Below are 112692 nucleotides of genomic sequence, written 5' to 3'. Positions count from 1 at the left end.
GGTTTTCGGGGTGGGCCCGGCCGGAACCGGTAAAACCTATCTGGCCGTTGCCATGGCGGTGAGCTACTTCAGGAAGGGGCTCGTGAACAGGATAATCCTCACACGACCGGCAGTTGAAGCCGGAGAGAAGCTGGGCTTTCTGCCCGGAACCCTCCAGGAGAAGATAGACCCCTACCTGAAGCCCCTGTACGACGCCCTCTTCGAGATGATAGAGCCCGAGAAGGTCAACTCCTACCTTGAGAGGAACGTGTTCGAGATTGCACCGCTGGCCTACATGAGGGGAAGAACCCTCAACGACGCCTTCATCATTTTAGACGAGGCCCAGAACACAACAAGGGAGCAGATGAAGATGTTCCTCACGAGGCTGGGCTTCGGCTCAAAGGTTGTCATAACGGGCGACGTGACCCAAATTGACCTTCCGTCTAAGGAGCGCTCCGGGCTCGTAGAGGCCCTCAAGATACTCAAAGGGATTGAAGGCATAGAGATTGTGCAGTTCAGCCGAGAGGACGTTGTAAGACACCGACTGGTTCAGGAGATTATCAGAGCCTATGAAGAGTTTGAAGCAGGAAAAGAGGGATAGCCTCTTTAAATACGGCCTCGTTCTCCTTGCAAGTGTAATAGTCACCTTTTTGCTGCTCCCCTTCAGCTTCGTTAACGTTCCCGCCCTCAAGCCGGGTCAGGTGAGCCCGGTAGACGTTCGCTCACCCGTCTCTGCAGTTCTGGTGGATAAAGAGGCCACAGAGAGGGCAAGGGAAGAGGCTGTTAAACGGGTTCTGCCGAGAGTAAAGTACACCCCCGAGAGCTTCACAAAGGCCCTGAAAGAGGTTGAAGGGCTCCAGTTGCTCAACAAGCACCAGAAGGAGCTCCTAAAGGGGATAATCACCTCCTACTACCAGCGGGGAATCATCTCCGAGGTTCCCAAAGGGTACTCCCAGGTAGAGGTTGAGAAAGGGGGAAAGCTGAAGCAGATGCCCCTGAACGCCTTTTTAAGCCAGAAGCAGGCGGAGGAGCTCTTCAAGGAAGACGTGGAGAAGCTCCTGGGCAAGAAAGTGGCCCGAGAGGTTGTAGGAAAGGTTCACCTTTCCCCCAACTTCGTTTTCAACAAGACGGAAACGGAAAAGCTGTGGGAAAAGGCCCGCTCAAGCGTTAAGCCGGTTCTCGTTGAGGTTCAAAAGGGGGAGGTGATAGTAAAAAAGGGGGAGAAGGTAACCCCCGAGGCAGCAGAGAAGCTGAAGCTCCTCCAGGAGGCAAAGAGTAAAGGCAAGAGCCTCAACAAGTACATCTCCATATTCCTGCTGACGCTGCTGCTCTACTACTCGGTTCTCAGGCTCTACAGGATAATCAGCCCCTCTGCAGCAGAGTTCAAAAACATCCTCTTTTCTCTCTCGGCAATTACACTCGACATATTCCTAATAAAACTCTTCACCTACCTGGCGAAGCTAATCGTAGAGAGCCTGAACCTTCCGGTAAACGAAAGCCTCATATACGTTCCGGTTGTTACATCGGTGGTTTTCGCCTCCATGTTCATAAACAAAAAAGTTGCAGTTCTCCACTCGATACCGGTTGCACTCCTTTCGGGCTTCAACCTCTCAAGGCCGGAGCTCCTGATAATCCCGGTAATCGTAGGCTCGGTTTTTGCAGCTTTCGACTCAAGGAAGTTCAAGAGTCGGGAGGTTATCTACAAAAGTGCCCTTAAGGGCATGGTAGTAACCGCGCTAGCCCAGTCCCTCCTCTACATTTACTACTTCGGCTTTGCCGTAAAAGTTCAGCTGCCGGTCCAGCTGGCACTCACAGCCATCGGCGCCGTAATAACCGCCGTTGTAGTTAACGGCCTGAGCCCGCTGATTATCAACCTGTTTAACTTCACAACCGATATAGTCTACATGGAGCTGATAAACCTCAACCACCCCTTACTGAGGAAGCTGATTCTGAAGGCTCCGGGAACCTACAGCCACTCGGTTATGGTTGCAACCCTCGCAGAGGCAGCCGCAGAGGCGATAGGAGCAAACGCCCTGCTTGCAAAGGCCGGAGGCCTGTTCCACGACATAGGGAAGCTGAAAAACCCACAGGCCTTCATAGAGAACCAGACGGGAGTAAACATCCACGACAAGCTCCCACCGGAAAAGAGCGCGGCAATACTGCGCTCCCACGTGGAGTACGGGGAGGAGCTCGGCAGGAAGTACAAACTGCCCGAAAAGGTCATAGAGATAATCCGCCAGCACCACGGAACGAAGCTGATGAAGTACTTCTACCACAAGGCCAAGGAGCTGTACGGCAACAAGGTGAACGAAAAAATTTACCGCTACCCCGGCCCAAAGCCCCAGTTTAAAGAGTCGGGGATAGTAATGATGGCAGATACCGTTGAGGCGGCAGTAAGGTCTATGAAGGACAAGGAGCTCGACCTGGGGAAGGTTATCCATAAGCTGATAATGGAGCTTGTAGAGGAGGGCCAGCTAAACCAGAGCGGTCTATCTTTAAAGGACATAAGCCTTATAGAGAAGGTGTTTAAGAAGGTTCTGTCGGGTATATACCACAACCGTATAGAGTACCCCGATGACGAAAACGGTAAAGGGAGTGATAAAGGGGATAGGGTTCGCAGTTGAGGGCTTTCTGGGCGCCTTCCGCGAGGATGTCCACTTCAGGATTAACCTCGCTCTAAGCCTAACGGGAACCGCCGTTTCTCTGGCGGTCTTAAACGGCTGCACGGCCATTTTGGTGGGGTTCATAAACTTCTCGGTTCTCGTTGTAGAGCTCCTGAACACCGCAGTTGAGCGGGCCGTAGATACGGCCACGAGCGAGTTTAAACCGAGTGCCAAACTGGCAAAGGACGCTGCTGCTGCGGCGGTTCTGTCGGTGGGGCTCTTTGCGCTTACTGTGGATTTGACCGTTGTACTACCGGAGCTGATAAGGAGGTTAAGCTGATGGTGGAAGAGATAGGAAAGCTGCTGATATTTGTGGGCGTTACGCTTGTTGCGTTCGGTATCGTTCTGATTGTAGTTGCAAAGCTGGGAAGCTCGGGAATTCCCTTAGGGAGGCTGCCGGGAGATATCTACATAAAGAAGGATAACTTCGTCTTCTACTTCCCGATTACAACGAGCCTCCTTGTAAGCCTGCTACTGTCGCTACTTTCGTTCCTCCTCTTCTTCTTTACGAGGAAACAATGAGACGGGCCGTGCCCCTCTTAGCGGTTCTGGCCGCAACAGGCGCCTACGCTGCCCACGCCCCGGTGGTAAAGGCGATTAAGGTGGTGGGCCTGCGCTGGACTAAAAAGGAGTTCGTCCTCAGGGAGCTCCTCCTAAGGCCCGGTGAGCCCTTCTCCGAGAAGAAACTGAAGGAGTCTATAAGGAACCTGCTTAACACCCACCTTTTCTACAGTGTAAAAGCCGAGGTTTTAAGGGAAAAGGGCGGCGTGGTTGTGGTTATCAGGGTTAAGGAGAAGTTCCCCGTGGTTCCCCTGCCCAGGTTCAGGTTAAAGAGCGACGGCTCCTACAGGGCGGGGCTGGAGATTAGGGACTACAACCTGCTGGGAATGGGCAACAGGCTCTTTGTAGGGTTTACAAAGTGGTTCAACACCCAAGATGAAAGCGACAGCCAGTTTGTAAAGGTAAGACTCTACAGGGTGGCAGAGAACGTTACCTTCGATGCCGGGGTTTACAGGAGTTCAAGCGTTGTAACCGTTGTAGACACAGGTAGAGAGCTCGGGAAAACCAGGGTGGAAACCATTTCAACGCCGGTCTCCGCCCTTTTCTACTTAGACCCTACAAAGGTCCACAAGTTCTCCTTCGGAGTTTCACCAACGTTTACCTTCTACAACTCGCTCCTATCCGATAAGCGAATCTACTACTTAAACGGCAGTTACGAGTTAGACAGAACAACGGATATGGTTTACTACACCGTGGGAAGCAGGAGTTGGGTATCTGTAAGCTACGCAGCGCCCGTAATCTCCGATTTAACAACAGGCGCCGTTTCGGCAGGGCACTTCAAAAGTTTCCACTTAAAAGGGACAAGAACCTTCAACTACAGCCTGGTAGGTGCTACGAAAGTGGGCTTTTCGGGAACCGGCTACAAGCTCTCCGTTCCTATAGAAGGCTACAGAGGAGAGGCTAAGAGCTTCAAGCGCTACCTCCTTGGAACGGTAAGCTACAGGTTCCCGGTCATAGACAGGTCCGTTTACGCCGAGCCCACCTTGCAGGCGGGGGTGGGTGCAAACAACTCCCCCGAGAAGCTCCTGACCTCGGTGGGTGTATCGCTTACGGCGTTTTGGGCCAAGCTGGCTGATGGTATCATTAGGTTTAAACTCTTCAGGGGCCTGGGAAGCGGAGGCACTTTAAAAACGTCGTTCAGGCTCACTGTAAGGTGGTAGAGATGAGAGTTGCCGTTGCCCAGTTTCGCTCTAAGCTCGGAGAGCTGGAAGAGAACATCAGGAAAACGGTGGAGATGGCCCGAGAGGCCAAGGGAAGGGGGGCGAAGCTCTGCCTCTTCCCCGAGCTCAACCTTACCGGCTACAACCTCCAAGACCTCACCTTCGAAGTTGCGGTAAGGCTTAGCGACCCGAGGCTCACCCCCTTAATCGAGCTGAGCAGGGAGATAGCCCTGATAGTAGGGTTGATAGAAGAGAGCTCCGAACACCTCTTCTACAACTCGGCCCTTTACATAGAGGGAGGGGCGATAAAACACGTCCACAGAAAGGTCTACCTTCCCACCTACGGAATGTTCGACGAAGGCCGCTTTACAGCGGCAGGCAATCGGGTAGAGGTTTTCAGCTCTTTAGCCGGAAAGAGCGTAACCCTCATCTGTGAAGACCTGTGGCACATGTCTACCGTTTACCTCGCCTTCATTCAAGGGGCCTCAACAATCTTCGCCCTCTCCGCAAGCCCCGGAAGGGGCTACAGGGAGAAGGAAATGTTCGGAAACGCCGAAGTCTGGCTCAACATGGGCGAGTTCTACTCAAGGATGACCGGTAGCTACTTCATCTACGCAAACAGGGTCGGGTGTGAAGACGGCTTCACCTTCTCCGGCTGTTCTTTCATCTGCAACCCCTTCGGAGAAGTAGAGGCTCAGGCCTCCCCCTTCCAAGAGGAACTCATCTACGGAGAGGTTAAAGACGAGGCCGTTAGGGCTGCACGGATAAGCCTTCCGCTCCTGAGGGACGAAAAGCCCCTTTTAACCTTAGAGAACCTGAGGAGAGCTCTCAATGAGAGAGAAAATTTCTGAACTCCTGAAGCTTAAAGACCCGGCGTTTATAGAGTCGGTTCTGGCCGGATTCATAAGGGAAGAGCTTCAAAAGGCCGGCTTCTCCAAGGCAGTTGTGGGCCTCTCGGGAGGAGTAGACTCCTCCCTGGCAGCGTTTCTCGCAGTAAAGGCCCTCGGGAACAACAACGTAATAGGCATCTCCATGCCATACAGAACCTCTTCCCCCTCATCGAGGGAAGACGCAAAACTCGTAGCCCAGGTTCTCGGCATAGAGTTCCACGAGATAGACATAACTCCCCAGATAGACGCCTACTACAGCAGGTTTCAAGAGGCCGACCCCGTAAGGAAAGGCAACAAAATGGCCCGCGAGAGGATGAGCATCCTCTACGACTTCGCCCACTGGAAAGGGGCCTTGGTAATAGGAACGAGCAACAAAAGCGAGCTGCTCATAGGGTACTCAACCAGGTGGGGAGACAGTGCCCACGACGTTAACCCATTAGGGGACCTATACAAAACCCAAGTGTGGCAGCTTGCCGAGTTTACGGGCGTTCCCGAGCGAATAGTTAAAAAGAAACCGTCGGCCGACCTCTGGCCGGGCCAAACAGACGAAGGGGAAATCGGACTCACCTACAGGGAGCTGGACCAGATACTCATAGGGTACGTAGACCTACGGCTGAGCTCCGCAGAGCTTAAAAAACTCTTCGAGCCGAAGAAAGTTGAAAGAGTCCTCTCAATGGTAAAGAGGAGCCAGTACAAACGGAAGCTCCCGATTATTTGTAAAATTGCCCAGCGCACAGTGGATAAAGACTTCCTCTACCTAAGAGACTGGGGGCTTTAAAATGGTGGACTTCAAAGAACTGGGAGAGTTCGGAGCAAGGGAGCTGAAAAAAAGGGGAGCAGACTTCGGAGACCTCTTCTTCGAGAGGCGCTTCACCTTCTCGGGTAAGTGCGAGGAGAACAGAATAGAGAACCTCAGCAACGGCATCGAGGTAGGCGTAGGCATAAGGTTTATAAAGAACTTTAAAACCTATTACGGATTTACAAACAAACTCTCGCAGAAGGCGATACTGGAGGTAATAGAGAACCTTGCCGCAGCCGCAGCGGCAGAAAAAGAGGTAACCCTCGACTTTACCGAGAAAGAGCCCCGTTACGAGAAAATATGTGAGGGGCACGACCTCGACATACCGGTAGAGAGAAAAGTTGAGCTCCTCAAAAGGGCCAACGAAAAGGCCCGCTCCTACGGAGACAGAGTAAAGCAGGTTACCGTTGTTCTACGGGACCAGATTCAAGAAGTTGTTGTAGTGAACACAACCGGCCAGATAGTAGAAGACCTCAGACCGAGGGTGGTTTTCTACACCCTCGTTGTTGCTTCAAACGGCATAGAGCTCCAAACCGGCTACGAGCCCGTAGGCCACCTGGGAGACTACTCCCTCTTTGAGAGGGTTTCTCCCGAAGAGATAGCCTCCAAGGCGGCCGAAAGGGCGCTTACCATGCTCAAGGCCAGGCCGGCGCCCTCGGGAAAGTTCACGGTTGTCCTCTCCTCCCAAGCCGGAGGCACGATGATTCACGAAGCGGTCGGCCACGGCCTTGAAGCCGACCTCGCCAACCAAGGGTTGTCGGTTTACGCCAACAAGCTGGGAGAAGAGGTGGCCTCTCCCCTCATAACGGTGGTAGACGACGGCTTCATGAAAGGCAAGTACGGCTCCTCCGGTTACGACGACGAGGGAACCCCTACCGGCAAAAACGTCCTCATAGAGAACGGTGTCCTTAAAGGGTACATGTACGACACCCTTGAAGCTATGAAATCTGGAGGTATGCCCACGGGCAACGGTAGAAGACAGTCCTACATGCACGTTCCCATACCGAGAATGACGAACACCTACGTTGCGCCCGGAGAGAGCGACCCTCAAGAGATAATAAAGAGCACCGAGAAGGGAATACTCGTTGTAAAAATGGGCGGCGGGCAGGTTAACACGGTTAACGGAGATTTCGTCTTCGAAGTCTCCGAAGCATACCTGATAGAGAACGGAGAGGTAACGGTTCCCATTAAGGGGGCGTCCCTAATCGGCAACGGCCCCCAGGTATTAAAGGAGATAGACGCCGTAGGAAACGACCTCAACTTCTCGATAGGCACCTGCGGTAAAGACGGTCAGGGCGTACCCGTTTCAGATGGCATTCCCACACTTAGAATACCCAGCATAACTGTCGGAGGAACCAGTTGAAACTGGCGGCCGTAAAGAACATAGAGTTCGAAGACCTCGGTTCATTTAAAGAGCTGTTTGAGAGGCGGGGAGTAGAGTGTAAAGAGTTCGAGGCCTATAACGGAGAGTTCCCCTCCCCAGAGGAGTTCGACATCCTCGTTGTACTCGGCGGACCTATGGGAGTATACGAAGAGGAGAAATACCCGTTCCTGAAAGAGGAGAAGGAGCTGATAGCGCAGGCCTATAGGGCCGGGAAGAAGCTCCTCGGCGTATGTCTGGGGTGCCAGCTCATTGCCGATACCTTCGGCGGAAAAGTCTACAAGGGAGAGTGGGGCAAAGAGATAGGGTGGAAGCCCATATACCCCCAGATGGAGCTTGAGCTCCTCTACAGAGACCCCATAACCGTTTTCCACTGGCACGGCGACACCTTCGACCTCCCGAAAGGAGCGGTTAAGCTCGCCTCATCTGCAATGTACAAGAACCAGGCCTTCAGAATAGGCAGACAGGTTGTTGGCCTACAGTTCCACCTGGAAGTTACCCCCGAAGGGATAGAGAAGTGGATAGAGGCCTATAAAAACGAGCTTCAAGAGGAAGGAATCTCGAAAGAAGAGATTCTTGCGACCCCTCAGGAGTGGAAGAAGCTCAAACTCTACGCCGACGTTTTCGTAGAGTTCTTCCTCCGCCTGTAACAACCTTGACATGATACTAAATTCTAATAAGATAATGATTCAGCCAAAATCAGGTTAGAGAGGTTTCAAATGGCAAAGAGAGCTATTTTAGCCCTCTCAATACTCTTAGCCCTCAGCTCCTGCGCTTCAGAAGAGAAGGCAGAGCCAATAAAAGTAAAAACCGTTACCGGCGTTAAAACGGAAAGGGTGGGCGTTATGACCTTTTACCGCAACGCCACCTTCTCTGGAACCGTCATCCCGTCAAAAGAGATACTCCTCTCGCCAAAAGTTCCGGGCTACCTCATAGAGGTAAAGGCAAAAGCCGGGGAGAGAGTCAAAAAAGGGCAGGTTCTTGCAGTAATCGACAGCTCCACAATTAAACCCGACGTAGAAAAGGCAAAAGCGGGACTCAAAGAGATAGACGCCGCATTCAAAGAGCTCCACAAAGCCCTCTTAGAAGTAAAAGCCCGGAAAAAAGCGGCCCAAGCCCAGTACGAGCTGGCACTCAAAACGTACAACAGGTTCAAAAAACTCCTCGAGGCCGACGCCGTATCAAAACAGAAGTTCGACGAGGTAAAAGCCCAGTACGAAGCCGCAAAAGCCAACCTTCAGGCAGTAAACGCAAAAGAGGCCCAGATAAAGGCTAAACTCGAAGAGCTCAAAGCCAAAAAGAAACAAGTTGAAGCCTCCCTTCAAAAGGCAGAGGCCTACCTCTCCTACACATACCTCAAGTCACCTGTAAACGGAGTGGTCCTCCAGAAACTGGTAGACAAGGGTAACCTTGTATCCCCCCAAACCCCGGTGTTTAAACTGGGAACCTACCCGTTGGAAGTGAGAGCATACGTAGACAACGCCTACTTCGGCAAGATAAAAGTAGGAACGCCCGTAACGGTTAAAGTTGCCGGGGAAACGTATAGAGGAAAGGTAGTAGAAGTTGACCACAGCGCAGACCCGGTCTCCCACAAGTTCGGCATAAAAGTAACGGCCGAAGGCCTGAAGGCCGTTCCCGGAACCTACGCAGTTGTAGAGTTTCCAACAGTTAAAGTTGAAACCATTGTGGTTCCCAAATCGGCAATATACAGGGTGGGAGCCCTCGAGTTTGTATTCGTAGTTAAAGACGGAGTAGCCCACCTGAGACCGGTAAAAACCGGAGAAACCATAGGCGATAAAGTGGTAATCCTCTCGGGCCTCAGACCCGGAGAGGTTATCGCCGTTACAAAAGTAAACAGCCTCGTAGACGGAGCAAGAGTAGAGGGGTAAACGATGAAGAACTTCAACCTTGGAATAGCGGGAAACATTGCAAAAAGGTTCATAACATCCAAACTGACGCCTCTCTTCCTGCTCGCTTCGCTCCTCATCGGGGTTGCAGCGGTCATCTTCACCCCCAAAGAGGAAGACCCACAAATCGTAGTCCCCATGGTCGACATCTTCATTCCCTACCCGGGAGCCTCTGCCAAAGAAGTGGAGAGGAAAGTTGCCACCCCGTTTGAGAGGCTCATCTGGGAAATAAAGGGTATGGACTACGTCTACTCCATATCTAAGCCGGGAATGGCCCTAATCATAGCCAGGTTCAAAGTAGGCGAGGATATGGAGGACTCCCTCGTTAAACTCTACAACAAAGTGATGTCCAACATGGACAAGCTCCCTCCGGGGGCGTTAAAACCGCTCATAAAACCCAAAGACATCGACGACGTTCCCATAGTCACACTAACGCTCTGGAGCGACAAAAGGACACCTTACGAGCTCCACAAGTATGCAGAGGAGCTCCTCGAGCAACTTAAACAGGTCCCGAACACCTCCAAATCCTGGATTATAGGCGGAGATACCCGCCACTTTAAGGTGATAATAGACAGGGACAAACTGAAGAACTACCACCTCTCTCTCCTACAGGTAGTTCAGGCGATACGCTCTGCAAACGCAAAGCTTCCGGCCGGCAAAATTACCGAGAACAACACAGAATTCCCCGTAGAAGCCGGTCAGTTCATAAAAACGATAAACGACCTCAGGAACATCGTTGTTGCGGTATACAAGGGTAAACCCGTATACCTTAAGGACGTAGCAACGGTCGTAGACGGTCCCAGAGACCCCGACCACTACGTTTTCATCGGCTTTGGCCCCCATTCCGAGGACAAGGGGGTAAGTAAGGAGTTCATCAAAGAGCACGGCAACCAGTTCCCGGCCGTGACCATAGCAATAGCCAAAAAGAAGGGGACCAACGCCGTAACCGTTGCTCAGGCCATACTGGACAAAGTAAACGACGTTAAAGCCCATATGCTTCCGCCCGATGTCCACGTGACCGTAACGAGGAACTACGGTAAAACCGCCGAAGACAAGTTCAAAGAGTTGATGTTCCACCTGGGCGTTGCCATAGCTGCCGTTGTCGTCTTCATCGGCCTTACCCTCGGAATGAGGGAGGCTCTGATAGTCTCCATAGCAATTCCCACAACGCTTGCCCTCACTCTTTTTGTAGACCTGCTCACCGGATATACCCTCAACAGGGTTACACTCTTTGCTCTCATCTTTACACTGGGTCTGCTCGTTGACGACGCCATCGTTGTTGTAGAGAACATCCACAGACACCTTAAGCTTAAACAGATGCCCCCGCTACAGGCGGCAATCTACGCAGTTGCAGAGGTTGGAAACCCGACAATCCTGGCAACCTTCACAGTAATAGCCGCACTGCTCCCGATGGCTTTCGTTAGGGGTCTCATGGGTCCCTACATGAGGCCTATCCCGGTAAACGCCTCCATTGCAATGTTCTTCTCGCTCATCGTGGCCTTCGTAATCTCACCCTGGGCGGCCTACTACCTCTTGGGCAAGAGAGAGGAAAAGAAGAGCGGAGAAGAGGAGAAGTTTGTCCTCGAAGAGACGAGAACCTACAGAATCTACAACAAAATCATACGTCCGCTCCTCGACTCCGCACTGAAAAGGTGGCTCTTCCTCGCCTTCGTCGGCCTGCTGATGGTAGGCTCGGTGATGATGTTCTACACAAAATCGGTCGTTGTAAAGCTGCTTCCCTTCGACAACAAGAGTGAGTTCCAAGTGGTTATAGACATGCCCGAGGGCACCTCTCTGGAGGAGACAGCCCGGGTCACAAAGGCTATAGCCAACTACATACAGACAATCCCCGAGGTTACAGACTTTGAAAGCTACATAGGAACGGCCTCTCCGTTCGACTTTAACGGCCTTGTAAGGCACTACTACCTCCGTAAAGGCGGAAACGTAGCCGATATAAGAATCAACCTCGTGGATAAGCACAAGAGGAAGAGGCAGTCCCACGAAATAGCGAAGGAAGAGAGGCCCAAAATTCAGGCCGTTGCCAAAGCCGTAGACCCGCGGGCAAACGTGAAGATAGTTGAAGTTCCCCCCGGACCGCCCGTTCTCGCAACTCTCGTTGCGGAAATCTACGGTAAGGACGACAAAGTCAGAAGGCGCATTGCAAAAGAGGTTGAAGAGATATTCAAGAAAACACCCGGCGTTGTAGACGTTGACACCCTTGTAGATGCCGACCACTACAAGTACGAAGTGGTTATCAATCGGAGAAAGGCAAGGGAGTCGGGCGTTACAGAGGCCCAAATCTCAAAAACCATAAGCATAGCCCTAAAGGGAGCAGCCGTATCAGTAGCACACACAACCTACGACATGGAACCGGTTGCAATATGGGTAAGGCTTCCTCGGGCCCAAAGGGACGACATAAGGAAAGTTCTCGACCTTACCGTAATGAACAAACAGGGTAAGCTCATTCCGCTGAGGGAGCTTGTAACTATCAAGAAGGTTCTGGCAGACAAAACTATTTACCACAAGAACCTCCATCCCGTTTCCTACGTAATTGCCAACGTAGCCGGCAAGTACGAAGCTCCCATCTACCCGATACTCGAGATAAACAAGTACCTCTCCGAGCACCCGCTGCCCGACGGCTACAAGCTCCAGTACTCGTTCCTGCCGCCTTCAATGCCCAAAGACGACTTCAAGCCGATGATGAAGTGGGACGGAGAGTGGCAGATAACCTACGAAACATTCAGGGATATGGGTGCGGCGTTTATCGTTGCTCTCATACTCATCTACCTACTCATAGTGGGGCAGTTCCAGTCGTTTATCATCCCGATGATTATCATGGCTCCGATACCGCTCACAATGATAGGAATCATTCCGGGCCACTGGATTATGAGCAAAATCCTGGGCAAGACTGCCTACTTTACGGCAACCTCTATGATAGGTTTCATCGCACTTGCCGGTATTGTTGTAAGGAACTCCATAATTCTCGTAGACTTTATCCTGATGAGGAAGAAAGAGGGTGCCCCTCTGAAGGACTCCATAATAGAAGCGGGAGCCGTCAGGTTCCGTCCGATAGTTCTGACGGCCGCCGCTGCGATAGTTGGTGCAGCGGTTATTCTGCTGGACCCGATATTCCAGGGGCTGGCAATATCGCTCCTGTTTGGCGTTTTTGCATCGACAACGCTGACTCTTGTAGTTATTCCGGTGCTATATTACATGCTTGAGAAGAGAAACTGGAAGAACGGTTAATTTGCTAACATTTAGAGAGGGGCACCGGTAAGTTTTTATTTAGAAAAATTAAAGTATAAGGGAGGAGCAATGAAACGGCTCATTTTAGGCACACTTGCTCTCTGCTTTGCAGCTGCTCCCGTTGCAGCCAAGGCCGACATATGCGCCTGCAAACCGGAGGCAGCGTCGAAAAAAGAGCCTCTTCCTGTTAAAGTGAAGAGGTTAAAGGAGGAAAACGTTCGCCTTCAGCAGAAACTTGCAGAGTGCAAAGTGGAAAAGGATGCGGTGAGAGCGCAGATAGCCCAGCTTCAGAGGCAGATAAGCCAGCTGGAAGATGAGAAGGTTCAGCTGGAAAACAGGCTGAGGGTTCTTCCCTCCAAGGAGGAGCTCGAGGCACAGATAGAAGAACTCCAATCTAAGCTGGGGAGGTAAACAATGAAGAAGCTGTTAGCGGCTCTTTCCATAGCACTCATAGCAGGCTTGGGAACTGCAAACGCAGGTTGCCCTGCTCCTCATGAGAATTTTGTCCTCTACTCTCCGGATTTCGCCTTCTACCCGGAAGCCCTTATAAAGGCCTACCAGCAGGCGAAGAAGGAGAACGAGGAGCTGGCTGCAAAGCTCAAGAAGTGCCAGGAGGAGCTTGCCCTCCTTAAAGCTAAAGAGGCCGAACTCAAACAGCGCTACGGCGAGCTTTCTGCCCAGGTTGAGGAGCTAAAGAGGAGAATTGCGGAAATAGAGGCCCTCCAGCAGCGCCTTGCCGAGCTGAAGAGGGAGGCTGAGCATAAGCTCTCAAGCTGTGAGGAGCTTCTGAAGAAGTGGGAGTCTCTGCCCAAGAGCTACGTTGTGAAGAGGGGCGATACTCTCTGGGGAATCTCCGCCAAGGACTACATCTACGGCGACCCGTGGCAGTGGCCGCTCATATACAAGGCCAACAGGGATAAGATTAAGAATCCCCACCTTATCTATCCGCACCAGAAGCTCAGAATACCCAGGGATATAACCTGTAAGGACATAATAGAGGCAAGAAGGGAGGCCCTCAGGACACCTCCGCCTCCGGGAGTTAAGCCCAAGAAGGTAGGCCCCGTTAAGGCGGAAGTAGTTCCTCCGACAGCAACCGACTACTTCCTGTGCAAATCCTGTAGGGCCAAGTAGTTAAGTGAGGAAGAGAGGGAGAGATGAGAGTAAAGGAGAGTAAAGAGCTCCGTATCCAAAAAGTGGTTACGAAAAGCGGGGTTGAGCTTCTGAGGATAGTGGTTTCGCCGAGCCACTTTTTCCTCGAGCAAAACCCTACAAAGCCCAGTAAGTACGGGGTGGCCTACAAACAGATTAAAGAGGTTTACCCCCACTTCTACATGTTTTGGGAGATAAAGAACGACAACTACACCGGTAGGCTCCTTACCGGCCTCTTCCTGGAGAAGGAAGATATAGACAAGTTCATCGACTCCATCCTTAAAAAGGAAGAGTACAAAGAGTACGAAGACTACAGAGACGAGATTCTGAAGCCGTAATAAGAGGGAGGCTTAAGGCCTCCCTCTTAATCTATAACAATCCTATCTTTCCCCATCTTTTTCGCCCTGTAGAGCCTTTCGTCTGCTATCTTGATAAGCCTTTCGAGGGGGATAACGCTTTCAACGTCGTCGGGGAAGGAGGCTATACCGGCACTAAAGGTAACAGGTTGGGATATCTCGAAGTCGAGCTCTTTAAAGAGCTTCCTCACCCTCTCAAGGGCTTTCTTGGCAGACTCCTTATCGGTGTAGGGCATAACAACCAGTATCTCTTCCCCTCCGAACCTTACGGCTATATCAGAGCCCCTTAGAGTGCCCTGAAGGAGCTTTGCAAGTCCTTTAAGAACCTCGTCTCCCTTGCCGTGGCCGTAGGTATCGTTTATCCGTTTAAAGTTATCCAGGTCTATCATGGCTACCGAAAACGGAAAGCGGTGCCTGTGCCAGAGGGCCAGCAGTTTCCCCTCTACGAAAACCCTTAAGTAATTCCGGTTGAACAGACCGGTTAAAGGGTCCTTCATCGCCAAGTTCGAGGCCTTCTTAGCAAACTCGTGGAGCTTCTCAACCAGGTAGGCAATAAGGCTCACTATCTGTTTAAACTCCTTTATTGTTATGCCCCGGGCGTACTTTAAGAGCTTCTCTTTCTGAATCTTTACCTTTTCGGGGTTGGAGTTACGACTTATCCTCTCTACAATCTGCTCCATCTTCTTCACAAACCTAAACATGGCCTTAAAGTTCTGCATAACCTCACTCCAGGAGGTAAAGACCACAAGCCCCCCCAGAATAATCAGGAAAACGCTTACAACAACAGTTCCCGCCTCCCAAGGGACCAAATAGGAGTCCTGGACTTTCTCATCGAAAGCAACGCCGAAAACCCCAGAAGGGGAGCTTTCGAAAACCACAAACTCCGAAGCGTACTCCGACTTAATCGGAACACAGACAACAACGGTTCCGTTATCCTCAAAAACGCCGCTTTTGTAGGCATTGCAGATATCACCAACCCTCTCGCCGCCCTTTTGGGGGTAGAAGTAAACGTGTTTGCCGTACCTGATGTAAACCGCCGTTAAGCCGGGAACCTCCTCCCTTAACTTCTGGATGTTGTACCTGATAAGGGCGGGAGATGAGTAGAGGTCCATGAGGATACTGAAGTTCCTCTCCAGCAGTAGAGTAAGGTGCTGAAGGTTTTTGAGGTGAAGCTCCTTCGCCCTCTCTATCATGAAGTACTGAAAAATAAAGATTATCGAGAGGGACATAACTATAACGAAAACAACCCTCTTAATTACGTAAAGTTTTAGACTCTGCATAGCCTCTCTTTAAAGGACAGGGTAGTATTTTCGCCCTCGGGGTCTTCTCAATCAGGTCTACAAGCTCGGAAGCAAGCCTCTTGTAATCTATGGGTTCGGTAAAGTCCACGCCGTAGTGGGCAAGGTCGGGTAGGCCGGTAAGGAAAACGAGGCGGTTTTTCTTCCCGAAATCAAGGAGGGTAAGCAGGTTAACGAGCTTCAGGAGCTTCGGGTCGGGGAAAATGTAAACGTACCTATACCTGAGCAGCGTCCTGAAAACTTCGGTAGGAGTGTCGCTAAAAGTCACTACGCGGAAGTACTTCCTGGGAAGGTAAAGGGTCGCTATCTTTTCCATCTCCTTACTGACCGGAACCACAACCAGCCGACGCCTCAGCCTCCGGGAGCGGAAAAAGTCCCTAACGGTCCTTGAAGGCAAAGGGAAAATCCTCACCCCGTAGAAGTTGCTCTTCCTGTTTAACCCCAAAACCTCAGGGAAGAGGACGAAAGTGTAGATATTCCTCTTCACCCCGGGGGCATCGTCCTTCAACGCCTTCTCTACGGCCGGTGTCCCTATGAGAATCCTAACAGTACAGTCCCCTTCGGTAACCAAGTAGTTCCTGGTCGCCAACTCCTTTCTTAATAGCTTTTCGAGCTTTTTGGCAGGAGGAATAGAATAAGTGTTGACAATACAGACCCTCTCCCCGGAAAGGGCTTCCGAAAAGAAAGCCAGAACCCCTATTAATACAAGTAGTGTAACCCTAACCATAGAGTTCTCTCTTCCCCTGGAACACCGTTCAGGAACCAGTATTTCTTATTAAACAGGTTTTTCAGCGTTAAAGAGAACGAAAACTTGGTATTGAAGTAGTGACGGAAGTTAAAGTCCCAAACGGCAAACCCGGGAACGTCTGAGGTGAGCCGGGAGTAAGCCGTTGTAGAAAGGTCAAACAGGTTCTTCTTAGACTCGTACCTTAAACCGCAAACGAGCTTCCTCTTCGGGTAGAAAAGGTACTCGCTGTCGAGTCCGTGAACAGAGAAACGGTGACCGTAGTTCACGTAGAGCTCGTAGTAGTCGCTGAGCCTGTACTTAAGCCTGGCCGAAAGGCCCTGAAGTCTAACGGTTGAGTCGCTGTTTTCCCACCTGTAGGTAAGGGGCGTTATCTTCCTTTTGTAGATAAAGTCCTCGAACCAACTCCTGTAGTACAGGAGGCTCGCTGAAACCCGCTCACCGTTAAACTCAACAGAGGGCATAACGGAGTTCTCTTTCTCTATCTTTAGGTGGGGGTTTCCGTAGAGTATCGGGTTGTTCCTGATGTACATCTCCTCAAAGGAGGGGACCCTTGCAGCTCTGCCGACGTTAAGCTTAACGGAAACGCCGTTTTCGAGCTCCTTCATCAGGGAGAGAGAGGAGCTGACCGTATCGCCGGCGTCGTTGGTTCTGTCCCACCTAACGTTAAACAGGGCCGAGTACTCTCCAAACTCCCTATAAAACTGAAGATAGGGGGAAAATGTGCTCCTTAAACGCTCCGGTAACAACGTTTCAGACGAGGGCAGGTCGTGGTAGTAGGTAGTTTGAAGCTGTGAAAGCTGGCAGGTAAGGGTAGATGGGAGGAAGTTGGCGGCTATCTCCGTTTTGTAAAGGTGAGCTTCCTTGAAGGAGACCCCGAGCAGAAGCTTTCCCCCGAAGAGGTCCCGCGAGGCGGAGAAGTCAAGTTTCGGCTCCTTAGTGTAGCGCTTCTCGGTGGCAAGTAGCTCCTGGGTAAAGAGGGTAGAGCAGTAGGGGTGGTTGAAGGGGCACAGGTTGTAGGCCCTTTTCAGGTAGAACCAGTCGAGTCCCAAGGAAGCGGTGTAATTCCAGCTTCCGGCGCTCCACTTGTAGCCCAGCTGGGAGATAAGGGCCTTCCTCTTGGCAAAACTGTTGCCGTTTGAAACCAGCTGGGATATGGTAACGGGAAAGGTGTCGTCTCGGTCTACAACGTAGAGTTTCAGGAAAAAGCCGCTCTTACCGTTCAGCTTAAGGTAGAAGGTGCCGTGCTTCCTGTAACTGGAGTAGCTCCTTGAAGCTCCGAGAAAGTCTGTATAACTGCGGTGGGGAGAGCGGTCTTCCCTGTAGTTGAAGGAGATTATACCGGAGAGCCCTCCCTTAACGAAGGAGCGGGTGAAGTTGAAGTCGTTATCCCCTCCGGTACTGATTGAAGAATCAATATTCACCTTCAGGTCAGACGGTGAATAGGTAACGAGGTTTATCACCGCCAGAACGGAGTTGAAGCCGTAAAGGGAGGTTAACGGGCCGTAAACAATCTCCACCTGCTTAACGTTATCGAGGGAGATGTTGTCGTTGGTGCTGAAGGAGGAGCCGTTGGAGGGGTCTAAAATTGGCATACCGTCTATGAGAACCTGGACCTTTTCGGAGTAGTAGCTCTGTTTAACTCCCATAGCCCCAACGGCCCTGAGGCCGAAGAAGCTCCTCCAAACGTAGAACTCGGGAAGCTTCTCAAGCAGGTCAAACAGGTTCCGGGCTCCAAGGGCATCTATCTGCTGGCGGGTAATTACAACCGTGTAGCGGGGAACCTGGTAGAGGTACATTCGCTCCTTGGTGGCGGCTATGACTTGAAGCTCCTTGTTGAGCATGTAGTAGGAGTAAACCCCTTGGGCGTAGGCAAGGAAAGGAAAGAGAAAAGCCAAGAGAAAAAGTAACGCTCTCAAGCCTCCTCCCCGAGCTTCAGGAGATTCTCTGCAACCTGTGGAATCTCCTCCTCAAAAACGGTCATCATATCAAGAAGGTAGGCGTCCTTCTTTATTCTGCCAACCACCGGAACGGCAAAAGACCTCATCCTCCTATCTATCTCCTCGGCGGGAAGCCCCTTCACAGAGATCTTTACACAGTAGGTAGGCAACCTCTGAAGGGGTAGCGCCCCTCCGCCCACCTCGGCCTCATCCTCTATTATCGTTAACTTACCCTTAAAGTTTTCGTGTTCCATAATTTTAACAAGCTCCTTAGCCTTGGCCTTTATGGCCTCCTTCGGCTGAGACAGGAGCTTCCAAACGGGAATCTCCTTAAAGGCGAGGCTCTCCTCCAAGTAGTAAACAAGGGTGGCCTCAAGAACGGCAAGGGTCATCTTGTCTATACGCAAAGCCCTGTTCAAGGGGTGTCTCTTTATCCTTTGGAGCAGCTCCCTCCTGCCGAGGATGATACCGGCTTGGGCCCCTCCCAGGAGCTTATCGCCGCTAAAGGAAACAACATCTACGCCGCTCTTTAAAACGTCTTGAACGGTAGGCTCGTAAGAGAGGCCGAGCTTCCTAACATCTATAAAGCTACCGCTACCCAGGTCTTCGTAAACGGGAACGCCGTACTTCCTGCCGAGCTCCACAAGCTCCCTTGTGGGAACCGAGGCGGTAAACCCGAGGATTTTGTAGTTGCTGGTGTGGACCTTCATCAAAAGGGCCGTCTCCTCCGTTATGGCCTCTTCGTAGTCCCGAAGGTGGGTTTTGTTGGTAGTTCCCACCTCCCTTAAAACGGCACCGCTTTGGGCCATAACGTCGGGAATCCTGAAAGAGCCTCCTATTTCAATAAGCTCTCCCCGGGAGACTATCACCTCCTTCCCCTTGGCCAGGGCCGAGAGAACCAGTAAAACGGCACCGGCGTTGTTGTTAACAACGCAGACATCCTCTGCACCGGTGAGCTCCTTCAGAATCCACTCGAGGTTCCTGTACCTGAGCCCCCTTCTCCCCTTTTCCAAGTCGTACTCAAGGTTTGAGTAACCCGTTATAACCTCTACAAGGTGCTCGGCTACGGAGCGGGAGATAGGGGCCCTACCCAGGTTCGTATGGAGAACAACCCCGGTTGCGTTTATAACCTTGTGGAGCTTGGGACGGAGCAGCTCAAGGAGACGCCTCTTTACCTTCTCCTTTAAAGAATCGTAATCGATTTCGGTAACTCTGCCCTGAGATATCTGAAGGCGCAGCTCGGCAAGGGTGTCGTTTACGGCCTTCTTCAGGAAAAAGAGGGGCTTACCCTCAACAAGGGCAAGGAGCTCCTTGTCACTCAAAAAACGGTCTACCTTAGGGATTTGCCTGAGAAGCTCTCTCACATAAGCCCCCTGAGGAAGGAGGAGAGTCCGAACAGCGAAAGCTCAGAAACCAGAGAGGGGAAAAGCCCCAAAACAACAAGCACCGCCGATGCAACAACAACGGCCGCAAGCTCTGAAGGTCCGGGGAAAGCGCCCCCCTCACCCTCTTTCATGAATATGTAAACTATAGGCTTCAGGTAGAAGTAGAGGGAAATCAGGCTGGAGACCAAAACGGAAAGGGCAACAAGTAGGTAGTCCGATTTAACCAAGGCCATAAGCACCCAGAACTTGGCCCAAAAGCCGAGAAGGGGCGGAATACCGGCAAGGGACATAAAAATAACCACCGCCAACAGCCCCATAAAGGGGTTCCTGGAGTAAAGCCCCTTTAAATCCGAAAGGTTTTCTCCCACAAACCTTTTCCCGGTAAGGGCAGAGATAAAGCCAAAGGCAGCAACGGTCATAAACGCGTAGGCAAAAAGGTAGAAGAAAACCGTAAACAGGGCTAAGCTCGGAAGTGCAGCGGCGGCGGCAAGAATAACGCCGGTATGGGAAATCGCCGAGTAGGCAAGCATTCTCTTCAAGTTCTCCTGGTTAAGGGCCATAAGGGCACCGGCGAACATGGTAACAACGGCAAAGAAGATAAAAGCCCCGTTCCAGGGCTGGGGAAGGGGAAAAACCGGTATAAAGAGCCTGAGAAGGGCTATAAACGCAGCCACCTTTACGGCCGCCCCCATAAAAAGCGTTACAGGAGTAGGAGCTCCGTGGTAAACGTCTGGAACCCAACCGTGAAAGGGAACGGCCCCCACCTTAAATAGAAAGCCGGAAACAATAAAAACGAGTGCAAGGAGAAGGGGAAGAACCACGTCGGAAAGGTGGGTCTTTAAGTAAGAGGCAACCTCCGGGTACAGGGTAGAACCGGTTATTCCGTAGAGGAGGGCAAAACCGTAGGCTATGGTTGCAGCTCCTACAGAGCCGAGTATAAAGTACTTAAGGGCCGCCTCTTTGCCCCTGTAATCGCCGCTAAACAGCGATGCAAGGATGTAAAGGGATATAGAAGAGACCTCCAGAGAGACAAAAAGAGTAGAGAGCTCGTTGGCCTCAACCATCAACATCAGGCCGAAAACCGCAAAGAGAAGCGTGTAGTAGTACTCACCTACGTAAGGGGTCGGGAACTTTTTAAGGTAGTCGAAGCTCACAAGGGTTGTAAAGAAGGCAACGACGAGAATCAGAACTTGAGAGAAGGATACCAAGAGGTCCTTCTTAACAAAACCGTTAAAGGCCTCTTTCGGAACAAAAGGGGTAAAGAGGACAACGAGAACCACGGTGAGAACGATGGCAACAAGCGTAAGAGAAGAGAGAACTTGGTTTTTCAACCTGTGGGGGATAACAAGGTCGAACAGTATGAAGAAGATAGCCGCCGAAAGGAGAAAGGCCTCCGGCACCATCAGGTAGAAGTTTATGTTCATCTTACACTCCCCTCAGAAGAGCTGCCGTATAGGTGTGTATGTACTTCATAACAAATTCGGGGTTAAAGCCCCACCAAACAACAAGAACGGCCAAGAGCGCAAGCGCAAGGAACTCTCTCCTGTTAAGGTCTTTAAAGGAGAGAATTTTGGGCTCAAGGAAGAAGACGTTCCTGTACATGTAGAGCATGTACGCGGCACCGAAGATAACACCAAGGGCCATGAGAACGCCGACCCAGGTTGCAGCCTTAAAGCCCCCCAAAATCGTAAGGAACTCACCTATGAAGGAGCTCGTTCCCGGCAAACCTACGTTTGCCATCGTGAAGAGCATGGCGAGCGTGGCAAGCTTAGGGGCAAACTCTGCGAGTCCGCCCATCTTACGGATACTGCGGGTGTGCAGACGCTCGTAAATGGCACCCACCAGGAAAAAGAGGGCAGCGCTTACAAGGCCGTGGTTGAGCATCTGAAAGACCGCTCCTTCTATACCCTGAACGTTAAGGGAGAAGAGACCAATCATCACAAATCCCATGTGGGAAACGGAGCTATAGGCAACAACCTTTTTAACGTCGTCCTGAACCAGGGCAACAAGTGCCGTGTAGATTATCGCCACAACGCCGAGGGCGAATATAACGGGAGCAAACTCCCTATAGGCATCGGGGAAGAGGGGTAGGGAGAACCTGAGGAAACCGTAGGTTCCCATCTTGAGGAGAACACCGGCGAGGATGACGCTACCGGGGGTGGGAGCCTCAACGTGGGCATCGGGCAACCACGTGTGAAAGGGGAAAACGGGAACTTTAACCGCAAACGCCAGGAAGAAGGCCCAGAAGAGCCACTTCTGAAGCTCAACGGGAAGCTTAACGGCGGTAAGCTGCTGTATGTCGAAGGTATACTGACCGGTTAACCCGCCGTAAACGATAACGAGAACAACCATACCGATGAGCAGAAAGATACTGCCCGCAAAGGTGTAGATGAAGAACTTTAAAGCGGAGTATATCCGCCTCTCGCCTCCCCAGATTCCGATGATAAGGGCCATCGGAATCAGCATCGCCTCCCAGAAAATGTAAAAGAGCAGCAGGTCCAGGGAGACAAAAACGCCCACCATGGCCGTTTCAAGCATTAAAAGGAGGGCATAAAAGAGCTTCCTCCTTCTCTCTATGTAAGACCAGGCCGAAGCCACGGCCACAAAGGTTAAAAGCGTAGTCATAACCACCATTATCAGGCTGAGGCCGTCCACTCCCACTTTGTACTTAACCGACAGGTTAGGTAGCCAGTTTGCAACCTCTACGAACTGAAACCCGGGCTTTGAAAGGTCAAACTTCCACCACATAACCAGAGAGATGAGAAGCTCAACCGCCGTGAACCCGAGGGCAATCCACCTTGCCCTCAAATCGCTCCTGCACAAAGCAACGGCAAGAGCTCCAATCAGAGGAACGATTAACAGCACACCAACCATTAAGCCACCCCTACACCAACAAGAGAATTAGAGCCGCCAAAATGATACCGAGTGCAAAATAGGCCGCGTAGTTATTAACAACCCCGGTTTGGGTAATTCTGAGAGCCTCCCCACACCACTTCGTAACAACGGCAACGCCGTTAACAATTCCGTCTATAACGTACCTATCGACAAAGTTGGCAAGCTTTCCGCCCCCGAAACCTACTCCCCTCACAAACAGGAAACCGTAAATCTCGTCGAAGTAGTACTTGTTATAGAGAAGGAGATAAAGGGGACGGATAAGGGGGTTCTCCGTGATGGCTTCCGGCGAAAGCTTTCTCCAGTAGTAGAAAAGGGCCGCAACAAAAAGTCCGAAAACCGCAAGCGACAAAGTGGTAGCCGAAACAAAGAGCTTCACCCCCGCCTCAACCTCATGGACGTGATTGGGAACAACCTCTCCTACAAAGTGCTCAAACCACTCCTTCAGAAAACCGGCGAAAACAGAGGGTACAGAGAGCACAATCAGAGGTACGGTCATAACTGCAGGAGACTCGTGAAGGTGCTTCTTCTCCCGGGGCTCAAAACGCTCCTCCCCGAAGAAGACCAGAAAAACAAGCCTTCCCATGTAGAGCGCCGTTAACATGGCTCCCACAACGAGGAAGAACCAGAAAACTAAATGTCCGTTAGCGTAAGTAGAGAGGATAATCTCCTCCTTACTGAAAAAGCCGGCAAGGGGAGGAATTCCCACAAGGGCAAGGGTTCCTATTATGAAAGTAACGGTAGTTACCGGCATGTACTTATAAAGGCCACCCATCCTCCTTATATCCTGCTCACCGTCCATGGCGTGGATAACGCTACCGGAACCCAAAAAGAGCAGGGCCTTAAAGAAGGCGTGGGTAAACAGGTGAAACATCGCAAACACGTAAGCACCAACCCCCAAAGCCGCAAACATGTAACCGAGCTGAGAGAGGGTAGAGTAGGCAAGCACCCTCTTTATATCGAACTGGGTAAGACCGATAGTGGCCGCACCGAAGGCCGTAATAACACCTATAATGCCTACAACCTCAAGAACCGAACTCGCATCGTATATTGGAGCGCAGCGGGCAACCATAAAAACACCCGCAGCAACCATAGTAGCCGCGTGAATGAGGGCGGATATGGGAGTCGGGCCCTCCATGGCGTCGGCAAGCCAGGTGTGTAGCGGAAACTGCGCCGACTTACCCACAGCACCGCCGAGGAGAAGCAGGGCTATGGCAGAAACAATCCCCTTGGAAACGCCGTTAACCGAGGAGAAAACGGCATCGAAGTCGAGGCTGTTGAAGGTCCAGAATATAAGCACAATCCCGAGGATGAAGAGGAAGTCGCCCACCCTGTTCATAAGGAAGGCCTTAATGGCCGCATCTGCAGCCCTCTTCCTCTTAAACCAAAAGCCTATAAGCAGGTAAGAAGAAAGGCCAACCGCCTCCCAACCGAAGAAAAGCTGCAAAAAGTTGGGAGACATAACCAGAACCAGCATGGAGAAGGTGAAAAGCCCCAAGTAGGCAAAGAACCTGTCGTAGCCGGGGTCTCCCTTCATGTAGCCTATTGAGTACATGTGAACGAAGAAGGAGACAAAGGTCACAACAACCAGCATAACTGCCGTAAGGGAGTCTACGTAAGCCCCGAAGGAGGCAGAGAGTCCGCCGGAAACCACCCAGGTAAACCAGTGCTCGGTGATAACTTCCCCGCCCATTACCTTGAAGAGCTCCACAAATGAAAAGAGCAGGGAGATTCCAACAGCAACAAGGCCGAAGTAGTGGGAGCGGTTCTTAAAGGAGGGTATCCTGAACAGAACCCCGAAACCTGCAAGCAGAAACGATACAAGGGGTAAAACGGCTATGGCAAAGTTCACTCCCATACTACCACCTCAGCAGAGAGAAATCTTCCGTGTTGGTGCTCTTCCTGAGCCTGTAAAGGGCCACAACAATCGCAAGGCCCACCGCCGCCTCGGCGGCAGCAACCGCAAGGACGAAAAAGACGAAAATCTCACCGAACAGGTTACCGTGGAGCTTCGAAAAACCTACAAGGAGAACGTTTACGCTGTTGAGAAGGAGCTCAAGGGAGAAAAAGAGGGAGATAACGTTTCTCCTAACGATAACCCCAAACATACCTATACCGAAAAGCAACGCACTCACAAGGAAAAGTCCGAAAGGGCTCATTCCTTCCCCCTTCCAACCGAAACTGCCCCGATTGTAGCAACCAATAGGAGAACGGAGACAACTTCAAAAGGCAGCAGAAACCTATAAAAGAGCGGACCTGCAAGACCCTTAGCCGTAGAAACCGCCGGGTGAACGCTCCCAAAAAAGCTGAACCCTCCGTAAACTATAATGGCAACAAGGGCCAAAGACAGGAACCCACCGGCAGCAACCGAAAAGAGCCTTACAGGTTCTCCCTCCATCCTCTTCAGGTCTAAGGTCATAAGGGCAAACAGGTAGAGAACTATTATCGCCCCTCCGTAGACTATAACCTGAACTATGCCTATAAACTCGGCTCCAACCGAAAAGTAGAGGCCTCCGAGCGCTACAAAGGTCCCCAGGAGGGCAACCCCTCCCCTGATAACGTTTTTAGCGGTAACGGCAACAGCCGCAAAAACAACGGCAATAACGCCGAACAGGTAGTAGAAAAACTCAGCCATCACCCTCTCCTACTCCTCTCCCTCTCCTGGTAGTAGCGTCCGAGCTTCATAAGGTCTTCCTTGTGAAGGATAAGTTTACCCACTTCGTACTGGGAGAACTCGTAGATATCGGTCATCACTATGGCATCCCTGGGGCACGCCTCAACGCAGAGCCCGCAGAAAAGGCAGCGAGTAAGGTCAACGGTAAAGTCAACAAGCTCCTTTTTGCCGTCTTTCCCCTCTGTCATCTCCATATCGATAACGTTACTCGGGCACATCTCGGCACACAGGTAGCAGGCCTCACACCTGTAAGAGCCGTCAGGATTGAGCTTTAAGGCGTGTATCCCCCGGAACCTCTCCCTGGGAGGAACCTTCTCAAAGGGGTAGTGAACGGTAACGGTAGGCTTGAAGGCGGTTTTGAGCGTAACCTTCATTCCCTTCAAGAGGTCTATCATCAAGGCCTTTTTCAGTATGCTCATCGCTACCTCACCACCAGAGCTTCAAAAGCCGCAACGAACAGGTTCAAAATAGAGAGGGGAAGCATCACCTTCCACATAATCGAGAGCATCTGGTCGAACCTGTAACGGGGGAACGTTGCCCTGAGCCAGAAGGTCAGGAACACGAAAAAGGCCGCCTTTCCCAGGTGGTAAACCACACCGAGAACGGGAAACTTATCTGCAAAGGGTCCGCTCCAACCTCCGAAGAAGAGGAGGGTCACAACCAGGGAGAGGACGATAATGTTGATGTACTCCCCGAAGAAAAAGGCCGCAAAACGCATACCCGAGTACTCGGTGTGAAAACCTCCGACAAGCTCACTCTCACCTTCGGGAAGGTCGAAGGGCGGACGCCCGACTTCGGCAACCATCATAATGAGGAATATGAGGAAAGCTATAGGCTGGTAGAGTATTCCCCAGCCGTGGGCCTGCTGCCACTTAACTATCTCGTTAAAGTCGAAGGAGCCAAAAAGTATAACGGCGGCCATAAGGGCAAACCCCATCGGCAGCTCAAAGCCGAGGACCTGAGCCGCAGCCCTCATTCCGGCAAGGAACGAGTACTTATCGTTGGAGGAGTAGCCCGCAAGGAACAGGGCGTATATGGAGATGGCACTCATAGCCATTACAAAGAGGAGGGCAGACTTCATAGGCACGGCGTTTATAAAGCCAATCGGAACCACCGAGGCGGCAAGTAGGGCTGCAAAAACGCTAAAGGAGGGAGCGAGCATAAAGAGGAGCCTGTCTGCTCCCTTCGGAACAACGTCCTCTTTGAAAATGAGCTTTATGGCGTCGGCCAGAGGTTGAAGTATCCCGTGAGGACCTACAACCATAGGCCCGGGACGCTGCTGCATGTGGCCGAGGACTTTACGTTCAAGGTAAGTGATGGGAGGAACCGCCACGAGCATCAGCAGAACTATGAAAAGCAAGCTCAACAGGTGCTCTGTCACTTCTTAGGACCTCCCCAGATGAAGCAGGTTGTATCCACGAACTTCTTGTTCATCTCTTTGAGCCTTTCGGCTATTACCCTGGCTATCTCCTCAAGGAGCTTCACCGCCAGGTGGGGGTCCTGCTCCTTCAGCTTCTCGTACCCTTCCTTGGTCAGGATAAGGGCGTGGGTCTCCTTAAGGGCAACCCCCTTTGAGGAGTGGAGCCTGTTGCTGAAGAAGGAGAGCTCTCCGAGGGGAGTGCCCTCGTCGCTAACGGCCACCTTCACGGGGTTGCCGAACGGGTCGGGCCTGTAGAGTCCGACTCTTCCCTTAACGATGAAGAATATCTTGTCGCCCGGGTCTCCCTCTTCAAACAGAACTTCCCCCTTGGGGAAGACCTTGTAGTCGAGGTACTCGGCAATCTCCTTCAGCTCCTTCTCGGTAAAGTTCTCAAACAGCGGAAACTCTTTGGCCAGCTCAACCTTTACCATCACGCCTCCAGCTCACAGGGGATTCCCGAGGTGGCGGGGAAAGCCCCCCTTATAAGGTTAGATATATCCCGCGTAACGTTCTCTACAAGGAGAAGAACGTGGCCCTCGGGAACGGCCTCTGATGTTTCAAAGGGCAGGGTAAGGCGGCCCCCCTCGGTTTTAACGGTTACAAGGCTCGAGCCTTCAGGAGCATCTTTGGGGTTCAGAAGGAGCCGGTCCCCCTCTGCAACGGAGGCCACGTTAGAGGAGTAGTAGCTTACGGAGTTCCAACCGGTCCTTGTTGAAACTACGGTAAGGTAGAGCCCCTTGGGTTTTGAAAGGCGTGATATGCCCGGTTCCTTAGAGAGCTCCACCCTTTGCGGCTCAACAGACTCAACGGTTGTAGCCGGCAGGGAGTTCACTATCTCAATGAGGGAGTAGTCGGAGGTAACGGCGGGTTCGAGCTTCAAGCTCCCCTGAACCCCCTCAACGGTTCCCGACTTCTCAAGGCCCACCTCTATGGGAATGACCAGGTCGGCCTGGGGAAGCTCGTGGGTGTAGTAGGGGGTGAGTATTACGGTGTAGTCGGCCTTTGGAAGCTCCTCGCCGGGGAAGTCCCTGAGGAAGTCAACGTCTACGAGGAGGTTGACCGAGCCGTTAAGCTCGGAGGGCTTTTTGAGTTTAAAGAGCTTCACAACGCTCTTTGCGTTAACCTTAGGAGGCACGGCCACAACCGGTGCTCCGAGCCTGTCTGCCAAAAAGGCAACGGTTTTTGCCACCTCGTAACCTTCCGGCGAGAAGGCGAGGAACGGGGATATGAGAAAGCCCAGCTTCTTCCCCCGGAGGCTCTTTGCGAGCGTATCCACCTCCCTGTTACCAGAGGTAAAGGAGGTATCGAAGGTGCCTACTATAAGGTGCTTCAGGGTGTCTATAAGCTCCCACTGGTCAACCTTAAGGCTCTTAAAGGCCACAGAGTCAAGCTTCGGCTCGTCGAAGGTTCCCACCCTCACGAGCCTCTTCCCCCTTTGGATAACTGCAAGCCTTAAAAGGGTGGCAACTACGGGGGTAAGCCGGTTTATGAAGTCGCCCACAACGAATATAACGTCGGCGTCGTAAAGGGAGGTGAAGGGGTCGGTTTTCAGTGAGCCCCTTACGGAGGCCACTCCCCTAAGAAGGGCACCGTATCCGTAGGCGTCGGATGCGGCAACGTCTCCGAAGCGCCCTTTAAGGGCCTGAAGCTCCTCGTTTGTAAGGGAGCTCCCGACAAAGAGGTTTACCTTACGTCCCCTTACAATCTCGCCGAGCCTCTTTAAGGCCTCTTCAAGGGATACCTTCTTGAGCTCTTCTCCTTCTTTTACAAGGGGCTCAGAAAGCCTCCTGTCGGAGTAAACAGAGTCCCAGCCCCACTTACCTCTGATGCACAGGTATCCCCTGTTGTGGCCGCTGTTGACCCCTATACGGCCGACAACCCTCTTTATACGGCCGTGGTAGGTATCGACCTCCAGCCTGCAGCCGGTTCCGCAGAGGGTACAGGTTGTCCAGGTCTTCTCCATTCTCCAGGGCCTATCCTTGTATTTAAAGGCCCTGTCGAGGAGGGAGCCGACCGGACATACATCGACGCAGCTGCCGCAGTGCTCGCAGCCGCTCTCTATAAAGTCCCCGTTGAAGGGGGAGATGTAGGCCTTGTAACCCCTTTTGAGAATACCCAAAACCCTGTTGCCCATATTCTCGCCGCACATCCTTATACAGCGGCGGCAGAGAATACACCTGTCGTTGTCAATCTCAATGAGGGGCCCCTGAATAACAACGTCCTTTTCCCGGCGGGGCTCCCTGTAGCGGGACTTCTTGGGGCCGAACCTGAAGCCGGTCATCTGGAGCTCACACTCCCCGGACTTATCGCATATGGGACACTCAAGGGTGTGGTTGTTGAGTATGAGCTCTATGACTCCGGCCCTTGCACGCTTTACCCTTTCGGTGTTGGTTTTCACCACCATATCGGGCATGGCCTTCAGCGTGCAGGCGGTTGCAAGCCTCGGGGCCCCTTCCACTTCAACGAGGCAAACACGGCAGGCCCCTTCGGGGCGGAGCTCCTTGTGGTAGCAGAAGACCGGTATGAGAATGCCGTTACGCTCTGCTACCTCCAGAACGGTCTCTCCGGGAAAGGCCTCACACTCCTTTCCGTCTATGACTATTTTGAAGCTCTCCATACTAACCGCTCCTGAAAGGACATCTTCCCAGTTTTATGTGCTCCAGGAACTCATCCCTGAACTTCCTCACCGAAGACGCCACCGGGTTGTGGGCGGCCATTCCGAGGCCGCAGAAGGAGTTCTCCATGGTCTCGGAAACGGAGAGTATCGTATCTAAGTCCTCCTCCGTTCCGAGTCCCTCCTCTATCCGCCTCATAATCCTAACGAGCCAGTCGGTTCCTTCCCTACACGGGGTACACTTACCGCAGGACTCGTGCCTGAAGAACTCTATTAGCCTCAAAGCGGCCTTAACTACACAGTCGGTTTCGTCGAGAACCATAATCGCTCCGGAACCGAGCATCGTTCCGGCCTTGGCAAGGGAGGGGAAGTCCATGGGAACGTCTATCTCGTCGGCGGTAAGGAGGGAGCTTGAGGCTCCTCCGGGGAACACGGCCTTCAGCTTACGGTCTTTCACTATACCGCCGGCGTGTTCAAAGATTATCTCCCTCAAGGGAGTGCCCATCGGGAGCTCGTAAACCCCGGGCCTCTTCACCTTACCGCTAACGGGGAAGAGCTTCGGCCCCGGGCAGTCCGGTGAGCCTATCTGGGAGTACCACTTTCCGCCTCTTTCTATTATGAGGGGGACGTTCGCAAGGGTCTCCACATTGTTAACAACCGTAGGCTTCCACAGGTAGCCGGCGTTAACGGGAAAGGGCGGCTTTATCCTGGGCTCTCCCCGCTTCCCCTCAAGAGACTCTATAAGGGCGGTCTCCTCGCCGCAGATGTAGGCACCGGCCCCGCTGTGGACGTAAAGGTCGAAGGAGAAGTCGGTTCCGAGTATGTTCTCGCCGAGGAAACCCTTCTCGTAGGCTTCGGCTATGGCCCTCTCGAGGATTTTCTTGCCTATGGGGTACTCCCCCCTAAGGTAGATATAGCCGTAGCGGCACCCGGTTGCGTAGGCACCTATCAACATCCCCTCGATAAGGGCGTGGGGGTCTTTCTCGATGATTACCCTGTCTTTAAAAGTGCAGGGCTCGCCCTCGTCGGCGTTACATACGAAGAACTTGGGCTCTTTAAGGTCGGCAGCTGCAAACTCCCACTTCATTCCTGTAGGGAAGCCCGCTCCTCCCCTTCCCCGCAGACCGCTGAGCTTCACCTCCTCAACAACGTCGTCGGGGGACATCTCCTTCAAGGCCTTCCTGAGGGCGCTGTAGCCGCCCCCCTTAAGGTAGACCTCTATCGTGTGGGAGTTCTCCTTATCTACGTTTCTCAGGAGGAGCTTCTCCATCTACTTCCCCTTCCATCCGAACTTTTCCAAAATAGCAGGGAGCTGTTCCTTAGTAACGTTAAGGAAGCGCTCCTCGTTAACCGTTAGGGCCGGAGCTCCGTCACACAGCCCCATGCACTCGTACTCTTCCAAAGTGAAGAGGCCGTCGGGGGTGGTCTCTCCGGGAGAGATGCCGAGGAGCCTCGAGAGCTCCTCCACAATCTCCTCTGCCCCGTTCAACATGCAGGAGAGGTTGGTGCAGACCCTTATCACGTACTTGCCCTTAGGCTTTGTGTGGAACATGGCGTAGAACTCGGCGGCCTCCTCAACCTCAACCAGCGGGATTTCAAGCTCCGAAGCGATTATCCTCATAATCTCGTGGTCTATACGGGGGAAGTTCTTCTCCGCAATCCACAGGGCGGGCAGAGTGCAGGACTTTTTACTGGGATAGCGGCCGCTTGAAACGAGCTCTTTCACGGCCTCCCTGAACTCTTCGTAGGTCATCTGTCAACCTCTCCCATAAGGGGGTCAAGGCTACCTATTATGGAGATAACGTCTGCAACGTAGTGGCCTTTTAAAAGCTCGGGGAGTATCGCTATGTTTATGAGTGAAGGGGGCCTTATCCTGAGCCTGTAGGGCTTGTTCGTTCCGTCGCTCACTATGTAGTAGCCGAGCTCTCCACGGGGTCCCTCAACTGCGGCGTAAACCTCCCCTTTAGGCGGGGCAATGCCGTGGATAACGAGCTCAAAGTGCTGAATGAGCCCCACCATCGTGTTGTAAACCTCCTCCTTCGGAGGGAGGATTACAGTTGGGTCCTCTATCTGAACCGGCCCCTCGGGCATCTTCTCGAGGCACTGCTTGATAATCTTTACAGACTCCCTCATTTCGTCCATTCTCACCCGGTAACGGTCGTAAACGTCGCCGGCGTGATAAACGGGAACTTTAAAGTCGAGCCGGTCGTAAACGCAGTAGGGGTAGTACTTCCTGACGTCGTAGTCGGAACCGGCGGCCCTTAGAGTGGGCCCGGTTATACCCCAGTTAACGGCAGTCTCCTTGTCTATAACGCCAACGCCTTTGGTACGGGAAAGCCAGATTCTATTTTCGGTAAGCAGGGTTTCGTACTCGTCCACCTTAGAGGGGAAGAGCTCGAGGAACTCCTGGAGCTCCTCCAGAAACCTGGGGGTGGTGTCGTAGGCAACTCCCCCTATCCGCATGTAGCCGGTGTGGAGCCTACCACCGGCAATCTCCTCAAAGAGGTCCAGTATCTTCTCACGTTCCCTGAAGGCGTAGAGGAAAACGCTCATCGCCCCGAGCTCAAGGGCGTGGGTTCCGAGCCAGATGAGGTGGGAGGATATACGGGTCAGCTCGGCCATGATGACCCTGAGGAACTGGGCCCTTTCGGGGACTTTATCTTCTATCCCCAAGAGCTTCTCAACGGCAAGGACAAAGCCCAGCTCGTTTGTGTTGGCCGAAACGTAGTCGACCCTATCGAAAACGGGGAGTATCTGCATGTACTTGCGGTGCTCGGCGAGCTTCTCAACCCCCCGGTGGACGTAGCCGATAACGGTATCGGCGCCCACTATTTTCTCGCCCTGAAGCTCAAGGATAAGCCTCAGAACGCCGTGGGTTGAAGGGTGTTGAGGTCCCATATTCAGAATAAGGTCTGCCCTTTCTCTCTCAGCCATTCTCTACTCCCAGTCCCATACCTGACAAGGCTCTTCGTAACCTTCAAGGGGGAAGTCCTTGCGCAAGGGGAAGTAGGGGTACTTCTGAGGGAGGAGGAGCTTCTTGAGCTCCCTTCCCTTAAAGCGCACGCCGAACATCTCGTAAACTTCCCTCTCGAGCCAGTCGGCGGCCCGCCAGAGGTCTAAAACAGTGGGAAGCTCGTCGTTTTCCGCCCAGCACTTTACCCTGAGGTTGTGCCCCTTCTCCAGAGAGCGGAGCTGGTAAACAACAACCACCCTCGGCGTGTGCTCCGGGTAGTCTACGGCGGTAAGGTCAACGAGCATATCCATCTTGAAGTTGTCGTCGAGCTTGAGGAACCTCAGGAAATCTTTAATGGCCGACTTGTCAACGGTTACGCACACCTCACCGCGGAAGCGGGTAACATCGGTTATGGCCGACTTAAACTCCCTCTGAAGGAGGTTCAGAAGCTCCTCACCTACGTACCTCATTCCTCACCGCCTACAACGATGGGCTTATCCCTCTTTATCTTCTCCTGGAGCATAATGAGGGCCTCGTAGAAGGCCTCGGGCTTTGGAGCGCAACCGGGAACGTAAACATCTACGGGAACTATGCAGTCGAGGCCCCTGAGGGTTGAGTAGGTTTGGAAGATATTTCCGCTTATGGCACAGCTCCCTATGGCTATGGCCCACTTAGGGTCGGGCATCTGGTCCCACAACCTCTTTATGATGGGAGCCATCTTACGGCTGATTGTCCCGCACATTATGAGCAGGTCACACTGGCGGGGCGTGTTCCGGAAGATAACCCCGAACCTGTCGAAGTCGTAGCGGGACGCAGCGGCGGCCATCATCTCTATGCCGCAACACGCAGTGGCAAAGGCAAGGGGCCAGAGCGCCCCCTTCCTGCCCCAGTTTATAAGGTCTTGAAGCTTTGTAAGGAAAACTCCCTCTCTCAATCCCACTTTAAAGCCCCCTTAACAACTGCGTAGAGGAAGCCCACAAGGAGTATCGCAACAAAGACGAAAGCCTCGACTATACCGAGAACGCCCAGCTCCCTGAAGGCAACCGCCCAGGGGAAGAGGAAAACCGTTTCGAGGTCGAAGAGGAGGAAAACGAGGGCGAGGATGTAGAAAAAGGCAAAGTAGCTTCCCTTAAGGGGCTGTATCCTCGGAATACCGCACTCGTAGGGCTCAAACTTTTCGCGGTTGGTTCTGTCTATTTTCAGAAACTTGTTTGTTATCAGGTTTACGTTGGGTACAAGCAGTGCAACCGTCAGAGCTATGAGGAGGAACAGGAAGAGAACGAGATACGCTCCCAAAAGCCCACTCCTTTGTTAAGGATATGTGTATATTCGCAAAACGGCATAGAGATTTTAACAGAAAATTTACACTTTGTTAACACTTCTTCAGCTCCGGGTCCTCTATAAGCTCGTACTCACAGCGCCCCATAGTGTAAAGGTCGTTACCGTAGATGTCGTTTACGACGAAAGCGGGGAAATCTTCAACAACCAAGCGCCTTACGGCTTCTGGGCCCAAATCTTCGTAGGCGATAACCTCGGCAGACTTAACGCACCGTGCAAGGTAAGCGGCAGCACCTCCTACGGCTCCGAAGTAAACGCCTTTATACTTCTTAATCGCTTCTATGACCTCCTTGCTCCTGCTCCCCTTACCAATCATTCCCTTAAGGCCGGCTTCAAGGAGCTTGGGCGCATACGGGTCCATCCTGTAGCTCGTTGTAGGGCCTACAGAGCCTATCGGCCTTCCCGGCTTTGCCGGGGCAGGGCCGGCGTAGTAGATAACCTGGCCTTCAAGGTCAAAGGGCAGGGGTTCTCCCCTCTCAAGGGCTTCAACCATCCGCTTGTGGGCCGCATCACGGGCGGTGTATATCACTCCGGAGATTAAAACGAAATCACCTGCCTTCAGCTTCTCGATGGTAGAATCGCTGATGGGGGTCTCTATTTTTATTGCAGACATGCAAAACCTCCCGGGCTGTTTTAGACCAAGTATAACAAATGGGAATAAATTCTCGAGCGGCAAACCCTTTAACGGAGGGGTTTTGAGGAAGTTCTTCGTAAGCGCGTGCCTTGCCATAGGAAGTTTGAGCTTCATAAACGGTATCTCGGAAGTTAAAAGCGACAGCACTCCTGCCAGAAACTTGCAGACCCTCAACTGCGGAACCCTCGACATACCGATAAACTTCGGCTTTAAGGTTCGGAGGGAGGAGTTCCCCTCCCACGTTAGCCTCAAAGGGCTGCCGGTTCAGGAGAGGAAGGAGAAGTTCATAGAGCTCCTCTTACCGCTCATAGAGCGGGCAAACGCCGAAGTTTTAAAGGAGAGGGCCTTCCTCCTTTCGGTAATCCACAAGGGGAAGCTCTCTAAGGAGGAAGAGCAGAAGCTCGAGGCCCTGAAGAAGAAGTACAGAACAGACTCCATAAAGGAGCTCCTAAAGCGGGTTAACACCGTTCCGCCTAGCCTGGTGCTTGCCCAGGCCGCCGTTGAGAGCGGCTGGGGAACGAGCCGGTTCTTCACAGAGGCCAACAACATATTCGGCATGTACTCCTTCCACGGCTCAAAGTGTATGAAGGCAAGGGGCTCAAACGCGTGCCTTAAGGTTTACGACAACCTCTACCAGTCGGTTAAAGACTACATATACAACCTCAACGTGGGCTGGGCCTACGAGAAGTTCAGGGATTTAAGGAGCAAAGGGGCCGGCGTTAACGCCCTCCTTGAGGCCCTCGGGAAATACTCCGAACTGGAAGGTAAGTATGTGGAGCTCGTTCGGTCGGTTATTAAAAAGAACAACCTTGAGCGCTTTGACGAGTCTGAGTTTGCTTCTGCCGGCAGGGGCGGCAGATAACTACGCCACCGTTTTCATCTACCACCGCTTCGGCGACCCCCGCTACCCCACAACTTCGGTCTCGATGGAGGACTTCGAGAGGGAGCTCCGCTACCTAAAAAAGTACAACTACAACACGATTACGGTGGCGGAGCTATACAAAATAGTCAGCTCGGGAAGGCCCATACCCCCGAAAACGGTTGTAATAACGATAGATGACGGCTACAGAACCACCTACAAGGCCTTTAAGCTCCTGAAAAAGTACCGCATACCCGCAACTGTTTTCCTCTACATGGAGGCGGTAGGCAGGTACCCAGACTTCCTCACGGAGAAGCAGATAGAGGAGATGAAGCGCTCGGGGCTCATAGAGTTTGAGAACCACCTCTACAGCCACCCGAATTTGGGGCTGTTGAGGCTGAAGCTCCCGAAAGAGGAGTATCTTAGGGTCCTCCGGAGGGAGGAGAGGCTCTCAAGGCAGAGGTTCAAAAAACTAATAGGCAGGGAGCCCCGGTTCCTTGCATTCCCCTACGGGGACTACGACAGGCTGAGCGTTGAGTTCTTCCTCGAGAAGGGTTACAAGCTCCTCTTTACCCAAGACCGGGGCAGCTACGGCGGAAGGGGGAAGCTCGTTCCCCGGATGGCAATTGTCGGCAGCCAGTCGGGGTTCAGGAAGTTCGTTCGGGACCTGGAAATAGAGCCTCTACCCGTAGAAAAGGCAGAGCCCGGTTACGGGGTTCTCAAGGAGAACCCGGTAAGGCTGTCGTTCTGGGTGAAAAACCCTGAAAAGTTTAAAAGGTGCTCCATTTACGCCTCTGGTTTAGGGTGGATGGGAGCTGAAAGAAAAGGGAACAGGGTTGAAACCGCTAAAGCGGTAACCCTTGTGAAGAGGAAAACGCGGGTAGGATTAAGGTGTTGGAACGCGGAAACCGGTAGAAAAGCCGAATACTTTTACTTGGTTCTTGTGAAAAGGCCGGGCAGACACCCGGCCCAGTAGTTAGGAGAGTATTTCGTCGATTGTGATAACGGTTCCGACCTTTCCTGCAATGTCCGGACCGGGCTTGAGCGTCTTCTTGCCGGGCCTCCAGTTTGCAGGGCATACCTCGTCGGGGTGCTCGTAAACGTACTTCCAAGCCTCAAGCTGCCTGAGGAGCTCGTTTACGTTCCTTCCTACAGGCGGGTTGAGAACCTCTTCGGCTACAATGATGCCGTCGGGGTTTATTATGAACCTACCGCGCCTTGCAAGGCCGGCCTCTTCGATGTAAACGCCGTAAGCCCTTGCAGTTTTACCGGTGGGGTCTGCACCGAGGGGGAACTTAAGGTCCTTGAGGAGAGGCTCAACCTCGCAGAAGAGCTGGTGGCTGAAGTGGGTGTCTGTGGAAACTGCGAGTACGTCTGCTCCGAGAGCCCTAATTTCGTCGATTTTAGCGTTAACGGCGGCAATCTCGGTGGGGCAGACGAAGGTAAAGTCTGCAGGGTAGAAGCAGAGAACGAGGAACTTTCCTGCGTAGTCGGAGAGCTTCACAGTTGTGTATTCCTTCTTGACCGGGTCGTAAGCCTGAAGCTCAAACTCAGGCGCCTTCTGTCCTACTAACGCCATTTCTTCCCTCCTGAAATTTATTTTCATTCTTAAATTTGACAGAAAAAGCTCTCTGTGTCAACTATATCGGAGCAAAATTTCCCGACTTGAGGAGGTGGAAAACGGAGAGGGTAGAGCTCAGAGCCAAGGGAGGAGAGAGGCTCGTTGAGTGCGTGGCAAGAAGGGCAGGCTCTAAGAAAAGGGCCAAGAGGCTCATAGACGAAGGGTTGGTTTCTGTAAACGGCCAAAAGGAACTCCTTGCGCGAAGGAGGCTTAAAGGAGGCGAAGTTGTAAGGTTCCCCCTCACGGAGGCCCCTTTTAAGCCGCCGAACGTGAAGCTCCTGTTCAGAGAAAGGGGAGTGTGGGTCTTTGAGAAGCCCCCGTTTATAACCACAAACGAAGGGGAGAAAAGCCTGGAGGAAACCGTAAGGAAGCTCTTTAACCCGAACCTTAAGGTGGTTCACAGGCTCGACAAACAGACAACGGGGCCGGTTATAGCCGTAGAAAGCGAGAAACTCTTTGAAGCCTTTAAAAAGCAGTTCAAGAGAAGAGAAGTTAAAAAAGAGTACCTGTGCCTTGTAAAGGGAAAGCTCAGAAGCAGACAAACGGTTAGAAGGCCGATAGACGGCAAGAGCGCCGTTTCGTTAGTTACCCCTTTAGAGCATTTCAAAAGGGCAACCCTCTGCAGGGTCGAGATAGAGACGGGAAGGAAACACCAGATAAGACGCCACCTGGCCTCTGTGGGCTACCCGGTTGTAGGGGAGTTCCTCTACTACAGGGGCAGCTGGCCGGAGGAGCTCCTCTTCTGTCCGAGAATCGCCCTCCACTTCCGGAAGCTCTCTTTCACCCACCCGGCAACGGGCAAAAGGATAACGGTGGAGTCGGAGCTACCCAAAGACCTTAAAGAGTTTATAGGGGAACTGGAGAGGTAACTTTGGAAGCTACCTCTCCAGGAATATGCTGAGGTCTATGTTCAGACCGGAGTTCCTCAGCTTCCTGAGGGCCTTAGACTCTATCTGCCTGATTCTCTCCCTTGTGACTTTCAGCTCTTTACCAACCTGCTCCAAGGTGTGCTCGGGGTAACCGTCGAGGCCGAACCTCAACTTGAGAACCAGGGCCTCACGCTCGGAGAGCTGAGATAGGAGCTGAGAAACCTTCTCCTGAAGGTCTTTCTTTATAACCTCCTGCTCGGGAATGGGGCTCTTGGTGTCTTCAATGAAGTTGCCGAGGGTGCTGTCTTCGTCGTCGCCTATGGGGGTTTCGAGGGAAACGGGCTCCTGGGCAAGCTGAAGTATGGAGCGCACCTTAGAGGCGGGCATCTTCAGGCGCTCGGCAATCTCCTCGGGCTTTGGCTCCCTGCCCATCTCCTGGAACATCTGGCGGGAGATTTTTATCACCTTGTTTATGGTCTCTATCATGTGAACGGGTATCCTTATGGTCCTTGCCTGGTCGGCTATGGCCCTTGTTATGGCCTGCCTTATCCACCAGGTTGCGTAAGTAGAGAACTTGTAGCCCCGCCTGTACTCGAACTTGTCAACGGCCTTCATAAGGCCGATGTTCCCCTCCTGGATAAGGTCGAGGAAGTGGAGCCCCCTGTTTATGTACTTTTTGGCGATACTCACAACGAGCCTCAGGTTGGAGCGAACGAGTATCTGCTTCGCCTCTTGGGAGTCCTTCTTGTAGAAGTAAATCTTCTCTGCAAGCTCGTAGAAGGCGTTACGGGGCATATCAAGGGACTCAAGGACGGAGCGGTAGGTCTCCTTCGTATCGAGGTACTTCTTAACCATCTTCCTGATTTCGCGGGTGGTGTAACGGGAGGCGTCTATCTTCTCCCTGATTTCATCGTCGTCGAGCCTGTGGCAAATCTCCTCTATGGGAAGGCCGAGGAAGGAGAGCTTCCCGCTGAGCTTCTGAAGGCTCCTCTCGCTCTTTTTAAGGAGCTTGTACTTGTTGTAGATGTCGTCTGCGAGCCTTTCGTATATGGAGTAAGAGAGGGGAAGCTGTCTGAGGAGGCCGTTTATCTTCGCCCAGGTTTTTAGGTAGGCCCTTTTAACTTCGGCGTTTCTCTTATTCCTGTAGTACTGCTTCTGAAGCCTGTTAAACTCGGGAAGGAGCTCCTTTATCTGCTCCACTATGGAGAAGAACTTCTTCCTCCTCTGGCTCTCTCCCCCTTCTGCAAAGTCGTCGGGGGAGCGCATAATGTCTCTGACCTTTATCTCACCGTTCCTTATGCGCTCTTCCGCCTCGAGGACGTAGTTCAAAACGGCGCTGGTTTTTAGTAGGTAGCGAACGAGCGCCTTCCTGCCAAGCTCAACCCTCTTGGCCAAAGATATTTCCTCGTGGCGCTTCAGGAGGGAAATGCCGCTCATCTCCCTTAGGTAGAGCCTTATGGGGTCGTCGGAGCGGGGTATCGTGTCGGGGGCTATGGTTATCTGAAGTTTTGAAAGGTCTACGTGGTCTTCGCCCTCCTTTGGTATAATCTGGATATCGTACTCGTCGAGCTGGGTTATTAGCTCTTCTATAAGTTCGGGAGTGAGAACCTCTTCATCTAAGTGTTCCATAAGCTCGTCAAAGGTGATGTAGCCCTTCTCCTTCCCCAGGGCAATAATCTCTTCAAAGTTGAGCCTGTCCAAGGCCAGCCTCCTCGGTTATGTGGTTTGTAGTGTATGTAAAGCCTCGAGCTCTCCCCTCTCAAGGCGGAAAATGAGCCTTTTAAGCTCCACTTTCCGGGAGAAGTCCTTCACCTTCTTCAGCCTGCGTTTAAGCTCTTTAATCGCCACCCTGCAGAGGCTCCTGTTTATGTCTGCGTCGGTTACCTCAAGGAGCATAAGCTCGCTGATGTAGTCGGCAAGGTCGGGGAACTGGAGCTGAAGCTCCACCGGGTCGGTACCCCCCGAAGAGAGCAGGGTGTAGAGCCTTGCAGAAACCGGAGAGATGAAGATGTTCGGGGATACCTCTATCGGAAGGCTCCCCTTACCCTCAACGAGGGCCTTTATGAAGAGTTTCTCGTAAAGAGGCGGCGAAATACCGTTGTCGTGGCTCTCCTGCCGCCTTACGGCAACCCTTACCTTAAGCCAGCTCTCGTCTATGCCGAACTCTGCTGCAAGCAGGGCAAGGTACTCCCTGTATAGGAAGGGGTTGCTCCTCTCCAGAGGGGCAATAGCCTGACCCACCTCCTTTAGGAAGAGGGCCTGCTGCTCGCGGCTCAGGGCGGAAGCCACCGCAACGGCCCACTTTATAAAGGGCTGAGGCGACTCGAGCAGAGCTAAAAGCTCGGGAAGCCTACTGCGGGCCATAGAGTCGGGGTCTTCGCCGTCGGGGAGCTGAACCACCCGGGGCTCACATCCGAGGGAGAAGAAAATCTGGGCCGCCCTGAGGGTGGCCTTCCTGCCCGCAGAGTCGGCATCAAACAGCAGAACCGGCGAAGGGCTGTAGCGCTTGATGAACCTGGCGTGGTTTTCGGTAAGGGAGGTTCCCATTGGAGCAACGGCCCGCCTAACGCCGGCCTGATAGAGGGAGATAACGTCGAAGTAGCCTTCAACCACTATTATCTCCCGCTTCCTGAGAACCTCTTCCTTAGCCTGGTAGAAGCCGTAAAGGAGGTTACTCTTCTTAAAGAGCTCCGTTTCCGGCCCGTTTATATACTTGGGAGCGCCGTCGCCGCCGTTTAGAACTCTTCCGGCAAACGACACAACTTTACCGGAGTGGTTGAATATGGGGATTATGAGCCTGCCCTTGAAGAACTCCTTCCCGTTTTTACCGACGAGCCCTAAAAGTTCCGCCTCCTCCCTTTTAAGGTTGAGCTCCCTGAGGTATCCGGGAGGGGCGTAACCGAGGAGGAACCTGTCGGCGGTCTCCTTTGAGATTCCCCGCTCTTTCAGGTAGTTTAAGACGGTTTCGAGTTTGGAGTTGAAGTACTTGGCAACTCTGTAGGCGGTCTCTTCAAGGTGAAGCTCTTTTGAGTCTTCCCTGAAGGCGTCTTTGGGAAGCTCTATGCCGGCTATTTCGGCTACCCTCTTCACCGCCTCCCAGAACGGAAGGTTCTCGTACTTTTCAACAAAGGTTATGGCGTTGCCGCCTACTCCGCAGCCGAAACACTTGAATATCTGCTTTTCCGGGCTGACAACAAACGACGGGGTTTTCTCCGGGTGGAAGGGGCAGAGGGCTTTAAAGTTGCGGCCAGACTGCTTAAGGTCGATGTAGTGGGATACGATGTCTACGATGTCTACTCTGGAGAGAAGCTCCTGGACAAAGGAGTGGGAGACCTTCAAGCTCCCCAATTATACCACCTCGTTTTCACTTGTATGTGCACTCTAAAATTATTCACCTCTTAACCAAAGTCAACTTCGCCTGAGAAGCAGCAGGAGAAGCCCCAAGAGCACGGCTACATCGGCAACGTTAAAGGTGGGGTAGTGGTAGCTCCCGAGGTAGAGGTCGAAGAAGTCGACAACTTTACCGCTGAAGACTCTATCGTAGAGGTTGCCGAGGGCACCGCCTAAAACCAGCCCCAAACCTACGTAGGTAACTGTTTGGTGCTCCCTTTTAAGGCCGTAGTAGAGGATAAACAAAACAACACCGAGGGGAAGCAGTATAAGGAAGAAGAGCCGGGCCAAGCCGGTGGTTCCGGCAAAAAGGCTGAAGGCCGCTCCCGGGTTCTCTGCAAGGCGGAGCTGGAAAAAACCGGGTATAACGGAGACAACCTTCCCCGATAAAAACTTGAGGGCAAGGAGCTTCGTAACCCTATCTGCCAAAAAGGTTAAAAGGGCAACGGTCAGAAAGAGCAATCGCTTCAAGTTAGCACCCCGCAAAACTATAGATAACGTCTGCAAGCCAGTGAAAGAGAATCGGAGCCACTATCGAACCGCTCCTCTCGTAGAGCCACCCCATAACGAGCGAGGGGAAGAAAACCTTAAACATGGCCGGATTATAGTAAACGAAGGCGTGGGCAACTCCAAAGAGCACCGACGAGAGCAGGTTGTTCTTAGAGAGCAGGCCCGGAATCAGCTCCTCGTTTTCAAAGGTAGCGTAGAAAAAGCCCCGGAAGAAGGTCTCCTCGGCAACGGCAACCAAAAGGTAAAAGAGTAGCGCCTCTGCAGAAAGGGAGAGCTTAAGGTGGAAGTGGTGGCAGAGGGCGTAAAAGGGAACCAGGACGGCTGCCGAAACGCCCAAGCCCCAAAGGGCCCCTTTGAGGTAGTTCCGGTATCCGAGCTCCTTAAAGGAGAGCCTGTGGAGAACGGTGGGAATTCCCACCATGAAGAGGAAGTTTATACCTGCAGAAACAGAGGGGAGAAACCGTAAAGTAAACGCGGCCACGAGTATGACAAGGAAGTAGCTCCTCATAAAGGAACAGGAGGGACAGTCCCTTAAAGCCAAAGCTCCTCCAATGTATAATTTGACCCTGAAAATATACCCCGGGAGAGGAAGATGGCGACGTACCTTGTTAAAGTGTTTATCAGTTACAGAAAGGGAGTTCTTGACCCTCAAGGTGTAGCCGTTGAGAAGGCAGCCCACCAGCTCGGGTTTACAAAAGTGAGGAACGTAAGGGTGGGCAAGTACATAACCATGGAGATAGAGGCCGACTCCGTAGAGGAGGTTAAGAGGGAAGTAGAGGAGATGGCAAAGCGTTTCCTCGTGAACCCGGTGATAGAGGAGTACACCTACGAAGTGGAAGAGGTGAAGTGATGAAGTTCGGCATACCGGTATACCCGGGAAGCAACTGCGACAGAGATGTAGGCTGGGTTATAGAGAAGGTTCTGGGCCACGAGGTTAAGTACCTGTGGCACAAGGAGAGAGACGTTAAAGGGGTTGACTGCGTAATCGTACCCGGAGGGTTCTCCTACGGAGACTACCTGCGGGCAGGGGCGATGGCGAAGCTCTCCCCCGTAACGGAGGCCATTTACGAGTTTGCCCAGAAAGGGGGACTCGTAATGGGCATCTGCAACGGTTTCCAGATACTCCTGGAGGCCGGACTGCTGCCGGGCGCAATGCTCCCGAACAAAGGGCTCACCTTTGTCTGTAAGTTCGTCCACCTTAAAGTGGAGAACAACCAGACGCCCTTCACAAGGCTTTACGAAAAGGGGGAGGTTGTAAGGATACCGATAGCCCACGCCGAGGGCAACTACACCTGCCCGCCGGAGACCTTAAAAGAGATAGAGGAAAACGGTCAGGTGGTTGTAAGGTACTGTTCGCCCGAGGGGGAGGTTTCCGAAGAGTACAACCCCAACGGCTCGCTGAACAACATTGCCGGCATATGCAACAAACGGGGAAACGTTTTCGGCCTCATGCCGCACCCCGAAAGGGCTTCGGAGGCGATTCTCGGCTCAACCGACGGCCTGAGGATGTTTAAGTCAATCGTTGAGGGGGTTTTAACCGCCTGATATGAACAGGCTCGTAGTTGTAATTCCTGCAAGAATAGGCTCTACAAGGCTCCCGAGGAAACCCCTGATTCGGCTGGCAGGGAAGCCCCTTATATGGTGGGTGGTGAAAAGGGCGAAGCTCTTTACAGACAACGTTTTAGTGGCAACAGACTCGGTAGAGGTTGCAAGGGTCGCCAAAGAGGCGGGTGCACGGGCGGCCATGACCCCTTCGGAGCTTCCCAGCGGAACCGACAGGGTCTACCGGGCGGTAAAGGGGATTGAGTGCCGATTCGTCATAAACCTTCAGGGAGACGAGCCCCTGGTAACCCCGGAACACCTTAAAGCGGTTCTGAAAGGGCTCGAAGCCGGGGCAAACTTCTCAACCGTTGCAACCCCCTTCAGGAGCGCAGAAGAGGTAAAGGACCCGTCGAAGGTAAAAGTTGTAACCGATAGCTCCGGTTTTGCCCTTTACTTCTCGAGGAGCCCCATCCCCTACACGAGAGACGGAGAGATTGAGCCAGGTAACTACCTAAAACACCTTGGAATTTACGGCTACACAAAGGAGGCCCTCGAGAAGTTCGTCAACTGGCCGGTCGGCAGGCTCGAGGGGCTGGAGAAGTTAGAACAGCTCAGGATACTGGAAAACGGCGAGAGGATAAAAGTGGAGCTCGTAGAGAAAGAGCTCCACGGCGTAGATACGCCTCGGGACGTTGAAAAGGTAAACAAAATCTTAGAGAAGGAGCTGGCAGATGGCCTCTAAGCTGATATTCGTAACAGGAGGAGTGCTCTCATCTATCGGCAAGGGAATTACTGCGTCGTCTATCGGAACGCTCCTTGAGAGCAGGGGGTTGAAGGTAACGATTCAGAAGCTCGACCCCTACCTCAACGTAGACGCAGGAACTATGAACCCCTACCAGCACGGAGAGGTTTACGTTACCGAAGACGGAGCCGAAACCGACCTGGACCTGGGCCACTACGAGCGGTTCACCTCCGCAACGATGAAGCGGATAAACAACGTCACCTCCGGACAGATTTACCAGGAAATCATCCAGAAGGAGCGGAAAGGGGAGTTCCTCGGAGGAACGGTTCAAGTAATACCCCACGTTACCAACCTGATAAAGGAGAAGATTCGTCAGCTCATGTCCACCGACGTTGACGCTGTTATAGTTGAGGTGGGCGGAACGGTGGGCGACATAGAGGGACTGCCGTTTCTCGAGGCCATCAGACAGCTCGGAGCGGAAGTCGGCAGGAGCAACGCCATATACATCCACGTAACATACGTGCCCTACGTAAAGGCGGCGGGAGAGCTCAAAACCAAGCCGACCCAGCACTCGGTAAAGGAGCTGAGGGCAATCGGTATCCAGCCCGACATAATCGTGTGTAGGGCCGAGCGCTCCATTCCCTCGGCCGTAAAGAAGAAGATTGCCCTCTTCGCCAACCTTAAGGAGCACGAGGTTGTAACGGCGAAAGACCTGCCTACCATATACGAGGTTCCGCTGGTTCTCCAGAAGGAGAGGCTCGACGAGCTCATCATAGAGAAGCTCCAGATTCCCACAAACAAGGAAGCAGACCTTACCCAGTGGAAAGAGGTTGTAAACAGGATAAAGAAGCCCACAGAAGGCAGCGTAAGAATAGCCATAGTGGGTAAGTACGTAGAGCTTCCCGACGCCTACAAGAGCATAATAGAGTCCTTCGTTCACGCAGGTGCCGCAAACAACGTAAAGGTTGAAATTAAGTGGGTAAACGCCGAAGACCTCACCACAACGCCGGCTGAAGAGCTACTCTCCGACGTTCACGGGGTACTGGTTCCCGGAGGATTCGGAGAGAGGGGTATAGAGGGGAAAATCGAGGCGGTTCGGTTCGCCAGGGAGAGGAAAATTCCCTTCTTCGGCATATGCCTCGGGATGCAGTGTGCCGTTATAGAGTTTGCCCGCAACGTTGCCGGACTAAAAGGGGCAAACAGCGCCGAGTTCGATAGAGACACCCCCTACCCGGTTATCGACCTTATGGAGGAGCAAAAGGGAATAGAGGAGAAGGGTGGCACCATGAGGCTCGGTGCCTACCCGTGCGTTTTGAAAGAGGGGACATTCAGCTTTAAGGCCTACGGCCGAAAGGAGATATCCGAAAGGCACCGCCACAGGTACGAGTTCAACAACGCCTTCAGAGAGACCCTCGAAAAGGCCGGGCTGGTGATAGCGGGAACCTCCCCCGACGGGAAGCTCGTAGAGGTTGTAGAGATAAAAGAGCACCCGTGGTTCGTTGCCGTTCAGTACCACCCGGAGTTTAAATCCAAGCCTATGAACCCTCACCCCCTCTTTGTAGATTTCGTGAAAGCGGCAAAGGCTATAAGGGACTCAAGGGAAGTTGCAAGCTGAGATACTGCCCGCAGCTGCGGTAACCACCATAGGGCTGGGAAGCAGCAGGAAAGTCTGGTTCCCCGAAAACCTCACTGAGCTCAAAGAGCTCGTTAAAAGGGGCCTCTACCCCTTGGGTGGGGGCTCCAATCTCGTACTCAAAGACGAACCCGACCGGGAGCTCCTCTCTCTTAAATTCCTAAAGAAAGCCGAATTCAACGGAAACCACCTGAAGCTCGGTGCAGGAGTAACCCTCCGGGAGATTCTTACGCTCCAGTCACAGAAGGGCTTTTTACTGCTGGAGTTCCTGGCCGGCATTCCCAGAGCCACCGTAGGCGGCTTAATCGCTCAAAACGCAGGGGCCTTCAAAAAAGAAGTCAAAGAGCTGCTCGAATCTGTAACCTTCATTACCTACAACGGCGAGGTTGCCACCCTCACGAAAAGTGAAATAGAGAAGAGCTTCGGCTACAGAGAGAGCCCCTTCCCGAAAACGGGGGTAGTGGTTGAGGCGGTTTTCAGAATCACCCCCTCACCTGTAAACAAGGTAAAAAGGTTAATCAGGCACTACTTAAAAAAGAGGCTCGAAAAACAGCCTCCCCCCGTAAAAACGGCAGGGTCAACTTTCAAGAACACGCCGGCCGGAGCAGCCGGACTGCTCCTTGACAGGTGCGGCCTGAAGGGCTTTAGAGTCGGAGGGGTGAAGTTCTCGGAGAAGCACGCAAACTTCACAATCAACGAAGGGGGAAGTTTCAAAGAGTTTGAAGAGCTTATAGAAATTGCAACCCAAAGAGTTTACTCAACTTACGGGGTGAAGCTGGAACTCGAGGTAAAAGTGGTTTAAAACTATTGACACCGCTTCAATAAGGCCTATATTATTGGCCAGCTACAGTGGGCCGGTAGCTCAGCTGGTAGAGCAACGGACTTTTAATCCGTAGGTCGGAGGTTCGATCCCTCCCCGGCTCACCACTTAAGCGTCCCCATCGTCTAGCCCGGCCTAGGACACCGGCCTTTCACGCCGGCGACGGGGGTTCGAATCCCCCTGGGGACGCCACTCAACAAGTGGGGCCGTAGCTCAGCTGGGAGAGCGTCAGGCTGGCAGTCTGAAGGTCGCGGGTTCGAGTCCCGCCGGCTCCACCATTTAACCACCCTCCTCAAACGTGGGCCTGTAGCTCAGTTGGTTAGAGCATCCGGCTCATAACCGGACGGTCGGAGGTTCGAGTCCTCCCAGGCCCACCACCTTTTAGAAGTTTTTTTCATCCAATTTGTTTTTCAATTTTTCCCAACACTCTAAATCCCTGTAACGCAGAATCAGGTCCTCCTTATCCTCGAGTTTATCTATTCTTCCTTCAATGAGATTCTTTTCAAGTCCTGCATGAGCTCTCAAATGCCTTGGATCAAAACTCTTCACACAGTTCTTATTAGGCCAGCCACCTTTATTAACTTCTATCTCACACCTACACTCATTTCCTTTCTTACTATCTAAGCAGCATCTCTTAAGATTTCCAAGTTCAGCTTTAGCAATCGGACGGTAAAGTTCTCCCAAAAACCTTAATATATCCTTAAGCTCTTCTCGAGATACCCCTCTCTCATACAGTTCTAAAAATCTAATTAAACCTCTTTTCTTCATTTCTAAGCGAATCCTCAAAGTAGATTCGAGAAAAGCTGCTGACAAAAGCAGAATACGAACTGCATCCCAATTTAGAACTATAGCGGGATACACCTTACATTTAGAATCATTGACGGAATCTATCTTTCCATATTTAACACTAAAATCACAAAGTTCATTTAAATAATCACATACTTTCAACAAGTAGCTCGTATCAGGAATATCATAAGCAAGATAAACAGCAGCCAGCGGCATAGAATAAAGAACAATATTAGCAGCAGTCATACCAAAAGGTAATGGCCCCTTCAAATCCCCCTCTTTTCCCAAATTTCTCTTTAATCCTCTTATTAAATCGTTTATTCTCGAGAGTTCTTGGCTAACTCCGAGCTCCTTATCAATTCTGTAAGCAAAGCTGAAGTATTTAGCATTAAAGGCCCTTTCCGGCTGTCTCTTAAAAAAAACAGCCAGAATATCCCTTTCATTTTTATACCTTATATCCAGAATCTTCGGAGAAAAAAGATTCAAAGAGTCTACCTTAGAGAAAGGCTCTGATTCATAAACAATCAACTTTACATCTCTATGAAAGGCAACAGAGTACACCTTGAGAGCAAGTTCAACTGCTTCCATTAAAGCAACAGGCATATAATTCAAGCCATGGGTAAGGTCTACAATTACTTCTTCAGGACCAATATCAAGAAGTTTCCTTAAAACAGAAGTAGCTACCCAGGATGCAAACAAACCCGCTGGTTCAGGTTTGGGAAGGGAAAATTGATAAGTTATTCCTTCAAAATCATAACTACCTATTCCCGGGACAATAACTATATCTAATTTAGCCAAATTAAGAAGTTCTACTAATTTCTCCGAGGATGCACATTCTCTAATCCAATTTTCAATATCTATCTTTACACTAGTAATCAAGTCTTCATATGATATAGGACAAGACTTATTTCTTTCTCGGGGTTCGCATCCACTCTTTTTGTTATAAAAAGCAGAGTAAACCGTATCAAGAACAAAAACCAAGAAATCGTCACTCGAATAAGCCTTTGCTAACAATCCTAAACTCGTTCTACTTTCATCTTCAATCTCTTTACCATTAACCGCCAATTTATACTTTCTTACCACCCATCCATAAGGATTTCCCCACGGAGCAATTATTAGTCTTTTTGCTTTTTGCATCACCACCCCTATAACTCTATAGGTTAGGTTTTTAAAATTAGATTTTATACTTAATTAAATCAAACACAAGTCTAAAGGAGGATTTATGGTTATAAACTTGTTAGAAAAGCTAATCTCCATTCCATCCGTTTACGGAAACGAAAAAGAGATTGCCGACTACTGTGAAAAGGAGCTGAGCGGGAACCCGAAGCTGAAGGTTATCAGGGAGAACAATACGCTGGTTGCCCATACCGAAATTAACCCGGAGAAGAGAACCGTAGCCCTTGTGGGCCACTTAGATACGGTAGATGTTCCGAACAGCAAAACCGGAAAAGTAGAAAACGGTAAGCTCTACGGCCTTGGGGCCAGCGATATGAAAGCCGGAGACGCGGTTATCCTGAAAATTGCCCAAGACCTTAAAGAGGCCGAAAGCAGGTTTAACCTCTTTTTCATACTCTACGAAAAGGAGGAGGGACCCTACAGGGAGAACGGCCTCCAGCCCCTTTTTAAAAAGTGGAAAGAGCTTCTTTCGAAAATCGACTTCGCATTTGTCCTCGAGCCAACAGATAACACGGTTCAGGTGGGGTGTTTGGGGGTCATACACGCCTGGTTCACCTTCAAGGGGAAAAGGGCCCACTCTGCAAGGCCGTGGCAGGGCGAAAACGCCATCCACAAGAGCTGGCCGCTCCTTAAGTTCCTGAGCGAGCTAAAGCCCAAGCCCTACACAGTTGGAGGACTCACCTACTACGAGGTTCTGAACGCCACAATGGCGGAGTTTGAGGGGGGAAGGAACATCATACCCGAGAGCTTCCGGCTCAACCTTAACTACCGCTTCTCGCCCACAAAGAGCTTAGAGGAGGCCCAAAAGGAGCTGAAAGAGCTCGGAGAGAGGTTCGGAGCCGAAGTTACGTTTACAGACCTCTCCCCGGCAGCAAGGCCTTGCACCGATAACCCGGTGCTGAGGGAGTTCTTGAGTCGGTTTAAGGTAAAAGTTGAGCCGAAACAGGCCTGGACCGATGTTGCCCAGCTCTCAAGCCACGGCATAGACGCAGTAAACTTCGGACCCGGTCAGCCTCACCAGGCCCACCAGGTAGACGAGTGGGTGGAGCTCGAGAAGGTAAAGGAGTGCTACAGAATGCTCGGGGAGTTCCTCTTTAAAGGAGCCTCTTAAGGTCTTCAAGGCTGAAAGAGCTGTGGCGGCGAAGCTCTTCCCTCTCGTAGGGAAAGTCGGTTCTGTAGTGGCCTCCGCGGCTCTCCTCCCGCCTCATGGCGCTTGTGGCAACGGCAAGCGCCAAAACCGCAGCGTTACGAACCAGCCAACCGGACCTCGAGGAGGCCACCTTAGAGAGGCCGTCTATCGCGGCGGTTAGGGACTCCGCACTGCGGAATATCCCCACTTTCTCCCACATAACCCTTTTAACCTCTTCAAGGGGATACTCCCTATCGTGCTTGGGAGAAAAGGGCTCACCCTTTACCCTCACCTCCGAGAAGTTTAACCTCAGGTAGCGCCAGTCCCTAAACATACCGTAGGCGGCCCTGTTACCGAAAACCAGACACTCGAGCAGGGAGTTGCTCGCAAGCCTGTTTGCACCGTGGACTCCGGTGCAGGCGGCCTCTCCGGCGGCAAAGAGCCCCTCAAGGGTGGTCCTACCGAAGGTATCAACCTTTATACCGCCTATGTAGTAGTGAGCAACCGGCGTAACGGGAACCGGCTCCTTTTTGGGGTCTATTCCCCTTTCAAGGAGGCGGGTGGTAATAGTGGGGAAGCGCTCGTAGATGTCTATACCCTTCTTCTTTATAGGGCGAAAATCAAGGTAAACATCTCCGCCGGTTATGCGCCTTTGGGTCTCTATGGCTCGGGTAACAACGTCGCGGGGGGCAAGCTCCCAAAGGCTGTGGTAGTCGCCCATAAACCTGCGGCCGTGACGGTCTATCAGAACCGCCCCTTCGCCCCTAACCGCCTCGGAAATGAGGAAACAGCCGTCGGCGTCGCAGTAGGCGGTTGGGTGGAACTGAACGAACTCAAGGTCTTGAAGCTCGGCACCGTAACGGAGGGCCACAGCTATGCCGTCTCCGGTCGAGGTTGGAGGGTTGGTGTTCTTAAGGTAGAGCCCCGCCGCCCCGCCTGTTGCAATAAGGGTAACGGGAGCGTAGTAAACCTTTAAGTGCCCATCTTCCTCTACAACGGCACCGTAACATCTGCCGTCTTTAACAACCAACTCCCTGAGGGCCACAAACTCCCGTATCTCGCCCCCGTAAGCCGAAAGCAAAACCCTCTCTACCTCTTCTCCGGTTTTATCCCTGTAGTAGAGGATGCGGGCAACCGAGTGGGCGGCCTCCCTGGTGAACTTTAAAAGCCCTTTCGGGTCGGTTTCAAAACGGGCGCCGTAGCGGAGAAGCTCTATGACCCTCTTAACCCCTTCCTCAACGAGAATACGGGCACTCTTCCTATCAACAAGACCTGCACCTGCCTTAACGGTATCCTTAAAGTGTAGGTCGGGAGAGTCTTCCCGGGAAAGGGCTACGGCAACCCCTCCTTGAGCAAGGGAGGTAGAAGAATCGGTTGCAAGGGCCTTGGTCAGAACCACACACCTGAGTCCCAAGCTTTCAAGGGCAATTGCACAGGAAAGCCCTGCGGCACCGCTTCCGAAAATAACCGCATCAAAAGTCTCCGAGGGGAGGTCAAGGGTATCAAAGGGTTTCAGAACAACCACCTTCCACCTCACAAGTTGATAATGAACGAACCGGAAAGGCCTCTACCTCTGAGCCACCGTTTGAGGGCAAGGGCCTTCTTATAACTGCCGACGGGACCCACCAAAACCCTGTAGAAACCCTTCAGCCTAACAACCCTAACGCTGAGCCTGTAGCGCCTGAAAACACTCCACTTAAACCTGTAGGCGTTGAGCTTGTTCCTGAAGGCTCCCACCTGAACGTAGAAGTGTCCCCTGTAGTAGTTCTCCGGCAGATAGCGGCCGTCTACGCGCCTTCCCAGGGCAACTATCTTAACCTTCGCCGTTCCCTTTTTCAGCATTCCTAAGCGTTTTGCCGCCGCGTAGGAGAGGTCGATTATCCTACCCGGAACGAAGGGCCCCCTGTCGTTAATCTTAACGATAACGCTCCTGCCGTTCTCAAGGTTGATAACTCTAACGTAGGTGCCAAGCGGAAGGGTCTTGTGGGCAGCAGTCAGCTTAAACATGTTGTAAACTTCGCCGCTCGCAGTTCTGCTGCCGTGAAATCCCGGACCGTACCAAGAGGCTATGCCGACCTGAACGAACCCCCTTGCACTGCGCCTTACGCAGTAGGTCTTACCCTTTACGGTATAGGTGTACTTACACTTCTTCGGCTTTACCGGAACCTTACCGTAGCGGGCCGGCGGATAGCCGGGAACAACAACAACCCGCCTCTCCGGTGCAGAACCGCAGCCTGCGAACAGGAGAGCAAGGAAAAGCAGAAGCAGCCTCACCATAGTGTAGGCTATTTTAACCAATCGGGAAGCTGATAAAATTCCAGAACAAAAACTATAGGAGGGACCCATGAAAACGCTCTCTGTAGAGGATATAAAGGCGAGAACCCAGGGCGTTGTGGAGCTCAAAGAGGACAGAGTTAACGTTCTCGACGCGGAAAAGGTTCGGGGCGAGCTCATAGACGACCTCATCTACACGGCCGTATTCGGCGACGAGAAGGCCAAAGAGCTCGCAAGGTGGCTCATAAGGGCTATCGCCCTTGAGCTCAACATAGTTCCGGCCTCCATTCACGACCTTTACACAAAGGGGATGGCAAACGAGGAGATTGATAAGTGGTTTACCGTTCCCGCCATGAATATAAGGGGTATGACCTACGACGTTATGAGACAGATTTTCAAAGTGGCAGTTGACAAAAACGTTAGAGCCTTCATCCTCGAAATCGCAAAGTCCGAAATCGGCTACACCGACCAGCGCCCTGCCGAGTATACCGCCTGTGCACTTGCAGCAGCAATAAAGGAGGGTTTTGAAGGGCCTGTGTTTATCCAGGGAGACCACTTCCAGTTCAACGCCAAGCGTTACTTTGAAAACCCCGAAAAGGAGCTCGAGAGCATAAAGGCCCTCACAAAGGAGGCCATAGAGGCGGACTTCTTCAACATCGACATCGACCCCTCCACCCTCGTCGACTACTCCAAGCCGACCCTTAAGGAGCAGCAGCTCCACAACTACCTGAACACCGCGAAGATGACCGCCTACATCAGGGAGATAGAGCCCGAAGGGGTAACGGTATCGGTAGGCGGTGAGATAGGCCACATCGGCGGTAAGAACTCTACTCCCGAGGAGTTTGAGGCCTTTATGGAGGGTTACCTCGAAGAGCTTCGCAAGTACGGCGAGAACCTGCCCCACATAAGCAAAATCTCCGTTCAAACGGGAACAGAGCACGGAGGTATCCCTTTGCCCGACGGTAGGGTTGCAGAGGTTAAGCTGGACTTCTCCGTTCTTGAGTCTATAGGGGAGATTGCCCGCAAGAAGTACCAGATGGCCGGTGCAGTTCAGCACGGAGCTTCAACACTCCCCGACGAGCTGTTCCACAAGTTCCCCGAGGTTAAAACTGCAGAGATACACCTTGCAACCGGATTCCAGAACATCATCTACGAGTACCTGCCCGAAGACTTTAAGCAGGAAATCTACAACTGGCTCAAGACCGAGCTCAAGAACGAGTGGAAGGAGGGCTGGACTGAGCAGCAATTCATCTACAAAACCAGGAAGAAGGCGTTCGGTAAGTTCAAGAAGGCCTTTTGGGACCTGCCCCACGATGTAAAAAGGCCTATGCTCGACGCCCTGCTGGAGAAGTTTCACTTCCTCTTCGACCAGTTAGGAGTTTTTGATACAAAAGAGGTTGTAAACAGGTACGTTAAGCCTGTGAAAATCTACAAGAAACAGCCCGAATAAGATACGGGGGAGCTTCCCGCTCCCCCTTTACTCCAACTTACTGCCACACACGTAGGTCACCCCTTCAGGCCCCACTTCGGCCCAGTGCTCCGTTCCGGCCGGAACCTCGAGTCTATCTCCGGGCCCAAGGGTAACAACCCCTTCTCGGGTTCCCATAGTTATCCTCCCCGAGAGCACCCAGCGCACCTCGTTAAACGGGTGGGTGTGCCAGTCGTAGAAAGTGCCCGGAGAGTCGCTCCAAACGTAGAGGTTCGTGTAGCCCTCCTCTCTGAGCCTTCTGAAAACCTCTTCCTTATCTGTTATGCCGGTTTTCTCAACCATTTTGAACCTCCCGAGCGTATAATTTACAAAACCTCAACCAGGAGAAGGGGATAGATGGCCGAAGGGATTGTAACCGAAAGAGCCGGTCAGAAGATAACGGTTTACCTTCCGGAAGAGGGAAGGGAGCTCAGGGGTGTTCCGCTGGGGAAGGTCAGGAAGAAGGAGAAGGTGTTTGCCGGAGACATCGTAGAAGGAAGGGTGGTAGACAGTTCTACCTTTGCCATAGAGAGGGTAAAGGAGAGGAAAAACCTGCTCGTAAGGCCGCCTATAGCCAACGTAGATAAGGTGGTTGTGGTCTCGACCCTTAAAAACCCAGAGTTTCAGAACTTCCTCCTGGACAACCTTCTGGTTGTTTACGACCATCTGGGGCTCGACACCGTTGTGGTCTTCAACAAGGTAGACCTTCTGGACCCGAAAGAGAGGGAAGAGCTAAACCGCTGGGTTGAGATATATAGGAACGCCGGCTACCCGGTAGTAACGGCAAGCGTTGAAACCGGAGAGGGGCTTAAAAAGCTGAGGGAGGAGCTAAAGGGGGTGACCTCCATATTTGCAGGCCCCTCGGGGGTCGGAAAGAGCTCTCTCATATCGAAGCTCACAGGGGTAGAGCTCAGAACCGGCCAGGTGAGCAGGAAGACCGAAAGGGGCCGCCACACAACGAGGGAGGTGCGGCTCATACCCTTTGAGGGAGGCTTCATAGGAGACGCCCCCGGATTCTCGAGGGTAGACGCCCTCAACTTCATGGAAAGAGAAGAGGTAAGGCTTCACTTCCCCGAGTTCGGCAGATACCAGTGCAGGTTCTCCGACTGCCTCCACCTTGAGGAAGAAGGGTGTGAGGTTAGGGAGGCGGTAAAGAGGGGTGAGATTCCCTGTGAGAGGTTCAAGAGCTACCTGAAGATGCTGAAGGTTTACCTGCCCTGGCTCTCTGAAGTGTGTAAGGAGGAGTAATGAGGGTTACAGTTGCCACTCTGGCAGAGAAGAAGAGAAAAGGCGAGAAGATAACGGTTCTGACCGCCTACGACTACCTTACGGCAAAGCTCTTAGACAGGGCCGGCGTAGATGCAATACTGGTGGGCGACTCCCTCGCCATGGTTGCCCTCGGCTACCCTTCAACCGTTCAGGTAACGATGGAGGAGATGATACACCACACCAAGGCGGTTGTAAGGGGAAGGGAGAGGGCTCTTGTGATATTCGACATGCCCTTCCTCTCGTACCAAACGGGAGAGAGGGACGCCGTTTTAAACGCCGGAAGGGCCCTTAAAGAGACTGGGTGCGACGCCGTAAAAGTTGAAGGGGGCAAGGAGATGGCCGGCGTTATAAGGGCCATCACCGAGGCCGGAATACCGGTTATAGGGCACGTAGGCCTCCAACCCCAGAGCGTTAACCTGTACGGCGGGTACAGGCTCAGGGGGAGAACAAAAGAGGAGCGAGTGAGAATCCTGGAAGACGCAAAGGCCGTAGAGGAGGCAGGGGCCGTTGCAGTAGTCCTGGAGAAGATTCCCGCAGACCTCGCAAAGGAGATAACCGAAAGCCTCTCCATTCCAACCATAGGAATAGGAGCCGGCCCTTTCTGCGACGGACAGGTTCTCGTTTTCCACGACCTTGTAGGCCTGTTCACAGATTTCAAGCCCAAGTTTGTAAAGCGCTACGCCGAGCTGGGTAGGGAGGCCGAAGAGGCGGTAAAGAGCTTCATAAAAGAGGTTCAAGAGGGCAAGTTCCCGGGAGAGGAGCACTCGTACTGATGGAGATTCTAAAGGCCGAGAGGGTTTACAAGCTCTTCCCGGTAAAGAGGAACCTGCTGGGCAGGGTTACCCGGTGGTTTCCGGCCCTTCGGAAAGTCTCCGTAACGGTTGAGGGGGGTAAAACGCTTGGAGTCATAGGAGAGAGCGGCTGCGGGAAGTCTACGCTGGGGAAGCTCCTCCTCGACCTTGAAAAGCCCACAAAGGGCAGGGTGCTTTACAAGGGCAAAGACATCGGAAACCTCCGGGGCAGGGAGTACAGGGAGTACAGGGTAAACGTGCAGGCGGTTTTCCAGAACCCCCAAAGCTCCCTCAACCCCCGTATGAAGGTGTGGGAAATCGTAACCGAGGGGTTAAAGGTAAACTACCGGCTCCAAAAGAAGGAGCTTTTAAACCGCGCCCGGGAGCTCCTTACCCAAGTGGGGCTGCCCGAAGACTATGCAGAGCGCTACCCCCATCAGCTCTCGGGGGGCCAAAAGCAGCGGGTTGCCATAGCCAGGGCCGTTGCCCTCCAGCCAGAGGTTATCGTTGCAGACGAGCCGACCTCGGCACTCGACGTTTCGGTTCAGGCCCAAATTGTTAACCTCTTTTTAAGGTTGCAGGAAGAGCTCGGCCTCTCTTACTTTTTTATCTCCCACTCAATTCCCGTGGTGTCGGCAATCAGCGACTCGGTTGCCGTTATGTACAAAGGGTTCGTGGTGGAGAGAGGCTCAAAGGAGCAGGTTCTCTGCTCAACCGCCCACCACTACACCAAACTCTTAAAGGAGAGCATTCCGCCGGTAAAGGGGGAAATCCCCGAGCCGACAGGTGAAGAGCCGGAAGGGGGGTGTCCGTTTTACAGCAGGTGCCCGGCCAGAAGGCCCGAGTGTCTGAGCTACGATATGGAGCCGGTAGAGGTGGAGCCGGGCCACTTTGTTGCCTGCATCAACCCGGTTTAACGGGGGTGTAGCAGACCGTATAGACGAAAACCCTCTCCGCCCCTCCCTCCTTTAAAACTCTGGCGACCTCGTTTGCCGTTGAGCCGGTGGTGAAAACGTCGTCTATAACCAGAACGGTTCCGCTCACGGGCCCGAGAAGAGAAAAGGCTCCCTTAACGTTGTTGGCCCTATCAGCGGCCGAGAGGGTCGACTGCCTTTCAACCTTTTTCACCTTCTTTAAAAGGGGGATAAAGGGAACGCCGGCCCCCTTTAAAATCTCCTCTACCTGGTTGAAGCCCCTTTCCTTCAGGGTTTCGGAGTGAACAGGCACGGGAACTATAAGGTCGGGGTTTAAGGCGGAAATCCACCGCTTTAAGTGGGGAGCAACGGCTCTCCCTATTTCAGAGGCAACCGGCTTCAGGCGGTTGAACTTGAGCTCCCTGAGGGCCTCCTCTGCAAGGCCGGAGTAGAGGGTGAAGTAGTTCACGCCGCTGAAGTGGAAGCTCCTGCCCTCGGCACACCTTCCGCAGAGCTCCCCTACGCCTGGGAGAAGCTCCAAAGGGTGACCGCATCTTCTACAGCGTTTGCCGGTATAGAGCTTAAAGTGTTCATTCCAGCACTTCCTACAGGCAACGTAGGCGTGGTCAAGAAGCAGCAGAGAGCCGCATACGCGGCAGTAGTCGGGGAAGAGGAGGTCGAGGAGAAGCCTTTTTAACACTTTTTAAGTCTCTCTTCGATTTCCCCGTAGAGCTCCCCTAACTCCTCCCTGACAAAGTGCTCCACAATCTCGGGAACGGAGTCGGGGGAGGCAGACAGCAGCTCAACGCCGAGTTCAACCGCCTTAGGGGGAGCTTTAAGCTCACCCATGAAGAGCTTCAGGTAGTCGGCGTAGGAGCGGCTTTCGGCAACCGTCTCCTGCTCGTCAAGTTGCCTGATTTTCTGAATCCTGACCGCAAGGGCCAGGGAGTAGAGCTGCTCCAGAAGGTCTGAAAAGTGGTTCAAATCAACGGTTGAGTAGGTATAGGTGAGCAGAACCACCGGGGGTTTATCGAAGGAGCGAACCTTCTCCAGGAGCTCTTTCAGGACTTCCCGAGCGTTTTCTTGGTTGAAGCTCTCGACCACAAAGGGCCTCAAGCCCTCAAGCTCAACCCTCTCGAGCTCACCGGTTTCAAGGTTTACAAGGTTAAAGCCCCTGCGTCCCCTCTGGGCCTCCTGTTTGGAGCGAAACTCTGTAGCCCCCGCGTAGGCAAGGAGGCCGCCCGAGGAGAGCTTTTGGTAGGTAAACAGGTGAACGTGGCCCGCCGCATAGTAGTCAAACCCCTCGGGAAGCTCACTCACGAGGAGCTCGTAGGCCCCCTCGTAAGATAGGATAAAGTCCAGGGCCTGGTGGAACATGAAAACGGAGAGGTCGCTGCGCCGGGCCTCTTCCGAAAGGCCGTCGAAAAACTGCTCCCTTATCCGTTTAACGTGAACTCTGGGGTGGTACCTTAAACCGGCAAAGAGCACACCTTTAACCGTTTTGGTGCCGAGCGGGTCTATAAGCTCAAGGAGCCCGAGATTCTCCAATAGCTTGTGGGGAGGGTAAACTCCCCTCCTCATGGCCCTGTCGTGGTTACCGGTTATGGCAACAAAGGGGACCTTTCTCTCTTTAACCTGCCTGAGAACTTGGATAACACCGTCTAAGCTCTCCATATCGGGCTGGTAACTCTCAAAGAGGTCCCCCGTATGAACGATAACCTCGGCACCGAGCTCAAGGGCCCTCTCTACGGCCAGCTTAAAGGCATCAAGGAAGTCCCTCTTCCTCTCGGGACTGTGGTACTGCATATAGCCCAGGTGGGAGTCGGAAAGGTGAGCTATCTTCACGGCAACCCCTACTTGTAATCTACTATAACAACGCCTCCCCAGGTTCCAACTCTTATAATATGGCCCCTTTCGTCCCGGAAGGTAACAACGCCCGTGTGACGGTCGTTCTTGTCCTGCTCAAACCACACGTAGCCGTCGCCGCTGTACTGGGCAACCAGCTTCCCGCCGTTGTAAACCTTAACCGTAAACTTACCGCCGGTAACCTTTAGAATCTGCTTCTCCACTTTGGTCTGGAGCTTGCAGGAGCAACCGCCGGCAAACAGGAGCGGAAGCAGGGAAAGAAGCATGAGTTTTTTCATTATTTCCCCTCTTTAAGTTCCTCGAGAACCTCTTTCAGCTTGTTGATGAAGATTATATTCTCCCTCATAGTTCCCACAGTTACCCTTATGTGGTCGGGGAAGCCGTAACCGTCCATGGCCCTAACGATAACCCCCTTCCTCAGAAGCCGGTTGAAAACCTCCCTGCTGGGGTACCCCACCTTCACAAGGATGAAGTTGGCGTAGGTGGGAACGTACTCGAGGCCGAGCTTCTCAAACTCGTTGTAGAGGTACTTCTTCCCTTCCTCGTTGACAACTTGGGAGTGCTTAACAAACATCTTGTCGTCTAAGGCGGCCGCTCCGCCTACCTGCGCCGGACGGGTAACGTTAAAGGGCTGCCTTATTCGGTTCATGTCGGCGATTATCTCCTCCCGGGCAACGGCGTAACCGAGCCGTAGGCCGGCAAGGCCGTAAATCTTGGAAAAGGTTCTGGTCACAACAATATTCTTCTCGTAGATGTAATCGGGGCCGTTGGGAACGTTAAAGCCGGCACCTACGGCGTACTCGTAGTAGGCTTCGTCTAAAACCAAAAGGACGTCGTCGGGGAAGTCCTTCAAGAAGGCCTCAAACTCGGCCCGGGAGAAGGCCGTTCCGGTAGGGTTGTTGGGGTTGGCAAGGAAAACAACGGCGGTGTTCTCGTCTATGGCATCAAGGTGGGCCTTCAGGTCCATGTAGTAGTTGTCCTTCGCCTTAACAACTTTGTGGTCTGCCCCGGAGAGCTGAACCACTATCGGGTAAACGGCGAAAGACTTCTCGCTGTAAACGGCGTTGAGTCCGGGCCTTAAGTAGGCCCTGGAGATTATGTCGAGGGCCTCGTTTGAGCCGAGTCCAACGAAGAGGTTCTTCCGCTTAACCCCCAGGTGAGAGGCCAGCTTCTCCTTAAGGTAGTAGGAGTTGCCGTCGGGGTAGCGGTTGAGGTTCTTAAGGTCTTCAACTATGGCCCTAACCGCAGAGGGACAGGGTCCGAGGGGGTTCTCGTTTGAGGCGAGCTTTACTATCTCTTTAAGGCCGAGCTCTCTCTTAAGCTCCTCCTCGGGCTTGCCCGGCTCGTAAACGTGAACCTTCTTTATGTGGTCGGGAAGGGAGAACATAGAAACCCTCCGGAACTTTGGTAGGATTGAACCGAATTATAGCAAGGAGGCTAAGATGGCCAAGGAGCCCGTAGAGTTCCTCCTGAAGGAAGCACTGCTGAAGAGGGGACTGACCGTGGCCACGGCGGAAAGCTGCACAGGGGGACTTGTTGCCGCAAGGATTGTAAACGTTCCAGGCAGCTCGGAGTACTTCTTGGGAGGAGTGGTGGCCTACCACAACGACGTTAAAGAGAAGGTTTTAGGGGTTAAGAGGGAGACCCTTGAAACTTACGGTGCCGTAAGCCCTCAAACGGCCCGAGAGATGGTTAAAGGCGTGGTAAAGCTAATCGGCAGCGACTGCGGCGTTTCCACAACCGGCATAGCGGGCCCGACCGGCGCAACGAAGGAGAAGCCCGTAGGGCTTACCTATATAGGGGTAAAGGTAAAAGAGAGGGTAGAGGTGTTTAAGTTCATCTTCACAGACGACTCTCCCGACCCGGTTAAACAGAGGAACCGCAGGCGTAAAAAGGCGGCGAAGAAGGCCCTGAAGCTCCTCTTAGCGATGGTGGAGGGAAGGCTCTGATGGCGCTTGCCCTACTTGTAATGGGGAGCAACTTGGGAAACCGAAAGGAGAACTTAAAGCGGGGGAAGCTCCTTGTGGAGCGGTTCGCAGGCCCGATTCTAAGGGAAACGCCCCCGGTTGAGACCGCACCTTTCGGCGTTACCAAACAGCCTCCCTTCTTGAACTGCGGCCTCTTGATTGAGACCGACCACCCGCCCTTAGAGCTCCTCAGGCTCCTGAAGTGGATAGAGAAAAGGGCCGGAAGGTATCCCACCTACAGGTGGGGGCCGAGGGTTCTCGACGTGGATATAGCCCTTTACGAGGGAGTGAAGAGGGAGACGGAGGAGCTGAAGCTCCCCCACCCAGGACTGAAAGAGAGGCCGTTTTTCAGGGAGATAGCAAGAGAGCTCTTAGGTGGCACACACCTCCTCTTCAACCGGCTCTAAGTCGTCGAGCCACCCGGCGTTGGGCGTAAGCTTCATCCTGAAGAACTTGCCGACGTTCTCGGGGTTCTTGGCCTGGTGGTACTTGAGGAATATCTCATCGCCCATAACGCCGACAATCTCTATCTTCCCTGTTTTGTGGGACATTATGTACTTAAAGCGCTTGGCGTGGCCGTCGAGCATCCTCTTGGCCCCTTCAACAATCCAGTAACCCTCCTTGAGAGGGACCTGGAAGTGGGTTTTCACCCTTGAAACGGGCCTACACTGGAAAACGTAGTAAGGTATAACTCCGGCCGAAGTAATCTCCTTCATCAGGGTTGCAAGCACCTCGGGGGTGTCGTTAACGCCCTTAAGGAGAACCGTTTGGTTGCTAACCGGAACGCCGGCCCTTATCAGAGAGTCTACCGCTTTCCTGGCCTCTTTGGTAACCTCGTTGGGGTGGTTGAAGTGGGTTACCAGGTAAACCCTCCTTTCGGGTGTAGAGTACTTGGAGAAGACCTCGAGGAGCTTGGTATCTTCGTAAATCCTCATAGGGTAGAAAACGGGAACTCTACTGCCGAACCTGATGAACTTCAGGTGGGGAATTTTGGAGAGCTCGGAGAGGAAGTACTCTATAACGTCGGTCGGAAGAACGAGGGGGTCTCCGCCCGATATCAGGACGTTCGTAATTTCGGGGTGCTCCTTTATGTACTCAACGGCCCTGTCAAAGAGCTTCAAAGTCTCGTTTGTGGGTATTCCCACAAGCCTCTTCCTGAAGCAGTGGCGGCAGTAACCTGCACACCTGTTGGTCACAAGCAGGAGGGCGGTCTCCTTGTACTTATGCTGAAGCCCCGTTAAAACGGTGTTCTCCTTTTCGCCGCTTGTGTCGTAGGAGCCGCTTACGTCCAGCTCATCGAGGCTGGGGAAGATTATATTTTTTATAGGGTCGTTAGGGTCGCTCCAGTCTATCAAACGGGCGTAGTAGTCGGGGATGAACATGGGGTGTTTCTCGATGACCTCCTGGAGCTTCTCCCTTTCAGAATCGGGAATCTTTACTCCAAAGGCCTGCTCAACCTCTTCAAGGCTTTTGAACCCGGGAATCTGCATAGCACTCCTCTAATTGGGGTTTGATGGCTGATAACAAAGTTTGGGGGAGTCTAAATTTATGTTCCCACAATGGCTTTGTCAACCTTAAAAAAAAGAGGTATCAATTAAACCAAAACGCCCACGGAAACAACGTAGACGGGAAGCTCCTCAGGCGGAAGGCCGAGGAAGGCCTGAAGCTCAAGGTCGTAAAAGGCGCCTATACCGCAGGCTCCGCACCCAAAGGCCTCTGCCGCAAGGTAGAGGTTCTCTCCCAGAGCTCCCGCCTCCAGCAGAGCTCCCCGGTAGTCCCTGCAGGTTCCCCCAAAGTTGTAGGTGAAAACAACGTTAACGTTGGCATAGGCAACGAAGCGCTGGGAGAGGCACAGGTAGCTTACGTGAGGGCCGAAGTCACCCGCCTGAACAAGCTCCAGCCTTCCGTTTGAGGGGGTGTATATGCCGCTTTGAAGCCCATCAACGTTCCTCACCTGAAGGTAGAGGTTGCACTTGGGGAAGCCCCAGTCGGAGGGGAAGCAGGTAAGGGACGACTCGGCCAGGTGCTTGAAGGTCTCAAAGGGCATTGCCCTTCCGGTAAACTCCCTGCGGGAGCGACGCTTAAGGATGACATCCCCCAAGGGAGGAGAGGTGACTTCCGGAAAGAGGGAGGAAGACCCGGGGAAGGGCCTGTAAAACTGGCAGTCGGCAAGCTCACCGGCACGGTGGGCCTCTTCAACAAGAGGCTCCCTCACGGGGCGGCGCAAAACGGGCTCAGAGGGCGGGTAGTTGAAGGGGGGAAGCTCCTCATCTCCCCAAAAGAGGGCTGGTCTCTCGGGTAAAAGGGCTACAGTGGCAAACTCCCGAGTGCCGTCTACACCCAAGAGGGCGTTTAGGCGGGAATCTTTAAAGAGGGAAACGGCGGTTGCATCAAGGCCCAAAGAGCGCAAATAGGCGACCCCGTTTGCGACCATATGACCCGAGTCCAGAAGGCAGTAGCGGTAGGCCCTCGCCCTGTACTTCCAGGCACTCCTTCCGTAAATGGTTGTTACAACGGCAACGCAGTTACCGGTAAACTCGGCACAGAGGGCCCCCTTAAGGGGTTCAAACAGGTCTCCGGCAACAAGGAGCTCAAGGGAGTGGTTGACCGGCTGGTAGTGGTAGAGGCCGTTGGGCAGGCCCTCAACGCTTCTCAGAAACAGGTAGAGCTCAAAAGGGTAGAGGGCACCGGCCGAAGGAGATGCTCTAAAGGCAAAGGGTTCACCGTGGAAGTCCTCTACTTTTGTAACGCCGTTCATAGAGAAGGCAAGGTTCGCAACCTCCTGCAGGGTAAGGCTATCTGAACCGTAGTCGCTACAGAGCCTGTAGAGGGTGTCTAAGGTCTCCTGACCGCGGAATTTGAAAGGTGGAAGGGGAAAGGTTTTAACTCCCCGGTAGAACTTGAAAGGTGAAGGGTAGTTGCTCCAGTCAAGGTAGTGGGGCCTGCGAACGCTCTCGTAGGTGTGGGCTGTTTTAAGGTGGTAGTCAAGGCAGCTCTCCATGGTCACCTCCAAAGAAAAAGTAAGGTCTATTTCCCCTATAGGCAAACTCGATTTAAAGCATAGATTAATAAATATTGACACACGAAATTAAAAAACATAAATTGCTATGCAGAGCAAAGTTAAAACATCTTTTTAAAAGCGGGAGGATGGAGATGAACCTTCTTGAGCTTCGCGAGATTCAGGCACTCAACACGCTGGTTTTTGAGACGCTCGGACAGCCCGAAAAGGAGAGGGAGTTCAAGTTCAAGTCCCTCAAAAGGTGGGGACTGGACCTCGTTCTGGGTAAGAAGGGAGGAGAGGAGACCTACTTCGTGGCCGAATACGGAAAGCGCAAAGCCGGCGACGTTTACCAAGAAGAGGGAGTTGAGTACGAGGTAAGTGAAATACTGGAGGAGCTTCCTAAGAACAAGAAGCTCTTTGCCCACATAGAAATGGAGAACGGTAGGGCCTACCTTGTAGGCGAGCTGCGGGAAGGGGACCACAATATAGAGATTCTAAGGCTCCCTGCAGCCTCGCTCCTGCTGGCCTACTTCAAGAAGCACAGGCTACACCACCTTATAGAGGCCCTGAGGAACGTAGGAACGGCAACCGAGCTTGTTAAACAGAGGGGACAGGAGGGTAAACCCTACCCCTTTGAGAAGCTCCCCAACGTTGCAAGGCGTTTCCTGAGGGAAGCAAAGAAAGTCGAAAAAGAAGCAGGATTCGGAAGGGTCGCCCTTGCCTACTTCGGGGAAAACAAAGACGGCGACGCCAGGTTCAGAGTCTCTTGGCTGCTGCCCACCATAGCCCTGTTTGAAATAGACATAGCAGAAAAAGCAGACAAGATACTGGCAGCCTTCAAGTAGGAGGGAGAGAGATGGAGCTTCTAACCTGGACGCCGGTAATCTTCACAAGACACGGTTTTCCCCGGGACGAGGCGGGTAGACCCTTCCTCCCCGGAAACGCCATAAAAGAGGCGATAACCAGCGCCGTAATCTACTACTACATAAAGAAAGACAGGGAAATCGAGGCCAAAGTAAAGGCCTACCTGCTTAAAAAAGGCCTGAAACCCGACGAGGTAATAGAGCGGGTAAAGGAGATAATCACCGATAAATACCCGGTTCTCAATGGCCTTGAAGTTCCCGAGAGGATAGACCTCTCAAACGGCGAAGTTTACGAGGCAAGGGCCGAGGTTTTCGACCTTAAAAAGTGGGAAGACGTTGAAGACTTTAAAGTTGAGGTATTCAAAGGGACGATAGAGCTTCCCATCTCTTCGCCCCACCTCGAGAAGTTAAAGGCCGCAGGCCACTCCTACTGTGAGGCCCTTGCAAGAATGGAGATGAGCATGCTCAGAGACCACCCGCTCGTTGAGCAGTTCTACCAACCGCTGCTCAACGACCTTAAAAGGTGGGAGATTCCCCTGCGGGTGGGAATGTGGACCGAGGTTAGGTTCAGAGGAAACCTCCTCTTCTTCTGGAGGATTAAGGAGGTCCGCGAGAAACTCATGGACGAGCTGAAGATGGACATCCGCCCGAGGCGGGTCATCTACCTGCCCAGGGAAAAGTGCACAACCGGCTGGTGTGAACTGAAAGTTTGAGAATAAACCCCAATTGGAGGAGGTGTGCCATGGCTGTAAAGAGGGACGAGAAAAGGATGGCCGACCTGACAAGGCAGCTCAGGAGCATCATCGCCCAAATCGAGGCTTTAAGGGTAGAGATTGCCCAGCTCGACATCCTGGTATCCGAGTACAGGAGCACCATTACCACCTTAAAGAACCTTAAAGACCTCGGAGCGGGTAAAGAGGTTCTCCTGCCCGTCGGCCGTATAGCACAGGTAGGTGCAAAGCTCGAGGATGTAGACAAAATCGTCATCAACATCGGAAGCGGTATCTCCGTAGAGCTTCCCTTCGACGAAGCAATCCAGCAAATCGAGAAGGAGATAGTTGCACTCCTTGCCCTCAGGGAGGCTCTCGAGAAGGCAATGGTAGAGCTCTACGCAAGGGTTGAGGAGCTCTCCCAGAAAATCAGGGAGCACGGTCAGTCCGAGGCTTCCGAGGGGGCTAAAGATGAGAAAGGAGACAACAAGTAAAGAGGCGATTATAGAGTTCCTGGAGCGCCTTCCCGAGGGGAGGCGCATCTACTACTCCTTCGGCTCCGTTATGGTAGAAGTCACCAAAGAGGAGGCCATAAAGCTCCTCAAAGAAGAGGATGAAGGGGCGGAGTAAAACCCGCCCCTCAACTCCTCACCGCTTCTTCCGATTAAGTTTCTCTGCTTTCGTCTGCAATTTTTTTTTGCCAAAAAAACCACACAGAAAGGAGGGAAGAGATGGAGAGTCGCAGAGGCAGCGCACCTGCAGCACTGCTAATCCTTATAGCCATAGCCTCTTTAGTTCTCGGCTGGGCTATAGGGGAGTTCTTCACGGGCAGAACGGTGGCCAAGGTACTCGCAACCATACCGGGCTCGCCGATAGTGCTCGACGCGAAGTACGACAAGGAGCACCACTCTATCGTTTACTCCATCCTCAACCCCGGCGGAACGCCCCTCACAATAGTGGACGAGTCGTTCGTGTTTACGCCGGGTAACGAGAGCAAGGAGAAGGCTTACGTGGTATCCCACGTACCGGTCCACATCGTTCTGCCTCCGGGAGTTGCAACAAAGGTTGAGCTGAAGCTCAAGCCCGGAACCGAGAAGCTCCACATCGGAGACGCAGTTCTTGCAACGTTTACCTACGTTCAACCCCTGTCTAACGACCTCTACACCGTTATCCATCCGTTCAAGATGGGTATGAAGCCGGAAAACCTCAAAGAGAAGGCCGAGAAGAAGGCCAAGGGAGGTAAGTGATGCAGAGGGTACTGTGGTGGATAGCGTTTGCACTCTTTGTTGCCATTGTAGTTTTGGGGATATTCGCAATAAGCGCCGTTATAGCGTCTAACCCGGTAACGGCGGCGTTCTTCCTCGGGTTCCTGGGATTCTGGCTCTTTGCAAACAGGCTGATATTCGGGTTCGGCGGCATAGCCAACGCAGCAAAGGCCTTCATCGACGGCCAGCTCCCCGACAAAGCCGAACTGGCGAAGAAAGTTGCAAAAACCCAGGAGCTGGCCCAGCTCCAAAAGCTCGAGGAGCTCAGCGTTGTTGCACTGCTGGGAATGTGGAGGAACGCACTGGAGCCCTTTAAGTATGCCTACTATCTTGGCTTCTTCCTCACGTTCCTCCTTGCGGTTCTCTTCGAGCTGAACATAATCTCCTCGATAGTATTCGGGCCGGTTGCCGAGGCCGTTATGCTGGGAGCGGCAATCCCGACCCTCTTAGTGTGGGGTCTGGAGCTGCTGGCAGACTACTACCTCGCCAAGGCAGCGGTTAAAGCAGTAGAGGAGCTTCAATCCCAAGAACAGCCCCAAAAGGGCCAGGAAGAGCAGAACAAGTAAAGGCAACCCCCAAAGGGGGAAGGGGCTTTAAAGCCCCTTCCCCCTTTTCTTTTTTAGGTCAAAACGGTAAATTCTTTAAAAAAAGGATTTTAAGGAGGAGAGATGGAGGACTTCATCAGCAGGAACTACAGGTACGACTTCTCCATGTGCAGCGAGCCGATAGAGCTTGTAGCCGACGACTACAACCTCACCGAGTTCTTCGAAAGGCTCATTGGCCTTGTAGAGCCGGTAGGGGAAGACGGCATAACCGTTGAGTGCCCTTACTGCGGAGCACCACTTGCGGTAATATACCCCGACCGCCTCGAAGAGACCGACCAAGACCTCTACCTGGGCGAGGAAGACGAGCCCTTTACCGACCTCATAGAGATGATAGAGGAGCTCGTAAAGGAGGGTAAGTTCCGCACCGCCATAGAGGTGATTCAGCGCAGCGGCGAGTGTAAAAAGTGCGGCAACACTTACGCCGCCCTTAAATTTGTAATACCCACAACAACAAACTTCGACTCGGTAGAGGAGCTTCGCGACTTCTACGCCGAGGCCCTCGAAAAGGGCGACAAAGAATACTACTACCGCGAGCTCCCCGACGTTGCCTTTGTCGGAACGAGAATCCTCTACAACGGGGAGGAGCTCTGGGAGATTGAAACCCTTCCCTTCGCCTACGACGAGAACATAGAGTTCACCTGCGTCTTCCAGAAGCTCTACGACATGGTTATGGCGGAGGAGCTATGAAGCGACTTCCGGTTGTAGCTATAGTGGGCAGACCCAACGTGGGTAAATCCTCCCTTTTCAACAGGCTCTTAGGAAGGAAAGTTGCAATCATAGACAACACCCCGGGCGTTACCAGAGACAGGGTGGTTCAAGAGGCCGACATAGACGAACACAAAGTTGTCCTTGTAGATACGGGAGGCGTTGTAGAGAAAGACGCCCACGAGTTCGCAAAAGAGACAACCGAGCAGGCCAAGCGGGCAATGGAGGAGGCCGACGTTATAGTCTTCGTAGTAGACGGCCAAGAGGGGATAAACCCCTTAGACGAAGAGGTTGCCAAACTCCTCCGGCGGTGGAAAAAGCCGGTTATAGTTGCGGTCAACAAGATAGACGAACCCTTTATGGAAGACCTTGTCTACGACTTCTACAGACTCGGCTTCGACGAGGTGATTCCCATATCTACAATCCACAAAATCGGCATACCGACCCTTAAAGAGAAGATACTCGAAAAGCTCCCTCAGGAGCTCAAGGAGAGCGCACAGAGAGCCTACCAGAGGGAGGAAAAGAGCAAAAAAGCCGAACAGCTCATATCCGGCGAGAGCCCCGAGGAGCTTCAAGAGCTTTCTGCCTCCCTCGAAAGGGGCGAGGAGTACGAAATAGAGGAGGAAGAGGAGAAGGAGCCGATTAAGGTCGCAATAGTGGGAAGGCCCAACATGGGCAAATCAACCCTGTTAAACGCCCTCGTTGGAGAGGAGAGGGCAATAGTAAGCGACATACCGGGAACCACCCGCGACGCGATAGACACCTACGTTAGAGTGGGAGACGACGAGTTCATCTTCATAGACACCGCCGGAATCCGCAGAAGGGGGAAGATAAAGGACATAGAGTACTACTCCTACCTGCGCTCCCTGGACGCCATAGACAGGGCCGACGTAGTCGTTCTGATGGTAGACGCCCAGGAAGGGCCCACAGAGCGGGACGCCAAAATCGCCGGCATGGCCCTAGAGAAGTTCAAGCCGATAGTGATAGCGGTCAACAAAATAGACACCCTCAAAGACCAGAAAGAGTGGGAGAGACTCCAGAGGGAGCTGGACCTGGTGTTCGACTTCATTCCCTTCGCCCCCAGGGTCTTCATCTCCGCAAAGGAGAGAAAAGGGCTGAAAGAGCTCCTCAAACAGATAAAAGACCTCTACAGGCAGTACACCAAAAAGGTCAGAACCGGCGAGTTTAACAGGACCCTGAGGGAGCTTATGGAGATTCACCAGCCCCCCGTTTACAAGAACAAGATTGTGAAGATTTACTACGGAACCCAGGTAAAGACAAAACCCCCAACATTCCTGCTCTTCTCCAACTACCCAGAAGGAATTCCCAAGTCGTTCAGGAGGTTCCTCGAGAACAGGCTCAGGGAGAAGTTCGGGTTCAACAAGATACCAATCAGAATAGTCTTTAAGAAACGGTAGGAGGGAAGATGAAAGTTCTGGCCATCAACGGCTCCCACAGGAAAGGCTCTACACTCTTACTGCTTCAGGAGGCCCTGAAAGAGCTTGAAGGGTTTGAAACCGAGGTTATATCGCTGTGTGACTACGTTTTAGAGTACTGCAAGGTGTGCAACGCCTGCAAGAGAAACGGCGGCGTGTGCGTGGTTAAAGACGGCTACGAGGAGATAGCCGCAAAAATGAAAGAGGCCGACGCCATAATCATCGGCTCTCCCGTTTACTTTGGCTCCATTACCGGAATGCTCAAGACCCTCTTCGACCGCTCAAGGACCCTAAGGGTCAACTGGGAGCTCAAAGACAAGGTGTGCGCGGCTATTGCCGTAGGTGCAACCAAACACGGAGGCCAGGAGCACACCCTCCAGGCAATCCACGCCTGGGCACTTATCCACGGGATGATACTGGTGGCAGACTCAGACCCCACGGCCCACTTCGGGTGTGCGGCCGTTGCCAAACAGGTAGACGACAGGTTTGAGATAGACGAGTGGGGCTTAAAAACCGCCCGTAGCGTGGGCAAAAGGGTAAGAGAGGTGCTCAACCTGATTAAGGGAAGAGCTTGATAGGCATAGGAACCTGCGGTTACTACTACCGGGAGTGGGTGGGGTGCTTCTACCCTCCCGGCACTCCCAAGTCGAGGTGGTTGGAGTTCTACGCCTCCCGCTTTAACGCCTTAGAGGTAAACTCAACCTTCTACAGGCCGCCCTCTGAAGGCACCGTAGAGAAGCTGAAAAAGAGCGGTCTGGCCGTTTCCTTAAAGCTCTACAGGGGGATAACCCACGAAGGGGTGCTCTCCAAGGAGAACGTTGAGCCGTTTGTAGAAGGGGCAAAACTCCTGGGGAACCAACTGAAGGCGCTGCTTGCCCAGTTCCCCCCCGACTTTAAACCCGCCCCCGGCTCTAAAGGTTTGCTCCAGCTCCTAAAGGAGAGGTTCGGGGAACTCCTGGCGGTTGAGCTGAGAGCCCCAGAGTGGGAAGAGGAGCTTCCCTTCCTGAAAGAGCTCGAGGTTGCGGCGGTTTTCAACTTCTTCCCGAAAAGCTTAAGGTGGCCGAGGGTGGGCACTGCAACTAAGGAGCTTGCCTACTTCAGGCTCCACGGCCCCAAAAGGCTCTACACCGGCAGCTACTCTCAAGAGGAGCTCCGGGAGGTGGCCCTCAAGGTAAAAAAGCTCCCTTCTGAGGTGAAGTTGGTCTTTTTCAACAACACGAGGGACTGCTCGGCCCCGAAAGATGCCCAAAGGCTCAAAGAGCTACTCTCCCATAACGGCGGCAACCAGGAAGAGCAGAAAGGCAACGATGGTAATTGAGGCCCCCGAGGGAGCGTCGAGGGTAAAGGAGACGAGAATACCCAAAAGGCCCGACAGAAACCCGAAGGCCACGGAGAGGAGGAAGTAGCCCTTGAAGCTCTTTGAAAGCCTGTAGGCAGAAGCCGCCGGAACAACAAGGAGCGAGAAGACAAGCAGCGCCCCTACAGCCCTCATAGAGAGGGTAACAACAGCGGCAACGAGCAGGTTGAGAAGTAGGGTGATGAGCTCAACCCTGTAGCCGGAGGCCTTTGCAATCTCGGCGCTGAAAACGGTGAGCCACAGCTCTCGCCAGTAGAGGGAGATAAAGGCTGCCGTAGCCGCAAAGAGGAGGAAAAGAGAGAGCAGGTCGCTCCACTCAACAGCCAGGGGGCTACCGAAGAGGTAAGAGAGCACCTGGGAGCCGTAAACCCCCGAGAAGCTCATTGCAATTACGGCAACCGCCATGCTGGTGGCAAAAATTACACCCATTCCTACGTCGAAGTGGAGGTTCTTCCGCTCCTGCAGGTGCCATATAACAACGGCCGCAACAAGGGAGAAGAGAAGGGCAGAGAGAAGCGGAGAAATCCCTACGAGGAAGCCGAAGGCAACGCCGGCAAAGGCAACGTGGGCGAGGCCCGCCCCTGCAAAGCTCATACGCCTAATAACAACGTACGAGCCCAGGGCGGAACAGGTGATACCGGCAAAAACGGAGGCAAAAAGGGCCTTAACGCCGAAGTCGTAGGCGAGGAACTCAAGGGGGTTGTGGAGTTCGAACAACTCACTATCCCCCGTTCTCGCCCTGCTGTTTCTCCTTCAGCTTCTTCAGGTACTCCTGGGCCTTCTTGTGCTTCACAACGTCGCCGGTTTTGTAGTAGATGGCGTACTCGGCTATGTTGGTGGCGTGGTCACCCACCCTTTCAAGGGACTTAACAACCAAAATGAGCCTTACGGCAATTGCGGCATTCTCCGGGTTCTGCTTGGAAATCTCTACGAGCTCCTCAAAGAGCCGTTCGTAGAAGCTGTCTACTATGTCGTCTTTGTCTATGACTTCCCGGGCAAGCTCTTCGTCTCCCCTGAGCAGGGACATAACGGCGTTTTTCAACATCTCGGTAACTATCTTGAGCATACGGGGGAGGTCTACGTAAGGCTTGATAGGAGGAACTTCCGATAGGTATATGGCCGTTTCGCAGATGTCCCTGGCAAGGTCGCCCACCCTCTCAAGGTCTACGATACTCTTCAAGATGGAAACGACAAACCGGAGGTCTGTGGCCTCGGGGGCGTAAAGGGCAAGAATCCTGATACACCTCTCCTCAATCTCAATCTCTTTAAGGTCTATGAGGCGGTCGAACTCGTAGGTGGCCTTGGCCCTCTCCCTGTCGCGCTCCATTAGGGCTTCCATTGCGTCGTTGATTATCTTCCTGGCCATGTCGGCCATCTCTATGAAGCTCTTTTTAAGCTCGTCGAGGTCTGCAACGTAGCGCTCAATCATCGCCTTCCTCCGTAAAGTTGTAAAGGGCCGTTAACAGCCCGTTCAGGGCAAGCTCGAGCTTGGAGTGAAGCTCTGCGCTCTTAAAAGGATACCCAAAGAGCTCCATAACGGTGTCAAGCTCAACCTCCAGGGGCTCCCTCCCCTCGGGCCCGTTGAGCCTGTAGAGAAGAAGCTTCTCAAGCAGAGAAACCAGAAGGTCTAAAACGTACACAACCTCCTTTGAAAGGGGAGAACTGCTGCGCTCAAGAAGCGAAGCGGCCTTTAACGGGCAGAGCTCCGCCTCCGAGCCCATCAGGGCCCTTGCAAGCCTGTTAAGGCGCTCAAGGTATTCAGCCTTTACGGTTTTCGGCTGGAAACCGAGGTGGCAGAAACGGCGGCTCAGCCCCTCAAAGAAACGGCGCTGGGCTTCGGAGTGGAGGTACTCCTCATCTTCCCTGCCGAAGTTGCAGCAGCTCATAGGCTCTCCTCTTTTACGGGGCGGGATAGAAGCTCCTCCATAGCCTCCTTGGGGCTCACACCCTCGTAAATAATCTTATAAACCGCTTCAGAAATCGGCATCTCAACGGCGAGCCTATCGGAAAGGGCCTTTACCGCCTTAACCGTGTGAACCCCCTCAACAACGAACCTCCCCTCCTCCGGCTTTTCGCCCCTGCCCAGAGCAAGGCCGAACCGCCTGTTACGGGAGAGGTCTCCGGTACAGGTAAGGACAAGGTCTCCCAGTCCCGAAAGGCCGTAAAAGGTCTCTTCCTTAGCCCCCAGAGCCTTACCCAAACGTTTAATCTCGTGAAGCCCCCTCGTTATCAGGGCCGCACGGGCGTTATTACCCAAACCCATACCGTCGGATATCCCGGTGGCTATCGCTATAACGTTCTTTAAAGCTCCGCCAAGTTCAACCCCTTTAACGTCGGTAGAGGCGTAGAGCCTGAAAGAGGTAGAGGAAAACCGTTTTGCCACCTCAAGGGCTCCTTCCCCGTCTATCGAGGTCACAACTGCGGCCGTAGGGAGTCCCTTTGCAACCTCAACGGCAAAAGTGGGGCCCGAGAGAACAAAGTACTCCTCGAGGGAGCCGAAAACCTCCCAGTAGAGCTGAGAGAGGGTTTTCAAAGAGTCCACCTCTATCCCCTTAGAGGCGCACACGAGGGGCTTTCCCTCAAGTAACGCCCTGTGCTCCCGCCAGAAGGAGGCTGTGTGCTGAACCGGGATAACCGAAAAGAGGAAAGAGGCTCCCTCTACAGCCTCCTCAACGGAGAGGGTGGCGCTTACAGTATCGGGGTATTTAAAGCCTTTTAGGTAAAGGAGGTTCTCCCTCTGCCGGGCCACGGAGCGAACAACCTCCGGCTCTAAACACCACTGGGAAACTTCAAAGCCCAAACGGCCCAAGTAGAGAGCTATGGCCGTTCCCCAGCTTCCGGAACCCAAAACCGCAACCTTCACCGCTCCACCTCTACGAACCTGTCCCCTTCCCTCTTAAAAACGCCGGAAACGAGTACCCCCCTCTCCTTTAAGTGATTTAAAAGTCTCTCAAGCTCCTCTTCATCCTTAACCAGTATACCCACTCCGCAGCCTTCAAATATCTCGTCGGGGATGGGAACGGACACGGCCTTAAAGCCTCTAATGTGCTTTTCGGCCTTGAGCCCCTCCGGTATAGAGGGAAAGGAGATGCAGTAACGGTAACGGCCAAAGAGTCCCGTCAACCTGAGGAAGTACTCCTTAGCGTGAAGCCTCACACCGGTTGCAACGAAAAAGAGCTTCTCTCTCCAGTCTTTAGCCTCTGCCATGAAAAAACTCCCCTAACCCTCCTTCAACTTCCAAAGGGCAAGAAGCCCCTCGGCAAATATCCAGAGGGCCAAAAATAGCTGAACGAGGGCGGCAACCCCTATAACAGTCAACTTCCACTTAACGAAGAGCATCAGGAGGGCCCAAATAGTTATAACCGCCATAAAGAGGGCCGGAATACCCGCAACAAACCAGTAACGCCCCCTGCCTGTTTTTACGAGCCACACCATAACAACAAACAGCGCAAGGGCGGCTATAAGCTGGTTCGTGGCACCGAAAACGGGCCAGAGGGCCTTCCAAACGGGCAATAGCTTACCCGTGGCCGGGTCTTGGTACTTGGTAAACACCAGAAAGGCCGGAATAATCAGCGAGACTGCGGTGGCAACGAACCTGTTTTTAATACCGGTAAGCTCAGTAAAAACGTAGCGGGCAAGTCTGGTTCCCGTATCGGTACTGGTGAGAACAAAGGAAGAGAGGGCAAGCATTCCGAAGGCCACCCCGATACTCTCGGGAATGCCCAGGAACGACATGAAGCGGCCTATACCTGCACCGTAAATGGCGGCAACGTTTCTCTTGAGAACCTCAAACTCGCCGGAAGTTAAAACGGCAACGAATATCACAGACATTACGGCCACAATACCCTCAAGGAGCATAGCTCCGTAACCTACAACGAGGGCGTCGCTCTCTTTGTCGAGCTGTTTGCTGGTTGTTCCGGAGCCCACAAGGGAATGAAAGCCCGAAATGGAGCCGCAGGCTATCACAACGAAGAGCAGGGGAACAAGCGGCCCTATATCGCTGTTAAACCCCAAGAAGGGGACAAGGTGGGCCTCAACCTTCCCCGCAGAGAGCAAGATTCCCAAACCGGCGCCCAAAAGGGCTCCGTAGAGGAGAAAGCTGGAGAGGTAGTCCCTGGGCTGAAGGAGTATCCAAACGGGAGTGACCGAAGCAACCGCCACGTAGGCAAGCAGAATCCAGTTCCAAACTGTGGGAGATAGGTGTATCGAAAAGAGCTGACCAACGTAAACGGCTCCGTAAACGAGGAGGACGAAAACCGCCGTTGCCCACTTTAACGGCACCTGAAACCTGTAAACGGCAAGGCCGAAGAGAACGGCGAGGAAGATGTAAATAACAGCGGCAGTGGCAACTCCTCCGCCTATGGGAAGCTTCTGAACTACCTTCCCGCCCTCAACCAGGGGAACAGAGGCGTTAAAGGTTATCTGGGCAACGTTTATAAAAACGGCAACAACGTAAAGGAGGGCAAGCCAGATGAAGAGCTTAAACAGGAAACCGGCCCTCTTTGAGAGGTACGCTCCCCCGATTTCGGCTATGGAGCGGGCCTTATTCCTCACCGAAGCCACAAGGGCGCTCATGTCGTGAACGCCGCCTATAAAAACGTTCCCGATAAGCACCCACAGGTAGGCCGGCAACCACCCCCAGGAGGAGGCGGCGGTTATGGGGCCGACTATCGGGCCCGCTCCCGCAATCGAGGAGAAGTGGTGACCGAGCAGAACGGGAGCCGGCGCCGGCACGTAATCTACGCCGTCTCTGAGCTCGTGGGCAGGGGTTTTGCGACTGTCGTCAAGGGCAAAGACCTTCCTCTTCAGGAAAGAGCCGTAAAACCTGTAGGCAAGCCCGAAGAAAACAAGGGCAAAGAGGAAGAGAGCAACAACCATAACACCCTCCTTGGGGCGTTAGTATAGCACAGCTTACACAACGAGCTGGGGCTTGCCGAAGTAGTAACCCTGAAAGAGCTCAACCCCCATCTCCTTCAGCAACTTGAATATCTCCTCACTCTCCACAAACTCGGCTATCGTTTTTATTCCCAGGGAGTTCGCCATACTGACTATGGTTCTTACAACCTTTACGGCCTTATCGGAAGTTGTGAGCCTTTTAACGTAACTGCCGTCTATCTTCAGGTATTTCACCGGCACGAGCTCAACCAGGTCTATGAACTTTGAGAAGGAGGAGTAACCGTTTCCGAAGTCGTCTATGGCAAGGGGGAGGTTAAACTCCCTGAAGAAATCGACTATCGGGAGGAAGGCCTCGAGGGCGGCCTGCTCCGTTATCTCAAAACCGAAGTTCAGGCCGAGGCCGCTCTCAACAAGGGAGCGGGTAAGCTCCCTCAGCTGCGAGCCCGAACGCTTACCCGTAAGGGTAACGGGACTGAGGTTGAAGAAGATGGACTTCCCCTTAAACAGGTGGACGTTCTGTTGAACCTTTTTAAGAACCAGTATGTCGAGCCGGTCTATCAGGTTGTAGTCGTAGAGGAGGTCTATGAACTTGTAGGCGGGCACTATGTTGCCCTCGTCGTCCTTGAACCTTACAAGGGCCTCCCAGTGTTCAACTTTGCCGTCGGGGGAGTAGATGCCCTGAAGGGCTATACCAACCCTTTCGAGCACAAGGCTCTCTACAATTCCCTTGTAGAGGTTTTTAAGGATGATTACCTCCCTCTTCTCCTCCTCGGAGGAGAGGTCGAGGGTGAACAGCTCCCCCACCCTGCGCTTACTCTCCCTAATGGCGAGCCTGACGGCGCTCGATATGGCGTCTTTGTCTCCCGAGAGCTCCTGGGGAACCTTTATCAAAAAGCCAGAGATGTCTACGTCGGTTGGAAGCTCCCTGAACCTCCTTTTGAGTTTGAGCCTGATGCGCTTAAAGAGACCTTCAAAATCTATGCCGCTTAACTTCCCCTCAACGAGAACGCACACGGCGCTGTGGAAGCAGCGGAAAACGGCGTAAGAGCTTCCCTGAAACTTGGCCTGAAGGGCCGAGTCTATGTAGCGGAATATCTCGTCGCCTACGTTGTAGCCGAGGGCCCTGTTGATGCTCGACAGGTGCTTAGGGTCAAGGGCGAAGAGGACAAAGGGCCCCTTTTCGGAGGCAAGGAAGTTGACTATATCCTCGAGCCTGACGGCGTTCTTACCCCTCTCTATCTGAACGAACAGGTGGATGAGCTTCTCAAGGGTGTGGTAGAAGTTAACGAGTGTAAGGTAGGCCGAGAGGTAGTTCCCCCTTTTGAAGTACTCCTTAAACAGGTTTTCGTGGGTGTGAACCGCCTCGTGGAGGAGCTCAAGCTGCCGCCTTATTCCGTGTTTAGAGGAAACCAGCCGAAACTCCAAGGTGTCAAACAGCTGAGAGAGGGGGCAGTTCCGCTCTGTTATGGTATCCCCCTCTCCGTAGAGCACCTTCCTTATCCGCAGGAAGAGCTGGAACATCGTTCTGACCGAGGAGCGGCTCACCGACTCCCTAAGGAAGAAGCGCTCCTTGGCAGATACAGACTCGTAGATAAAGCCCAGGGCAACGTAGTTTGTAACTTTCCTTACAAAGGCGAGGAAGAGGGAGAACTCCTCCGAGAAGGTGCTCCTTGAGGCGAAGTCTATGGAGTCAAAGAGCAGGGAGTTAAAGGCGTTCACAACAACGGAAACGGGAAGGTTCTTCCGGAATATCCTCCTGCCGAGCTCAACGGCCTCGCTTTTAAAGGCGTCGTCTTGGCCGGAGAGGAAGAGTTCAAGGAGCCGGCTGACCTTTGGTATAAGCGAGCGGCAGAAAGCGTCGGTGTTGCCGTTTATACCTATGTGCTTCCTGAGTATCTCCGAAAGCGACTCGGTGTAGCGTTTACAGTGGTCTTCAAAGAAGGAGAGAATTTCTGAGTGAAGCTCTGTATCCATACCCTCCATCTCTCCCTGGTAAGTTTAATGCGCATAAAGCTTCATTCCCCAATTAATAATAGTGAATCTTTGTTCATTTTCAAAGATAGAATAGCGTTTAATCAGAAAAAGGCGGTCTAAACCGCCACCTCCTCCTTCAAAGTGCCAAACTCTTTCGCCATTCTCTCCTTCAGGAAGTAGTCTATGGTCTCAACCCTAATCTTTATGGAGCCGGCGGGCCTGTTCTCGTCTATCTCGTGGAAGGTAAAGTAAGGAGTACCCGTTTTCTCCACTATCTCCTCTATAACGGAGTAGATGGGGGCATCGTGGCCGCACCTGAAGGAGGAGAGGTCCAGGAGGGCCAAGTTCGGGTGGTTGGCACCGTAAAGGGCGGCCCACACCTTCCTGCTGCTGTTCTCGCTGTAGGCCTTCTTCCAAACGTGGCGAATCTTAAAGGGGTCTTGGCCTTTAAAAACCTTCTTCAAGAACTCCTCTTTAAGGGGAAGGGAGTCTATGGTGAGTATCGGGTAGCCGAGCTTCTGAAGCTCCTTGGTAATGCCGTGGTTTATGCCGGGGTCGTTGTGGTAGGGCCTTCCCAAAACAAGTATGGCAATACGGCCCTCAGCCTCCACTTTTCTGAGGATTTTCTCCCCCAGGGAGCGAAGCTCCCGGTAGTAGCTATCAAGGGCCTTGAACCCCTCGTCAACGGCCCTGTCGCTCTCTTTCCGGGTAAGGTTCAAAAGCTCTTTAAAGGCCTCGAACATCTCCCACTTCAAAAGCTCCTCGTCGTCGAAGTGAAGGAGCGGGTCTAAGAAGGTTATCCCCTTCTCCTTGAAGATGTCCTCTTCCTTTGTAAGAACCGACTTTACCGATATGGGAGTTGCCGTTACGGTGGGGCAGGCGTGAGAGCCTTCGGCGTCTTTGAAGAGGCTCTTCAGCGTTGCCACCTTTGGAAAGAGGATAACGTCGGGGGACTTCTTCAAGAGGTTCCTAACGTGGGCAAGGGCCACTTTACTGGGGAAGCACGGGTCTATGGCCCCGCCCCTGAGCTCCTCCCTGACTAGCTTCTCGCTGGTGTAGTCCGAGAAGATGAACTTCTCAACCCCGAGGGCCTCAAGGTAACCCCTGAAGAAGGGGGCAAGGGCGTAGAAGTTCAAAACCCTGGGGATGCCAACTTTCAAGCTCCTCCGCTTCTCTATAACGCCCGTTCTCGGCACAAGGCCAAAGAGCTTCCGCTGGTAAACTCTTTCCACCGGGAAGCTCTCAAACACCCTCTTCGCGGCGTACTCCTGGAGGTTGGGGTTCTCCTGCTCTACCTGCTTCAGCCTCCCGAGAACCGACTTGACCCCTTCAAGGTCCAGAGCCGTCCCCTTCTCACAGGGAGCAATTATGTAGGTTCTCTCGCCGGAAGAGGTTGAAACGGTTATGAAGGTCCTCTGGCACCTATTGGTACAGAAGTGGCAGCGGGTCGTTTCATCGCTCTTAACGGTAAACTCCATAGAGAGGAGCCTATCTACACCTACGAAGCGGGTTGAACCGGTGTAGTTTCTCATGGCCAAAACGGCGGCCCCGAAGGCTCCCGCCTCACCCGTTATGGGGTGGACGAAAACTTCGGCGTCGGGGACCCTTTCCTTTATGAAATCGTACTGGGCTTTAACTGCCGCAAGGTTCTTCTGAGTGCCTCCCTGTAACAGGAAACGCCGCCCGAGCTTTCTCAGGTTCGGCTCCTTAACAACGTAGAGCCAGATGTTCTTGGGGAGCACTTTAGCAAGGCCGGCCATAATCTCGTGGGGCTCCCAGCCGAGCCTCTGGAAGTTGACTATATCCTGTTCAAGGAAAACGGCACAGCCGAAGTTGAACCTTGGGGCAAACTCGGCCCTAAAGGCGACATCTGCAAACTCCTCTACCCTGTAGCCGAACTTCTCGGCGGTAGACTGGAGGAAGTAGCCGTTACCTGCAGAACACTGGGTATTGAGCTTAAAGTCCTTTACCTCCCCGTTTCGGAGCATCATAACCTTAATATCCTGACCGCCAACGTCTACTATAACGTCGATATCGGAGAAAAAGTGCTGAGCGGAAACGGTGTGGGCAACGGTCTCCACAACGGCAACGTCTGCCCCTATCGTCTCTTTAAGCATCTCCTTGGCGTAGCCGGTAACCCCAACGGAGAGCACCTCTAAAGTCGCTCCCTGCCCCTCAACGCTCTCCTTCAGTTGCCCTACAATCTCCTTAACGTCGGCCAAGGGGTTACCCTTAGAGAGGGTGTAGGCGGTGGCTATGAGCTCTCCCCTTTCGTCTATGAGAACGGCCTTGGTAGAGGTTGAACCGCCGTCTATTCCCAGGAAAGCCCTGACCTTCTCGCCCGGCTTAAAGGTTTTGGGTTTAAAAGGCTTAACGGCATAGCGCTCCTTAAACTCCCGGAGGCTCTCGCCCGGCTTTAAAAGCCCCCTCTCGCCGGTCTTCCTCTTCATCTCCTTCAGGTAAACCGCCCTGAAGGTGACAAGCCCCTCTTTACCCTTGTAGGGGCTCTCCTCGTAAGAGCCGTAGAGGGCAGCGCCGAAGGCGGCATAGAACTGTGAGAGCTTCGGCAGCAGTATGGAATCTGAGTCAAACTCTATCCCCTTCTCCTGCCACATCCTCTCAAGGTGGTAGCGCCACGCCCCCACAAGGGCCGGGAAGAAGGTGTTGGGCCCGCCGAGGAGCAGAACCTTGGGCCTTAGGGTGTAACCCCTTGTAAGAACGGCAAGGTTCTGAACCACTATGGCGTTAAAGAGCGATATGAGGAGCTCGTCCGACGGAACGCCGGCCTTCTGGAGGGAGTTTATGTCGGTCTCTGCAAAAACGCCGCACTTTGCGGCAACCGGGTGAACCTTATCGGGGTCGAACTCTATGGAAGTGGCAACCTCTAAGGGGAGCTTCAGCTTGTTCACTATTCGGTCTATCGTGGCCCCCGTGCCGCCGGCACACTTGTCGTTCATAGTGGTTACCTTTCGGCGCTTCCCCCCCGACTCAAGCCAGAAAATCATCTTGGCGTCCTGGCCGCCCAGCTCAACTACCGAGTTAACGTCGGGGTGGAGGGTTTCCACGGCAAGGCTTACCGCGTTAACCTCCTGAACGAACTTTACCCCCAAGGCCTTTGCTATGTCGGCGCCGCCGCTGCCCGTCATGAAAAGGTGGAACTCGCCCCCGGCAAGCTCCTCAAACTTCTCAAGGAGCTCAAGGACCCTCTCACTCTGACGGGCCTCGTGCCTCTTGTAACTCTTAAAAAGGACGTTTCCGCTGTCGTCTAAGAGAACGCCCTTAACGGTGGTTGAGCCTACGTCTATACCCGCTCTTATCATCTCTCCTCCAGAAGGCCTGCTCTGCCTATGGCGAGAAGCTCATCAACAGCTCCTTCAATATCGGGAGACTCCTGCTCTATAAGGAGCTTCCCCACCTCCATAAACGCCCCCACAATTGCCCGGGCAACAATCTCCGGATTGCAACGCCTAACAACCCCCATCTCCATACCCGTTTTTACGGCGTGCTCCACAAGGGCGTAAACCTTGAGGAAGAACTCCTCAAGGACAGCGTCGAACCGGGGGTTCAGCTTGTAAGGGTGGTAGAAAACGAGCCGGGCAAGGTCTCTGTCTTCAACCATTAGCTCCAGAACACCCTTCAAGTTCTCCCTCAGCTGGGCAAAAGGGTCGTCGGGAGAGACAAGCTTCAGCCTGCTCGAAAGCTCCTCAACAACCTGCTCAAGAACCCTTCTGTAGATGTCGTCTTTATTCTTGAAGTACTGGTAGAAAGTCCCCCGGGCTATACCGAGGCTCTCAACGATATCGCTTACAGTTGTGTCGTAAAAGCCCCGCCTCGAAAAGAGCGTTTTAGCTGCAAGGAGAAGCTCCCTCTCCCGCTTCCTCACGGCCACCTCTGAACTGACGTGTCAGTTCAGTATAAATTAATACCTGTAGTGTTAGAATTTCAACAAACCGGTGGGGTGAGCCATGAAAAGAGCCGCTTTACTCATTTTGCTGCTGCCGGCCTTCTCCTGCGTTACCCAGCAGGAGAACCGGAAAATCACAGAGCTTCAGGCCCAAATCCAAATCCTCCAGGCCAAAAACGAAAACCTCCAGAAAGAGATATCCCAGCTCCAGCAGAAGCTAACAGCACTCAAACAGGAGCTTCCCGCCCTCAAAACGGCCCTAAACAACCTCCAGGAGAAGAACGCCCGGCTGGAGAGGGAGCTTCTGCTGTCAACAAGGAAAGTCTCCGAAAAACAGGTTGTAACCGTAAGGGAGCTCCGCAGGGAAATGGTGAACCGCACCCTCAAACTGGAAAGGAAGGTAGAGGGAATAAAGAGAGAGCTTCCGCAGCTCAAAAACTGCTGCAGCCAAAACAGCGCTCAGATAGAGGAGCTGAAAAAGCAGGTGGCAGAGCTTCAGTCCCAGGTGGAGCAGATTATCCAGAAGCTCAACTCCCTGAAACTCCCCTCCATAAAAATAGAGAAGGTGAAGCCGGCTCACTGAAGGGCCGACTTCACCACAATGCCTATCAGAACCACCGCAGCCACTATGAGAATTGCAGGCGACAGGTAAGAGCGGCGAAAACCCTTTGCAACTTCCCAGTAGTTCTCGCTTAAACTCCCCTTAGGGGCCTTTTCCCCTACAAGCCTGACAATCTCGGGAAACTCCTCAAAAGAGTCGTCTACAACGGCAAGGGTGCCGTCTTTCGACTCCACAAACAGGAAGTACTTCCTCCCGGGAACAAGGGAAACGGAAACAACGTCCTGCCACCTTATCTCCTTCCTGCCCGTAAGGCCGAAAACCTCTATTCCCTGCTCCGTAACCCTGACCCGCTTTTTCACCAAGAAGAAAAAGTAACCGAAAACCGGCAGAACCAAAACGGCCAGGATAAAAGCCGAGAAGTTAACTCCTCCCGCCCTGTGAACCAAAAAGGCGATAAAGAGGGCGTAGGCCACAACCAGCAGCCCGTAGCTCAGAAAAGTCAGCCTGTCGGTTCTAAAGACCCTATCCATTGAGCCTCCGCTCAACGGCCTCTTTAAACCTCCTAAGCCCCTCCTCTATGTTCTCCATAGAGGTAGCGTAAGAGAGCCTCAGGTAACCCGGGTATCCAAAGGCAGAGCCGGGAACAACCGCAATCTTGGCCTCACTAAGAAGGAACTCGGCAAGGGCCCAGTCGTCCTTGAAGTTACCGAGCTTCAAAAGCTCCTTAACGTTGGGGAAGGCGTAAAAAGCCCCTTTAGGCATCAAACAGCTTACTCCCGGAATAGAGTTGAGGGTCTCAACCATGTAACGGCGCCGCTGGTCAAAGGCCTCAAGCCACTCCTTCAGGAAATCTTTGGGCTTTGTGAGGGCCGCAACGGCAGCTTTCTGGGCTATTGAGTTAACGTTGGAGATAGACTGGGAGTTTATCTTTATCATCGCATCGATTATCTCCTTAGGCCCGGCGGCGTAGCCAACCCTCCAGCCGGTCATGGAAAAGGCCTTGGAAAGGGCGTTGATGGTTACAGTAACGGCCTTAATCTCCTCAGAGAGCGAAGCGATACTGGTGTGCTTAAAGCCGTCGTAGGTCAGGTACTCGTAACACTCGTCGGAGGCGATGAGAATGCCCCTCTCGGCACAGAACTCCCCTATGCGCTGAAGCTCCTCTTTGGGTATAACACTTCCCGTGGGGTTATGGGGCGTACACAGTATCACCATCTTGGTCTTAGAGGTCACCGCCGGCTTCAACTCCTCAAGGGTAAGGGCAAAACCCTTAATCTCCTTAGTCTCAACGAAAACGGGCCTGCCGCCTGCAAACTTAACCTGCTCCGGGTAAGTCACCCAGTAGGGAGCCGGAATGATAACCTCGTCCCCCTCATCCACAACAGAAAGCATCAGGTTGAAAAGGGCCTGCTTGGCTCCGTCGGTTATAACAACCTGTTCGGGCTCGTAGCTTATACCGTTTTCCCTCTCGAGCTTATCGGCAACGGCCCTGCGAAGCTCGGGGATACCGGCCGGCGGCGTGTACTTGGTAAAGCCCATATCTATGGCTTCCTTGGCCGCCTCCTTTATATGGTAAGGGGTATCGAAATCGGGCTCCCCGGCTCCGAAGCCTATAACGTCAACCCCTTTAGCCTTCAACTCCTTGGCCTTACTCGTAATGGCCATAGTAGGAGACGGAGACATATTAAGAACACGCCTTGAAAGCTTCATAGCTCCCTCCAATAAAATTGTCGTTGACATTTTACTATCTACCCATAACTTTCCCTTCAAACAACGGAGGAGGTAGGAATGAAAGGGAATAGATGCCTTACAGGTGAACAGATACAGGAACTTAAAGAGATACTACTTCAGAAGAAAAAAGAAGTTATGGAAGATATCAAAAGAGGGCTTGAGGCAAACGCCCAGGCGGAAAGGGAAATCGGAGACATCGTAGACATGTCGACCGATGAGTTCCTCAGAACCTTCGAAATGAGAATCAGAGACCGAGAGGCCAAGTACCTGAAGAAGATAGAGAAAGCCCTCCAAAAAATCGAAGACGGCACCTACGGCATCTGCGAAAAGTGCGGTGCCTGCATAGGGTACGAAAGGCTAAAGCTAAGGCCAGTTGCAGAGCTCTGTATAAAGTGCAAGCTCGAACAGGAGAAGTTCGAAAGGAAATTCGGGGAGGAGTAATCCTCTTCAGCTTTATCAGAGATAAGCTAAGGAACCTAATTTCCACAGAACAGACCCTATAAAAACAAATGGCCCCGCGGAGGCGGGGCCATAAAAACTCTCAGCCTACCACCAACTCAGCCTACACTGACACAGAAGGTAACCTCTTCCTCTTCGTTAACAACCCCTCTAAAGTGAACGTCTTTCTCAACCCTTTCGGGCTGAAGCTTCTCTACTATGTAATCAAACGCCTTAAAAGCGTTCTCGTGGTCGCCGCAGGTATAAACATCTATGGCAACGTAGCCGTGCTCTGGCCAAGTGTGGAAAGAGAGGTGAGATTCGGAAATCACAACAACCCCCGTCGCCCCGTAGGGCTCAAACTGGTGGTAGTAGGCTGAGAGCTTGTTGAGGTTGGCGTGCCTTACCGCCCCCTCAAAAACCTCTGCCATCTTTTCGGCAGACTTCAAAATCTCCGGGTCGCACCCGTAGAGGTCTGCTACAATGTGGACGCCGAGGGTCTTGGCCATTTTTCCATCCTCCCTATCGGTATTTACGCGGAAGATAGTATATACTCTCAGCACCTTCTAAACAACTTAAATTCAGTAAGCCCCCTTCCCAGTAAGCATAACCCAGATAGTTTTCAAAATAATTTTAATATCCAACCAAAGAGATTGGTTTTTCACATACCAAACATCCATTTCTACCCTTTTCTCGTAATCTTCTATATCGCTTCTTCCTTCAACCTGCCAATAACCCGTTATGCCGGGTTTTACAGATAGGTAATATTTCGCTTTATCCTTATAGAATTTTTCCAATTCTTCTTTTACAACCGGTCTTGGTCCAACAACGCTCATGTCTCCCTTCAGGACATTAAAAAATTGTGGGAGCTCATCTAAACTTGTCTTCCTCAAAAACTTACCAATAGGGGTAATTCGAGGATCATTTTTTAGTTTAAACTTTTTCTTCCACTCTTCTCTAGCCTTAGCATCTTTTTCTAAAAGTTTCTTCAATCTTTCTTCAGCATCTGGATACATACTTCTAAACTTTATTACTTCAAACTCTTTACCTTCACATCCGACCCGACGATGTTTAAAAAAAACAGGACCTCTATCTACAAATTTAATTATCACAGCAATAGTTAAATAAATAGGCGACAAAAGCAAGATTACAAAAGATGAAAAAATAACATCAAAAACTCGTTTTTGAAAAGAACTACACTTCGACATGCTCCCCCCTCCTAGAATTCTACTATCCGCGAAATAAAATCACTAAACTCTTTCTTAAATCTTTCTTTTGAAAACATCTCAGCGTGTTTTCTTATCTCCAAAGGATCAAAAGAATCTTGAATACTTTCAAATTTAGCAACAGCCTTTGCAATATCCTCAGGCGTCTGACGATAAAAGTACAACCCAGTTTTACCTTCAATCACAGTTTCAAGAACCCCCCCCTTCCCATAGGCAATTACAGGAGTCCCACACGCCTGAGCTTCTACAGGTAGAATTCCAAAATCCTCTTCAGCAGCAAATATAAAGGCCCTAGCTTTCTCCAAATAATACTTAAGCTTTTCAAAAGACTGATAACCTAGAATCTCAACATTTGGTGTAGCCATCTTTTTTATTTTCTTCATATCTGGACCATCACCTATAACGATAAGCTTTCTATCCCTTAAAGAAGGCAAAGCAAAAGCCTTAACTATAATATCTATTTTTTTATAAGGTACTAAACGTGAAGCAGTAAGATAGAAATCCTCTTTTTCAGAAACCATAGAGAATTTATCAACATCAACAGGCGGGTAAATTACTTCCGCCTTTCTCCTATAGACTCTCCAAATCCTTCTTCTCACATAGTTAGAATTAGCAATAAAATAATCTACTCTATTAGCCGTACTAGCATCCCAAAGTCTTATGTAATGTAGTATAAACTTTGCTATTGTACCTCTTAATCCAGATTCAAGTCCACCTTCTCTCATATAAGAAAAATACAGGTCCCAAGCGTATCTAATAGGAGTATGGCAATAACAAATATGAAGTTGTTCTGGCCCAGTTAGAACACCCTTAGCTACAGCATGAGATGATGAGATGATAATATCATAATCAAATAAATCAAATTGTTCTATTGCAAGAGGAAATAGAGGTAAATATAACCTATACTTCCTCTTTCCAAACGGGAGAGATTGTATAAAAGATGTATGTATATTAGCATTCTCAAAGAGTGAACCCTTTAGGTTATCCTTATCTACCACCAAGGTATAAATCGGAGCCTCATAAAGTTCATAAAGAGCAGCTAAAACCCTCTCCGCTCCAGCCAACGTAACTAACCAATCATGCACAAAAGCCAGATTTAAATTCATAGAAAAACTTCCTCAGAGTATTTTTCTTTCCTTAATTTCAAAACTTTGCTTAGAAAACTTAATAACAGAATTATCCGGTACATCAAATGTAACAACTACATTTGCCCCGATAACACAATTAGTTCCAATAGTCACTTTACCTAGAACTTTTGCCCCTGCTCCCAAAATCGTACTTCTTCTAATGCAAGGAAATCCATCTTGCTTGCCAATTCCTTTTATACCCAAGGTAACCTGATGATATATTATACAGTTTTCTTCCACAGTAACACCAGCTCCAATCACTATCCCCACTCCATGAATAATTATAATTCCTCCTTCTATATTCGCGCGATAATCAATGTCTATTCCATAAACAATTTAGATAATTCTTGATAAAATTAAAGGAATAATAGGAACTTTCAAAAGTTAGAAAAACCGAGAAACTCTATAAAAACATAACGCGTGAAATCCTCTATTAGAGAGTACTGCTTTAAGATAAGACACTTTATATCGCTCATCAAAAACTTCAAATCTTTTTTACAATTTCGATACAATTCTTTAAAAGCTTCTATCCACGTCATATTACCCCCTCATAAACAAAGACACTAATACCCTAATTCCTCAATCACACTTACCAACTTCTTAACAGAATTTTCCCATGTAAATCTCTTCACTCGCTTCAATCCTTTCGAAATCAACTCTTTCTGTAACACATCATCCTCCAAAACACATCTAATCCCATTAGCTATATCATCCACACTAAAAGGATTAATATAATAAGCAGCATCACCGCAAACTTCAGGCAAACTAGCCACATTAGAAACTATAACCGGAGTTCCACAAGCCATAGCCTCAAGAGGTGGTAAGCCAAAACCTTCATACACAGAAGGATAAATAAACAATTTAGCTCTCTGATACAGCTTAACCAATTCTTCATCTGTCAAATAACCTGTTATTTTAACATTAGAAAGATTTCTTATCAAAGCTTCGAGTTTAGAATTACGAAATATTTTACTTTGTTGTCCTACTATAAAAAGTGTATAATCATGTAAATTAAGTTTTTTAAAAGCATCAATCAACCTAAGCAAGTTTTTTCTAGGATCTAAAGAACCTACAGCTAGCACAATATTCTCTTTTTCTACACACGGATCATAAAAAAACTTCTCTGAAACAGCATTGTAAATAACAGTTATCCTTTCTGGGGATACACCTAAAAAGTTAACGATCTCTTCCCTTGAGAAATGACTAACAGTTAAAACTCTAAGAGAATTTTTAACTATCCTTGGAATAAGAAAACTATACCACTTTGCAAAAGAAGCGCTAAAACATTCAGGATAACGCAAAAACGCCAAATCATGAACAGTAACAATTTGATATCTCTTAAATAAAGGTGCTGTATTAGCCAAATTAAGAAGAAGTTTATTTCGTGAAGCTAAAGGCAAGTACAACTGTTCCCAAAACTGTCCGTTTAAGTATCCCTGCTTAACTACATAGTCTGTACTCAATTCTGAGTAAGATTCATTTAAAGGTACGTTTGGAGTTAGTAATTTTATACTCCTATTTATCAGGATTAACCTTTTAGAAAGTTCAAAAGCAAATCTTTGAACACCTGTAAGTTGCTGAGTTAAAAATCTACCGTTGATAACTACACCCATCGCCAAATCTTACCATAGCTTCTTTTATTTCATAAATGACATACAGCAAGATCAAAATAGTATAAGCATAGTATACTCGTGAGGAAAGTACATACAATACTCTATATGACTGAAATAGAAAAACTAAAAAGATTGGATAGAAAACAACACCCAAAAATGAACCTTTCTTGTAAGAAAAGTACATAATCTTGGATAACCAGCCTAATATAAAAGCTATAACTGGACTAAATATTCCCCAATCATAATACAGAACACCCCAGGCAGATTTATTATTATACTCAGGATTGGCAAAGTCTTCAAGCAAATCAACATATTCAATAGATGATTGCAATTGAATATGAAATAATTTATACAAAAATGATAAAGAATGGGGAAGAAAATCCACCAAGGGAACGAATTTATCAAATATAAGAAAACCATTATTAACAGTAGTAACAAAATACATAATAAGTCTATAAAATAGAAATTCTAAGGGAGTATAGGTAGAATTATAAGTCGGTGATAAATATGATCTAAATAACTCAGTTGCCCAAAGGACAAAAAACAAAAGAACAGCCATTGTCAGTAAATACTTTAATTTATAAGGTCTATACCTCAAATATACAAAAATCATTGGAATAAAGACTTCTATAAATGCCAGCCTTTCACCAAAAAAAACGACTCGAGGAATAGCTAAGATTAACGGTAAAAGAGAAAATAATAAATATCTTCTCTTTTTTAAGAAAAGATATAAAATCATGAATAAAATAGAAGCTGCTATCCCAAACTGTGTCAGAGTCGTTATTCCAGTTATCATACTTTCCTTTAGAAGTTCTCGGGTCTTATATGCTCCAAAAACAACGAATAATTGCAACACCTCTGGAAAGTTCACAAGAAACTTTCTAAACCAAACTAAATATCCAAGCACGCATAAAAATAACGATAAATAGGATAAAGTCATCCACTCACGTTTTATCATCAACATAACTCTATCAACTGGAGGAGACAACGAAAATTTAGGCGGCATTAAAACCCCCGCAATAAAAGAAAAAGTTAAAGTTAAATACCAAAACAACCCTTTAAAAGAAAGAATTTTAGATTCAGATGCAAAGTCCTGGACCAACTTATTAGGCACAACAATAAAGAGCATTAAAGCTAAGAAATTCCAGACAAGAACCTGAAATGCAGGGTTCGTTAGCAATAATAACAATCTCAAACTTCTACAATAAACACAAACTCTAATATTTAAACGTCTTTCTGGCATACTTAAACCCTTGAATAGCTCCTTTTAATCTTAAATAATATTTCCTAAACTTATAACCATCACATAGCAATATGTGAAGTAGCATACCTATAAAAGCCCTACCCAAATAATTAAGAGCGTAAGGTAATATACATAAATTTTTAAGCTTTATGTGTTTATTAAGTAAAGCTCCAAAGCCAAGAGCGTAAGAATAAACCTTTTCAAGATCTGGATTTCTTTTGTCAGGATGATAAACAAGAATATTAGAATTATAAAAAATCCTGTATTTATTAAATAAAGCTCTTAAAACTAAATCACCACTTTCTTCTGAAGCAAAAAAGGTGCCCACCCCCAAATTCTCATCAAATCCCCCTAAGCGGAGTAGAACATCTCTTTTCCAGAAGAGATTGAATTCTATAGTTCTCCTATAAAAATTGAAACAACTGACCTCTCCTGATACATCAGGGAAATTCAATAAAGCTGGTTTTTCTCTAACAGGATCCAACACCTTAACAGCTAAAGCGTCATAATCTTGATTTACACTAAAGAAAGTTAGCACTTTATCTAAGGTATTCTTAGATAAAAAAGAATCATCATCAGGAAAGTTTACATACTCTCCCATAGCGAATTTAAGCCCGTAATTCCTAGCTCTTGCAGCACCTTTAAAGTTAACCTTTAAGTGTTTTATTAAAAAACTCGTACTATACCTACCAATCACAGAACTAAGTCTTGAATCTTCATTTTGATCTACAATAATTACTTCTAAGGAAGTAAGAGGTATTGTTTGATATTTTATGCTGTTTAACAACCTATCTAACTCCCGAACCCTTCCAAGAGTAGGGATAACCAAAGAAAAAGTCTTTCTCAAGTTCCCCCCTTATTAAGACTTCCAGTGCTCTAAATTAACTCCAAGTAATTTCTCTACTTTTTCAATATCTTCTAAGTAAATGTTTAGTAATTCTCTTTTAATTTCCTTTGGCATATCTTTCTTTTTCAAAAGAATCTTTCTAAACGGTGCTTTGATGACATATGGAATTCGAGGGATTATTTTCTGAGACAAAGAGTTAGAAAGAAGAAAACCTATTAATTTATTCCTAGGTTCACCAGAGATATTTCTGACCTCAAAACCAGGCATAAAATCACTATCCACATCAAGAAATTCATAAAGTTCCTTAATAAAATCATGTGGTCGATGTTTCAAATCATCATAAAACATAACCTTTACATTAGCAAATGAATCCAAATAGGCCTCTAAGGCCTCAGAATAAAAACTAAGTTCTATATAAGGATTCTTAATCCCCCAAGGCTCTTCCTTACAAGTATAAGAATTGGTTACAATTATATTTACTGAATTGCTCTCACGACCCAGCTTTCTATAATACATATAGTGAGACCATGCTCTCTCAACAGGATTTCTAAGAATAACTATTATTTTAGGACTACCCAAATGCTTCTTTATAAGAGGAATCGCTCTTTTATAAAAATGAAAATAAGACGTACTAGCCTCTCCAATAGCTAAATGTTCAGTATTCACATCTGAAAAAAGCTTAACATAATCTTCCCAACTATTTACATGGTCTTCATTCCCTATTTGAGAAAAGTAATGTGGTTCCTTAATCGGACTCATATAAACTTGCGGGTGTTGATTTAACCAGTAATAGACAGACGTTGTTCCAGCCTTAGGAACTCCTACTATAAGAAAATTTGGCAGTTTCACCTATTACCTCCTTTTAAAATCCAAAAATCCATTTTCCAAAAATTTGCTTAACTTTCCAAGAGAAAATAATATTCCAAAATACCAAAGTCAATGTAGTGGAAAAGGCCGCTCCTAATATACCCAAGTATGGTATTAAAACAAAGTTCAAAGTCATATTAAGTAGCGCTCCTAACAGTATAACATTTCTATGAAAAGTTTGATATTGAGTCATTATTAGAATATAACCCACACTACCAGCCATAGCATTTATAAGTTGACCAAAAGATAAGACAATTAAAGACGATAAACCGTTTGTATATTCATTACCAAAGAACATCAATACTTCTTTCCCAAAAAGAATTACTATAGAAAATAAAATGAAAGAAATTATACTAACAAAGCGGGTAACATTCTTAGCAAAAAAGATCAACTCATCAGCTTTTCCTAGAGCCCAAAATTCTGCAAACTTAGGCGCAGCAACTGTGTTCACAGCTATTAGTACAATACTTACTAGTGTGGATATTCTTAAAGCTACACTATAAACGCCTACATCGCTCGACGGTAGGAAAATACCTAACATAATTATATCTGTCCATGCCATTAACATACTTGCAATACCTGATATAAATAATGGTAGTGAAAATCTTAAAATGTACCTATACAGTTCCAAAGTTAAATCACTAAATATAAATAATTCAACTCTGGAAAAAACCAACCAAGACGATACTGCTATAATCAAACAAAAAAATACTGCTATAGCATATGAAATAAAAGGCAATAAACTACCTAAATCATATTTAACATGATAAAGTAAACCTAAGCTTAAAAATGCACACAAAAACAAACCAGCTTGTTGAGAAAGCATATGCAGTAAAATCTTACTTATAGCTCTCAAACCTTCAGAGTGCAATCCCAGAAGAGCAAAAAAAGGAACAAGAAACGACAGAAAACGAAAGTAAGTCTCAAAATAAGGTTTATGAAAAACATAAATAGCCATATAGTTAGCTAAAAAATAAGTAATCAAGGAAATAATTAAAGAAAATAAGATAAGTAAAGTCAAGGAAGACACATATAATCTACTTAACAGAGAATACTTTTTCTTAGCCCAAGTTTCCGAAGCTAACTTTAAGAAAGTAGTATCCAAACCAAATTTTGCTATTGAACCTAATAATTGTAATATTACCAAAAATATCGAAAAATCACCCCAAACCTTAGGTCCAAAATTCCAAGAAACCACAAGCATAAATAAGTATCCCCCTAAAATTCCTAAGAGCCTTAAAAGTAAAGCAAGACCTGATTTAGACAGAACCTGACTCAGCCCTTCCATACTTTCATTTACCTTGTGCCCAAGCAATTAAAATACTCGCAACCTCCGGGCGGGAAAACTCTTTAGGGGGTTTCTTACCTTCTCTAAGCATTGTACGAACTTTGGTTCCGCTAAGGTGGATATGGACGTCTTTAGGATGAGGGCAAGTTTTCGAAGTTGCCATGTTTTCGCAAATAGTGCAATAGAAAGCGTGCTCAAATTTGAGTGGCTGAATTTCAAGTTCATCAACAAATTGGTCTACAAACTCTTGGGCTTCGTAGGTTCCATAGTAGTCACCAACCCCTGCGTGGTCTCGGCCTATTATCATATGAGTGCAGCCGTAGTTCTTGCGCATAAGCATGTGGTGAACCGCCTCCCTGGGGCCTGCGTAGTGCATCGGAGCCGGGAGAACGCTCAAATGTACCCGGTTTTTGTTAAAGTAGTTATTTATTAAAACCTCATAACACTTCATCCTTACTGGAGCAGGAATATCATCTTTCTTCGTTTCTCCGACAAGGGGGTGAATTAGAGCCCCATCCATTGTTTCAAGGGCACATTTTATTATATATTCGTGAGCCCTGTGAATGGGATTCCTCGTTTGAAAAGCAACTACTCTTTTCCATCCCTTCTCCTCAATCACTTTCCTAACCTGAGCAGGGTCCTGATAGTAGAACTCGTCAATACCTTCCCTAACGGGGCGGTTTACAAGGCGCAGAAGCTCACCACCTATGAAGTGATTACCAGCGCTTTTAACAAAAGCAACACCAGGATGGTTTTCATCCGTTGTTTTAAATACGTTCTCACAGTAGAAATCAAGGTCAAGCGTATATTTATCCTCAACAACAATTATTGCAATAGGACGGTTATGTTTATCGTAAATGGCGACTTCATCACCTACTTTCAAAGATTTCCAAAGCTCCTCATCAACAGGTAACACTATTGGAATAGACCATAGAAGACCGGAAGGAAGGTGTACATTTCTTATAACCTCTTCAGCCTCCTCTTTCGTCATAAAACCCTCAAGGGGAGAATACCCTCCTATAGCTATCATTTCACAGTGGCCCACATACCTATCACCAGCATAAATCTTGGGAAGGGATTCCATCTTTTTTAGAAGTTCCTCTCTTTCATCTGGCCCAGCTAGCCTGTTCACAAGTTTTCCACCGTGGGGTTTAATCACGATACCCTCCTCTTATCTTCTCCCTTTTATATAACCGTTAACGGTGAGAAAATTTACTATTTTGTCTACACACTCCTCAACGGTCATTTTGTCGGTTTCTACTATTATCTCCGGGTTTTCAGGCTCCTCGTAAGGGTCATCTATTCCGGTAAAGTTCTTTATCTGACCGGCCCTTGCCTTTTTGTAAAGTCCCTTCGGGTCCCTTTGCTCGCACACTTCAAGTGGACATTTAACGTAAACTTCTATGAAATCACCTTTATCAACAAGGTTCCGGACAAACTCCCTATCTCGCCTGTAAGGGGAAATAAAAGCCGTCAGAACAGCCACACCAGCATCCACGAAAAGCTTCGCAACCTCACCTATTCTACGGATATTTTCCCTTCTGTCTTCTTCTGAAAAGCCGAGGTCTTTATTGAGGCCCTGTCTTATGTTGTCTCCGTCTAAAACGTAGGTGTGGACACCCATCTCGTAAAGTTTTTCTTCCACTTTATGCGAGAGTGTAGACTTTCCAGAACCGGAAAGACCGGTAAACCAAAGGATAAAAGATTTATGCCCCTTTAGCCTTTCCCTATCTGCACGTGTAATTCTCCCTCTGTAGGATACGAGAATTTTCTCCTCCACTCAGGCGCCCCCTTTTTGTTTTAAAATTAGCAGCGAAATTATAACAGACATGAAGATAAAGGAAAGGGGGAGCCCTACCTTCAGAAAGTCCTTGAACCTGTAGTTACCGGGTCCGTAAACAAGCAGATTTGTCTGATAACCTACAGGAGTGGCAAAACTTGCCGAGGCCGCGTAGGCAACTACAAGGGCAAAAAGCTTGGGAGAGGCCCCCAAATTAGAGGCAACCGAAAGGGCTACCGGGAACACCATAGTTGCAGCGGCAACGTTTGTGACAAACTCTGTAAGTATGTTCGTTATAAGGTAAACGGCAACAAGCGCTCCCACAAGCCCCAGAGGTTCGGTTATAGAAACTATCATAGAGCCTATAACGGAAGAGAGACCACTCTTTTTTATCGCTATGCCGACGGCAAAGGAAAAGGCCGCAATCACTACAAGGTTCAGGTCTATGTTCTTCTTTATCTCGTTGTAAGTTGAAAGCCCAGAGATAACTAAAAGGGATATAAGAATAAGGAGAGAGGTAAACAGCGGGATTACCCCTAAGGCAGACATAATAAGCGCAACTATAAAGGCAAACAGAAAAAAGAGGGACTTCTTCTCTTTCAAAGTGTAAACTTCGTTAACTTTGTTAATTACAAAGAGGTCTGAAGAGTCTGCAACGCGGCTCCAGAAGTCTTTTCCTGCAAGAAGGAGTAAAAGGTCGCCGGGCTTTAAGACCATCTCTCCTATTTTTCCCTTTAACCTTTCGCCGTCTCGGTGAACGGCTAAAATGGCCGCGTCGAACCTGGCTCTGAAGTTGGTCTCTCTAACTTTCTTTCCTACAAGAGAGGAGTTAACCGGAACAAGGGCCTCAACAACTTCTATCCTCTCTCCGTGGAAGGGGGAACAGACAGCGGGGAGTGAAAGCCCTCCACTCTTTTTAACGAGTTCTACTATGCTCTCTGTATCGCCGGCGAATATGAGCGTATCACGCTCTTTTAGTATATCTTGAGGAGTAACCGGCGCTATTCTCTCCCCTCCCCTTATAATCTCAACGAGGAAGAGGCCTTTTAAGTTCCTGAGTCCGGCTTCGAGGACGCTCTTTCCGGCAAACGGAGAGCCCGGAGGTATAAAGGTCTCTACCAGGTACTCTCTACCGCTCCTTAAGAACTTAGAGAGGAGATCTTCTCTGTTTGGGAGAAGGCGCTTACCTACAGTAACCATGTAAAGAATTCCGGCAAGAACTGCAGGGACACCGGCCCAGGCAAAGTCAAATAGGTGGAAAGGCGGAAGCCCGGACTCTACGGCAAGAGCGTTAACGATTAAGTTGGTAGATGTCCCCACAAGGGTTGTTGTTCCGCCGAGAATAGCCGCGTAAGAGAGGGGGATTAAGAGTTTAGAAGGTGAAATCCTGTGACGTCTTCCCCATTCGTAGACGTAGGGCATTAGCGTGGCAACAACCGGGGTGTTGTTCAGAAAGGCAGAGAGGAGAGAGACAAGCCCCATCATTTTGGATAGGAAAAGGGGGTATTTACGCTCTTTACCGAGAAGGCGGGAAAAGAGGTACCCAGTGATTTCAAATTTTTTCATTGCCGAACTGACAACAAGTAGAAGCGCTATAGTAGCGACCTGTTCGTTGGAAAAGCCCGCAAGTGCTTCTCGAGGGGTTAAAACTCCGAAAACGACAAGCGCCGAAACAACGAAGAGAAAGGCGGCAGCCGGGTGGACCTTCTCTGTATAGAGAAGGTATATAAGAAGGATAAGCAGAAAAAGGAGGAGGAGAGCACTAAAGCTCATACCCCCCTCTATAGGCTATGAAGTAAGGGTTTAGAAGGTTTTCTTTGTTATAAAGAAGCGGTTTCCCCGTTTGCGCGTTTACGACTCTGCCGCCGGCTCCTTCAACAATAGCCTGACCGGCAGCTGTATCCCACTCCATGGTGGGCGCAAAACGGGGGTAGATGTCTGCCTTACCTTCTGCAACCATACAGAGCTTCAGCGAGCTTCCCACCGCAACAAACTCAACCCTCTCAAACTTACCCTTCAAACTCTCAACGAAACGCTCGGTCTCTTCTGAAAGGTGGGAGCGGGAAGCAACTACCCGAACAACGCCTTCTACCGGCGAAAAGAGGGGGAGCCTCTTCGGGCTACCCTCTGATTCAACTTTAAAGGCACCCTTCCCCACCCCGGCAAAGTAGGTAACCCCGAGGGCCGGAGCGTGAACAACTCCTAAAATGGGTTTTCCGTTTTCAATCAGGGCAACGTTAACGGTAAATTCACCGTTTCTCTTCAGGAACTCCTTCGTTCCGTCGAGGGGGTCTACAAGCCAGAACCGGCTCCACTGCCTCCTCTCTTCGTAGGGTATGTCTTTCCCCTCCTCGGAGAGAATCGGATAGCCGGTTTCCCGAAGGTAGTTCATGATAACCCTATGGGAGCGCAGGTCGGCTTCGGTTAATGGGGAACGGTCTTGCTTTTCCCAAACCTCGGTGGAGCCGCTGCCGTAAACGTCGAGAATTTCTTTTCCCGCATCGAGCGAAGCCTTTAAGGCAAGGTTTAGAAGCTCCTCCAACTTGAAACCTCCAGCACTATATTTGTGAGAGTAAACTTTAGGTAAAGGGGAGATGTTTCCTCAAAAGCACGTTGTTTATATCTACTTCCTCTGTTTTTTAGCACTTGCAGTTAAGGAGGTAAAGTCCCCTCTGTTCCCCTACCTCGGTTTAGCCACAATTTTAACCTTTTTAAGCTACACCGCAAGGTTTAAGTGGAAGGAGCTCATTCCCGGAACCGCAGCGGTGCTCACCCTGCTGGCCGCATCCCACTTTTTCCACAAAGGGGCAGAAGCTCCAAAGGTGGTGTGGATTAAAGAGTACAGGAATAAATACAAAGAGGCGATACTGAGCAACTGGAAGTTCGTATGGCTCAAAGAGGGAAGTTCAGTAGAGGTCGGAGATGAGATAGATGAGAAAGGGAAGGTCCTGAGAAAGGGAAGCGGCCTTGAGGCCCTCTCGCTGAAGCTCAGGTACAGGCTGTACAGAGAGCTTCAAAACGCCATAGACTACCCGGTCTCTTCGGTGGTGGGGGCGTGCACCCTCGGGGTAAGGTACGAGCTTCCCACCCCTCTAAGGGGCTACTTTGCACTCAGCGGCCTTTACCACTTCCTAGCAATCTCGGGGCTCCACGTGGGAATAGTGATAGGAGCCCTGGGCTGGCTGCTTAAACTGCTTAAAGTCCCGCGGCCCCTAACTTCTGCCTCACTCCTTGTCCTTCCCCTAATGCCGCTAACCGGGCTTCCCCCATCGGCCCTCAGGGCCTACCTGTTTATGCTCCTGATAGCCATAGGGTTAGAGGAGTTCCGAAAGATAACCCCCCTTTACCTCCTCGGCGTTGTGTTCCTGATAACCGTTCTACTGGGCAAGTTCAACCTGTCGGCGGCCCTCTCTTTCAGTGCGGTGGGAGGAATACTCCTGAGCGTGGAAGGAGAGGGAAGTAAACTAGAGAAGAGCTTCAAAGCCGCAATAGCCCCGGTTCTCTTCACGCTACCCATAGTGCTCGACATATTCGGAACGGTTAACCTCGCATCGTTCATCACAACCCCCGTTATCGGAGTCGTGTTCACCCCGTTCCTAATCTCCTCCTTCTTAAGCGAAGTAACCCTCTACAAAGTAGAGCTAATCAACCGGACCACAGAGCTCCTCGGCGAGGCCTTCATCCTGGGGACAAAAGCCTCCTTCTTTGCAACAAAGTGGGCGGTAATCCACTGCGAGCTCCCCCTGACCCTTGCAGCAACAACAATGCTCCTGTGCTTGGTTCTCGTCCTTGCAGGTAAGGTAAGGTGGGTTCTGGTTCCGCCGGCCCTGCTGCTGGTCTACTCGGTCCTCAATCAAACAGTTGTCACAGGGAAGGAGCTCCACCTAAAGGGCTGGAAGTTAAACTCCTTCCGGTTCATATCGACCGAAGGGCAGCGCTACAGAGAGTGTGAAATCTTCAGCACCTACGTTATGCCGGCAACGAGGAAGCTCCTATTCAGAAACAGGCTCATAGACGAGAGGCTAAAGTACCTCGAACACGGCTACGGCCGCAAAGGAAACAAGGGTAACAAGAGAAGTCAAGGAGAGCTTCAAAACCGCGCCAAAAAGCCCAAAAATTTGAAGTAAAATTGCTCCAGCAAAATTAAAGCGAGGAGATGGAAAATGCTCGAGCACCTTGGCTCATTTAAAAGGACCCACTACTGCGGAGAGATTTCCGAGAAGGACCTCGGGAAAGATGTGAAGGTAGCAGGCTGGGTCGATACAACCAGAGACCACGGAGGCGTTGTTTTTATAGACCTCAGGGACAGAACCGGGAAAGTCCAGGTGGTTTTCTCACCGGAAATTTCAAAAGAGCTGGTGGAGAAGGCCAAAAAGCTCCGCCACGAGTACGTTGTGGCCGTAGAGGGTGAAGTAAGAAGGAGGCCGGAAGGAACGGAAAATCCCAAACTCAAAACGGGGAACTACGAGATATACGCCAAGAAGCTCCAGATACTCAACCGCTCCCTCCCGCTGCCCTTCCCCATAGAGGACAACGTTAAGGTTAGCGAAGAGGTTAGGCTCAAGTACCGCTTCCTCGACCTGCGCAGACCGAAGATGGCAGAGAACCTACTGTTCCGACACAGGCTCTACCGGGTTGTAAGGGAGGTGTTCAACGAAGAAGGCTTCGTAGAGGTTGAAACGCCCTACTTAACAAAGAGTACCCCGGAAGGGGCAAGGGATTTCCTCGTTCCCAGCAGAATCTACCCGGGGAAGTTCTACGCCCTGCCCCAGTCGCCTCAGCTCTTTAAGCAGATTCTAATGGTTGCCGGCATAGACCGGTACTACCAGATAGCCAGGTGCTTCCGCGACGAAGACCTCAGGGCCGACAGGCAGCCCGAGTTCACCCAGATAGACTTCGAGATGTCGTTCGTTGCCGAAAGGGACGTTATGGCCGTTGCCGAGAAGTTCATAAGGAGGGCCTATAAAGAGCTCCTCGGCATAGAGATAGGAGAGATTCCCGTAATGACCTACGATGAAGCGATGAGCCGCTTCGGAACCGACAGGCCCGACACCCGCTTCGGCCTTGAGCTTAAAGAGATTACAGATATCGCAAAGCAGTGTAACTTTAAAGTCTTCAGGAGCGTTGCAGAGAAGGGCGGCATAGTTAAAGCTTTAAACTTTAAAGGTGGAGCCAAGCTCTCGAGGAAGGAGATAGACGAGCTGACAAAGTTCGTAGGGGTTTACGGTGCAAAGGGGCTCGCCTGGATAAAGGTGCTGCCCGACGGCCTGCAGTCTCCCATTGTGAAGTTCTTCACAGAAGGGGAGATGAACGAGATTCTGAAAAGGCTCGAAGCGGAAGTGGGAGACATTCTGTTCTTCGTTGCCGACAAACCAGAGGTTGTTAACGCGGCACTGGCAAACTTAAGGCTAAAGCTTGGGAAGATGGCGAACCTCATAGATGAAAGTAAAGTCAACATTCTGTGGGTTGTGGACTTCCCCATGTTTGAGTGGAACGAGGAAGAGGAACGGTGGGAAGCTCTCCACCACCCGTTTACGAGCCCGAAGGAGGAGGACATAGAGAAGCTCCTTGAAAACCCCGGCGCCGTCAGGGCAAGGGCCTACGATATGGTCTTAAACGGCGTTGAAATCGGGGGAGGCAGTATCCGTATCCACCGCGAGGACGTTCAAGAGAAAGTGTTTAAAGTAATAGGGCTCTCAGAGGAAGAGGCGAAAGAGCGGTTTGGCTTCCTCCTTGAAGCTCTAAAGTACGGTGCTCCTCCCCACGGAGGTATGGCCTTCGGGCTCGACAGGCTCTGTGCGATAATGAGGGGTGAGGAGTCGATAAGGGATGTTATAGCCTTCCCCAAAACCCAAAGGGGACAGTGTCTGCTCACCGGCGCACCGGACACCGTCCGGGAAGAGCAGCTCGATGAGCTTCACATAGAAGTAAAAACCAAAGAGGAGGGTGACTAACCCCTCCTCTCCTTTATATTTTCTAACCACTCCAGGAAAAGAGCAAGAAACACTCCAACAAAGATTCCTGAAATAAAACCGACTGTTACAATCAATTCTTTTTTCGGTTTAACAGGTTTATCAGATAAATAAAAACTTACTTCTTTAAAAGGAGCAAGAGAAGAAAGCTCGAGCTTCAATTCTTTTAATTGAGCTTTATACTCCACTATTGTAGTATCTAATTCCATCGGATTAAAACCAACAATTTTAAGTTTTCCTTCTTTTATTTGACTCTTAAGTTCATTAGCCAAGTTTTCCATATCCTTAATTTCTTTAGAATAACCTTCTATTTGGGCCATGAGTAACTCTCTTCTTTTCTTCATCTCTTGTCTTATAGAAGGAAGAGAAACAAGATATGCCAATAACTTAGAATCAAAATTCTTTAATACCTCTAGGCTTTCTCCCTCCTCAATCAAGGAGAAAACCCCTCTCATTTTCTCTAATTTAGGTACTCTAACTAAGGTAATTTTTTCTAAATCAGTTTTCTTCATCTTTAGAAGCTCAGAGAGCTTGCCATAATCCCCATTCTCCAAATAAGTATTAACAACATTGACAGCACTTTCAATCTGAAATGGAACAGAAGAGGAAATTGGATTAGAGAAATAGTGCTTAAGCTGGTAAACAGGCGGGGATAAGAAGGCAAAAGCGCAAGCTAAAGATACAAACAAAAGTGAAGACAAGACAATTAGTTTCTTTCTCTTCTTCAAAAGAAACCAAACTTCGTATAAGTCTATCTCATCTTCATAGCAATCTCTATTCCTCACCAGCAACAACCTCCTACAGAATTCTGACGAAGCGATTATAGCTCAAAACTTTCAAGACGGGCCGCAGTTTAAAGAGCTCAAAAAATTAGCCGGAAGGAACGTTGAGTTCACCGGAAAAGTGAACTTTCAAAAGTTAAAAGAGCTTCTCCAGAAGGCCAAGGCCTTCATATTCGCCGCCGAGGAGGACTTCGGCATAGCACCGGTAGAAGCCCAGGCCTGCGGCGTTCCCGTTATAGCCTACGGCAAAGGCGGAGCCTTAGAGACGGTGGTAAAAGATAAAACCGGCATCTTCTTCCACAGCCAAACCCCCCGGGCCGTAGCCGAAGCCGTTAAAGAGTTTGAGCAGAAAGAGGAGCTGTTTGACCCGAGGGTAATCAAGAAAAACGCAGAGAGGTTCTCGGCCAGCAGGTTCAGAAGGGAGATTAAGGAGTTTATACTGGAAAAAGTGGAAGAGTTTAAAGGGGAGGCGCTGCCTCCCCGAGGCTAAGACCTGAGAAATTTCAGGTTCTCAAGGTCTTCAAGGAGAGATTGAAGGTCTTCCTCATGCTCCATCTCGTCGGTCATTATCTGAACGGCAAGGTTGTAGGTAACCGGGTCTATATCCTTTGTAAAACTGATGATTTGGTTGTAGACCTCTATGGCGCACTGCTCTCCTTTAATATTCTGCTCGAGAATCCTCCTTACAAAGGGGTCTTCCGGAGCGTCGTAACCGCAGTTTGTGAGCTCGAACCACCGCTTGGGGGTGAGAATGGGCGTCCCCCCGAGCTCAAGGATTCTCATAACGAGCATATCGGCGTGGCGGAGTTCATCTGCGGCGTGTTGAACGAGCTCTGCCTCTACTGCAGATTTCATAGGCCCCTTCACAACCTTTGAGCCTATCCAGTACTGATAGTAGGCAAGCCACTCATCTGCAAGAGCTCTGTTTAAAAGTTCAACGATTTTGTCTGCGTGCTCTCCAACGAGCTCGCGGGCCTTAGTTCCCATAGTATCCTCCGGATATGATTTCTACATTTAAAGCTATTTCATCTGCAATCTACTTGCAACTACATTTGGCCCTACGAATAAACTCCTCAACCTTACCGGGGTCCTTCCTACCGGGCGACAGCTCAACACCGCTACAAACGTCTACGGCATAAGGATTCACGGTTTCCACAGCATCAACCACGTTCAAAGGATTCAAGCCCCCCGAGAGAATAAGGGGAAGCTCGGGGTAACGCTCCTTAACGGCAACCGCTATCTCCCAGTTAAAGGGTTTCCCCGTTCCCCCGTAAACCTTGGTATCGTAAGTATCAAGGAGAATGGCCCTCACCTTACCGATGTAAGGCTCCACGGCCGATATCTCCTCCTTGGAGCGGAACCTGAAGACCTTTATCACCCTGTTGGGACCAACGTAGTCACAATCTTCGGGCGTTTCATCTCCGTGTAACTGGGCAAAGTCAAGGTGGGCGTAACTGAGTATCTCGAGGATACTCCTCGGGTCTTCGTTTACAAACACTCCAACTTTAGTAACAAAGGGGGGAAGTTGAGCGGTTATAGACCTAACCTCCTTTGCGCTAACGTAGCGCTTACTTCCCTTGTAGATGATAAAGCCTACGGCATCTGCACCGGAGCCAACGGCACTTAAAGCATCGGTGAGGTTAGTTATTCCGCACACCTTTACCTTCACCAAGCTGCACCTCCCGTTTCCACTGAGCTTTAGAGCAGTATAGCCCATTATCTGGACAGCGGAAAATCGCAGAAATATGTTAGGGTTGACTGGCAGCGTTAAAGGCTTGATATTCTCTCCAAAACAGTCTAAGGAGTGGCAGATGTTTGAATCTCAAGTTCCAATGAAGAGGTGCTCTTTCTGCGGTAGGGAGCAGTCTAAGGTTGAAGCCCTCATTTCCGGCCCCGGAGGGGTTGCAATATGTAACTACTGCGTAGATGAGTGTTACGAGCTCATCCACGGAGAGAAGCAGAAGAAGGGAGCTCCCGTAAAGATAGACAAGCTCCCCACCCCTAAAGAGATAAAGGAGTTCCTCGACCAGTACGTAATCGGGCAAGAAGAGGCCAAGAAGGTTCTCTCCGTTGCCGTTTACAACCACTACAAGAGAATCATGTCGGGCGGCAGCGTAGACGACGTTGAGCTGGAAAAGAGCAACATCCTGCTAATCGGTCCGACGGGCTCGGGAAAAACCCTGCTCGCAAGGTCGCTCGCAAAACTCCTCGACGTCCCCTTTGCAATAGCAGACGCAACAACACTAACCGAAGCCGGATACGTAGGTGAAGACGTTGAGAACATACTCCTGAGACTCATTCAGGCGGCCGACTACGACATCGAGAAAGCAGAGAGGGGAATAATTTACATAGACGAGATAGACAAAATCGCCCGTAAAAGTGAAAACCCCTCTATAACCAGGGATGTTTCCGGAGAGGGCGTTCAGCAGGCACTGCTGAAGATTCTCGAGGGAACCGTTGCAAACGTTCCCCCTCAAGGAGGGAGAAAACACCCCCACCAGCAGTACATCCAGATAGATACTTCAAACATCCTGTTTATCTGCGGCGGAGCCTTTGTGGGGCTCGAAGACATAATCGCCAGGAGAATAGGCAAGGGAGCCATGGGCTTTACGGCCGACGTAGACAAGAAGAAGATGGAGAGGGACGAGCTTCTCAAGTACGTAGAGCCCGATGACCTGGTTAAGTTCGGCCTCATCCCGGAGCTCATAGGAAGGCTCCCGGTAATAGCCACCCTGAAAGAGCTCAAGGAAGAAGACCTTGTGAGAGTCCTTACAGAGCCTAAAAACGCCCTTGTTAAGCAGTACAAGAAGCTCCTGGAGATGGAGGGCGTAGAGCTCGTATTCACAGAAGAAGCCCTCAGGGAGATTGCAAGGGAGGCAATCAGACGCAAAACTGGAGCAAGGGGCCTGAGGGCGATAATGGAGAAGCTGATGACCGACGTTATGTTCGAAGTTCCAACGAGGAAGGACATAAAGAAAGTTATAATTGACGCAGAAGCCGTTAAAACGGGGAAACCCAAGTACGAACTAACAAAAGCGTCTTAAAGGGGGTGACGTTGAGGAGGCTTCTCATCGCCGGCAACTGGAAAATGCACAAAACCGTGCCAGAGGCAGTAGAGCTGGTAAGGGAGCTCAAAGAGCTCGTAAAAGACGTTACAGACAGGGACATTCTGGTATGCCCGCCCTTTACCGCCCTTTACCCGGTATCCCAGGAGCTCAAAGGGAGCAACATCTACCTGGGTGGGCAGAACATGTTCTACGAGGAGGAGGGAGCGTTTACCGGAGAGATTTCCCCCCTCATGTTAAAAGATGTAGGGTGCCGTTTTGTAATACTGGGCCACTCTGAGAGGCGCCACATCTTTAAAGAGGACGACCGGCTGATAAACAAGAAAGTGCTCTCTGCAGTAGAGCACGGCCTTACGCCGATTCTGTGCGTAGGTGAGACCCTACAAGAGCGAGAAAGCGGCAGGACCAAGGAAGTTGTAAAAAAACAGGTTGTAGAAGGCTTGAAAGGCCTAACCCCAGAAAGCGAATTCGTTATAGCCTACGAGCCGGTTTGGGCCATAGGAACCGGTAGAACAGCAACCCCGGAGCTCGCCCAAGAAGTTCACGAGTTCATAAGGAACACCCTGAAGGAGCTCTTCGGCAGTGAGAAGGCGGAAACCGTGAGGATACTCTACGGCGGCAGCGTAAAGCCCAACAACGCCGCAGGCCTTCTAAAGATGCCCGACATAGACGGAGCCCTTGTAGGCGGTGCGAGCCTTAAAGCTGAAAGCTTTTCCCAGATAGTGAAGGCACTCTAAATATAAAAACAGGGGGAAAAGGGTGAGAATTCTCGTAACCGGAGGAGCCGGCTACATAGGGAGCCACACGGTAGAGCTTCTGGGCCGCAAAGGCCACATCGTTTTGACCGTAGACAACCTCTCACGGGGCCACAGGGAAGCGGTCCTTTTCGGAGAGCTGGCAGAGGTTGACCTCTCTGAAAAGGAGAAGTTGAAAGAGCTCATAAACAGCTTCCGCCCCGACGCCGTAATCCACTTTGCCGCCTTCATAGAGGTAGGAGAGTCTGTAAAAGACCCGAAGAGCTTCTACCGGAACAATACCTGTAACGCCCTGAACCTCCTTGAAGCGGTGGTTGAGTCTGGGGTTAAAAACTTCATTTTCTCCTCAACTGCGGCCGTCTACGGCAACCCCCAAAAGGTTCCGATTCCCGAAGAGCACCCGAAAAACCCGATAAACCCCTACGGAGCTTCAAAACTCGCAGTAGAGAGGATGCTCCAAGACTTCCACACCGCTTACGGTCTAAACTACGTAGCTCTCCGGTACTTCAACGCCGCAGGTGCAGACCCGAAAGGGCGGATAGGCGAGAGCCACAACCCCGAAACCCACCTGATACCCCTGATACTGAAGGCTGCCAAGGGGGAGAGGGACTCTTTCAAGATTTTCGGCACCGACTACCCGACACCCGACGGCACCTGCATAAGGGACTTTATCCACGTGTGTGACCTTGCAGAGGCCCACCTAAAGGCCCTTGAGTACCTTGCAGAAGGGGGCGAAAGCTGTGCCCTAAACTGCGGCTACGGCACCGGCCACTCCGTTAAAGAGGTGGTTGAAACCGCCAAACGGGTAACCGGCAGGGAGTTTAAAGTTGAGGAGGCTCCCAGGCGACCGGGAGACCCGCCGATTCTGGTTGCAGACACCCGAAGGATAGAGGAGAAACTGAACTGGAAGCCGAAATTTAACGACCTTGAGTATATAATCCAAACTGCTTGGAACTGGGAACTGAACAGGAGGTTTTAAGATGTTTACAGCCCTGCTGATATTCCACGCCTTCATAGCGCTGCTGCTCATAATTGTTGTGATTATCCAGCCCGGGCAGGCCGAGGGGGGAGTTGCAATGATGGGAGGAAGCTCCACAGGCTCTGCCTTCGGCGCCGAAACGGGAGCGGTTCTCACAAAAACAACCGCCGTGCTCGGGGCAATTTTCATGCTCAACTCACTGATACTGGCGGTGGTAGGTCCCCACTTTATGAACCAGTCGTCGGTTGTTGAAAAAGTTATAAAGGAGCAACAGCACAAGGGGAAAAAGTAATGAAGAGGTTTTACGGACTCCTCACCGTCCTGCTCTCGGCCTCCCTTCTGATTGTCGGCTGCGGGAAGAAAGAAGCACCGACGACCTCCTACCGGGAAACGGCCAACCGGGTGGTTACCCACGCCTACTTCTCCCCCCGGGGCGGCTGCACAAAGGCCATAGTGGAGCAGATAAAGCGAAGCCACAAAACCATAGACATAGCCATCTACTCCTTCACAAGCAAGAAGATAGCCAAGGCCCTGATAGACGCCCACAGAAGGGGCGTAAGGGTGCGGGTGATTATCGACTACGGCAACGGTAAATCCCGCTACTGCGTAGGACCTCTCCTCGAAAAAGAGGGAATTGAGGTCCGGTACAAGAAGGGAAGCGGCGGCGGACTGATGCACAACAAGTACGCCGTATACGACGGTAAAGTGGTTTCAACCGGAAGCTTCAACTGGACGGCAAACGCCGAGAAGAGGAACGACGAGAACCTTGTAGTAATCGAAAACGACCCCTCACTGGTTAAAGCCTACGAGGCCAACTTCAGAAAGCTCTGGAGACTTGCGGGGTTAACAAATTGAGCCTTGAAAAGGCAAAGGAGCGCTTCTTTAAAGAGATAGAGCGGGCAAAGGAGCTTCACACCCGAAAAGAGACCGGCTTCGAGGTGGCCCAGCAGCTTAAAAAGGCCCTCGACCAGCTCCTAAAACCGGCATTCAAGGAGTTCTTCGGCAGGTGGGAGATACCCGCTGCACTCCTTGCCCTGGGCGGCTACGGCAGGGGCGAGCTGAACTTCCACTCCGACATAGACGTTAACCTCATATACGACGGGCACCTAACGGAGAGCCACAGGGAGGACGTTGAGGCCTTCTACTACTTCCTCCTCTCCCTAAAAAAGGACCTCGGCTTTGCTCCAAGAAGCATTAAAGAGGCCCTGGAGCTTGCCCAGAGCGACCTTTCGATATTCACAAACCTCCTCCAGAGGCGGTTCCTCGCAGGCAGCCGAGAGGTTGAAAGGAGCTTCACAAAGCAGTTCAACCGCTTCGTAAAGGAAAACCGGGAAGCCCTGGTCAACGAAATCCAAGCAGCAAGGAGCGAGCGCTACAGGCGGTTCTACGGAACGGTTTACTACCAAGAGCCCAACGTAAAGGAGAGCAAAGGGGGCCTCCGAGACCTCCACGAGGCATTCTGGGTTGCGAAGATAGTCTTCGGAATAGAGGGGTACTCGGGCTTCCTCGACAGGAAAATACTCGACAGGAAGAACTTCAGGGAAGTCATATCGGCCTACGACTTCATGCTCCAGGTGAGGAACCAGCTCCACCTGCTTTCGGGCAGGCGCAGCGACATACTCTCCTTTGAGATGCAGCCCCAGGTTGCCAAACACTTCGGCTTCCCGGAAAAGAGAAAAGGTGTAGAGCTCTTCATGAAGAGCTACTTCAACGCCGCCATAGACCTCTCGGTCATAACCAAAGAGGTGATAAAGGCGGCCAAAGAGGAGCTATCGAGGAAGAAGAAGAGCTTCTCCCTCAAAAGCCTACTCGGAACAAGGGAAGAAATCGGAGAGTTCTTCGTAGAGAACAACTCCCTGTTTGTGAAGGAGGAGTTTGAAAGCGTACTTCTAAAAGAGCCCGAGCTGGTCCTCAAAGGGTTCAAGATAGTCCAGGAAAAGGGGGTAGAGCTTTCGGCATCGGCCTTTTCCCTCTTTAAACTGGCGGCGGAGAGCAACAGGGAGAGGTTTAGGGAAGAGAGGGTACTCGGGCTCTTCAGGGAGATTCTCACCCGCAGGGAAAGGCTCTCCTACACCCTGGAGCTGATGCACGACACAAAGGTGCTGGGGGCCCTAATCCCCGACTTTGAAAGGCTCAGGGGCCACTTCCAGTACGACACGTACCACAAGTTCACAACCGACATCCACTCAATCCTGACAGTTAGGGAGCTCGAGAAGCTTGCGGAGAAGGGAACCGCGGGAACACCGGTAAAGGAGAAACAGCAGCTCTCCCAAATCCTGCAGGACCTCGACTCGCCCCACCTGCTCTTCATAGCCGCACTTTTCCACGACATAGGGAAGGGTAAACCGGGCAGGCACGAGTTTGTCGGGGCAAGCCTCACAAGGCGTTACATGGAGGAGATGGGGTTCTCGGAGCAGGAGACGGAGGAGGTCTGCTGGCTCGTGAGGAACCACCTGCTCATGTCCCACGTTGCCTTCAGGCGGGACATATCCGACCCCAAACTGGTTGAGCAGTTTAAGAACGAGTGCCAAACAGAGGAGAGGCTGAAGAAGCTCTTCCTGCTGACCTACGCCGACATAAAAGCTGTTGGGCCGGGAGCGTGGGACAACTGGAAAAGCTCCCTGTTGTGGCGGCTCTACAGGGGAGCTCTTGCCCTCTTCCAGGCCGACAAAGGGATAGAGCAGCTCATACTTCAGAAGCTCCAAAGGCGCAAGGAGAAGGTAAAGGAGCTTTTGAAGGGGAAAATCCGTCCGGAATCGGTTGAGCGGTTCTTCGAAAACGCCGACAGGGACTACCTGATAACCTACTCCTCCGAAGAGATAGCAAAGCACATGCTCCTCATGAAAGAGATAAAGCGGGAAGGGCTCGAATACAAAACCTACCACGAGAGCTTCCCCGACATCGGCTACACAAAAATAGTGATAGTCACCAAGTACCGCAGAGGGCTCTTCAACAAGGTGGCGGGCATCTTCTCCTACCTGGGAATCAACATAAAGGGGGCCAACATAAACAAGGCGATAGAGGACGACTGCGAGTGTATGGTCTACACGATTCAGGTCTCAACGGTTGCAGGCGAAGCCCTGCCGTGCGAGAAGGTGGAAGAGTTTGAGCAGGTGCTAAAGGCCTTCTACGAAGGGAAGTTCAAGGTGGAAGAGCTCGGAGAGCTCCTGAAGCCGAAAACCTTCAGAAGGAGCGTTCCGCTGCCGGAAACAAAAGTTAAGGTAGACAACGAAACGAGCGACAAGTACACCATAGTGGAGGTCTCCACCCACGACAGGCTGGGCGTTCTCTACACAATAACGAAGGTGCTCCTTGAAGAGCAGACAAGGCTCAGACGGGCGATAATAACCACCGAGGGCAACAGGGTCATAGACAGCTTCTACATAACCGACATGGACTACAAGAAAGTTACCGACCCTCAGAAGCTCCTGCGGATAAAGGAGCGGATTGTTGAGGCCCTTTCCCCGAAACCTTAACCGCACAGTCAAGCTGAGCAGACTCCCCCGGCTTCAAAACCCTCACCACCCACCTTACAAAACGGACGCTCTCCGGTGAAAGCCGAGTACAGGGCTTGTAGTCGAGGCCGTCTCGGGAGCAGTAAGGTTTGCCGGTGAAGCTCTCGGCAACGGGAACAGTCAAAGGTGGGAGCTTCAGCTCAACCACAACGTCCCTCACCGGGTAGTTAAAGGGGTTCTTAACTTCAACCCTGTAAAGGAGGGTTGAGCCTACCGGAACCTTCTCCGGCAGGGGTTTAAGCTCCCCGCCACTAACGAGGAAGGTTTTGGTATCAAGCCTCAAACCACCGGCCGCCGCCGGCAGGGCAGCAAACAGGAGCAAAAGGCTAAACAACCACAACCGCACCGCCCCTCCTTTCGTCTCCCGCACCTTTCAGCCCCCTAACAACCGCCTGAACGCCCCCGAAGAAGAGGTTCTTTGAGCGAAAGAGGGAGAGTTTATAGTGGCGTTTAACGGCCTCTACGATCTCCTCGGGGAAGCCGGGCTCCATGAAAACCTCACCCTTTTCGTAGTGGAGCCGCGGCAGGGAAACCGCCTCATCTACGGGAAGGCCGAGGGCCAGGTAGTTAACCAGAACCTCTACAATGGCGCTCCTAATCCGGTTGCTGCCGGCACTTCCCAGCAGGAGCTCCGGCCCGCCGCCAGACAGAACCGCAGTGGGAGCCATCATGGAAGGCAGCCTCACGTAGGGAGGCCAACGGAAGAAGCCCTTGGGGTTCAAATCCTCCTCGCCGAGCATGTTGTTCAGCATAACCCCTATGCCGTCAACAACCACCCCGGAGCCCTCGCCGTTGGTTGTTGTAACGGAGGCACCGTTACCCTCGGCATCGAGAACGCTTATGTGGGTTGTGTTACCCCAGAGGTTCAATCTCCTCTTAAAGAGCCGGCCGTAACTCTCCACAAGGTCTTCTGCAAAGGGAAATCCGTTAAGCTCGTGGAGGTTTTCGTCCACCTGCTCTTTTCGGAACTTCTCCGTGGTGGCCATGGCCTCAATAAGGGCACCTGCGTAAAGGGGAGTTCCCCAGCCGTCAAACTCAACAGAGTTTAAAAGGCCAAGGGTGAAAGCTATCAGAACCCCTCCGGAGGAGGGAGGAGGGTTGGTAAGGAGCTCCCTTCCCCCGAACTTGAAAGAGAGGGGCTTACGCTCTACAACTTTGTACCGGGCCAGGTCCTCCTTGCGGATGTGGCCGCCGCGGCTAACGGAGAGGGCCTCTATACGGTCGGCAACGTCCCCTTCGTAGAATAGCCACTGGCCCTCATCGGCAAGGGCTTCAAGGAAACCGGCGTAGTCGGGGTTTCTAAAAGTTGTCTTGGAGTCTATGAGCTTCCCGCCTGGAGCGTAGAGCCTACGGGCCTCGGGGGTGGCCATGAAAATCGGCTCAAGGAGCTTCACAAAGGAGGCCTGAAGCTCAGAAAGCCTTACACCCTTTTTAGCATACTCAATAGCGGGCTGCAGAACCTCCCTTAACGGCAACCTACCCAGCTCGCTGTGAACTCTTAAAAGCCCCGCAACAAAGCCGGGAACGGCAACCGAGGCCATACCTATGTGGAACTCCTGAACGGCGTCGCCGAAGTCAACCAGAACCGGGTAAAAGTCGGGGCTTTCCGACCTTACCGGGGGAACGTCAACGAAAAAGTCGTAAAGCACAGGCGCTCCGGAAGCGGGAACGGCAAGGAGGAAACCTCCGCCCCCTGCAGAGGTCAGAGCCGGCTCGGCCATGGGAGCGGCAAAACAGGCGGCAACTGCAGCGTCGAAAGCGTTCCCTCCGGCCCTTAAAACCTCCGCTCCGGCCTCTGCCGTGAGCCTGTCGCCGGCAGCAACAACGCCTCTCACCTAAACCTCCACCACGGTGTAGTTGAAAACGGGCCCGAAGTCCCTGCCGTTGAAGCTCCTGAGCTGAAGCTCGGCTCCGGTAGGGCGGGAAACAAGGTCAACGAGAACCTTAGCACCCTCCCTCAGGGAGTTAAATCGCTTTCCGTAAAGGGTAACAAGCCTTAAAAGCTCCCTTCCGACGGTTGTCACCCCGTCCTTCGAGATAAACCTGCCCGTAAGGCCGTGCCTTGCCGCGTTCCACCTGTTCTGAAGGTGAACCTGGTGAAACTCCCTTTCAACCCCTTCCTCCATAAAGAGGGAGGCCACCATAACGGCCAGAGAAACTATACCCCTTATCCGGGAAAAATCGGAAACCGAGTCGCACACCCTCAGCTCAACGGTCCCCAAGTCGGGCCTGGGGCGAACGTCCCACCAGATATCCTTAAGGGAGTCAACCGTTTTGCTCTCTTTTAGAACCGAAAAGAGCTCAACAAACTCGCCGTAAGAGTCAAACTGCTGGGGCACACCGGCCCTGGGTAGCTGCTCAAAGAGCTTGCTCCTGTAGGAGTAAATCCCGGTGTTCCTTCCCCTGAAAAAGGGGGATGAGGCCGAAAGGGCAAGGAAAAGGGGCGAGAACTTCACAAAGGCGTTGTAGGCGTTTAGGGCCGTCTGCTCATCGGGGAACCCAACGTGAACGTGAAGGCCGTATATGAGGAAGTTCCTTAGAACCTCCTGAAACTCCTCAAGGAGCTTCAAGTAGCGCTCAGAAGGCGTCACGTTAACCTCTTCGGGCCTTGCAAAGGGGTGGGTGCCCGAAGCGGCAACTACAAAGCCGAGCTCCTTTCCCAAGTGGGCAACGGCCAAAACCTCCTTTGTGAGCTCGGAAACGGCCTCATCCGGGGAGCTGTGAACCCCCGTAACGAACTCCGCCATGGAGTCGAGGAACTCCCTTTGAAGGCGGGGAGAGGTATAGCGGGAGAAGAGTTCCCCGGCAATACCCTTCAGGGCAAAAGTCTCCGGGTCGAGGAGCTGAACCTCAAGCTCTATGCCCACGGTAAGGGGCCGTGAGGGGTTAAAGCGCAAAAACTACCTCTGAATCGCGGTTTAAATTTTAAAGATATCTTCCAGAAGGTCCTCTTCAACCTCGTGGGGCAGCCCCTTAGAGATTACAGAAGAGATGAGGGAAGTGGCCACTATTATCAGCAGAAGCGCAACGTAGGTCTCCTCGTCTATAAGGCCCGAGTTGAGACCGAATATGGAGGCCACAATCCCAAAGGTGAGCCTCATGTTGAAAAAGAGACCGGCAAGCTTGTAAACGGCCCCCTTAAAGAGGCTCGCCGTGGCAAAAACCGTTCCGGCGTACTTGGTCAGAAAGGCGATGCTCCCCAAAAACAGCGAAAGGAGGATAACCTTAGGCGAAACAACGGAGAGCTTAACAGAGTACCCCGCCTTAAAGAAGAAAAACGGGGCGAGGAAGCCAAAGATTATGGCCCTTATCTTCTTCTCTATGAGGCGGTCCTTCTTGAAGAGCTCGGCAAAGAAGATGCCGGTTGTAAACGCAAGAACCGCCTCGTTGATGTGAACAGTTTCCGAGAGGAAGCCCAAGGCTATCAGCACCAGTATTATGAAGCGGGTCTTAAACTCAATCTGGTTGCCGGCGTACCTGTTGAAGAGCCTCTCTCCCCAACGGGGGAGCCTCACAAGCAGGAGAACCAGCGAAACGGCAAAGAGGAGGTTGTAGAGGTTTATTCCCTCAAAGAGGAAGCTCATAGTGAGCATACTCGAGATATCCACTATCATGGCGGCGGCAAGAAGGGTCTGCCCCGTGGGATACTTCAGTATCCCCTTCTCCTTCAAAAGGGGGTAAACAAGGGCAAGGGATGTTGTGGAGAGGGCTATTCCTATAAGGAGGGAGGCCTTGGGCGAGTAGCCCAGTATAAAGTGGGCCACCACCGAAACGACCAGAAGGGGGAAGAAGTAAGAAGACGCACCGATGAATAGGCTCTTCAGGAAGTTCCTCTTCATAAGCTCCGGGTCGGTTTCAAGGCCGGCAAAGAACATAAGCCCCAAGAGCCCCAAGTTGGCAAGAAACTCCATCCAGCCAAGGTCTCCGAGGTCTAAAAAGTTTGAGGCAAAGGTGCCGGCGAGAATCTCAAAGATGGATGAAGAAAAACCCACCTCCATGGCACCGATACCGGCGACAATTATGAGAAGGCTTACAATTAGACTCTCGGTCTGAATCTTCACCCTAACCTCCTACCCCGAACCGGTTAGAGAAGATTACCACGGAGAGAAAAGATGAGGAACTTTAAACTGACCGTTGAGTACCTGGGAACGAACTACTACGGCTGGCAGTTCCTCCCCGACAAACCGACCGTTCAAGGAGAGATTATCAGGTGTCTGGAAACGGTTCTGCGGCACCCGGTTAAACTGATTGGGGCAAGCAGAACCGACGCGGGAGTTCACGCAAGGGGCCAGGTTGCAAACTTCTTAACGGCAAAGGAGGTCAGCTGCGAGAAGCTCCTATCGGCCCTGAACGGACTGCTACCTCCGGACATAAGGGTAAAGGAAGTAGAAGAAGTGCCCCTTGAGTTCCACGCAAGGAGAAGCGCCCGGGGCAAGCTGTACCGATACAGGCTCTTCATACGGGACGTGCCGAGCCCCTTTGAGTTCAGAAGGAGCTGGTACCTGCGGAGAACCCTATCGGTAGAGCCTATGAGGGAAGCCACCCAGTTCCTGGTGGGAACCCACGACTTCACAAC

Annotated in this window: 117 protein-coding genes and 4 tRNA genes (2 of these 121 cut by a window edge); 55 read left to right on the top strand and 66 right to left on the bottom strand. The window is 51.2% G+C overall.

Annotated elements, in window-relative coordinates:
- The 14 genes from THEAM_RS03875 to THEAM_RS03810 form a co-directional block, all read left to right on the top strand.
- On the top strand, positions 1–580 hold the 3' portion of the coding sequence (locus THEAM_RS03875) for a PhoH family protein (RefSeq protein WP_013537516.1). Its footprint begins 380 nt before the window's first position; the window shows 580 of its 960 coding nt (coding positions 381–960); its start codon lies off the left edge, out of view; it ends in the stop codon at positions 578–580.
- Positions 549–2603 carry an HD family phosphohydrolase gene (locus tag THEAM_RS03870; protein WP_013537515.1) on the top strand — a complete coding sequence of 685 codons (2055 nt, stop codon included), beginning with the start codon at positions 549–551 and terminating at the stop codon, positions 2601–2603. The genes THEAM_RS03875 and THEAM_RS03870 overlap by 32 nt, the downstream gene beginning before the upstream one ends.
- Positions 2554–2922: a diacylglycerol kinase gene (locus THEAM_RS03865; RefSeq protein ID WP_013537514.1), complete on the top strand. Its 369-nt coding sequence runs from the start codon at positions 2554–2556 to the stop codon at positions 2920–2922. Before THEAM_RS03870 ends, THEAM_RS03865 begins: the two co-directional genes overlap by 50 nt.
- Entirely contained in the window at positions 2922–3164 is a 243-nt protein-coding gene (locus THEAM_RS03860; RefSeq protein ID WP_013537513.1) for a DUF2905 domain-containing protein, read from the top strand. Before THEAM_RS03865 ends, THEAM_RS03860 begins: the two co-directional genes overlap by 1 nt.
- Positions 3161–4363, top strand: coding sequence for a POTRA domain-containing protein (locus THEAM_RS03855; RefSeq protein ID WP_013537512.1), 1203 nt, complete (start codon positions 3161–3163; stop codon positions 4361–4363). Before THEAM_RS03860 ends, THEAM_RS03855 begins: the two co-directional genes overlap by 4 nt.
- Before the next feature lie 2 nt (positions 4364–4365).
- On the top strand, positions 4366–5214 hold the full coding sequence (locus THEAM_RS03850) for a nitrilase-related carbon-nitrogen hydrolase (protein WP_013537511.1): 849 nt from the start codon (positions 4366–4368) through the stop codon (positions 5212–5214).
- Complete coding sequence (locus THEAM_RS03845) at positions 5195–6031, top strand: NAD+ synthase (RefSeq protein WP_013537510.1); 837 nt, start codon at positions 5195–5197, stop codon at positions 6029–6031. Before THEAM_RS03850 ends, THEAM_RS03845 begins: the two co-directional genes overlap by 20 nt.
- A gap of 1 nt (position 6032) precedes the next feature.
- Positions 6033–7415, top strand: coding sequence for a TldD/PmbA family protein (locus THEAM_RS03840; RefSeq protein ID WP_013537509.1), 1383 nt, complete (start codon positions 6033–6035; stop codon positions 7413–7415).
- Positions 7412–8083 carry a GMP synthase gene (locus tag THEAM_RS03835; RefSeq protein WP_013537508.1) on the top strand — a complete coding sequence of 224 codons (672 nt, stop codon included), beginning with the start codon at positions 7412–7414 and terminating at the stop codon, positions 8081–8083. The genes THEAM_RS03840 and THEAM_RS03835 overlap by 4 nt, the downstream gene beginning before the upstream one ends.
- 69 nt (positions 8084–8152) lie before the next feature.
- Complete coding sequence (locus THEAM_RS03830) at positions 8153–9322, top strand: efflux RND transporter periplasmic adaptor subunit (protein ID WP_013537507.1); 1170 nt, start codon at positions 8153–8155, stop codon at positions 9320–9322.
- A 3-nt stretch (positions 9323–9325) separates the two neighbouring features.
- Positions 9326–12586 carry an efflux RND transporter permease subunit gene (locus THEAM_RS03825; RefSeq protein WP_013537506.1) on the top strand — a complete coding sequence of 1087 codons (3261 nt, stop codon included), beginning with the start codon at positions 9326–9328 and terminating at the stop codon, positions 12584–12586.
- 69 nt (positions 12587–12655) lie between these two features.
- Positions 12656–12997 (top strand): hypothetical protein, encoded by a 342-nt coding sequence (locus THEAM_RS03820; protein ID WP_013537505.1) that lies wholly within the window; start codon positions 12656–12658, stop codon positions 12995–12997.
- A 3-nt stretch (positions 12998–13000) separates the two neighbouring features.
- Positions 13001–13717 (top strand): LysM peptidoglycan-binding domain-containing protein, encoded by a 717-nt coding sequence (locus THEAM_RS03815; RefSeq protein WP_013537504.1) that lies wholly within the window; start codon positions 13001–13003, stop codon positions 13715–13717.
- A 23-nt stretch (positions 13718–13740) separates the two neighbouring features.
- Positions 13741–14073 carry a DUF7132 family protein gene (locus tag THEAM_RS03810; protein WP_013537503.1) on the top strand — a complete coding sequence of 111 codons (333 nt, stop codon included), beginning with the start codon at positions 13741–13743 and terminating at the stop codon, positions 14071–14073.
- A 26-nt stretch (positions 14074–14099) separates the two neighbouring features.
- Here THEAM_RS03810 and THEAM_RS09440 read toward each other — a convergent pair whose 3' ends face one another.
- From THEAM_RS09440 to THEAM_RS03710, 20 genes are all read right to left on the bottom strand, one after another.
- Entirely contained in the window at positions 14100–15371 is a 1272-nt protein-coding gene (locus THEAM_RS09440; RefSeq protein ID WP_013537502.1) for a GGDEF domain-containing protein, read from the bottom strand.
- On the bottom strand, positions 15343–16116 hold the full coding sequence (locus THEAM_RS03800) for a hypothetical protein (RefSeq protein WP_013537501.1): 774 nt from the start codon (positions 16114–16116) through the stop codon (positions 15343–15345). The genes THEAM_RS09440 and THEAM_RS03800 overlap by 29 nt, the downstream gene beginning before the upstream one ends.
- Entirely contained in the window at positions 16089–18053 is a 1965-nt protein-coding gene (locus THEAM_RS03795) for a TonB-dependent receptor plug domain-containing protein (RefSeq protein WP_013537500.1), read from the bottom strand. The genes THEAM_RS03800 and THEAM_RS03795 overlap by 28 nt, the downstream gene beginning before the upstream one ends.
- Positions 18050–19438: an L-seryl-tRNA(Sec) selenium transferase gene (selA, locus tag THEAM_RS03790; protein ID WP_013537499.1), complete on the bottom strand. Its 1389-nt coding sequence runs from the start codon at positions 19436–19438 to the stop codon at positions 18050–18052. The genes THEAM_RS03795 and selA overlap by 4 nt, the downstream gene beginning before the upstream one ends.
- Positions 19435–20883, bottom strand: coding sequence for an NADH-quinone oxidoreductase subunit N (locus tag THEAM_RS03785; protein WP_013537498.1), 1449 nt, complete (start codon positions 20881–20883; stop codon positions 19435–19437). The genes selA and THEAM_RS03785 overlap by 4 nt, the downstream gene beginning before the upstream one ends.
- Before the next feature lies 1 nt (position 20884).
- Positions 20885–22333 (bottom strand): NADH-quinone oxidoreductase subunit M, encoded by a 1449-nt coding sequence (locus tag THEAM_RS03780; RefSeq protein WP_013537497.1) that lies wholly within the window; start codon positions 22331–22333, stop codon positions 20885–20887.
- Positions 22334–22343: 10 nt separating this feature from the next.
- On the bottom strand, positions 22344–24209 hold the full coding sequence (gene nuoL / locus THEAM_RS03775; protein WP_013537496.1) for an NADH-quinone oxidoreductase subunit L: 1866 nt from the start codon (positions 24207–24209) through the stop codon (positions 22344–22346).
- 1 nt (position 24210) lies between these two features.
- Positions 24211–24510, bottom strand: a complete 300-nt coding sequence (gene nuoK / locus THEAM_RS03770; protein ID WP_013537495.1) for an NADH-quinone oxidoreductase subunit NuoK — start codon at positions 24508–24510, stop codon at positions 24211–24213.
- The gene (locus THEAM_RS03765) at positions 24507–24986 is read right to left on the bottom strand and encodes an NADH-quinone oxidoreductase subunit J family protein (RefSeq protein ID WP_013537494.1); all 480 of its coding nucleotides are present in this window, start codon (positions 24984–24986) and stop codon (positions 24507–24509) included. The genes nuoK and THEAM_RS03765 overlap by 4 nt, the downstream gene beginning before the upstream one ends.
- Positions 24986–25444, bottom strand: coding sequence for an NADH-quinone oxidoreductase subunit NuoI (gene nuoI, locus THEAM_RS03760; protein WP_013537493.1), 459 nt, complete (start codon positions 25442–25444; stop codon positions 24986–24988). The genes THEAM_RS03765 and nuoI overlap by 1 nt, the downstream gene beginning before the upstream one ends.
- A 2-nt stretch (positions 25445–25446) precedes the next feature.
- Positions 25447–26406 (bottom strand): NADH-quinone oxidoreductase subunit NuoH, encoded by a 960-nt coding sequence (gene nuoH, locus THEAM_RS03755; RefSeq protein ID WP_013537492.1) that lies wholly within the window; start codon positions 26404–26406, stop codon positions 25447–25449.
- Positions 26403–26876: a Crp/Fnr family transcriptional regulator gene (locus THEAM_RS03750; protein WP_013537491.1), complete on the bottom strand. Its 474-nt coding sequence runs from the start codon at positions 26874–26876 to the stop codon at positions 26403–26405. Before THEAM_RS03750 ends, nuoH begins: the two co-directional genes overlap by 4 nt.
- The gene (locus tag THEAM_RS09435; protein ID WP_013537490.1) at positions 26876–29062 is read right to left on the bottom strand and encodes a 2Fe-2S iron-sulfur cluster-binding protein; all 2187 of its coding nucleotides are present in this window, start codon (positions 29060–29062) and stop codon (positions 26876–26878) included. Before THEAM_RS09435 ends, THEAM_RS03750 begins: the two co-directional genes overlap by 1 nt.
- Before the next feature lies 1 nt (position 29063).
- Positions 29064–30329, bottom strand: coding sequence for an NADH-quinone oxidoreductase subunit NuoF (gene nuoF / locus THEAM_RS03740; RefSeq protein WP_013537489.1), 1266 nt, complete (start codon positions 30327–30329; stop codon positions 29064–29066).
- Positions 30330–30812, bottom strand: coding sequence for an NADH-quinone oxidoreductase subunit NuoE family protein (locus tag THEAM_RS03735; protein WP_013537488.1), 483 nt, complete (start codon positions 30810–30812; stop codon positions 30330–30332).
- Positions 30809–31993 carry an NADH dehydrogenase (quinone) subunit D gene (gene nuoD, locus THEAM_RS03730; protein ID WP_013537487.1) on the bottom strand — a complete coding sequence of 395 codons (1185 nt, stop codon included), beginning with the start codon at positions 31991–31993 and terminating at the stop codon, positions 30809–30811. The genes THEAM_RS03735 and nuoD overlap by 4 nt, the downstream gene beginning before the upstream one ends.
- 3 nt (positions 31994–31996) lie before the next feature.
- A complete protein-coding gene (locus tag THEAM_RS03725) occupies positions 31997–32482 on the bottom strand; it encodes an NADH-quinone oxidoreductase subunit C (RefSeq protein ID WP_013537486.1) in 486 nt (161 codons plus the stop codon).
- A complete protein-coding gene (locus THEAM_RS03720) occupies positions 32479–32952 on the bottom strand; it encodes an NADH-quinone oxidoreductase subunit B (RefSeq protein WP_013537485.1) in 474 nt (157 codons plus the stop codon). The genes THEAM_RS03725 and THEAM_RS03720 overlap by 4 nt, the downstream gene beginning before the upstream one ends.
- Positions 32943–33308 carry an NADH-quinone oxidoreductase subunit A gene (locus tag THEAM_RS03715; RefSeq protein WP_013537484.1) on the bottom strand — a complete coding sequence of 122 codons (366 nt, stop codon included), beginning with the start codon at positions 33306–33308 and terminating at the stop codon, positions 32943–32945. Before THEAM_RS03715 ends, THEAM_RS03720 begins: the two co-directional genes overlap by 10 nt.
- 76 nt (positions 33309–33384) lie before the next feature.
- Positions 33385–33963, bottom strand: coding sequence for a Fe-S-containing hydro-lyase (locus tag THEAM_RS03710; protein WP_013537483.1), 579 nt, complete (start codon positions 33961–33963; stop codon positions 33385–33387).
- An 82-nt stretch (positions 33964–34045) separates the two neighbouring features.
- Here THEAM_RS03710 and THEAM_RS03705 point away from each other — a divergent pair, with 82 nt between their 5' ends.
- The gene (locus THEAM_RS03705; protein WP_013537482.1) at positions 34046–34846 is read left to right on the top strand and encodes a glucosaminidase domain-containing protein; all 801 of its coding nucleotides are present in this window, start codon (positions 34046–34048) and stop codon (positions 34844–34846) included.
- Positions 34818–35819 carry a polysaccharide deacetylase family protein gene (locus THEAM_RS03700; RefSeq protein ID WP_013537481.1) on the top strand — a complete coding sequence of 334 codons (1002 nt, stop codon included), beginning with the start codon at positions 34818–34820 and terminating at the stop codon, positions 35817–35819. The genes THEAM_RS03705 and THEAM_RS03700 overlap by 29 nt, the downstream gene beginning before the upstream one ends.
- Here the strand turns inward: THEAM_RS03700 and THEAM_RS03695 are convergent, their stop codons facing one another.
- Positions 35820–36422, bottom strand: coding sequence for a peroxiredoxin (locus THEAM_RS03695; protein WP_013537480.1), 603 nt, complete (start codon positions 36420–36422; stop codon positions 35820–35822).
- 86 nt (positions 36423–36508) lie between these two features.
- Here THEAM_RS03695 and THEAM_RS03690 point away from each other — a divergent pair, with 86 nt between their 5' ends.
- Positions 36509–37333: an RluA family pseudouridine synthase gene (locus THEAM_RS03690; protein ID WP_013537479.1), complete on the top strand. Its 825-nt coding sequence runs from the start codon at positions 36509–36511 to the stop codon at positions 37331–37333.
- Between the two features lie 9 nt (positions 37334–37342).
- Here THEAM_RS03690 and rpoD read toward each other — a convergent pair whose 3' ends face one another.
- From rpoD to THEAM_RS03670, 4 genes are read right to left on the bottom strand one after another with little or no spacing between them, the layout of a single operon-like run.
- Positions 37343–39034: an RNA polymerase sigma factor RpoD gene (rpoD, locus tag THEAM_RS09840; RefSeq protein ID WP_013537478.1), complete on the bottom strand. Its 1692-nt coding sequence runs from the start codon at positions 39032–39034 to the stop codon at positions 37343–37345.
- A gap of 15 nt (positions 39035–39049) precedes the next feature.
- Positions 39050–40681, bottom strand: coding sequence for a DNA primase (dnaG, locus tag THEAM_RS03680; RefSeq protein WP_013537477.1), 1632 nt, complete (start codon positions 40679–40681; stop codon positions 39050–39052).
- A gap of 60 nt (positions 40682–40741) precedes the next feature.
- Positions 40742–41194: a signal peptidase II gene (gene lspA / locus THEAM_RS03675; RefSeq protein ID WP_157629607.1), complete on the bottom strand. Its 453-nt coding sequence runs from the start codon at positions 41192–41194 to the stop codon at positions 40742–40744.
- A gap of 1 nt (position 41195) precedes the next feature.
- The gene (locus THEAM_RS03670; RefSeq protein WP_013537475.1) at positions 41196–41774 is read right to left on the bottom strand and encodes a CPBP family intramembrane glutamic endopeptidase; all 579 of its coding nucleotides are present in this window, start codon (positions 41772–41774) and stop codon (positions 41196–41198) included.
- A 51-nt stretch (positions 41775–41825) separates the two neighbouring features.
- Here THEAM_RS03670 and purS point away from each other — a divergent pair, with 51 nt between their 5' ends.
- From purS to THEAM_RS03625, 9 genes are all read left to right on the top strand, one after another.
- Positions 41826–42083 (top strand): phosphoribosylformylglycinamidine synthase subunit PurS, encoded by a 258-nt coding sequence (gene purS / locus THEAM_RS03665; RefSeq protein ID WP_013537474.1) that lies wholly within the window; start codon positions 41826–41828, stop codon positions 42081–42083.
- Positions 42083–42778, top strand: a complete 696-nt coding sequence (gene purQ / locus THEAM_RS03660; RefSeq protein ID WP_013537473.1) for a phosphoribosylformylglycinamidine synthase subunit PurQ — start codon at positions 42083–42085, stop codon at positions 42776–42778. Before purS ends, purQ begins: the two co-directional genes overlap by 1 nt.
- Before the next feature lies 1 nt (position 42779).
- Positions 42780–43517: a 3-deoxy-manno-octulosonate cytidylyltransferase gene (gene kdsB, locus THEAM_RS03655; RefSeq protein ID WP_013537472.1), complete on the top strand. Its 738-nt coding sequence runs from the start codon at positions 42780–42782 to the stop codon at positions 43515–43517.
- Positions 43507–45132, top strand: coding sequence for a CTP synthase (pyrG, locus tag THEAM_RS03650; protein WP_013537471.1), 1626 nt, complete (start codon positions 43507–43509; stop codon positions 45130–45132). The genes kdsB and pyrG overlap by 11 nt, the downstream gene beginning before the upstream one ends.
- Positions 45122–45952 carry a UDP-N-acetylmuramate dehydrogenase gene (gene murB, locus THEAM_RS03645; protein WP_013537470.1) on the top strand — a complete coding sequence of 277 codons (831 nt, stop codon included), beginning with the start codon at positions 45122–45124 and terminating at the stop codon, positions 45950–45952. Before pyrG ends, murB begins: the two co-directional genes overlap by 11 nt.
- 49 nt (positions 45953–46001) lie before the next feature.
- Positions 46002–46077: transfer RNA gene (locus tag THEAM_RS03640), tRNA-Lys, on the top strand.
- Positions 46078–46084: 7 nt separating this feature from the next.
- Positions 46085–46162, top strand: a tRNA-Glu gene (locus tag THEAM_RS03635).
- 10 nt (positions 46163–46172) lie between these two features.
- Positions 46173–46248 (top strand) — tRNA-Ala (locus THEAM_RS03630).
- Positions 46249–46270: 22 nt separating this feature from the next.
- Positions 46271–46347: transfer RNA gene (locus THEAM_RS03625), tRNA-Ile, on the top strand.
- Positions 46348–46351: 4 nt separating this feature from the next.
- On the opposite strand, the gene csx1 is transcribed toward THEAM_RS03625, so the two are convergent.
- A complete protein-coding gene (csx1, locus tag THEAM_RS03620; RefSeq protein WP_013537469.1) occupies positions 46352–47893 on the bottom strand; it encodes a CRISPR-associated CARF protein Csx1 in 1542 nt (513 codons plus the stop codon).
- 85 nt (positions 47894–47978) lie between these two features.
- Here csx1 and dapE point away from each other — a divergent pair, with 85 nt between their 5' ends.
- The gene (gene dapE / locus THEAM_RS03615; protein WP_013537468.1) at positions 47979–49043 is read left to right on the top strand and encodes a succinyl-diaminopimelate desuccinylase; all 1065 of its coding nucleotides are present in this window, start codon (positions 47979–47981) and stop codon (positions 49041–49043) included.
- Here dapE and nadB read toward each other — a convergent pair.
- Together nadB and THEAM_RS09790 are read right to left on the bottom strand one after the other, a co-directional pair.
- Positions 49027–50586 (bottom strand): L-aspartate oxidase, encoded by a 1560-nt coding sequence (nadB, locus tag THEAM_RS03610; RefSeq protein ID WP_013537467.1) that lies wholly within the window; start codon positions 50584–50586, stop codon positions 49027–49029. The genes dapE and nadB overlap by 17 nt on opposite strands.
- Positions 50587–50594: 8 nt before the next feature.
- A complete protein-coding gene (locus THEAM_RS09790; protein WP_013537466.1) occupies positions 50595–51338 on the bottom strand; it encodes a septal ring lytic transglycosylase RlpA family protein in 744 nt (247 codons plus the stop codon).
- A gap of 67 nt (positions 51339–51405) precedes the next feature.
- Between THEAM_RS09790 and THEAM_RS03600 the strand changes: the two genes are divergently transcribed.
- Positions 51406–52785 carry a class II fructose-bisphosphate aldolase gene (locus THEAM_RS03600; protein WP_013537465.1) on the top strand — a complete coding sequence of 460 codons (1380 nt, stop codon included), beginning with the start codon at positions 51406–51408 and terminating at the stop codon, positions 52783–52785.
- A 27-nt stretch (positions 52786–52812) separates the two neighbouring features.
- Here the strand turns inward: THEAM_RS03600 and THEAM_RS03595 are convergent, their stop codons facing one another.
- Entirely contained in the window at positions 52813–53106 is a 294-nt protein-coding gene (locus tag THEAM_RS03595; protein ID WP_013537464.1) for a cupin domain-containing protein, read from the bottom strand.
- A 54-nt stretch (positions 53107–53160) separates the two neighbouring features.
- Here THEAM_RS03595 and rsgA point away from each other — a divergent pair, with 54 nt between their 5' ends.
- Genes rsgA through THEAM_RS03580 form a run of 3 tightly spaced genes read left to right on the top strand, consistent with a single transcriptional unit; the run spans position 53161 to position 55780 of the window.
- Complete coding sequence (gene rsgA, locus THEAM_RS03590; protein WP_013537463.1) at positions 53161–54051, top strand: ribosome small subunit-dependent GTPase A; 891 nt, start codon at positions 53161–53163, stop codon at positions 54049–54051.
- A complete protein-coding gene (gene panB, locus THEAM_RS03585) occupies positions 54051–54845 on the top strand; it encodes a 3-methyl-2-oxobutanoate hydroxymethyltransferase (protein ID WP_013537462.1) in 795 nt (264 codons plus the stop codon). The genes rsgA and panB overlap by 1 nt, the downstream gene beginning before the upstream one ends.
- Positions 54845–55780, top strand: a complete 936-nt coding sequence (locus THEAM_RS03580; RefSeq protein WP_013537461.1) for an oligopeptide/dipeptide ABC transporter ATP-binding protein — start codon at positions 54845–54847, stop codon at positions 55778–55780. The genes panB and THEAM_RS03580 overlap by 1 nt, the downstream gene beginning before the upstream one ends.
- On the opposite strand, the gene THEAM_RS03575 is transcribed toward THEAM_RS03580, so the two are convergent.
- The 4 genes from THEAM_RS03575 to hisC are packed head-to-tail and all read right to left on the bottom strand — an operon-like array spanning position 55767 to position 59030.
- On the bottom strand, positions 55767–56477 hold the full coding sequence (locus THEAM_RS03575) for a ComF family protein (protein WP_013537460.1): 711 nt from the start codon (positions 56475–56477) through the stop codon (positions 55767–55769). The two genes, THEAM_RS03580 and THEAM_RS03575, sit on opposite strands and share 14 nt — an antisense overlap.
- Positions 56471–57622 carry a metallophosphoesterase family protein gene (locus tag THEAM_RS03570; protein WP_013537459.1) on the bottom strand — a complete coding sequence of 384 codons (1152 nt, stop codon included), beginning with the start codon at positions 57620–57622 and terminating at the stop codon, positions 56471–56473. Before THEAM_RS03570 ends, THEAM_RS03575 begins: the two co-directional genes overlap by 7 nt.
- An 8-nt stretch (positions 57623–57630) precedes the next feature.
- On the bottom strand, positions 57631–57921 hold the full coding sequence (locus tag THEAM_RS03565; RefSeq protein ID WP_013537458.1) for a hypothetical protein: 291 nt from the start codon (positions 57919–57921) through the stop codon (positions 57631–57633).
- Positions 57921–59030: a histidinol-phosphate transaminase gene (hisC, locus tag THEAM_RS03560; RefSeq protein WP_013537457.1), complete on the bottom strand. Its 1110-nt coding sequence runs from the start codon at positions 59028–59030 to the stop codon at positions 57921–57923. The genes THEAM_RS03565 and hisC overlap by 1 nt, the downstream gene beginning before the upstream one ends.
- A 55-nt stretch (positions 59031–59085) precedes the next feature.
- On the opposite strand from hisC, the gene THEAM_RS03555 reads away from it, so the two are divergent.
- Both THEAM_RS03555 and folK read left to right on the top strand, forming a co-directional pair.
- Entirely contained in the window at positions 59086–59592 is a 507-nt protein-coding gene (locus THEAM_RS03555) for a CinA family protein (protein WP_041439417.1), read from the top strand.
- The gene (gene folK / locus THEAM_RS03550) at positions 59592–60017 is read left to right on the top strand and encodes a 2-amino-4-hydroxy-6-hydroxymethyldihydropteridine diphosphokinase (RefSeq protein ID WP_013537456.1); all 426 of its coding nucleotides are present in this window, start codon (positions 59592–59594) and stop codon (positions 60015–60017) included. The genes THEAM_RS03555 and folK overlap by 1 nt, the downstream gene beginning before the upstream one ends.
- Here the strand turns inward: folK and THEAM_RS03545 are convergent.
- Complete coding sequence (locus THEAM_RS03545) at positions 59982–61100, bottom strand: KamA family radical SAM protein (RefSeq protein ID WP_013537455.1); 1119 nt, start codon at positions 61098–61100, stop codon at positions 59982–59984. The genes folK and THEAM_RS03545 overlap by 36 nt on opposite strands.
- 104 nt (positions 61101–61204) lie before the next feature.
- Positions 61205–62611 (bottom strand): SagB/ThcOx family dehydrogenase, encoded by a 1407-nt coding sequence (locus tag THEAM_RS03540; RefSeq protein WP_013537454.1) that lies wholly within the window; start codon positions 62609–62611, stop codon positions 61205–61207.
- Between the two features lie 152 nt (positions 62612–62763).
- On the opposite strand from THEAM_RS03540, the gene THEAM_RS03535 reads away from it, so the two are divergent.
- From THEAM_RS03535 to THEAM_RS03495, 10 genes are all read left to right on the top strand, one after another.
- The gene (locus tag THEAM_RS03535; protein WP_013537453.1) at positions 62764–63456 is read left to right on the top strand and encodes a TIGR00703 family protein; all 693 of its coding nucleotides are present in this window, start codon (positions 62764–62766) and stop codon (positions 63454–63456) included.
- A gap of 11 nt (positions 63457–63467) precedes the next feature.
- Positions 63468–64187 carry a hypothetical protein gene (locus THEAM_RS03530; RefSeq protein WP_013537452.1) on the top strand — a complete coding sequence of 240 codons (720 nt, stop codon included), beginning with the start codon at positions 63468–63470 and terminating at the stop codon, positions 64185–64187.
- 29 nt (positions 64188–64216) lie between these two features.
- Complete coding sequence (gene pfdA / locus THEAM_RS03525; protein ID WP_013537451.1) at positions 64217–64678, top strand: prefoldin subunit alpha; 462 nt, start codon at positions 64217–64219, stop codon at positions 64676–64678.
- Complete coding sequence (locus THEAM_RS09645) at positions 64656–64814, top strand: prefoldin subunit (RefSeq protein ID WP_013537450.1); 159 nt, start codon at positions 64656–64658, stop codon at positions 64812–64814. Before pfdA ends, THEAM_RS09645 begins: the two co-directional genes overlap by 23 nt.
- A 101-nt stretch (positions 64815–64915) precedes the next feature.
- A complete protein-coding gene (locus tag THEAM_RS03520) occupies positions 64916–65431 on the top strand; it encodes a hypothetical protein (protein WP_013537449.1) in 516 nt (171 codons plus the stop codon).
- A complete protein-coding gene (locus tag THEAM_RS03515) occupies positions 65431–66015 on the top strand; it encodes a hypothetical protein (protein WP_013537448.1) in 585 nt (194 codons plus the stop codon). The genes THEAM_RS03520 and THEAM_RS03515 overlap by 1 nt, the downstream gene beginning before the upstream one ends.
- Before the next feature lie 102 nt (positions 66016–66117).
- Positions 66118–66741: a hypothetical protein gene (locus THEAM_RS03510; protein WP_013537447.1), complete on the top strand. Its 624-nt coding sequence runs from the start codon at positions 66118–66120 to the stop codon at positions 66739–66741.
- Complete coding sequence (der, locus tag THEAM_RS03505) at positions 66738–68177, top strand: ribosome biogenesis GTPase Der (protein ID WP_013537446.1); 1440 nt, start codon at positions 66738–66740, stop codon at positions 68175–68177. The genes THEAM_RS03510 and der overlap by 4 nt, the downstream gene beginning before the upstream one ends.
- An 8-nt stretch (positions 68178–68185) precedes the next feature.
- The gene (locus tag THEAM_RS03500) at positions 68186–68770 is read left to right on the top strand and encodes a flavodoxin family protein (protein WP_013537445.1); all 585 of its coding nucleotides are present in this window, start codon (positions 68186–68188) and stop codon (positions 68768–68770) included.
- The gene (locus THEAM_RS03495; protein WP_013537444.1) at positions 68767–69513 is read left to right on the top strand and encodes a DUF72 domain-containing protein; all 747 of its coding nucleotides are present in this window, start codon (positions 68767–68769) and stop codon (positions 69511–69513) included. The genes THEAM_RS03500 and THEAM_RS03495 overlap by 4 nt, the downstream gene beginning before the upstream one ends.
- Here the strand turns inward: THEAM_RS03495 and THEAM_RS03490 are convergent.
- The 9 genes from THEAM_RS03490 to THEAM_RS09430 all read right to left on the bottom strand — a co-directional run bounded on the left by THEAM_RS03490 (position 69457) and on the right by THEAM_RS09430 (position 80305).
- The gene (locus THEAM_RS03490; RefSeq protein ID WP_013537443.1) at positions 69457–70269 is read right to left on the bottom strand and encodes a metal ABC transporter permease; all 813 of its coding nucleotides are present in this window, start codon (positions 70267–70269) and stop codon (positions 69457–69459) included. The genes THEAM_RS03495 and THEAM_RS03490 overlap by 57 nt on opposite strands.
- A gap of 4 nt (positions 70270–70273) precedes the next feature.
- Entirely contained in the window at positions 70274–70981 is a 708-nt protein-coding gene (gene phoU, locus THEAM_RS03485; RefSeq protein WP_013537442.1) for a phosphate signaling complex protein PhoU, read from the bottom strand.
- Complete coding sequence (locus tag THEAM_RS03480; RefSeq protein WP_013537441.1) at positions 70974–71438, bottom strand: hypothetical protein; 465 nt, start codon at positions 71436–71438, stop codon at positions 70974–70976. Before THEAM_RS03480 ends, phoU begins: the two co-directional genes overlap by 8 nt.
- Positions 71435–72415, bottom strand: a complete 981-nt coding sequence (locus tag THEAM_RS03475) for an NAD(P)H-dependent glycerol-3-phosphate dehydrogenase (protein ID WP_013537440.1) — start codon at positions 72413–72415, stop codon at positions 71435–71437. Before THEAM_RS03475 ends, THEAM_RS03480 begins: the two co-directional genes overlap by 4 nt.
- Positions 72412–72759 (bottom strand): putative Se/S carrier protein, encoded by a 348-nt coding sequence (locus tag THEAM_RS03470; RefSeq protein WP_013537439.1) that lies wholly within the window; start codon positions 72757–72759, stop codon positions 72412–72414. The genes THEAM_RS03475 and THEAM_RS03470 overlap by 4 nt, the downstream gene beginning before the upstream one ends.
- A gap of 12 nt (positions 72760–72771) precedes the next feature.
- Positions 72772–74430, bottom strand: coding sequence for a carbon starvation CstA family protein (locus tag THEAM_RS03465; protein ID WP_013537438.1), 1659 nt, complete (start codon positions 74428–74430; stop codon positions 72772–72774).
- 33 nt (positions 74431–74463) lie between these two features.
- Entirely contained in the window at positions 74464–76431 is a 1968-nt protein-coding gene (locus tag THEAM_RS03460) for an EAL domain-containing protein (RefSeq protein WP_013537437.1), read from the bottom strand.
- Positions 76432–76538: 107 nt separating this feature from the next.
- Positions 76539–79742 carry a BadF/BadG/BcrA/BcrD ATPase family protein gene (locus THEAM_RS03455; RefSeq protein ID WP_013537436.1) on the bottom strand — a complete coding sequence of 1068 codons (3204 nt, stop codon included), beginning with the start codon at positions 79740–79742 and terminating at the stop codon, positions 76539–76541.
- The gene (locus THEAM_RS09430; RefSeq protein WP_013537435.1) at positions 79739–80305 is read right to left on the bottom strand and encodes a TetR/AcrR family transcriptional regulator; all 567 of its coding nucleotides are present in this window, start codon (positions 80303–80305) and stop codon (positions 79739–79741) included. Before THEAM_RS09430 ends, THEAM_RS03455 begins: the two co-directional genes overlap by 4 nt.
- An 82-nt stretch (positions 80306–80387) precedes the next feature.
- Here THEAM_RS09430 and THEAM_RS03445 point away from each other — a divergent pair, with 82 nt between their 5' ends.
- The gene (locus tag THEAM_RS03445) at positions 80388–80909 is read left to right on the top strand and encodes a DNA-directed RNA polymerase omega subunit family protein (RefSeq protein WP_013537434.1); all 522 of its coding nucleotides are present in this window, start codon (positions 80388–80390) and stop codon (positions 80907–80909) included.
- Here THEAM_RS03445 and THEAM_RS03440 read toward each other — a convergent pair.
- Positions 80903–81418, bottom strand: a complete 516-nt coding sequence (locus THEAM_RS03440; protein WP_013537433.1) for a PH domain-containing protein — start codon at positions 81416–81418, stop codon at positions 80903–80905. The two genes, THEAM_RS03445 and THEAM_RS03440, sit on opposite strands and share 7 nt — an antisense overlap.
- The gene (locus tag THEAM_RS03435; RefSeq protein ID WP_013537432.1) at positions 81411–82598 is read right to left on the bottom strand and encodes a pyridoxal phosphate-dependent aminotransferase; all 1188 of its coding nucleotides are present in this window, start codon (positions 82596–82598) and stop codon (positions 81411–81413) included. The genes THEAM_RS03440 and THEAM_RS03435 overlap by 8 nt, the downstream gene beginning before the upstream one ends.
- A gap of 78 nt (positions 82599–82676) precedes the next feature.
- Between THEAM_RS03435 and THEAM_RS03430 the strand changes: the two genes are divergently transcribed.
- Positions 82677–83060, top strand: coding sequence for a TraR/DksA family transcriptional regulator (locus THEAM_RS03430; RefSeq protein WP_013537431.1), 384 nt, complete (start codon positions 82677–82679; stop codon positions 83058–83060).
- Between the two features lie 116 nt (positions 83061–83176).
- Here the strand turns inward: THEAM_RS03430 and speD are convergent, their stop codons facing one another.
- The 13 genes from speD to cysQ all read right to left on the bottom strand — a co-directional run bounded on the left by speD (position 83177) and on the right by cysQ (position 95590).
- A complete protein-coding gene (speD, locus tag THEAM_RS03425) occupies positions 83177–83566 on the bottom strand; it encodes an adenosylmethionine decarboxylase (protein WP_013537430.1) in 390 nt (129 codons plus the stop codon).
- 72 nt (positions 83567–83638) lie between these two features.
- Entirely contained in the window at positions 83639–84265 is a 627-nt protein-coding gene (locus THEAM_RS03420) for a sugar transferase (RefSeq protein WP_013537429.1), read from the bottom strand.
- A gap of 11 nt (positions 84266–84276) precedes the next feature.
- Entirely contained in the window at positions 84277–85389 is a 1113-nt protein-coding gene (locus THEAM_RS03415; RefSeq protein ID WP_013537428.1) for a glycosyltransferase family 4 protein, read from the bottom strand.
- 12 nt (positions 85390–85401) lie between these two features.
- Entirely contained in the window at positions 85402–85671 is a 270-nt protein-coding gene (locus tag THEAM_RS09425) for a DapH/DapD/GlmU-related protein (protein WP_198005521.1), read from the bottom strand.
- Between the two features lie 302 nt (positions 85672–85973).
- Positions 85974–87023 carry a glycosyltransferase family 4 protein gene (locus tag THEAM_RS09555; RefSeq protein WP_013537426.1) on the bottom strand — a complete coding sequence of 350 codons (1050 nt, stop codon included), beginning with the start codon at positions 87021–87023 and terminating at the stop codon, positions 85974–85976.
- Positions 87001–88266, bottom strand: a complete 1266-nt coding sequence (locus tag THEAM_RS03400) for an O-antigen polymerase (protein WP_013537425.1) — start codon at positions 88264–88266, stop codon at positions 87001–87003. The genes THEAM_RS09555 and THEAM_RS03400 overlap by 23 nt, the downstream gene beginning before the upstream one ends.
- A complete protein-coding gene (locus THEAM_RS03395) occupies positions 88241–89113 on the bottom strand; it encodes a glycosyltransferase family 2 protein (RefSeq protein WP_013537424.1) in 873 nt (290 codons plus the stop codon). The genes THEAM_RS03400 and THEAM_RS03395 overlap by 26 nt, the downstream gene beginning before the upstream one ends.
- Positions 89114–89125: 12 nt before the next feature.
- Positions 89126–89962: a sulfotransferase family protein gene (locus THEAM_RS03390; RefSeq protein ID WP_013537423.1), complete on the bottom strand. Its 837-nt coding sequence runs from the start codon at positions 89960–89962 to the stop codon at positions 89126–89128.
- 13 nt (positions 89963–89975) lie between these two features.
- Positions 89976–91295 carry a flippase gene (locus tag THEAM_RS03385; protein ID WP_041439412.1) on the bottom strand — a complete coding sequence of 440 codons (1320 nt, stop codon included), beginning with the start codon at positions 91293–91295 and terminating at the stop codon, positions 89976–89978.
- On the bottom strand, positions 91273–92427 hold the full coding sequence (sat, locus tag THEAM_RS03380) for a sulfate adenylyltransferase (protein WP_013537421.1): 1155 nt from the start codon (positions 92425–92427) through the stop codon (positions 91273–91275). Before sat ends, THEAM_RS03385 begins: the two co-directional genes overlap by 23 nt.
- 12 nt (positions 92428–92439) lie before the next feature.
- The gene (gene cysC / locus THEAM_RS03375) at positions 92440–93048 is read right to left on the bottom strand and encodes an adenylyl-sulfate kinase (protein WP_013537420.1); all 609 of its coding nucleotides are present in this window, start codon (positions 93046–93048) and stop codon (positions 92440–92442) included.
- A complete protein-coding gene (locus THEAM_RS03370) occupies positions 93049–94821 on the bottom strand; it encodes an SLC13 family permease (protein ID WP_013537419.1) in 1773 nt (590 codons plus the stop codon).
- The gene (cysQ, locus tag THEAM_RS03365) at positions 94811–95590 is read right to left on the bottom strand and encodes a 3'(2'),5'-bisphosphate nucleotidase CysQ (protein WP_013537418.1); all 780 of its coding nucleotides are present in this window, start codon (positions 95588–95590) and stop codon (positions 94811–94813) included. Before cysQ ends, THEAM_RS03370 begins: the two co-directional genes overlap by 11 nt.
- Positions 95591–95642: 52 nt before the next feature.
- On the opposite strand from cysQ, the gene THEAM_RS03360 reads away from it, so the two are divergent.
- Positions 95643–97175, top strand: coding sequence for a ComEC/Rec2 family competence protein (locus THEAM_RS03360; RefSeq protein ID WP_013537417.1), 1533 nt, complete (start codon positions 95643–95645; stop codon positions 97173–97175).
- A 36-nt stretch (positions 97176–97211) separates the two neighbouring features.
- Positions 97212–99002, top strand: coding sequence for an aspartate--tRNA ligase (gene aspS / locus THEAM_RS03355; protein ID WP_013537416.1), 1791 nt, complete (start codon positions 97212–97214; stop codon positions 99000–99002).
- Here aspS and THEAM_RS03350 read toward each other — a convergent pair.
- On the bottom strand, positions 98999–99805 hold the full coding sequence (locus THEAM_RS03350; RefSeq protein WP_013537415.1) for a Wzz/FepE/Etk N-terminal domain-containing protein: 807 nt from the start codon (positions 99803–99805) through the stop codon (positions 98999–99001). The two genes, aspS and THEAM_RS03350, sit on opposite strands and share 4 nt — an antisense overlap.
- Positions 99806–99839: 34 nt before the next feature.
- On the opposite strand from THEAM_RS03350, the gene THEAM_RS03345 reads away from it, so the two are divergent.
- Positions 99840–100292 (top strand): glycosyltransferase, encoded by a 453-nt coding sequence (locus THEAM_RS03345; protein WP_083797250.1) that lies wholly within the window; start codon positions 99840–99842, stop codon positions 100290–100292.
- Here the strand turns inward: THEAM_RS03345 and THEAM_RS03340 are convergent.
- Together THEAM_RS03340 and THEAM_RS03335 are read right to left on the bottom strand one after the other, a co-directional pair.
- A complete protein-coding gene (locus THEAM_RS03340; RefSeq protein WP_013537414.1) occupies positions 100289–100789 on the bottom strand; it encodes a ferritin-like domain-containing protein in 501 nt (166 codons plus the stop codon). The genes THEAM_RS03345 and THEAM_RS03340 overlap by 4 nt on opposite strands.
- Positions 100790–100838: 49 nt before the next feature.
- Positions 100839–101474, bottom strand: a complete 636-nt coding sequence (locus THEAM_RS03335; protein WP_041439406.1) for a phosphoribosylanthranilate isomerase — start codon at positions 101472–101474, stop codon at positions 100839–100841.
- Between the two features lie 139 nt (positions 101475–101613).
- On the opposite strand from THEAM_RS03335, the gene clpX reads away from it, so the two are divergent.
- The 6 genes from clpX to glnD are packed head-to-tail and all read left to right on the top strand — an operon-like array spanning position 101614 to position 108077.
- On the top strand, positions 101614–102846 hold the full coding sequence (clpX, locus tag THEAM_RS03330; protein ID WP_013537412.1) for an ATP-dependent Clp protease ATP-binding subunit ClpX: 1233 nt from the start codon (positions 101614–101616) through the stop codon (positions 102844–102846).
- 11 nt (positions 102847–102857) lie between these two features.
- Positions 102858–103604 carry a triose-phosphate isomerase gene (gene tpiA, locus THEAM_RS03325; RefSeq protein WP_013537411.1) on the top strand — a complete coding sequence of 249 codons (747 nt, stop codon included), beginning with the start codon at positions 102858–102860 and terminating at the stop codon, positions 103602–103604.
- A gap of 22 nt (positions 103605–103626) precedes the next feature.
- Positions 103627–104601, top strand: coding sequence for a UDP-glucose 4-epimerase GalE (gene galE, locus THEAM_RS03320; RefSeq protein ID WP_013537410.1), 975 nt, complete (start codon positions 103627–103629; stop codon positions 104599–104601).
- A 1-nt stretch (position 104602) separates the two neighbouring features.
- Positions 104603–104893, top strand: coding sequence for a preprotein translocase subunit SecG (gene secG, locus THEAM_RS03315; protein WP_013537409.1), 291 nt, complete (start codon positions 104603–104605; stop codon positions 104891–104893).
- Positions 104893–105456 (top strand): phospholipase D family nuclease, encoded by a 564-nt coding sequence (locus THEAM_RS03310; protein WP_013537408.1) that lies wholly within the window; start codon positions 104893–104895, stop codon positions 105454–105456. The genes secG and THEAM_RS03310 overlap by 1 nt, the downstream gene beginning before the upstream one ends.
- Complete coding sequence (gene glnD / locus THEAM_RS03305; protein WP_013537407.1) at positions 105453–108077, top strand: [protein-PII] uridylyltransferase; 2625 nt, start codon at positions 105453–105455, stop codon at positions 108075–108077. The genes THEAM_RS03310 and glnD overlap by 4 nt, the downstream gene beginning before the upstream one ends.
- On the opposite strand, the gene THEAM_RS03300 is transcribed toward glnD, so the two are convergent.
- Genes THEAM_RS03300 through THEAM_RS03285 form a run of 4 tightly spaced genes read right to left on the bottom strand, consistent with a single transcriptional unit; the run spans position 108010 to position 112177 of the window.
- A complete protein-coding gene (locus THEAM_RS03300; protein ID WP_013537406.1) occupies positions 108010–108462 on the bottom strand; it encodes a hypothetical protein in 453 nt (150 codons plus the stop codon). The genes glnD and THEAM_RS03300 overlap by 68 nt on opposite strands.
- Positions 108443–109951 carry a gamma-glutamyltransferase family protein gene (locus tag THEAM_RS03295; protein WP_013537405.1) on the bottom strand — a complete coding sequence of 503 codons (1509 nt, stop codon included), beginning with the start codon at positions 109949–109951 and terminating at the stop codon, positions 108443–108445. The genes THEAM_RS03300 and THEAM_RS03295 overlap by 20 nt, the downstream gene beginning before the upstream one ends.
- A complete protein-coding gene (locus THEAM_RS03290) occupies positions 109952–111013 on the bottom strand; it encodes a carboxylate-amine ligase (protein WP_013537404.1) in 1062 nt (353 codons plus the stop codon).
- Between the two features lie 21 nt (positions 111014–111034).
- Complete coding sequence (locus THEAM_RS03285) at positions 111035–112177, bottom strand: cation:proton antiporter (RefSeq protein WP_013537403.1); 1143 nt, start codon at positions 112175–112177, stop codon at positions 111035–111037.
- A gap of 51 nt (positions 112178–112228) precedes the next feature.
- Between THEAM_RS03285 and truA the strand changes: the two genes are divergently transcribed.
- A protein-coding gene (truA, locus tag THEAM_RS03280; RefSeq protein WP_013537402.1) for a tRNA pseudouridine(38-40) synthase TruA crosses the window boundary here: on the top strand, positions 112229–112692 show its 5' portion. Its footprint extends 301 nt past the window's final position; only the first 464 of its 765 coding nucleotides appear in the window; its start codon is at positions 112229–112231; its stop codon lies beyond the right edge, outside the window.

Origin of the sequence: Thermovibrio ammonificans HB-1 (assembly GCF_000185805.1) — a bacterium.
In the GTDB taxonomy this organism is placed as follows: Bacteria; Aquificota; Aquificia; order Desulfurobacteriales; family Desulfurobacteriaceae; genus Thermovibrio; species Thermovibrio ammonificans.
This window is presented reverse-complemented; position numbering and strand designations above follow the sequence as displayed.

Bases quoted from the DNA above. Each gene is read 5' to 3' on its own strand.
- THEAM_RS03870 (WP_013537515.1), top strand. From the start codon at position 549: ATGAAGAGTTTGAAGCAGGAAAAGAGGGATAGCCTCTTTAAATACGGC.
- THEAM_RS03865 (WP_013537514.1), top strand. From the start codon at position 2,554: ATGACGAAAACGGTAAAGGGAGTGATAAAGGGGATAGGGTTCGCAGTT.
- THEAM_RS03860 (WP_013537513.1), top strand. From the start codon at position 2,922: ATGGTGGAAGAGATAGGAAAGCTGCTGATATTTGTGGGCGTTACGCTT.
- THEAM_RS03855 (WP_013537512.1), top strand. From the start codon at position 3,161: ATGAGACGGGCCGTGCCCCTCTTAGCGGTTCTGGCCGCAACAGGCGCC.
- THEAM_RS03850 (WP_013537511.1), top strand. From the start codon at position 4,366: ATGAGAGTTGCCGTTGCCCAGTTTCGCTCTAAGCTCGGAGAGCTGGAA.
- THEAM_RS03845 (WP_013537510.1), top strand. From the start codon at position 5,195: ATGAGAGAGAAAATTTCTGAACTCCTGAAGCTTAAAGACCCGGCGTTT.
- THEAM_RS03840 (WP_013537509.1), top strand. From the start codon at position 6,033: ATGGTGGACTTCAAAGAACTGGGAGAGTTCGGAGCAAGGGAGCTGAAA.
- THEAM_RS03830 (WP_013537507.1), top strand. From the start codon at position 8,153: ATGGCAAAGAGAGCTATTTTAGCCCTCTCAATACTCTTAGCCCTCAGC.
- THEAM_RS03825 (WP_013537506.1), top strand. From the start codon at position 9,326: ATGAAGAACTTCAACCTTGGAATAGCGGGAAACATTGCAAAAAGGTTC.
- THEAM_RS03820 (WP_013537505.1), top strand. From the start codon at position 12,656: ATGAAACGGCTCATTTTAGGCACACTTGCTCTCTGCTTTGCAGCTGCT.
- THEAM_RS03815 (WP_013537504.1), top strand. From the start codon at position 13,001: ATGAAGAAGCTGTTAGCGGCTCTTTCCATAGCACTCATAGCAGGCTTG.
- THEAM_RS03810 (WP_013537503.1), top strand. From the start codon at position 13,741: ATGAGAGTAAAGGAGAGTAAAGAGCTCCGTATCCAAAAAGTGGTTACG.
- THEAM_RS09440 (WP_013537502.1), bottom strand. From the start codon at position 15,371: ATGCAGAGTCTAAAACTTTACGTAATTAAGAGGGTTGTTTTCGTTATA.
- THEAM_RS03800 (WP_013537501.1), bottom strand. From the start codon at position 16,116: ATGGTTAGGGTTACACTACTTGTATTAATAGGGGTTCTGGCTTTCTTT.
- THEAM_RS03785 (WP_013537498.1), bottom strand. From the start codon at position 20,883: ATGAACATAAACTTCTACCTGATGGTGCCGGAGGCCTTTCTCCTTTCG.
- THEAM_RS03780 (WP_013537497.1), bottom strand. From the start codon at position 22,333: ATGGTTGGTGTGCTGTTAATCGTTCCTCTGATTGGAGCTCTTGCCGTT.
- nuoL (WP_013537496.1), bottom strand. From the start codon at position 24,209: ATGGGAGTGAACTTTGCCATAGCCGTTTTACCCCTTGTATCGTTTCTG.
- nuoK (WP_013537495.1), bottom strand. From the start codon at position 24,510: ATGAGCCCTTTCGGACTTTTCCTTGTGAGTGCGTTGCTTTTCGGTATA.
- THEAM_RS03765 (WP_013537494.1), bottom strand. From the start codon at position 24,986: ATGGCTGAGTTTTTCTACTACCTGTTCGGCGTTATTGCCGTTGTTTTT.
- nuoI (WP_013537493.1), bottom strand. From the start codon at position 25,444: ATGAGCATACTGAAAAAGGCCTTGATGATAGACCTCTTGAAGGGAATG.
- THEAM_RS03750 (WP_013537491.1), bottom strand. From the start codon at position 26,876: ATGGTAAAGGTTGAGCTGGCCAAAGAGTTTCCGCTGTTTGAGAACTTT.
- THEAM_RS09435 (WP_013537490.1), bottom strand. From the start codon at position 29,062: ATGGAGAGCTTCAAAATAGTCATAGACGGAAAGGAGTGTGAGGCCTTT.
- nuoF (WP_013537489.1), bottom strand. From the start codon at position 30,329: ATGGAGAAGCTCCTCCTGAGAAACGTAGATAAGGAGAACTCCCACACG.
- THEAM_RS03735 (WP_013537488.1), bottom strand. From the start codon at position 30,812: ATGACCTACGAAGAGTTCAGGGAGGCCGTGAAAGAGCTCGTTTCAAGC.
- nuoD (WP_013537487.1), bottom strand. From the start codon at position 31,993: ATGGCTGAGAGAGAAAGGGCAGACCTTATTCTGAATATGGGACCTCAA.
- THEAM_RS03725 (WP_013537486.1), bottom strand. From the start codon at position 32,482: ATGAGGTACGTAGGTGAGGAGCTTCTGAACCTCCTTCAGAGGGAGTTT.
- THEAM_RS03710 (WP_013537483.1), bottom strand. From the start codon at position 33,963: ATGTCTGCAATAAAAATAGAGACCCCCATCAGCGATTCTACCATCGAG.
- THEAM_RS03695 (WP_013537480.1), bottom strand. From the start codon at position 36,422: ATGGCGTTAGTAGGACAGAAGGCGCCTGAGTTTGAGCTTCAGGCTTAC.
- purS (WP_013537474.1), top strand. From the start codon at position 41,826: ATGGCGACGTACCTTGTTAAAGTGTTTATCAGTTACAGAAAGGGAGTT.
- purQ (WP_013537473.1), top strand. From the start codon at position 42,083: ATGAAGTTCGGCATACCGGTATACCCGGGAAGCAACTGCGACAGAGAT.
- kdsB (WP_013537472.1), top strand. From the start codon at position 42,780: ATGAACAGGCTCGTAGTTGTAATTCCTGCAAGAATAGGCTCTACAAGG.
- pyrG (WP_013537471.1), top strand. From the start codon at position 43,507: ATGGCCTCTAAGCTGATATTCGTAACAGGAGGAGTGCTCTCATCTATC.
- csx1 (WP_013537469.1), bottom strand. From the start codon at position 47,893: ATGCAAAAAGCAAAAAGACTAATAATTGCTCCGTGGGGAAATCCTTAT.
- dapE (WP_013537468.1), top strand. From the start codon at position 47,979: ATGGTTATAAACTTGTTAGAAAAGCTAATCTCCATTCCATCCGTTTAC.
- THEAM_RS09790 (WP_013537466.1), bottom strand. From the start codon at position 51,338: ATGGTGAGGCTGCTTCTGCTTTTCCTTGCTCTCCTGTTCGCAGGCTGC.
- THEAM_RS03600 (WP_013537465.1), top strand. From the start codon at position 51,406: ATGAAAACGCTCTCTGTAGAGGATATAAAGGCGAGAACCCAGGGCGTT.
- THEAM_RS03595 (WP_013537464.1), bottom strand. From the start codon at position 53,106: ATGGTTGAGAAAACCGGCATAACAGATAAGGAAGAGGTTTTCAGAAGG.
- rsgA (WP_013537463.1), top strand. From the start codon at position 53,161: ATGGCCGAAGGGATTGTAACCGAAAGAGCCGGTCAGAAGATAACGGTT.
- panB (WP_013537462.1), top strand. From the start codon at position 54,051: ATGAGGGTTACAGTTGCCACTCTGGCAGAGAAGAAGAGAAAAGGCGAG.
- THEAM_RS03580 (WP_013537461.1), top strand. From the start codon at position 54,845: ATGGAGATTCTAAAGGCCGAGAGGGTTTACAAGCTCTTCCCGGTAAAG.
- THEAM_RS03565 (WP_013537458.1), bottom strand. From the start codon at position 57,921: ATGAAAAAACTCATGCTTCTTTCCCTGCTTCCGCTCCTGTTTGCCGGC.
- hisC (WP_013537457.1), bottom strand. From the start codon at position 59,030: ATGTTCTCCCTTCCCGACCACATAAAGAAGGTTCACGTTTACGAGCCG.
- THEAM_RS03555 (WP_041439417.1), top strand. From the start codon at position 59,086: ATGGCCAAGGAGCCCGTAGAGTTCCTCCTGAAGGAAGCACTGCTGAAG.
- folK (WP_013537456.1), top strand. From the start codon at position 59,592: ATGGCGCTTGCCCTACTTGTAATGGGGAGCAACTTGGGAAACCGAAAG.
- THEAM_RS03545 (WP_013537455.1), bottom strand. From the start codon at position 61,100: ATGCAGATTCCCGGGTTCAAAAGCCTTGAAGAGGTTGAGCAGGCCTTT.
- THEAM_RS03540 (WP_013537454.1), bottom strand. From the start codon at position 62,611: ATGGAGAGCTGCCTTGACTACCACCTTAAAACAGCCCACACCTACGAG.
- THEAM_RS03535 (WP_013537453.1), top strand. From the start codon at position 62,764: ATGAACCTTCTTGAGCTTCGCGAGATTCAGGCACTCAACACGCTGGTT.
- THEAM_RS03530 (WP_013537452.1), top strand. From the start codon at position 63,468: ATGGAGCTTCTAACCTGGACGCCGGTAATCTTCACAAGACACGGTTTT.
- pfdA (WP_013537451.1), top strand. From the start codon at position 64,217: ATGGCTGTAAAGAGGGACGAGAAAAGGATGGCCGACCTGACAAGGCAG.
- THEAM_RS09645 (WP_013537450.1), top strand. From the start codon at position 64,656: ATGAGAAAGGAGACAACAAGTAAAGAGGCGATTATAGAGTTCCTGGAG.
- THEAM_RS03520 (WP_013537449.1), top strand. From the start codon at position 64,916: ATGGAGAGTCGCAGAGGCAGCGCACCTGCAGCACTGCTAATCCTTATA.
- THEAM_RS03515 (WP_013537448.1), top strand. From the start codon at position 65,431: ATGCAGAGGGTACTGTGGTGGATAGCGTTTGCACTCTTTGTTGCCATT.
- THEAM_RS03510 (WP_013537447.1), top strand. From the start codon at position 66,118: ATGGAGGACTTCATCAGCAGGAACTACAGGTACGACTTCTCCATGTGC.
- der (WP_013537446.1), top strand. From the start codon at position 66,738: ATGAAGCGACTTCCGGTTGTAGCTATAGTGGGCAGACCCAACGTGGGT.
- THEAM_RS03500 (WP_013537445.1), top strand. From the start codon at position 68,186: ATGAAAGTTCTGGCCATCAACGGCTCCCACAGGAAAGGCTCTACACTC.
- phoU (WP_013537442.1), bottom strand. From the start codon at position 70,981: ATGATTGAGCGCTACGTTGCAGACCTCGACGAGCTTAAAAAGAGCTTC.
- THEAM_RS03480 (WP_013537441.1), bottom strand. From the start codon at position 71,438: ATGAGCTGCTGCAACTTCGGCAGGGAAGATGAGGAGTACCTCCACTCC.
- THEAM_RS03470 (WP_013537439.1), bottom strand. From the start codon at position 72,759: ATGGCAGAGGCTAAAGACTGGAGAGAGAAGCTCTTTTTCGTTGCAACC.
- THEAM_RS03465 (WP_013537438.1), bottom strand. From the start codon at position 74,430: ATGGTTGTTGCTCTCTTCCTCTTTGCCCTTGTTTTCTTCGGGCTTGCC.
- THEAM_RS03460 (WP_013537437.1), bottom strand. From the start codon at position 76,431: ATGGAGGGTATGGATACAGAGCTTCACTCAGAAATTCTCTCCTTCTTT.
- THEAM_RS03455 (WP_013537436.1), bottom strand. From the start codon at position 79,742: ATGATAAGAGCGGGTATAGACGTAGGCTCAACCACCGTTAAGGGCGTT.
- THEAM_RS03445 (WP_013537434.1), top strand. From the start codon at position 80,388: ATGAAAAGAGCCGCTTTACTCATTTTGCTGCTGCCGGCCTTCTCCTGC.
- THEAM_RS03440 (WP_013537433.1), bottom strand. From the start codon at position 81,418: ATGGATAGGGTCTTTAGAACCGACAGGCTGACTTTTCTGAGCTACGGG.
- THEAM_RS03435 (WP_013537432.1), bottom strand. From the start codon at position 82,598: ATGAAGCTTTCAAGGCGTGTTCTTAATATGTCTCCGTCTCCTACTATG.
- THEAM_RS03430 (WP_013537431.1), top strand. From the start codon at position 82,677: ATGAAAGGGAATAGATGCCTTACAGGTGAACAGATACAGGAACTTAAA.
- speD (WP_013537430.1), bottom strand. From the start codon at position 83,566: ATGGCCAAGACCCTCGGCGTCCACATTGTAGCAGACCTCTACGGGTGC.
- THEAM_RS03420 (WP_013537429.1), bottom strand. From the start codon at position 84,265: ATGTCGAAGTGTAGTTCTTTTCAAAAACGAGTTTTTGATGTTATTTTT.
- THEAM_RS03415 (WP_013537428.1), bottom strand. From the start codon at position 85,389: ATGAATTTAAATCTGGCTTTTGTGCATGATTGGTTAGTTACGTTGGCT.
- THEAM_RS09555 (WP_013537426.1), bottom strand. From the start codon at position 87,023: ATGGGTGTAGTTATCAACGGTAGATTTTTAACTCAGCAACTTACAGGT.
- THEAM_RS03400 (WP_013537425.1), bottom strand. From the start codon at position 88,266: ATGCCAGAAAGACGTTTAAATATTAGAGTTTGTGTTTATTGTAGAAGT.
- THEAM_RS03370 (WP_013537419.1), bottom strand. From the start codon at position 94,821: ATGAGCTTTAGTGCTCTCCTCCTCCTTTTTCTGCTTATCCTTCTTATA.
- THEAM_RS03360 (WP_013537417.1), top strand. From the start codon at position 95,643: ATGTTTCCTCAAAAGCACGTTGTTTATATCTACTTCCTCTGTTTTTTA.
- aspS (WP_013537416.1), top strand. From the start codon at position 97,212: ATGCTCGAGCACCTTGGCTCATTTAAAAGGACCCACTACTGCGGAGAG.
- THEAM_RS03340 (WP_013537414.1), bottom strand. From the start codon at position 100,789: ATGGGAACTAAGGCCCGCGAGCTCGTTGGAGAGCACGCAGACAAAATC.
- clpX (WP_013537412.1), top strand. From the start codon at position 101,614: ATGTTTGAATCTCAAGTTCCAATGAAGAGGTGCTCTTTCTGCGGTAGG.
- secG (WP_013537409.1), top strand. From the start codon at position 104,603: ATGTTTACAGCCCTGCTGATATTCCACGCCTTCATAGCGCTGCTGCTC.
- THEAM_RS03310 (WP_013537408.1), top strand. From the start codon at position 104,893: ATGAAGAGGTTTTACGGACTCCTCACCGTCCTGCTCTCGGCCTCCCTT.